The organism is Ovoidimarina sediminis, assembly GCF_032586175.1.
GTDB classification, from domain to species: Bacteria; Pseudomonadota; Alphaproteobacteria; order Rhodobacterales; family Rhodobacteraceae; genus Ovoidimarina; species Ovoidimarina sediminis.
The window spans coordinates 54,393-147,315 of sequence record NZ_JAWHTE010000011.1 but is presented as its reverse complement, the minus strand read 5'-3'; the positions used below and the strand labels follow the sequence as shown (position 1 = coordinate 147,315).

Sequence of the window (92,923 nt, the reverse complement as noted above, 5' to 3'; positions counted from 1 at the left end):
CGTGTCCCGTGTCGTGTGGGCGGGGGTGGCGGGCGGGGGGGGGGCGGGGCCGCCCCCCGCGCCCCCCCCCCCGCCCCCCCGCCCCCCGCCCCCCCCCGCCGCCCCCCCCCCCCCCCCCCCCCCCCCCCCCCCCCCCCCCCCCCCCCCCCCCCCCCCCCCCCCCCCCCCCCCCGGTCGGCGCGCGGAGGCGCGCCGAACCTTCGCCTCAGCCCCGGAGCCGCCGGTTCCGGGCCGCCAGAAGCTTCAGCCGCAGCGCGTTCAGCTGGATGAAGCCCGCCGCATCCTTCTGGTCGTAGGCGCCCGCATCCTCCTCGAATGTGACATGCGCCTCGGAATAAAGCGAATGCTCCGACCAGCGGCCGACGGTGCGCGCCGCGCCCTTGTAAAGCTTCAGCCGCACCGTGCCCGTCACATGCTCCTGGCTCCTGTCGATCGCCGCCTGAAGCATCTCGCGCTCGGGCGAGAACCAGAAACCGTTGTAGATGAGTTCCGCATAGCGGGGCATCAGCTCGTCCTTCAGATGCGCCGCGCCGCGGTCGAGGGTGATCTGTTCGATCCCGCGATGGGCCTCGAGCAGGAGCGTGCCGCCCGGGGTTTCGTAGATGCCGCGGGATTTTATGCCGACGAAGCGGCCTTCCACGAGGTCGAGCCGCCCGATCCCGTGCGTGCCGCCGAGTTCGTTGAGGCGCGTCAGAAGCGCGGCGGGCGACAGCGCCTCGCCGTTCACCGATACCGCATCGCCCTTTTCGAAGCCGACCTCGATATATTCGGGGGCATCCGGCGCGTCCTCGGGATGCACCGTGCGCTGATAGACGTAATCGGGCGCCTCCTCGGCGGGATCTTCCAGAACCTTGCCTTCGGAGGAGGTGTGCAGAAGGTTCGCGTCGACCGAGAACGGGGCCTCGCCGCGCTTGTCCTTCGCGATCGGAATCTGGTTCGCCTCGGCGAATTCGAGGAGTTTCGTGCGCGAGGTCAGATCCCATTCCCGCCAGGGCGCGATCACCTTGATCTCGGGGTTGAGCGCATAGGCCGACAGTTCGAACCGCACCTGGTCGTTGCCCTTGCCGGTCGCGCCATGGGCCACGGCATCGGCGCCGGTTTCCTCCGCGATTTCGACGAGGCGCTTGGAAATCAGCGGCCGCGCGATCGAGGTGCCGAGCAGGTAAAGACCTTCATATACCGCGTTGGCGCGGAACATCGGGAAGACGAAATCGCGCACGAATTCCTCGCGCACGTCCTCGATATAGATGTTTTCGGGCTTGATCCCCAGAAGCTCGGCCTTCTTGCGGGCCGGATCCAGCTCTTCGCCCTGGCCGAGATCGGCGGTGAAGGTCACCACCTCGCAGCCGTATTCAGTCTGCAGCCATTTCAGGATGATCGAGGTGTCGAGGCCGCCGGAATAGGCGAGGACGACTTTCTTCGGACTGGACATGGGCGATCTCCCGGGCGGTGTTGGACGCCCGCGGAATTACTGGGTTGTTCGGGCGGTCACAAGGGGGCGGCGGATTATGGGTCGATGGCGGGGCCTATCCGGGGTAACAGGCGGCAGGAGGGCCGGATCATGTCGGAACAGCAAGCGGATTTCGAAACCCGGGCACGGGCCGCGGCCTTCGCGTTGCGGGAGGTGTTCGAGCCGACGCCGCTTGTGCTGAACCCGTTCCTTTCGGCGCGCTACGAGGCGGAGATCTGGCTGAAGCGCGAGGATCTGAGCCCCGTGCGCTCCTACAAGATCCGGGGGGCCTTCAATGCCATGCGCCACGCGATCGCCGACGGCACCACGCGCTTTGTCTGCGCGAGTGCGGGGAACCATGCGCAGGGCGTGGCCTATGCCGCGCGGCATTTCGGGGTGACGGCCACCGTCTTCATGCCCGTGACGACGCCGCAGCAGAAGATCGAGAAGACGCGCGTCTTCGGGGAAGAGGCGGTGGAGATCCGGCTGACCGGCGACTATTTCGACGATACGCTGACCGCCGCGCAGGCCTATTGCGCCGAGACGGGGGCGCATTTCCTGTCGCCCTTCGACGATGAGGACGTGATCCTGGGCCAGGCGTCCGTCGCGCTCGAAGTGCTGGACCAGATGGAGGGCGCGCCGGATCTTTTCGTGCTGCCGGTGGGCGGCGGGGGGCTGTCGTCGGGGATGCGCGCAGTGCTTAAGACAGCCGCGCCCGGGGCGGGGATGATCCTGGCCGAACCCGCGGGCGGGGCGAGCCTTGCCGCGGCGCTGGTGGCCGGGGCGCCGGTGACGCTCGATAGCGTAGACAGTTTCGTCGACGGCGCGGCGGTGGCGCGGATCGGGGCGAAGACCTTCCAGATCCTCGAAGACGTGCCGATGCGCGATGTCTTCGCTGTGCCGGAGGACCGGATCTGCACCACGATCCTCGAGATGCTGAACCATGAGGGCATCGTGCTGGAACCCGCGGGGGCGCTTCCGGTAGACGTTCTGAAGGATCTGGGCACGCGGATCCGGGGCAAGCGCGTGGTCGTCGTGACCTCGGGCGGGAACTTCGATTTCGAACGCCTGCCGGAGGTGAAGGAACGGGCCATGCGCTCGGCCGGGGTGAAGAAGTACTACCTTCTCAGGATGCCGCAGCGCCCCGGCGCGCTGCGCGATTTCCTGGAACTTCTGGGCCCCGATGACGATATCGCGCGCTTCGAATACCTGAAGAAATCGGCGCGGAACTTCGGCACCGTCCTGATCGGGATCGAAACCAGCGCGGCGGAGAATTTCGAACGCCTCGAATCGGCGCTGAACGCCGGAGGGTTCACCTTTCAGGATATCACGGCGGACGAGACGCTGGCTGAATTCGTCATATGACGCCCGCTCCGTAGCGTGCGGAAAAGGCGCGCATGGCCGCCGCGCAGGCCGCCTGCAGGGCCGGGATATCCGCCGATGCGGGCGCCGCTTCGCCTTCCGCCGCGCGCGTGGCGACATCGGTGAAGCCGAGGTTCAGGGCGGATCCCTTGAGCCCGTGAAACATATCGCTCAGCGTCGCGGGGGGCAGGCCGTCTGACAGCGCTTCGGCCGTTTCCGCGAGTTCCGACAGGAACAGCCCGGCGATTTCGGCGAAATCGTCTTCCCCGACTTCGGCGCGCAACTCCTCGGTCCGGGCCCAGTCGATCATGTCCGCAGCGGTGCTCATCGGTGGAGGGGTAGCCTGCAAAGGCTGACGATTTCCTAAGAGCCGCGCCTCTCTTCATCCCATCTTAACTCCGGCGCGCGATAGGCTGCCCCGCAGAGGTCTTTTGACAAGTTAGGGAAGGCCGCCCATTGGCAGAGCATGACCGTGATGAGGGCGAAGCGCCGAAGGCGCCTGCCCGGGTGATCGGCGATGTGCTGATCGTCGATGACAGCGCAGGGCACCTGCGATTGATGGCGTCGATCCTGAAGCGCTGGGGGTACCGGGTGCATGAGGCCGGATCGGGCGACCAGGCGCTAGAGGTGCTGGGCCGCGAGACGATCGACCTGGTGCTGAGCGACTGGGTGATGCCCGGGATGAGCGGGCTTGAACTTTGTGAACGGGCCCGGGCGCTTTGCGTCGACCGCTATGTCTATTTCATCCTTCTGACATCGAAGACCGAACGCGCGGATGTGGCCGCGGGGCTGGAGGCCGGGGCGGATGATTTCCTGTCGAAGCCGGTTTCGGCGGAAGAACTTCACGCCCGGATCTTCGCGGGCGAACGGCTGATCGCCAGCCAGCGGGCGCTGGAAGACCGCAACGGGCAACTGGCGGAGATGCTGGACACGCTGCAATCGCTTTACGACGCGATCGCGCGCGATCTGGTCGAGGCGCGGCGGCTTCAGCAATCCCTCGTTCCCGCCGGTCTGAAGCGTTACGACGGGGCGGAGGTTGCGCTGCACCTGAGGCCCTCGGGCCATGTGGGCGGGGATCTCGTGGGATCCTTCGCGATCCGCGAAGGCCAGCTTGCGGTCTATTCCATCGACGTTTCCGGCCATGGTATCGCCTCGGCGCTCATGACCGCGCGGCTGGCCAGCTATTTCAGCGGCGGGTCGCGCAACCGCAACATCGCGCTGGAACGCACCGACACGGATTCGATCCGCATGCGCCCGCCCGAACAGGTGGCGGCGGAACTGAACCAGCTGATCAACGACGATCTGGAAACCGAGCTTTACTTCACCATGGCCTTCGCTGTCTGCGATCTGAAGACGGGGGGGCTGAAGCTGGTGCAGGCGGGCCATCCCCACCCGATGATCCTGCGCGGGGATGGCCGCATCGAGCGGGTGGGGCGGGGCGGCCTTCCCGTGGGGCTGATCGACGGGGCGAGTTACGAGGTTGTCGAGGAGCGGTTGATGCCGGGCGACCGGCTGGTTCTTTATTCAGACGGGTTTGTCGAGCAGGAGGACCCGGGCGGCGCGATGCTTGAGGAAGAGGGCATGGCCGGGCTGATCCGCGACAGCGGGGCGATGGGCCCGGAACCCGCGCTTGACCGGCTGATCGAAGGGCTGGCGCGCCATGCCGGACGCGCGGAGTTCGACGACGATGTTTCCTGCGCGATCCTCGACTATCGCGGGCGCGATCCCGGGGCGCCGGAGGCCAGCTGAGCCAGAAAGCGCCGGTCGCCGTCATTGGCGACAAGTGACGGGGCGAGGGCGGCCGGCGTCCAGACAGCCGTGTGATCGGGTTCTGCCGGCGGGCCGATCCGGCGCACGGCGCGCGCGAGGTAGACGGCACAGATCTTTTCGGCCCACAGCCGGTATTCCGGCATGTAGGTGAAGCGGCGGAACGCGCCGAGGCGGCAAAGCGGCGCGATCGTCCACCCCGTTTCCTCCCGCACCTCGCGGTGCAGCGCCTGAAGCGCGGATTCGCCCGGGTCGATGCCGCCGCCCGGCAACTGGAATTCCGGCACCGGCGCGGATTGATGGGTCAGCAGAACGTCATCCCCCCGCACCAGCACCGCATAGGCGCCGTGGCGCGTGGTGTAGCGCCTGTCGGGGCGCACCGATTCTCCGACCCGTGGGATCACTGCCTTGGCCCTGCCTCTGCCCTTGCCTATATAGACGACGGTAACGCAGGCAGGTATGCCAAGCCAATCCGATCAGGAAAACCCCATGACGCTCGGTTCACAAATCGCGTGGGACGATACGGTCCTGCCCTTCCAGCTTGACGCATCGGACATCCGGGGGCGGGTGTGCCGGCTTGACGGCGTGCTGGACGAGATTCTGGGCCAGCACGCCTATGCCCCGCAGATCGAGGCCCTGGTGGCCGAAACCGCCCTTCTGACCGCACTGATCGGGCAGACGATCAAGCTGCGCTGGAAGCTGAGCCTGCAGGTCAGGGGTGACGGCCCCGCCCGGCTGGTTGCGACCGACTATTACGCGCCCGCCGCGGAAGGGGAGCCCGCGCGCATCCGCGCCTATGCCAGTTTCGATGAAGAGCGGCTTGATCCGTCCGCCCCGGCGTTTTCGCAGATCGGCAAGGGATACTTCGCCGTGCTGATCGATCAGGGCAAGGGGACGACGCCGTATCAGGGCATCACGCCCATCGCGGGCGGATCGCTTTCGGCCTGTGCAGAGACGTATTTTGCGCAGTCGGAGCAGTTGCCGACACGCTTTGCCATGGCCTTCGGCCAGTCGACCGCGCCCGGATCGGCGCCGAAATGGCGGGGCGGCGGCGTGATGCTTCAGCACATGCCCAAGGCTTCGCCCTTCGCGACGGGGGGCGGCAGCGGCGACGGCGGGCTTCTGGATCCGGCCGATGTGCTTGACGGCGACGAGCTTGAGAACTGGACGCGGGCGAACCTGTTGCTCGACACCGTCGAGGAACTGGAACTCGTGGGGCCGAGCGTGCAGCCCACCGAACTTCTGGTGCGGCTGTTCCACGAAGAGGGCCCGCGCGTCTTCGATGCGCAGCCCGTGGCCTTCGGCTGTACCTGTTCGGCCGACCGGGTGCGGCAAAGCCTGTCGATCTATTCGGCGCGCGACATCGGCCACATGACGACCGATGAGGGGATCGTGACCGCCGATTGCCAGTTCTGCGGGGCGCATTACGAATTCGACCCCACGACGCTCGGGTTCGAGGCGACGGGGCAGGCCCGTGACGACGAATGAGGCGCTAGCCCTTCTGAACCGCGCGGTAGCGCGGGAGGGCGCGCCGTCCTCCGATTTCGATCTGAACACCCATGTGGTGCTGCCCGAGGGGCGGAAGCTGACCCCCGCCGCTGTTCTGATCGGCGTGGGCGCGGGCCCGCTGGGGCCGGAACTCGTGCTGACGAAACGGTCGTCGCGGCTGAAGCATCACCCGGGCCAGATTGCCTTTCCCGGCGGCAAGGTGGATGCGGGCGACGGCGATGCCGTCGACGCCGCCCTGCGCGAGGCCGAGGAAGAGGTGGGGCTGCCGCGCCGGGGCGTCGAGGTTCTGGGCACGCTGCCCGCCCATGAAACCGTCACCGGCTTCACCGTTACGCCCGTTCTGGGCTGGATCAGAGACGCATTCGAACCTGTCCCGGAAGCGGGCGAAGTGGCGGAGGTGTTTCGCGTGCCGCTGTCGCACGTGACCGATCCGGCGCGCTTCATCGTGGAATCACGGTTCTGGCGGGGGCAGCGGCGCTATTACTACACCGTGCCCTGGGGGCCCTATTACATCTGGGGTGCGACGGCGCGTATCCTGCGCGCGTTGGCCGACAGGATGGCCCCGTGACCCGCGTGACCGGAGACTGGGTGAAGGCGCCCGCGACGCAGGCGGTGTTCGACGTGATCGAGGGCGCGGGCCACCGCGCGTGGTTCGTGGGCGGGTGCGTGCGCGACGCCCTGGCCTGGCGGCCCGTCAAGGATATCGATATCGCCACCGATGCCACGCCCGAGGCGGTGATGGCGCTGGCAGAGGCCGCGGGGCTGAAGGCGGTGCCGACGGGGATCGATCACGGGACGGTCACCATCGTCTCGGGCGAGATCCCGCATGAGGTGACGACGCTGCGCCGGGATGTGGAAACCGACGGGCGGCGCGCCGTCGTCGCCTTCGCATCGGAGATCGCGGAAGACGCGGCACGGCGCGATTTCACGATGAACGCGCTTTACGCCGACCGGGCGGGCGAGGTGATCGATCCGACCGGCGAGGGCGTGCGCGATCTTCAGGCGGGGCATATCCGCTTCGTGGGCGATGCGGGCACGCGAATCCGCGAGGATTACCTGCGCATCCTGCGCTATTTCCGCTTTCTGGCGCGGTTCGGATCGGCGGGGCCCGAGCCCGATGCGCTGGCCGCGATTTCGGACCATCTGGCTGGAATAGACACGCTTTCCGCCGAACGGCTGGGCCACGAGATGCGCCGTCTGCTGGAGGCGCCCGATCCCGCCCCAGCGGTGGCGACGATGGCGCAGGTGGGCGTTCTGATGCGGGTGTTGCCCGGGGCCGACAGTGCCCCGCTCGCCCCGCTCGTCCACCTGGAAGAGGCGCTTGGCGTCGCCCCCGACTGGGTAAGGCGCCTGGCCGCGCTTGGGGGAGAGGATGCGGCGGAGCGGCTGCGCCTGTCGCGGACCGATGCGAAGCGGCTGGAGATCATCCGGGGCGCGGCGCTCGAGGGCGCTGCGCCGAAGGCCGCGGGCTATTACCTGGGCGAGGCCGCTGCGCTGGACGCGCTTCTTCTGCGCGGGGCGTTTCTGGGCGAACCGGTCGCGCAAACCGCACTCGATGCCGCGAAGCGCGGCGCGGCGGCCGAGTTTCCGCTGAAGGCGGCAGACCTGATGGACCGGTTCCAGGGCCCCGCCCTTGGTGCGGCCCTGAAGGCGCGCGAGGCGCGCTGGGTCGCCTCGGGTTTCACGCTCGACCGCGCCGCGCTTTTGAAGGATTGATCCCGGCCCCGCTTTCCGCTCTGAGGCGGGCATGCAGTTCGACCCGCTTTATGCCTTCGTCTTCGCCGGGCTTTTTTCACCGGGGCCGAATGTCATCCTCTTGACGACCTCGGGCGCGCGGTTCGGGTTTCGGCGCACGCTTCCCCATGTGCTGGGCGTCGCGGCGGGGGTCGGGGTGATCGCGGCCCTGACCGGGCTTGGCGTCGGCGCGCTTCTGGCGGCACGCCCCGGGATTGGCATCGTTCTGAAGATCGCGGCGGCGGCCTGGATCCTGTGGATGGCATGGAAGCTTTGGACAGCGACGGAGGCGCGCGGGGCGACAAGCAAGGACAGGCCCTGGCATTTCTGGGAGGCGGTGCTGTTCCAGTGGGTCAACCCGAAGCTATGGGCCGTGGCGCTTGCGGCCTCGTCGGGCTTTGCCATCGGGCTTCCGCCCGGGGCGGAGGCCCTGCGCCTTGCCAGCGCGTTTTCGGGCATCAACCTCTTCGTCTGCCTGTTCTGGAGTTTCGCGGGAAGCCTTCTGTCGCTGCTTCTTGCCCGGCCCGCCGCGTGGCGGCTTTTCATGCGGATCATGGCCGGTCTTCTGGCCCTCTCTGCGGTGATGGTTTTCCTGTAACGGAAATCGGTTTATATCCCCGGGACAACGGAAGGTATTACCCCCCCGTGTTCCGGATATTCGAGAATCTTGTCGACCCGTACGGCCCGTACGAGGAAACCGACAGGCCGCCCACGCGTCTCTGGCCGTTCATGAGAGACTATACCAGGCCTTTTGCGAAGGTTTTCTGGATCACCGGGGTTATGGCGATCGTCGTGGCTGCGGTCGAAATCTGGCTGATCGCCTATATGGGGCGGCTCGTCGACATCCTGTCATCGGCGGGGCCTGGAGAGATGTGGGCGCTTCACGGAACCGAACTGATCTTCGTGGCGCTGTTCATCCTGCTGGCGCGGCCCGCGTTTCAGGCGATCGAGGTTCTGCTTCTGAACAACACGATCCTGCCCAATATCGGCACGCTTTTCCGCTGGCGCGCGCATCGTCACGTGCTTCGGCAATCGGTGGGCTGGTTCGAGAACGATTTCGCGGGGCGGATCGCGAACCGCATCATGCAGACGCCGCCCGCAGCGGGGGAGGCCGTGTTCCAGGTCTTCGACGCGCTTACCTTCGCGATCGCCTATTTCGTGGGCGCGGCCTTTCTTCTGGCGCAGGGCGATCCGCGCCTGACCGTGCCCCTGGTGATCTGGGGCGCGCTTTACGGCGTGCTGGTCTGGTGGACGACGACGCGGGTTGGCCCGGCCTCGAAACGCGCCTCGGATGCCCGAAGCGCGGTGACGGGGCGCGTCGTCGACAGCTACACCAATATCCATTCGGTCAAGATGTTCGCCCATCATGACCGCGAGATCGATTATGCCCGCGAGGCGATCGAACATGCCCGCAAGACGTTTCAGGCGGAAATGCGGATCTACACGATCATGGACGTCACGCTGACCCTGCTGAACGGCCTGCTCGTCGTGGGCTGCGTCGGCTGGGCGATCTGGCTTTGGCAGGCGGGCGAGGCCACGGTGGGCCTTGTCGCGGCGGCCACGGCGGTGGCGCTGCGGCTTAACGCCATGACCGGGTGGATCATGTGGGCGCTGACGAGCTTTTTCCGTGAACTCGGCGTTGTGGCCGAGGGGATGGAGACGATCGCCCAGCCCCTTACCCTCGTCGACGCCCCGGGCGCGAAGCCGCTGGAGCTGACGAAGGGCCGGATCGAGCTTCAGGGCCTGTCGCACCATTACGGGCGCGAGGCCGGCGGGCTCGACACGATCGACCTCGTGATCGAACCGGGCGAGAAGGTGGGGCTCGTGGGCCGGTCGGGGGCCGGGAAATCGACCCTCGTGAAGCTTCTTTTGCGGTTTTACGATGCCGACCAGGGCTGCATCCTGATCGACGGGCAGGATATCGCGGAGGTCACGCAGGAGAGCCTTCGGCGCCAGATCGGGATGGTGCAGCAGGATTCCTCGCTTCTGCACCGGTCGGTCCGGGACAATATCCTTTACGGGCGGCCCGAGGCCAGCGAGGCCGAGATGATCGCGGCGGCGGAACAGGCGCAGGCGCACGACTTCATCCTCGATCTGGAGGATATGGAGGGGCGCAGGGGATACGAGGCGCAGGTGGGCGAACGCGGCGTGAAGCTGTCGGGCGGTCAGCGGCAGCGGATCGCGCTGGCCCGGGTGATCCTGAAGAACGCGCCGATCCTCGTTCTGGACGAGGCGACGAGCGCGCTGGATTCCGAAGTGGAGGCCGCGATTCAGGAAACGCTTTACGGGCTGATGGAAGGCAAGACGGTGATCGCCATCGCGCACCGCCTGTCGACGATTTCGCAGATGGACCGTATCCTCGTTCTGGATGACGGGCGGATCGTCGAGGAGGGCGATCACGGTGCGCTTCTGGCGCAGGACGGGCTTTATGCCAGGTTCTGGTCGCGCCAGTCGGGCGGGTTCATCGGCACGGCGGAGGCGGCGGAATGAGGCGGCTTGGGGCGCTGATCGATCCGTTCCGGCAAGCGGACGGCCCGCCGCCCCGGACGCTCGGGGGGTTCTTCCTCTGGGCGCTGGGCGGCACCTTTCCGGTGCTCGCAGTCGCCGCCGTCGTCTCTGCCATCGCGGGCACGCTCGAGGTTGTTACGGCGCTTCTACTGGGACAGGTGATCGACACGGCGCTTGATGCGGGGCCCGAGGGCTTCTTTTCGGGCCATCTGCTTTTTCTTGCGGGTGTTCTTGGCTTCTTCGTGATCCTGCGCCCCCTGGCATTCGGCGCTTCGGCCGCCGCGAACACGCTGGTCGTGGTGCCGAACGTGATGCCCATGGTGCTGACGCGGCTGCACCGCTGGACGCTGGGACAGGCGGTTACCTTCTTCGACGACGATTTCGCCGGGCGGATCGCGCAGAAGCAGATGCAGACGGCCCGCGCGCTGACCGACGTGGCCGCCGAAACGATCAACGTGGTATTCTTCGCGCTGGCCTCGCTCGTGGGATCGGCGCTTCTGCTGACGACGATCGACTGGCGGATCTCGATCGTGCTTGCCGTCTGGCTGGTCGCATATGTGGCTCTGATCCGGTGGTATATGCCCCGCGTGCGGGTCCTGTCGCAGGCGCGTGCCAATGCGCGCGCCATGGTGACGGGGCAGGTTGTCGACACGATCACCAATATCAAGACGGTGAAGCTGTTCGCCCATGACGCGCACGAGGAAACGGCGGCCATCGACGCCGTGGGGGCATTCCGCGACCGGGCGCTTGACTGGGGTGTGGTGGCAACGTGGTTCCGCTTCTCGCTGATGACGCTTGCGGGCACGCTGCCGGTTTTGCTGATCGGGGGAACGCTTTACCTGTGGTCGCTGGGGCAGGCGAGCGCGGGGGATATCGCGGCGGCCGGAACGGTATCGATCCGGATCGCGCAGATGACCGGCTGGGTCAGCCATATGCTGATGGCGATCTATGGCTCGATCGGTGAGGTTGAAGACGGAATGCGCACGCTCACCCCGGCCTGGACGCTGACCGATGCGCCCGATGCCGCGCCGCTGGCAGAAAAGCCCGCCGAAATCCGGTTCGAAAACGTGAGCTTTGCCTATGGCCGCAAATCCGGCGGGGTGGAGAAGATCGACCTGACCATCGCGCCGGGCGAGAAGCTTGGGATCGTGGGGGCGTCGGGGGCGGGGAAATCGACGCTCGTGGCGCTTCTGCTCAGGCTGTATGACGTGGAAGGCGGATGCATCCGGGTGATGGGCCAGGACATCCGGGGCGTGACACAGGAAAGCCTGCGCCGGGCGATCGGGATGGTCACGCAGGAAACAGCGATGTTCAACCGTTCGGCCCGCGACAACATCCTTTATGGCCGCCCCGGGGCGAGCGAGGCAGAGGTGATCGAGGCCGCGAAACGGGCGGAAGCGCATGAGTTCATCCTTGGCTTGAGGGATCACAAGGGGCGCGAAGGGTACGAGGCGCATCTGGGCGAACGCGGCGTGAAGCTGTCGGGCGGCCAGCGGCAGCGGATCGCCCTGGCCCGCGCGATCCTGAAGGACGCGCCGGTTCTGGTGCTGGACGAGGCGACGAGCGCGCTCGATTCCGAGGTCGAAGCGCAGATCCAGACGGCGCTGGAGCGGGTGATGCAGGGCAAGACGGTGCTTGCCGTGGCCCACCGCCTGTCGACGCTGGTGAGCATGGACCGGCTGATCGTGCTGGATCAGGGTCACATCGTCGAGACCGGCACGCATCAGGAACTTCTGGACAAGGACGGGCTTTACACCCGCTACTGGAAGCGCCAGTCGGGCGGTTTCATCGATATTCGCGAGGCGGCGGAGTGAGCCTGAGGGTGACCCGGCTGGGCCATCTGGGAGACGGGATCGCCGATGGCCCCGTTTTCGTTGCGCGCGCCCTGCCGGGCGAAGTTGTGGAGGGCGAGATCGAGGGCGGGCGGATCGCGCGGCCGAAGATCCTGACACCTTCGGCCGATCGCGTGGCGGCGCCCTGCAGGCACTACAAGGGATGCGGGGGCTGTGCGCTGATGCATGGCTCGGACGATTTCGTGGCCGGCTGGAAGGTGGACGTGGTGCGCACCGCCCTTGCTGCGCAAGGGATCGAGGCGGAGGTTCGGGGCCCCGCCACATCGCCGCCCGCGAGCCGAAGGCGGGCCACGTTTTCGGGCCGCCGGCTGAAATCGGGCCCGGTCGTCGGGTTTCATGGGCGCGGGGCCGATACGGTGACGGCGGTGCCGGGCTGTATCCTTGTGGAGCCCGCGCTGCTGGCCGCCCTGCCCGTGTGCGAGGCGATCACGCAAAGGATGGGCTCGCGCAAGGGCGAGATACGGTTTCGCGTCACGGCATCCGAGGCCGGAATAGACACTGATTTCGAAGGTGGGCGCGCGACCGACGGGGCCGATCGCGTGGCGCTTGCCGCGCTGGCCGAGGCGCACGATCTGGCGCGACTTTCGGTGGAGGGCGAGGTGATCGTGGAACGCCGCCCGCCCCGGCAAAGCTTCGACGGGATCGGCGTGGTGCCGCCCCCCGGCGCCTTTCTTCAGGCGACGGCGGCGGGCGAGGCCGCGCTGCGCCGCGCCGTGACGGACGTCGTGGGCGGGGCCCGGCGCATCGCGGATCTGTTCGCCGGGTGCGGCACCTTCGCCCTGCCGCTTGCCCGGCAGGCGGAAGTGCTGGCGGTCGAGGGCGATCCCGCCCTTCTGGCCGCGTTAGACACTGGCTGGCGGCATGCGAAGGGATTGAAGGCCGTGAGAACCGAGGCGCGCGATCTGTTTCGCCGCCCGCTTCTTCCCGACGAGCTTTCCCGCTTCGACGCGGTGGTGATCGACCCGCCGCGCGCCGGGGCCGAGGCGCAGACGGCGGCACTTGCGGAAGCGCAGGTGCCAAGGATCGCCGCCGTTTCCTGCAACCCCGTGACCTTTGCACGCGACGCCGCGCTTCTGATCGGCGCCGGATATACCCTCGACCGGGTCGAGGTTGTCGACCAATTCCGCTGGAGCCCCCATGTGGAGCTTGCCGCGGCCTTCCGGGCGAACCATATCCCCGCCTGAGAGGCAGAAGGCAGAGCGGGATCATGCAGGAGCGTCTGAAGGACTGGCTGGAACGGCCCATCGTGCGGAACGGGATCATCGCGGTGATCCTTTTCAACGCGGTGATCCTCGGGCTTGAAACCTCGGGCCCCGCGATGGCGGCGGCTGGCGGGCTGATCATCGCGCTGGACCGGTTCTGCCTCGCGATCTTCGTGGTCGAAATCGTGTTGAAGCTGATCGCCTATCGGGGCGGGTTCTTCCGCTCCGGCTGGAACCTCTTCGATTTCTCCATCGTCGCGCTGTCGCTGGTGCCGGGGGCGCAGACCTTCACGGTGCTTCGCGCGCTGCGGATCCTGAGGGTGCTGCGCGTGATCTCGGCCGCCCCGCGCCTGAGGCGCGTGGTGGAAGGCTTCGTCACCGCGCTGCCTGGGATGGGATCGGTCTTCCTACTGATGGTGATCATCTTCTATATCGGCGCGGTGATGGCGACGAAGCTTTTCGCGAAAAGCTTTCCCGACTGGTTCGGCTCGCTCGGGCAATCGGCCTATTCGCTGTTTCAGATCATGACGCTGGAAAGCTGGTCGATGGGCATCGTGCGCCCGGTGATGGAGGTTTATCCCTATGCCTGGGCCTTCTTCGTGCCCTTCATCATGGTCACGACTTTCGCGGTGGTGAACCTGCTGGTCGGCCTCATCGTGAACTCCATGCAGGAGGCGCACGGGGTGGAGGAGAACGAGAAGACCGACGCCTATCGCGACGAGGTGCTGAAGCGGCTGGAGGCGATCGAGCGGCGGCTTGGGGAGCGTGACGGGGGCTGATCCCGCACGGATCTGCACTCTCTTGTTTTCTGGTTAACCGGTGTCGTGTAAGCTAGCCCGCAAAACAACGGGCAAGCAGGCGAGCAGGCAGGCATGAGACCCTTCATCGTGGCGGCGGCCCTGGCGGCTGCGGTTGTGCTTTCGGGCTGTTCCTCGAAATTCCGAACCTATGACGGGCCCGAGGTCACGCGCATCATGGTCTTCAAGGAAGCGCGGAAGATGTATCTTCTGCACGGCGACACCGCGCTTCGATCCTACGAGTTCGAGCTGGGGTTCGAACCGGTCGGTCACAAAGCTGTCGAAGGCGACGGCCGCACGCCCGAGGGCGAATACATCATCGACCGGCGCAACCCGGAGTCGCGGTTTCACCTGTCGATCGGCATCTCCTACCCCAATGCGCGCGATGTCGAGGTGGCGCGCGCCCTGGGCATGAGCCCCGGGGGGGACATCTTCATCCACGGCACGCCGAAGCCATTTTCGGGGCGCGGCGACGACTGGACCTGGGGGTGCATCGCCGTGACGAATGACGAGATCGAGGAGATCTATGCCATGGTGAAGGACGGCACGCCGATCTCGATCTATCCCTAGCGGGCCTCAGCCGTCGGCAAAGCTCCAGCCCGGGCGGCGGGGTACGCGGACGGCCAGCATCGGTTTCAGAAGCGGCGAGGCGAAGCGCTTCAGGTCGAGCGCCTCGTGCACGCCCTCGGTTTCCTCGCCCCCGATCCGCGTGCGTACGACCGAGCGGGTGTAAAACGGCGCATCGAGCATCGCCTTGACCTGACGGGGCTGATAGCCGGGATCGGCCCGCGTTTCGCGCCTGACGGCCCAGAGCGAGCGGGTGAAGCGGGTGCGTGCAGGCGGCGTCATCACCTCGGCCCGGCCCGCGCCGTCGAACCGGATGCCGGTGGCAAGCGTCGTGCCGTCGCGCCGCTCGGCATCGTAGAAACAGGCCGATCCGTCGCCAAGCGGGAAGCGCCCCCACGTCCAGTAGCTGAAATCGGTTTCCAGTGCGCGGGTGCCGAAATTCGCATCGAAATAGCCGTGGCCGGAAAACTGCCAGCCCCGGTTCAGATCCACCTCGATCCGGGCCGTGGGGGCGAAGGGCCGCCAGATATGACCGCCATCGGGTGTGAGCGGCATCTCGACGGAGGTGAGCGCGCTTGGCGTCACCGTGATCCGCCCCCGCACCCGGCTGACGAGGGGAAGCGAGGAAATCTCGTCCACATCGATCTCAAGCCGACCGCCGCGCCATGTGAGTTTCGAGGGCCCCACTTCGAACCGGTCGCGCGCAGTGCGAAGCGCGCGTTCCCCCCGGTCGGTCATGGTGAAGCGCCCGCCCGGCCCGTAGGTCGCGACGTTGATGCAGACATGGTTGTGCGGGCGGCGCCGGCCCGACCAGCGGTACCAGGGCGAAAAGACCGATCCTATGAAGGCGATGACCGAGATGGCGCGGGTGCCATCGTCGCTGACCCCGTCGATATACCACCACGCATAGCCGTCCGGCGGGACGTCGAGGTGGAAGCAAGGTCCGTCAAGATCGCCTCGGCCGCGTGCCTGCCTGAGAGGGCCGCCATCGGAATGCCCGCCCCCGGATGCGCCCCGCCGCCCGCCAGGTAGAGCCCCGGAATCGCCGTCCGCGCCGTGGGGCGCGCGAAGGCGGCCATCGTGCCGTGCGGGCTCCGCCCGTAAAGCGATCCGAGGCTCCCCGGAAACAGGCGCGCGAAGCCCCCCGGCGTCGTCAGCGCCGTGTCCGGCGGCTCGGGCGAGAATGTCAGCCCACGGGAGGCGAGAACGGGGAAGGTGCGTGTCCGACATGTCGACGGGTCCTCTTCGGCGTGCCCGTTCGAGGGCGGCGCGTTCATGATGATTTCGAAGCGCTCGAGGGGCGGAACGGGGCCGGGCCCGCCGCGATCCTCGGCGCAGACATAAAGCGTTGGGTCTTCGGGCAGGCGGCCCTCTGCGATCGGGCCGAATTCGGTGCGCGGATCGTGGCCGAAGAAGACGTTGTGATGCACGAGGTCGGCGCCCGTGGGCGTGGCCGCGAAGGACCATACATTGGCGGAAAGCGACCGGGGCTCCACCGCCCCGTTCGGCACCGCGCCCGTCGCCGCCGCGCCCAGATGCCCGGTGGTCAGCGCCCGGGGATCGCCGTTGAAGACACAGCGGTCGGCGATATGGGTTTCGCCCGCCGCCGTCGTCAGCCGCACCGTGCCGTCGGGCCGTGTGGCGAGATCGGCGATATGGGTATCGTAGCGGAAGACCGCGCCACCCGCCGTCGCCACCTTTTCCATCGCGCGGGCGAGCGCGTGCATCCCGCCCGCGACGCGCCAGACGCCCCGCGCCTCGGCCTCTGCGACGAGCCGCAGCAGCGCGGGCGCGGCATAGGGAGAGCCGCCCACATAGGTGGCGTAGCGCCCGAAAAGCTGGCGCAGGCGGGGATCGCTGAAGTTCCGCGCCAGCCGCGTGGCCATCGTCTCGAACGTGCCGATGGCGGGGATCAGCGAGGGTTCCGCCATCACGCGCGCCGCGATCCGTGCCTTGGAGGGCGCGACGCTTTGCATCATCGGGGCGTCGAAGGCATCGAAAAGCCGCGCGGTTTCCGCCCGGAAGGCCGCGTATTCGCGCGCTGCAGTCACGCCGCCGAAATGCCCGAGCGCGTCGGCTGTGCGGGCGGGATCGGCGAACAGATCGAGCGTCGTGCCGTCGGGCCACCAGTGGCGCGCAAGGATGGGTTCCTCATGCAGGGTGACATGATCGGAAAGCTTCGCGCGCACGTCGCGAAACAGGTTTTCGAAGATCGGGCGGAGCGTCAGCACCGTCGGCCCCGCATCGACGGGGCCCGCCGGGCTGTCGACCTGCCGCATCTTGCCGCCGGGGGCCGAGGCGCGTTCGAACACCGTGACGGACAGGCCGGCATGGGCCAGCCGCATCGCTGCGGCAAGCCCGCCAACCCCTGCGCCGATCACGGCGACCGTTTCATTGCGTTTCAACATACCGGGGAATTGTTGACTCGGGCCGCCCCATATGTCCAGTATGATTGACAGTTAAACTGTCAGACTAATCTGACAAGATGGGAGGCCCAATGGCCCTGACTGCACGAATAGAGGCCGCGATCGACGCGGCCGTTGCCCGTGGGCAGGCGGGGCAGGTGCCTTCCCGGCTTGCGGCTGCGCTGGATGATGCGGTGCGCCCGGGCGGCGCGCGAATTCGCCCCACGATCCTTCTGTCGGTGGCGATGGCCTGCGGGGATGACGACCCGCGCCTGGCCGATGCCGCAGCCGCCGCGCTTGAAATCATGCATTGCGCCAGCCTCGTGCACGACGATCTGCCCTGTTTCGACAATGCCGATATCCGGCGCGGAAAGCCCACGGTGCACCGCGCCTATTCCGAACCGCTTGCGGTTCTGACCGGCGACAGCCTGATCGTGATGGCGTTCGAGAGCGTGCTCAGGGCCGGGCTCGTCCGGCCGGAGCGGGCGATCCAACTCGCCTCGATCCTCGCGACGCGCACCGGCATGCCGATGGGCATCTGCGCCGGGCAGGGCTGGGAGAGCGAGGAGAAGATCGATCTGTCGGCCTATCACCAGGCGAAGACCGGTGCGCTGTTCATCGCCGCGACGCAGATGGGCGCAGTGGCCGCCGGGCAGGATGCGGAGCCCTGGGAAGAGCTTGGCGCCCGAATCGGCGAGGCCTTCCAGGTGGCCGATGACTTGCGCGACGCGCTGTATGATGCCGAGGCGCTGGGCAAGCCCGCCGGGCAGGACGATCTGCACGACCGGCCGAATGCCGTTTCGCTTCTGGGCGTCGACGGCGCGGTGGCGCGGCTGAAGGACATACTCGCAGGGGCGATCTCTTCGATCCCGTCCTGCCCCGGAGAGGCGGCGCTTGCGCAGATGGTTCGCAAGACGGCCGAACGGCTGACCCCGATGACGGAGGTCCGCAGGACGGTTCCCGGTGAGTGACGCCACCCTCGGCGGCGGGCTGCCCCATCGCCGGAAGCGGAAATCGCTTCGCGGCTGGATGACGCGGCTCGTGGCCGCGCCCGGCTTTCAAAGCTGGGCCGCGCGCTTTCCCCTGACCCGGGGGCAGGCGCGGAAGGATGGCGAGGCGATGATGGATCTCGCCGCGGGGTTCGTGCACAGCCAGGTTCTGATGGCGCTGGTGGAGCTTGAGGTGCTAGGCGCCCTGCTTGACGGCCCGATGGCCCGTGACGCGCTTGCCCGCCGGATCGGCATTCCGCCCGAACGCTGCGAGGTTCTGGTGCGGGCGGGCGCCGCACTCGGCCTGCTCAAAACCGGCGGGCAGGGCGTGCGGCTGACGCGCAAGGGCGCGGCGCTCACGGGCGTGCCGGGGCTTCAGGACATGATCCGCCATCACCGTGTGCTTTATGACGATCTGGCCGATCCCGCGGCCTTCTTCCGGGGCGAGGGCGAGACCGGGCTTTCGCGGTTCTGGCCCTATGTCTTCGGGGCGGGCGCGGCGGAAGACCCCGAGACCGCCGAACGGTATTCCGCGCTGATGACCGACACCCAGGCGATGGTGGCCGAAGAAACGCTGGGCGCGGTATCGCTGAAGGGGCGCGCGCGGCTTCTCGATATCGGCGGGGGGACGGGCACGTTCCTCGGCTCGGCGCTGGCGCGCTGGCCCGGGATGGAAGGCATTCTTCTCGATCTGCCCGCCGTTGTCGCCGGCGCGCCCGCGCGGCTTGCCAGCTTCGGCGTCGAGGGGCGGACAGAGATCGTGCCCGGCAGCTTCCGCGACGATCCCCTGCCGGAGACGGCGGATACGATCAGCCTAATCCGCGTGCTCTACGACCATGCCGACGACACCGTGCGGGCCCTTCTGGCGAAGGTGCACGCCGCGCTGCCCCCGGGCGGCATGGTGATCGTGTCGGAGCCGATGTCGGGCGGGCGCCGCCCCGCGCGCGCGGGCGATGCCTATTTCGCGATCTACACGATGGCCATGGGCACGGGCCGCACGCGATCGGCCGAAGAAATCGGCGCGCTTCTGTCGGAGGCCGGTTTTACAGGGGTAAAGCCGCACCGGACGCATCGTCCGTTCATCACCGGCCTGGTCACGGCGCGAAAGCCATGACACCAACATGTCTAAATTAATTGACAGTCAGAACTGTAAAGTTAAACTGACAATTGCGGCGGAATAGCGCAGGTGAGTCTCACCTGCCGATAACCGGCCGGAACAGGGAACGGGAGCGACGCAGGTGCGCACAACTGCGGTAATTCTTTCAGGGCCGAAGCATATCGGACTGGCAGAGCTGGCTTTGAAAGAGCCGGGCCCGACCGATCTTGTCGTCGAAATTTCCCATTCCGGCATTTCCACCGGCACCGAAAAACTGTTCTGGGATGGCACGATGCCGCCGTTTCCCGGCATGGGCTATCCGCTTGTTCCGGGCTACGAGGCCGCGGGCACCGTCGTCGAGGCGGGGGCCGAAAGCGGCTTTCGCGCGGGCGACAGCGTCTTCGTACCCGGCGCGAACTGCTTCGACGGGGCCTTCGGCCTGTTCGGCGGGGCCAGCCGTTATCTTGTGACTGCCGCCGACCGGGTGACACGAATCGATCCGGGGCTTGGCCCCGAAGGCGCGCTTCTGGCCCTCGCGGCCACCGCGCGGCACGCGATCGCCGGGCTAGACCGCAGGCCGCCCGATCTGATCGTGGGCCACGGCACGCTGGGCCGTCTTCTCGCGCGGCTGACGATCGCCGCCGGGGCGCCCGCGCCCGTGGTCTGGGAAATCGATCCCGACCGGCGGACCGGCGCGCAAGGCTACGAGATCCTTCATCCCGACGAAGACGAGCGCCGGGATTACCGTGCGATCTTTGACGCTTCGGGCAACGCCCGGCTTCTTGATACGCTGGTGGGCCGGATCGTGAAGGGCGGTGAGATCGTGCTTGCCGGTTTCTACACCCAACCCATTCAGTTCGCCTTCCCGCCCGCCTTCATGAAGGAAGCCCGGTTCCGGATCGCCGCGGAATGGACGCATGACGACCTGGCCGCGACGCGCCAGCTGATCGAGGCCGGTGCCCTGTCGCTGAAGAACCTCATCACCCACCGCCGCCCGGCGGCACAGGCGACCGAGGCCTATGAAACCGCCTTCGGCGATCCCGCCTGCCTGAAAATGATCCTCGACTGGACCACAGACGCCACGGAGGCCGCATGACGCTTGATGTTCCGAACCTGAAAGAGTTCGACCAGCGGCTTCGCGACGAGGCGCATGAAGATCTCGCCGATCTCGTGGCCGAGGAGCCCACGAAGAAAACCCAGATCATCGCGATCTACGGCAAGGGCGGGATCGGCAAATCCTTCACCCTCGCCAACCTCAGCCACATGATGGCCGAACAGGGCAAGCGCGTGCTGCTGATCGGGTGCGATCCGAAATCGGATACCACGTCGCTGCTGTTCGGCGGCAAGGCCTGCCCGACGATCATCGAAACCTCGACGGCGAAGAAGCTTGCGGGGGAAGAGGTGAAGATCGGCGATGTCTGCTTCAAGCGCGGCGGCGTCTTCGCGATGGAACTCGGCGGGCCGGAGGTTGGCCGCGGCTGCGGCGGACGCGGCATCATCCATGGCTTCGAACTTCTCGAAAAACTCGGCTTCCATGACTGGGATTTCGATTTCGTCCTTCTCGATTTCCTGGGCGATGTCGTCTGCGGCGGGTTCGGCCTGCCGATCGCGCGCGACATGGCGCAGAAGGTGATCGTCGTCGGATCGAACGACCTGCAATCGCTTTACGTCGCCAACAACGTCTGTTCGGCGGTGGAATATTTCCGGAAGCTCGGCGGCAATGTCGGCGTGGCGGGGCTTGTCATCAACAAGGATGACGGGACGGGCGAGGCCGCGGCCTTCGCCGAGGCCACGGGCATTCCGGTGCTGGCCTCCATCCCCGCCGACGAGGATCTGCGGCGGAAATCGGCGAATTACCAGATCGTGGGAACGAAGGCGGGGCCGTGGGGCGATATGTTCACGGAGCTTGCTGACAACGTGGCCGACGCGCCACCCCTTCGGCCCACGCCCCTCTCGCAGGACGGGCTTCTGGGCCTGTTCTCTGCCTCTGAAACCGGGGCGGATTTCGTGCTGGAACCGGCCACGGATGAAGACATGCGGGGCGCGAACGCCCAGCCGAAAGAATCGCTGGAGGTCATCTACGATGAGGCCTGAAGCGGTCAGAGACGCCTTGATTGCGGAGATCCGCGCCACGCTCGCGCAGGTGCCGCCCGAAAAGATCCGGCGGCTTCTGGCCGATATCCGGCTGTCGGAATTCGCAGGTGCGGCGGAGTGACGGGCGAAGTCACATATGACGGCGCGGCAGAGGCCGAGGTGATCCGGGGCGAGGCGCGCGGCGACCTGCCCGAACCCCGGGGCGCGGCCACCGGCGGCTGCCATGCGGGCGCGGCCGAGATGGAAGCCGCGGCGCGGATGGCCGGGAAATCCGAGATCCTCGACCAGTATGCCGCCGACTATCCGCAAGGCCCCCACGACAAGCCGCAATCGATGTGCCCCGCCTTCGGCTCTCTCCGCGTGGGCCTTCGCATGCGGCGGACCGCGACGGTTCTGTCGGGGTCGGCCTGCTGCGTCTACGGGCTGACCTTCGTGTCGCATTTCTACGGCGCGCGCCGGTCGGTGGGCTATGTGCCGTTCAATTCCGAAACGCTCGTCACCGGCAAGCTGTTCGAGGATATTCGCGAGGCCGTTCACGATCTGGCCGATCCGGACAAGTACGACGCCATCGTCGTGACCAACCTCTGCGTGCCGACCGCCTCGGGCGTGCCGCTGCGTCTTCTGCCGCGGGAAATCGACGGGGTCAGGATCGTCGGCATCGATGTGCCGGGCTTCGGCATCCCGACCCATGCGGAAGCGAAGGACGTGCTTGCCGGCGCGATGCTGAAATACGCGCGCGAAGAGATCATGGCGGGCCCGGTGCAGGCCCCGGCCGCGGGCAAATCGGATCGGCCGACAGTGACGCTTCTGGGCGAGATGTTCCCCGCCGATCCGGTGATGATCGGCGCGATGCTGGGCCCCATGGGCCTTGCTGCGGGGCCGGTCGTGCCCTGCCGCGAATGGCGCGAGCTGTACGCCGCGCTCGATTGCGGGGCGGTGGCGGCGATCCACCCGTTCTACACCGCCGCGATGCGTGAATTCGATGCTGCCGGGCGGCCCATCGTGGGCTCTGCGCCCGTGGGCCATGACGGCACGGCGGCCTGGCTTGCGGCGATCGGTGACGCTTTCAGCGTGCCCGCGGCGCAGGTCGGCGCGGCGCAGAACGCGTTCCTCCCCGCGATCCGCGCCGCGCTTGATGCAAAGCGCATCAAGGGCACGATCACGCTGTCGGGCTATGAAGGTTCGGAACTTCTGGTGGCGCGGCTTCTGATCGAAAGTGGGGCGGATGTGCCCTATGTCGGCACCGCCTGCCCGAAGACCGTGCAATCGGCCGCCGACCGCGACTGGCTTGAGGCGAAGGGCGTGAAGGTTCGGTTCCGCGCCTCGCTGGAAGACGATCTTGCGGCGATGGAGGCGATCCGCCCCGACCTTGCCATCGGCACGACGCCCGTCGTGCAGAAGGCGAAGGAACTGGGCGTTCCGGCGCTTTACTTCACCAACCTGATTTCCGCCCGTCCGCTGATGGGCCCGGCGGGCGCCGGCAGCCTTGCCGAGGTCGTGACCGCCGCGATCGCCAACAAGGGCCGGATGGACGAGATGCGCCAGTTCTTCGAGGGCGTGGGCCACGAGGATACCGCGGGTGTCTGGGAGGGCGCGCCGAACCTGCGCCCCGATTTCCGTGCCCAGCATCAGAAGAAGCTCGACAAACAGGCGAAGGCGGCGAAGGCCGCGGAGATGATCTGATGATGCGCCCGTTTCATATCGCCGGACCGGGGGCGCTGCCCCCATCGCCCTGCGGGCGATCCCCCCGGGATATTTCCGGCCACATGAAGCCGGAAGGCGGGTGCCCATGCTGATCCAGGATCATGACAGGGCCGGCGGCTACTGGGGCGCGGTTTACGCCTTCACCGCCGTGAAAGGCCTTCAGGTTGTGATTGACGGGCCGGTCGGGTGCGAAAACCTGCCCGTCACGAGCGTGCTCCACTACACCGACGCGCTTCCCCCACATGAGCTTCCGATCGTGACCACCGGTCTCGGCGAGGAAGAACTGGGGCGCGACGGGACCGAAGGTGCGATGAAACGGGCGTGGAGCACGCTCGACCCCGCGCTGCCCGCCGTGGTGGTGACGGGCTCGATCGCCGAGATGATCGGCGGCGGCGTGACGCCCCAGGGCACGAACATCCAGCGCTTCCTGCCGCGCACCATCGACGAGGACCAGTGGGAGGCCGCCGACCGGGCGATGACCTGGATCTTCACCGAGTTCGGGATGACGAAGGGCCGGATGCCCCCCGAGAAGAAGCGCGACGAGGGCGCCGCGCCCCGCGTGAACATCCTCGGGCCGATGTACGGCACCTTCAACATGCCCTCGGATCTGGCCGAGATCCGCCGCCTTGTCGAAGGCATCGGGGCGGAGGTGAACATGGTGATGCCGATGGGCGCCCATGTGGCCGAGATGCGGGGCCTCGTGAACGCCGACGCCAATATCGTGATGTATCGCGAATTCGGCCGCGGGCTGGCCGAAGTTCTGGGCAAGCCCTATCTGCAGGCGCCGGTGGGCGTGAATTCGACGACGAAGTTCCTGCGCATGCTGGGCGGGATCCTCGGGCTCGATCCCGAGCCGTTCATCGAACGCGAAAAGCATTCGACGATCAAACCGGTCTGGGATCTCTGGCGGTCGGTCACGCAGGATTTCTTCGCCACCGCGAGCTTCGGGATCGTGGCGACCGAAACCTATGCGCGCGGCGTCAGGCATTTCCTGGAAGAGGATCTGGGCTTTCCCTGCGCCTTCGCGGTGGCCCGTGTCGCGGGCGCGAAGACGAACAATGACGAGGTCAGAAGCCTCATTCACCAGAAGCGGCCCCTCGTGGTGATGGGCTCGATCAACGAAAAGATGTACCTGGCCGAGATGAAGGGCGGGCACGGCCCGTCGCCGGCCTTCGTCCCCGCGGGCTTCCCGGGCGCCGCGATCCGGCGCGCCACCGGCACGCCCTTCATGGGCTATGCCGGCGCGACCTACCTTTTGCAGGAGATCTGCAACGGGCTGTTCGACGCGCTGTTTCATATCCTGCCGCTCGGCGCCGACCTCGATGCCGCCGACGCGACGCCGACGACGCTGCGCCGCGATTTTCCCTGGGATGCCGATGCCCAGGCCGCGCTCGACCGGATCGTGGCGAGCCATCCCATTCTCACCCGTATCTCTGCCGCCAAATCGCTGCGCGACGCCGCCGAGCGGCGGGCGCTGGCCGACGGCGCGGAACGGGTGGTGCGTGAAACCGTGGAGGCCCTGGCCGACATGGACCTTGGAGGAGAGACGACATGACGGATCAGACGAACAACATCGCCGGGCCGGTTCGGGCGCACAAACCGCCGCGGACCGAGTTCTACGTCTATTTCGCCATCATCTTCCTGGCGACCCTGCCGCTGGCGTGCCTGACCTGGGCGCTGCACGCGGTGCGGTCGGGCAGCCTGACCGACAAGGGGCCGATGGCCCGTGCCTGGAGCCAGGCGCGGATCATCACGCCGATGATCTTCACCGCCCCGTGACAGCGGGCGCCGGTATCGAATTCCGCGGCTGCCGCAAGGCAGCCCGGATGCGGGGCGGGTCACCTACCGTCCTACCTGGCCGCGGGGTGCGCGGCGTCAGTCTGACGATCCGGAGGAGAGTTAATGGCTGATAGAACCGACCTGTCTTTCACAGGTCTTACAGACGAGCAGGCGCAAGAGCTGCACGCGGTCTACATGTCCGGTCTGCAGTTGTTCGTGATTGTCGCCATCGTGGCGCACATCGCGACGTATATCTGGCGTCCGTGGTTCTCGTGAGGAGCTGAAGATGGCTAAATTCTACAAGATATGGCTGGTCTTCGACCCGCGCCGCGTTTTCGTGGCGCAGGGCGTTTTCCTCTTCCTGCTCGCTGCGATGATTCATCTGGTTGTGCTGTCCAACGGCATCAACTGGTTCGAAATCGCGGCGTCGCACGGCGGCGGCTAAGGCTCCGCTCGACAAGATCGCTGCGGGCGGGTGCCGCCCGCCCGCGGCTAACGCGACAACGACGGCCGGGGTCCTGCCCATCTGCCGCCTGAAACGGAGTAAGAAGTATGGCTTTGCTCAGCTTCGAACGAAAATATCGCGTGCCAGGGGGTACGCTCGTCGGCGGCGATCTGTTCGACTTCTGGGTCGGACCCTTCTACGTCGGTTTCTTCGGTGTCACGACGATCTTCTTTGCAGGTCTCGGCACCCTACTGATCTTCTACTCGGCCACGCTTCAGGGCACCTGGAACCCCTGGCTGATCTCGGTGAACCCGCCGCCCCTGAGCTTTGGCCTGGGGCCGGCGCCGCTTGAAATGGGCGGGCTCTGGCAGGTGATCACCATATGCGCGCTGGGGGCCTTCATATCCTGGGCGCTGAGAGAGGTGGAAATCTGCCGCAAGCTCGGGATCGGGCTGCACATCCCCTTCGCCTTCAGCGTCGCGATCTTCGCGTATTTCACGCTGCAGGTGATCCGGCCCGTCCTGATGGGGGCCTGGGGCCATGCCTTCCCCTACGGGATCTGGAGCCACCTCGATTGGGTAAGCTACACCGGTTATCTCTATGGCAACTTCCACTACAACCCGGCCCATATGGTCGCGATCACGTTCTTCTTCACCACGTGTCTCGCGCTGGCCTTGCACGGCTCGCTGATCCTCAGCGCCGTGAACCCCGAGAAGGGCAAGGAAATCCGGTCGGCGGAACATGAAGACACGTTCTTCCGCGATTTCATCGGCTACTCGATCGGCCCCCTCGGGATCCATCGTCTGGGCCTGTTCCTGGCGCTCAATGCCGGGTTCTGGAGCGCGGTCTGCATCGTGATTTCCGGCACCGTCTGGTTCGACCAGTGGGTTGTCTGGTGGGACTGGTATGTGCAGCTGCCCTGGTGGGTCGATATTCCGGGAGGCGTAAATGGCTAAGTGGTTCGAGACCGAATACCAGAACATCTTCACGCAGGTTCAGGTTCAGGGTCCGCCCGAAATGGGCATGGTCGAGGATGCGTTGCTCGGCGACCGGTCGAAGGGCACGGGGTTTTCCCAGCTCTTCGGATGGGTGGGCAACGCGCAGCTCGGGCCCTTCTACCTTGGTCCCTGGGGTGTACTCAGCCTGATGAGCGGCATGACCTGGTTCCTGATGGTGGGCTTCTGGTTCTGGGGGCAGGCGGGGTACAACCCGGCGGTCTTCATGCGGGATCTGTTCTATCTCTCGCTTGATCCGCCATCGCCCGATTACGGGCTGGGCTTTGCGCCGCTCTGGGACGGGGGCTATTACCTGATCGCCTCGTTCTTCCTTCTGATCGCGGTGATGAGCTGGCTGATCCGCTCTTGGGTTCTCGCCAACCAGCTCGGGATGGGCAAGCATGTCTGCTATGCCTTTGCGAGTGCGGTCTGGCTGTTCCTCGTGCTCGGCCTGATCCGGCCGATCCTGATGGGAAGCTGGTCTGAGGCGGTGCCCTACGGGATCTTCACCCATCTCGACTGGACCAACCTGTTCTCGCTGACCTACGGCAACCTGTTCTACAACCCGTTCCACGCGCTTTCGATCGCGTTCCTCTACGGCTCGGCGCTTCTGTTCGCCATGCACGGGGCGACGATCCTGGCCGTCAGCCGCTTCGGCGGGGACCGGGAGCTTGAGCAGATCGTCGATCGCGGGACGGCCTCGGAACGCGCCGGCCTGTTCTGGCGCTGGACGATGGGCTTCAACGCCACGATGGAAGGCATCCACCGCTGGGCATGGTGGTTCGCGGTGCTGACGACGCTGACAGGCGGGATTGGCATTCTGATCACCGGCACGGTTGTCGATGACTGGTTCACCTGGGCACAGGATCACGGCTACGGCGCGGCGGCGAACTATGCCCCGGCGGCGACGCCCGAAGACTTCCTGCCCTACCTGCCGCCTGAATGAGGAGCGAGATCCATGGCTGACAACGAGCATTGGTATCTTGAAGACGAGCCCAAGCCCAATCTTCACGGCTGGATCTTCCGGCAGATGACGATGGGGGCGGCCTATGCGGCGATTGCCTGCATGCTGGTTCTCTTCGTCGTCCTCGTGATCCGGTCCATCGCGTTCATCCTGCCAGAGGATCCGTTCGCGGCGATCGAGATCGGGACACGCGCGCTCAGCGCGCTTGCCTAGGGGCCGGCGGTGCCCTTCACCGCCTCCCCCAACAAGGTCGGGCGCTTAGCCGCGCCTGGCATTCGGGGTCTCCACACCCCGGTTCCCTTCCTGTTGGCTACAGGAGACTAGGCGCCGTCAGAGCGTGCTCTGACGGCGTCTTTTTCGCCCTGCGGAGGATAGCGCCATGACCCGTCCGAACACCCCCACACTCGACCGCGTCGCAGGGCCGGAAGACCTGCGCGGGATGAGCGATGCCGATCTCGGGCAGGTGGCGCGCGAACTTCGGGAAGAGGTGATCTCGGCCGTCTCTGAAACCGGCGGGCACCTCGGCTCGTCGCTTGGCGTCGTGGAACTGAGCGTGGCGATCCACGCGGTGTTCAACACGCCGCATGACAAGCTGATCTGGGATGTCGGCCACCAGTGCTACCCCCACAAGGTGCTGACGGGGCGGCGCAGCCGCATCCGGACGCTGCGGCAGAAAGACGGGCTTTCGGGTTTCACCAAGCGTTCGGAAAGTGATTACGATCCGTTCGGCGCGGCGCATTCCTCCACCTCGATCAGCGCGGCGCTCGGCTTCACCATCGGGCGCGATATGGGCCGGTCGACGGGCGATGCGATCGCGGTGATCGGTGACGGCTCGATCAGTGCGGGCATGGCCTACGAGGCGATGAACAACGCGGGCTCGGAAGGCCGGCGGCTTTTCGTCATCCTGAACGACAACGAGATGTCGATCGCCCCGCCGGTGGGCGCGATGTCGAAATATCTTTCGGGGCTGTACGCAAGCCCCGGCGCGGCGGCTTTCGAGGCGATGGCAGAGGGCTTCGAAGCCGCGCTGCCCGGCCCGTTCCGGGACGGGGCGCGCCGGGCACGCCAGCTTGTGACCGGGATCGCCGGATCGGGCACGCTGTTCGAGGAGCTGGGCTTCAGCTATGTCGGCCCCGTCGACGGGCATGACATGAGCCAGCTTCTTCCCGTTCTGCGCGCCGCACGGGCGCGGGCGACGGGGCCCGTGCTGATCCATTGCTGCACTGTGAAGGGCAAGGGCTATGTCCCCGCCGAAACCAGCGCCGACAAGTATCACGGTGTCGCGAAGTTCGACGTGGTCTCGGGCGAACAGAAGAAATCGAAGGGCAACGCGCCGTCCTATACCAAGGTGTTCGGCGAGGCGCTGACCCGCGAGGCGGCGGAAGACAGCCGGATCGTCGCGGTGACGGCGGCGATGCCGTCGGGCACCGGCATCAACATCATGGCCGATCGCTTTCCGGCCCGCGTCTTCGACGTTGGCATCGCCGAACAGCACGGCGTGACCTTCGCCGCCGGGATGGCGGCCACCGGGCTGAAACCCTTCTGCGCGATCTATTCCACCTTTCTGCAGCGCGGCTATGACCAGGTGGTGCATGACGTGGCGCTTCAGAACCTGCCCGTGCGCTTCGCAATCGACCGTGCCGGCCTCGTGGGTGCCGACGGGGCCACCCATGCGGGCGCCTTCGACATCGGCTATCTCGCGAACCTGCCGAATTTCGTCGTGATGGCGGCGGGCGACGAGGCGCAGCTCGTGCACATGGTCGCCACCGCGGCGGAGTATGACGATGGCCCCATCGCCTTCCGGTATCCGCGCGGCGAGGGTATGGGCGTCGACATGCCCGAACACGGCGTGGCGCTTGAGATCGGCAAGGGCCGCATCCTGAGCGAGGGCACCGGCGTGGCGCTTCTGTCCTACGGCGCGCATCTTGCCGAATGCCTCACGGCGGCGGAGCATCTGGCGATGATGGGGATCTCGGCTACCGTGGCCGATGCCCGTTTCGCCAAGCCGCTCGATACCGACATGATCGGGATGCTCGCGCGCCAGCACGAGGCGATCGTCACGGTGGAAACCGGTGCGACCGGGGGCTTCGGCGCCCTTGTCCTGCATTATCTGGCGAACCGGGGCGCGCTCGACCGTGGCCTCAAGATCCGCACCATGACGTTGCCCGACCGGTTCATCGACCAGGCCAGCCCGGCCGACATGTATGCCGCCGCCGGGCTGACGGCCGACGACATCGCGCGCACCGCGGTCGAGGCGCTGGGGGTGGTGAGCCTTCCGGTGGGAAGCGCGCGGGCCTGAGCGAGGCCCGCCAAGCCGGTGTCCGCGCCTCAGGCGCGGACGAGGCGCCCGAAGATCCTGTCCTGATACTGTTCCAGGTAGATCCGAAGCCAGGGGGTGAATTCTTCCGGCCGCCGCTGCACCTCGGCCGTCAGGTCGTAAAGATCGATCCAGCGATAGGCCATCACCTCTTCGGGGTTGGGGATGACCGGCAGGCTTGGCCCGGCTTCGGCGATGAAGATATCGACCACCTCGTGTTCGGTCAGCCCGCCGCCCACATCGGCGCGGTATTCCACCCGGTCGCGATGCGAGGGGTAAAGCCCGGTGATCCCCAGTTCCTCCCTCAGCCGCCGGATCGCGCAATCCGCCGCCGGTTCGTCCCAGTCGGGATGGGTGCAGCAGGTGTTCGCCCAAAGCCCGGGCGTGTGATACTTCACCAGCGCGCGCTGCTGGATCAGCACCGCGTTCTCGCGCATCACGAAGACCGAAACGGCCTTGTGTTTGAGGCCCCTCTGGTGAACCTCGAGCTTGTCGACGGGCTTCAGCCGGCCATCGACCCAGGCGGGAATCGTGTTCGTCATACGTAGGCTTCCGGTACCAGTCGTGTCAGGTGCGCCAGGTTCTTCAGGCCGATCCTCAGATGCGCCATGGGGCGGGCGCGGACCAGCTTCTTGTTCATATAGGCCTCGAAGGTGAGCCTCTGCACGTCGACATCATGACACAGGGAGACGAAGCGCTCGCGCCGTTCGTCGGATTTGTAATAGGCGTCCTGCATGGCGCGGAGCACCTTGAAGACGGTCTTGTGCTCTTTCATGAAGGCCTTGCGCGCCAGCGCCAGGTCGCGCGGCTGGCCCGAAAGCAGCGTGGCATGGGCGGCTTCGGCGGCCACCCGGCCCCCCATCATCGCGTAATAGATGCCTTCGCCCGAAGACGGGGCGACGACGCCCGCCGCATCGCCCGCAAGCACCACGTCCTTGCCGTTGTCCCACTTGTCGAGGGGTTTGAGCGGGATCGGCGCGCCCTCGCGGCGGATCGTTTCGCAGCCGTCGAGGCCCGAGGCCACGCGGAGCTCCGCCGTCGCGCGCTTCAGGTCGACGCCGTGGATGCCCGAACCCATCCCGACCGAGGCGCTTTCCCCGTGCGGGAAGACCCAGCCGTAGAAATCGGGGCTGATCGCGCCGTCATAGACGACATCGCAGCGCTCGGGATCGTACTGGCCGATCTTGCCCGGCGCGCGGATGATCTCGTGATAGGCGATGACGTAGGGGATCGTATCGCCCCCCGGAACCTCCTGCCGCGCGACGTCGGACCGGGCGCCATCCGCGCCGATCACGACCTTGCCGCTCAGCCGCATCTCGTTGCCCGATACCTTGTCGCGATAGACGACATGGGTGCCCGCCCCGTCGCGTTCGATCCGCTTGAAGGTGCCGGTGTTGCGATGCGCCCCGGCCTTCGTGGCGCGCACCCGCAGGAATTCGTCGAAATGCTCGCGGTCGACCATGCCGACGAATCCGTTCTCGATCGGAATATCGACGTGGCGCTGGGACGGGGAGATCATGCGGGCCGTGCTGATCTTCGCCACCAGCTGATCGTCCGGGATGTCGAAATCGGCGATCAGGCGTGGCGGGATCGCGCCGCCGCAGGGTTTGATCCGGCCGTCGCGGTCGAGGAAGGCCACGCTGTGCCCGGCGCGCGCCAGATCTTCTGCGGCTGTGGCGCCGGCCGGGCCGCCGCCCACGACGATTGCATCATAGATCATCATCATTCTCCAGGAACGAGGGCGCCGGGATCGGGCGCGCGGGAGGGCTCTGCGATCCGCAAGGCGAGGATCGCGGCGACAAGGAAGATCACGCCTTCGGTGGCGAAGACGGTGCAATAGGCCAGCGCATCAGAGGCCACGAGGGCGCGCATGATATCGGCGGCCGCCGTGCCCAGGAACGCGCCCAGCCCGAAGGCGATGGCCTGCGCCGCGCCGAAAAGGCCCATGCGCACGCCTTCGCGCGCCTCGTCGCCTTCGCGGGCAAGGCCCATCATCGCGCCGATCGCGGCGACGGCGAAGATCCCGTTGGCGAATCCGAGGGTGAAGATATTGGGGTGAATGGGCCAGGTCGCCGGGTTCTGCCCGCCGATGGCCATGGCGACAAGCGCGCCGCCCGACAGAAGGCAGCCCCCGAAGATCCAGGCCCGGATCGGCACCGCGACCCAGCGGGCCAGAACGGTGCCGGAGGCGAGAACCACGATCATGCCCAGAAGCGCTCCGGCGTGGTGCATGCCGCCAAGTGCGGTGCTTTCGCCCACGGTCATGCCGAAGACATGGCCCGCGAAGGGTTCGAGGATCAGATCCTGCAGGTTGTAGGCCAGCATCGAGGCGAAGACGAAGATCGTGAAGGCCCGCACGCGCGGATCCGCCCAAAGCTCGCGCGCCACGTCGCCGAAGGCGATGTTGCGCCGGGGCGCGGCGCGGGCCGGCGTGCGCTCTTGCCCCCAGACGCCGATCAGGCTGAGCGCGACGGCCACCGCGCAGATCCCGCTTGCGACCGCCAGAAGGCGCCCGGGCGAATAGGGATCGAGAAGCTGGCCCGCCGTGATGCCGGTCGTGGCCAGGCCGAAGATCATCATGATCCACACTGCGCTTCCCGCCGCCGCCTGCCGCTCCGGCGCGACGCGCGCGGCGAGAAGGGCCAGAAGGTTTGTGCCTGCCGCCCCGATGCCAAGGCCGATCAGAAGGAAGGCGGGGATCGCCGCGGCGATGCCGAGCACGGCGGAGCTGCCCATGATCCAGACGGCCCCGGCGGCGGCAATCGCGCCTGCGGCGAGCGTCAAGACCCCGCCCACGATCCAGGGCGCGCGCCGCCCGCCCTGCTGATCGGCGCCGTGGCCGAAGCGCGGGCGCAGGAACTGCGTGCCATAGTAGAGCGAGACGAGAAGCCCCGGCAGGATCGCAGGCATCGCAAGCTCGACGACCATCACCCGGTTCATCGTCGCCGTGGTCAGGACGACGATGGAGCCAAGCGCCATCTGCACGAGGCCGAGCCGCAGGATGTTGGGCCAGGACAGCGTCACGGCATCCCCGCCCCGCCGCGCAGCGCGAAGGCCGCGATCATCATGCCCGAGACGTAAAGCGACACGCCGGTTGCGTTGTACCAGGGCGCGCGGGCCTTCGGATCGCGCATCAGAACCCGCATCGCGGCGATCTGTGCGAGAAGCACCGCCGTGATCGCCAGCGCATGCCACGGTTGGCCCCAGACCAGAAGAAGCGAGATCACGATGGCCTGCGGCAGGGCCATGACGACACAGGCGATCCGCGCCGCCACATCGGGGCCGACGACGACGGGGAGGGAGCGCACGCCGGTCGCCCTGTCGCCCTCCAGCGCCTTGAAATCGTTGAGTGTCATGATCCCGTGCGCGCCGATCCCGTGAAGCACGGCGACGGCGACCACCGGAAAGGCGGGCGCGCCGGTCGACAGAACGGCGGCCCCGGTGAACCAGGGCAGGGTTTCATAGGACAGGCCCACGACCCCCGGCCCCCACCAGCCCGACCGCTTCAGGCGCACGGGTTCCGCCGAATAGGCCCAGGCCGCCAGCACGCCGACGACGGTGGCGCCGAAACCCCAGGGCCCAAGCTGCCAGCCGATCAGAAGGGCGACGCCCGACATGAAGAGCGCGACGTACAACCCCCAGCGCCCGGGCACCCGGCCCGAGGGGATCGGGCGGCCCGGCTCGTTGATCGCGTCCACGTGCCGGTCGCACCAGTCGTTCGCCGCCTGGCTCATCCCGCAGACTACGGGGCCCGCGAGGATCACGCCCAGAAGCACCAGACCCCAGCTTTCCAGGGGGTTCGCGCCGGAAGAGACGACGCCGCACAGATAGGCCCACATCGGCGGAAACCAGGTGATCGGCTTGATCAGCTCCAGCAGCGCGCGGGGCGCGGGCAGGCGTCGAGACTGTATCTCTTCCATTACACTCATACTGTCAGGCTAGATTGACAATCTGAGTCTTGCAACAGAAAGCAGCGCCCCGGGGCGGGGCAAAACGCCTCAACTCACCCGGTGCAGAATGCGGGGTGGATCAGCCCTTGGGATCCTTGCTGAGAAGGCCGTATTTGCGCAGCTTCACGTAAAGGCTTTGCCGCGACAGGCCCAGCATCTCGGCCGCCGCAACCCGGTTGTTGCGGGTCAGTTCCACGGCCGTCTCGATGCACATCTTTTCCACAACGTCGGTGGTGTCGGATACGATGTCTTTCAGCGTGGCCGAGCCCACAAGCTCCATCACGCTGCGCATGCCCTCGTCGGAAACGCCGATCCCCGGGCGCCGCAGCGCATCCACCCGGCTTGCATCGCGGATCACGAAGACAAGCGCGGGGTTCGCCCGGTCGTTCAGGTAGGTCGCCGAAATCTCGACAGAGGTTTCGCCGCCGAATTCGGACACGACCTTGGTGGCATAGACGCTCATCTGCCCCGCGCGCGTGGCGTTGTCGATCAGCACCTTGCTGTCCACCGTCCCGCGCGACAGGAAATCGGCCAGCGACCGGCCGCGGGCCAGCGTCACATGGGCGATATCGGCCAGGTTCAGGAACGCCTCGTTCGCCGAGGTGATCACGCCGTCACGGTCGGTGAAGACGATCGCGTCGATCCCTTCCTGGTACAGACCGTTCAGGTTCTCGGTCAGCACATCGGATGCGGGTTCGGCATCTTCGGCGCTTTCGAGCCGGCACAGAAGATAGCGTTCGCCAGCGGCGCGGAAGATCTTGGGCGTGATCATCAGGCGCTTGCGCGACCGGCGGGCCACGGCCTCGATCGGCTTCGACATTTCGGAAATCGCCGAGGATTTCAGGGAGTCCAGAAGCTCGCCCTTGCGGCGTGATTCGAATTCCTGCCCGAAGACCGCATTCGTCAGGTCGCCTGCGGGCGCGCCCAGAAGCGATGCGGCGGCGGCGTTGATATCCGTCACCCGGCCGCTGTCGGCGGCGACGAACACGGCGGCGTCGCGCACGCTGTCCATCAGCACGCGGAAGCGCGTGTCGTATTCCCGCTGCGCCTCGTAATCGCGTTCCAGCGCCATCTGCGCCGAGACAAGCTGTTCCTGCATCTCGGCAATGGGCCGAAGATCACGCCCGAGCATCAGAAGCGCCCCGTCGGGGCCGATCTGGTGCAGGGTGTAGCGCACGGGGAATTCCCAGTCGCCGCGATCAGTATGGTTCAGTTCCATCGCCCGCGCCGGCATGTCGCCGCTCGCGAAATCGCGCAGCTGCGCTTCGAGCTTCGGCACGCTTTCGCGGGTCAGGAAATCGCGGATGTTCCGGCCTTCCCAGTGATCGAGATCGCCGAAGCCGGAATGGGTGGGATTGATCAGGACGCTGAGGATCTGGCCGACATCCGACACCACGATCGCAAGATCGGCGGCTGTCGAAATGATATCGCCCAGAACATCCGGCCCGATCAGGGGGATCGATCCGCTTGACCAGTATCTGGTGCCCCGCGTGCTCACAGCCTTGCCTCCGCGCGCCATCGGTGCATCGTCATCATCGACTACTCCATCTTCGCGCGCTCGGTGGCGCCGTTGGGAGAAATCGTCAGACCGCATCTTCTCAGTGCCTCGTTAAGATCACTTGCCGCATGGTCGGCCCCGGCAAGCTTAGCAATGTCTTTTCCACCGGCTCCAAGGGCGCCCCCAACCACTGTCGGTATCGCAACAGGAAGTGCGTTCTTTGATTTTTCAATGAGAACACGAAGCTGCGCAAGCCTTTCAGCCGAAGAAATCGAGAGGAAGATAGCGTCGTACTGTCCCGAGGCAACAGTTCGGACAACCATGCGATTTGCCTCGCCCATGACAAGGCGCACCGACAGGCCGCGCTGGCGCAGCTGCGCCGTCAGCACGACGGCGCCAAGCGTGTGATGTTCGCCTTCCGGCACGACGACGAGAACGGCGTGACCCGGGCCGTCGGATGCCGATTTGCGTGGCCCCGCCGACAGCGCGCGCACCGCGTGCTGAAGCCGGGCCGATCCGATCGAGACTTGCGCGAAGCCAAGCCGGTCTTCACACCAGTCGTCACCCAGACGGCGCGCGACCTCGGGGATATAGAAACCGAGAACCTCCTCCGCCGGGCATCCGGAATGCAGGATATCGGCGACCGCTGCCTCGACCGGCCCGTTGCCACCTTTCAGAACGGCATCGGACAGGCGGGCAAGAAGCCGCTCGGACAGGGGCGCACGCGTCCGTTCGCGCCGTTCGGCAAGAACGGCGACGGCGCGGGACGCAAGGGTATCGACCGGTGAAGCCACCGGCACTTCGGATCTGCGCCCTGGTCTGTCTGGGCCGTCTGTCATGACTGAGTGTCCTTCATCGGCCGCATGCGCCACGCCAAGACTCGGACGGTGGCACGCGAGATCAATGTCGCGTCTGCGGCCCTAAATGTCAAAGCGAATTGACATGGTTCCTTTCTGCAACCGCCCGAAAGAGGGGCGATGCCGGGCGAACATTCTTAACTAAAAGGAAAATTTCCGGTTTCTCGACATGCCTGCGGGGCCCTGGCCAGGGGGACCGAGGTGCTGACATTGAGTGTAAGTTATAATTGACACTTTTGCCCGTAGGGGTCTAGTCTTCGCTTGGCTACAGCCAACGGGGAGATCATGTATGGACAGATCGGGCGCATCTGAAATGCGGCGTGCTCGGCTCTATACGGAGGACGAGCGCGCGCGCCGTGACGCCACGGTCTGGACGCTCGTACAAGGCATTCTGGCACCCCTCCAGTTCGCCGTGTTCCTGGTCTCTCTCGTGCTTGTTCTGCGCTATGTCTGGACGGGTCACGGCTATGCCGAGGCTACGGTTTCGATCGTCGTGAAAACCCTCCTTCTCTACACCATCATGATCACCGGTTCGATCTGGGAAAAGGTGGTATTCGGGCGCTGGCTTTTCGCCCCCGCCTTCTTCTGGGAGGACGTGTTCAGCTTCGTCGTCATCGCGCTTCACACCGCATATCTTTGGGCACTTTCAACGGGTTCGGCGGGGCCGGATGGCCAGATGGCGATCGCGCTGGCGGCCTATGCGGCTTATGTCGTGAACGCCGGCCAGTTCCTGTGGAAGCTGCGGATGGCCCGGCTTGAAACGGGGGCCGCGACGTGAACGATCTTCGCCCGCCCCCCGCCAATCCGGGCTGCCGCGAGGCGCCGATCCTGAAGGAGCGCGGGCAGCGCGAAGTGTTCTGCGGGCTGACCGGAATCATCTGGCTTCACCGCAAGATGCAGGACGCGTTTTTCCTTGTCGTCGGGTCGCGCACCTGCGCCCATCTTCTGCAGTCCGCGGCGGGGGTGATGATCTTCGCCGAACCGCGCTTCGCGACGGCGATTCTCGAAGAATCGGATCTGGCCGGTCTGGCCGACGCGCAGGACGAACTGGACCGTGAAGTCGACAGGTTACTGTCACGCCGGCCTGACATCCGGCAATTGTTCCTCGTTGGCTCGTGCCCGTCGGAGGTGATCAAGCTCGATCTCAAGCGTGCGGCGGAGCGTCTCACGCAGAAACACGCGCCGAACGTGCGGGTGCTCAACTATTCCGGGTCCGGGATCGAAACCACTTTCACGGAAGGCGAGGATGCCTGCCTTGCTTCCATGGTTCCAGAACTCGAGGCAACTGAGGAACGCAACCTCGTTCTCGTCGGCGCGCTGCCTGACGTTGTCGAAGACCAGGCCCTCGGGCTTCTGGAGGCGATGGGCGTCGGCCCCGTCAGTGTCCTTCCGTCCCGGCGGAGCGAAGCCGCCCCGAAGATCGGGCCCAACACCGTCTTCGCACTGTTGCAGCCCTTCCTCGGCGAAACCCACGCCGCGCTCACCCGGCGCGGCGCGCGCCACATTGCGGCCCCGTTCCCGTTCGGCGACGAAGGCACGACGGCCTGGCTTGGGGCCATTGCCGCCGAATTCGGCGTCGCCGAAGACAGCTTCGCCGCCGCGACAAAGGCACCGCGCGCCCGCGCGCGGAAGGCCATCGCGGCACATGCGGAAACGCTGCGCCACAAGCGCATCTTCTTCTTCCCCGACAGCCAGCTTGAGATTCCGCTCGCCCGGTTCCTGACCCGCGAATGCGGCATGGAGGCGGTCGAGATCGGCGCGCCCTTCATCCACAAGGGCATCGTCGGCGACGACCTTGACCTGATCGCCCCGGGCCCCGTGATTTCCGAAGGCCAGGACGTCGACCTGCAGCTTGACCGCGCCCGCGCCGAACGCGCCGACCTTACGGTCTGCGGCCTCGGCCTCGCCAACCCGCTGGAGGCCGAAGGGCTCGCCACGAAATGGGCGATCGAACTCGTCTTCACGCCGGTGCACTTCTACGAACAGGCGGGCGATCTCGCCGGGCTCTTCTCGCGCCCGCTACGTCGCCGCGCCCTTCTTCAGGTGGAGGCCGGGGCATGAAGCTTTCGGTCTGGACATATGAAGGCCCGCCCCATGTGGGCGCGATGCGCGTCGCCACGGGCATGAAGGGCCTGCACTACGTTCTGCACGCCCCCCAGGGCGACACCTATGCCGATCTTCTCTTCACGATGATCGAGCGGCGGAACCACCGCCCGCCTGTCAGCTACACCACCTTCCAGGCCCGCGATCTGGGGGCCGACACCGCCGATCTCTTCAAGCAGACCTGCCTTGACGCCCATGACCGCTTCAAGCCGGAGGCGATCATCGTCGGCGCCTCCTGCACCGCCGAACTCATTCAGGATGATCCCGGCGGGCTGGCCGAGGCGATGGGGCTTTCGATCCCCGTCATTCCGCTCGAACTGCCCAGCTACCAGCGGAAAGAGAATTTCGGGGCCGACGAAACCTTCTTCCAGATCGTGCGCCACCTGACGGCGCCGCGCGACAGAACCCGCGCGATCACCGCGAACATCCTCGGGCCCACCGCGCTCGGCTTCCGCCACCGCGACGATATCGAGGAAATCACGGGGCTTCTGCACGAGCTTGGGGTCGGCGTGAACGTCGTGGCCCCGATGGGCGCGCGGCCCTCCGATATCGCCCGGCTTCCAGAGGCGCATTTCAACGTGCTGCTCTATCCCGAAACCGGCGAAAGCGCGGCGCGCTACCTCGAACGCGCGTTCGATCAGCCCTACACCAAGACCGTTCCCATCGGCGTCGGCGCGACGCGCGATTTCATCGCGGAAGTGCGCGGGATCACGGGGGCGACCGGGCAGGTCGACGACAGCCGCCTGCGCCTGCCCTGGTATTCGGCCTCGGTCGATTCCACCTACCTCACCGGCAAGCGCGTCTTCCTTTTCGGCGACGCAACCCATGTGAAGGCCGCCGCGCGGATCGCCCGCGACGAGATGGGGTTCGAGGTTGCCGGCCTCGGCTGTTTCAACCGCGAATACGCCCGCGACATCCGCGCGCTCGCGAAGGAGCATGGCGTCGAGCCGCTGATCACCGACGATTACCTCGAGGTCGAGGCCCGGATTGCCGAGCTTCAGCCCGAGATGATCCTGGGTACCCAGATGGAGCGTCACATCGGCAAGCGCCTGGGCATCCCCTGCGCCGTGATTTCCGCCCCCGTCCACGTTCAGGATTTCCCCGCCCGTTATTCCCCGCAGGCCGGGTTCGAAGGCGCCAACGTCATCTTCGACACATGGGTGCACCCGCTGGTCATGGGGCTGGAAGAACACCTTCTGCACATGTTCCGCGACGATTTCGAGTTTCACGACGATGCGGGCGCCAGCCATCACGGCCATGCCGCCCGGCGGCCCGAACCCGAGGTGGCCGCGTCCGCGCCCACCGAAATCCGCATTCAGGATGTGCTCTGGGCCGATGCGGCGGAGCGCGAGTTGAAGAAGATCCCCTTCTTCGTCCGTGGCAAGGCGCGGCGGAACACCGAGATCTATGCCGCCGAACGCGGTGTCAGCGAAATCGGTGTCGAAACGCTTTACGAGGCGAAGGCCCATTATGCGCGATGAGGTGATGCATAAGCCTTACCGCGTGGTGATCGTCACGCTGGACGCGCATGCGGCAGGCCCCGCGCGCCGGGTGACCGAACGCCTGTCGGGCGAGTTTCCGGGCCTCTCCGTCACCGTGCACGCGGCAGCGGAATGGGCGGAGAACCCCGCCGCGCTCGATCTTGCCCGCGATGCGGTGGCCCGGGCCGATATCATCATCGCGAACCTTCTTTTCATCGAGGAACACATCACCGCGATCCGCGACGCGCTCGAAGCGCGGCGGGAGGGCTGCGACGCGATGGTGGGCGTGATCGCCGACCCGGCGATCGTGCGGCTCACGAAGATGGGCGACCTCGACATGACGAAGCCCGCCTCGGGGGCGATGGCGCTTCTGAAGAAGCTTCGCGGCACGTCGAAGCCGTCCGCCTCGTCGGGCGAAAGGCAGATGCGGCTTCTCAGGCGCCTGCCGAAGATCCTGAAATACATCCCCGGCAAGGCGCAGGACATGCGCGCCTGGTTCCTGGTGATGCAGTACTGGCTGGGCGGATCGGACGACAACGTGGAGCGGATGATCCGCTTCCTCGTCTCGCGCTATGCAAGCCGGGCCGACTGGACGGGCGGGGCATCCGAGCTTCCGATCGATTACCCCGAGGTCGGGCTTTACCACCCCGATCTGCCGGACCGGATCACCACGAACGCCAGCGACCTGCCGATGCCCGAAGTGGTGCGCGGCACCTTGGGGCTTCTGATGCTGCGGTCCTACATCCTCGCTTCCGACACGGCGCATTACGATGCGGTGATCCGGGCGTTCGAGGCGCGGGGGCTGCGCTGTATCCCGGCCTTTGCCGGCGGGCTCGACGGGCGGCCCGCGATCGAGACCTATTTCGGCGGGATCGACACGCTTGTCTCGCTCACCGGGTTCTCGCTGATCGGCGGGCCCGCCTATAACGACAGCGAGGCGGCGGTCGGGGTGCTGAAGGGGCTCGACGTGCCCTATGTCGCGGCCCATCCCCTTGAATTCCAGACGCTCGGCCAGTGGGCGGCCTCCCATGGCGGGCTCGGCCCGGTGGAGACGACGATGCTGATCGCCCTGCCGGAAATCGACGGGGCGACGAACCCGACGGTCTTCGCCGGACGTCACGGGCCCGAGGGGTGCCACGGCTGCGCGACGCCCTGCCTCGCCACCACCGTGGACAAGGTCATGGCGCCCTGCCCCGAACGGATCGGGGTGCTTGCCGAGAAGGTTCAACGCCTCGCAACGCTTCGCCAGTCCGAGCCCCATGAACGGCGGCTCGGCATCGTTCTTTACGGCTTCCCGCCGAATGCGGGCGCGGTGGGCACGGCGGCCTATCTGTCGGTGTTCGAAAGCCTGCACGCCACGCTTCAGGCCCTGAAGGCCGATGGCTATGACTGCGAGCCGCCCGAGACTGTCGAGGCGCTACGCGAGGCGATCCTGAAGGGCAATGCGGCGCAGTACGGGCAGGACGCCAACGTCTACGCCATGGTCAGCGCCGACGAGATCGTCGCGAAAACCCCCTGGCTCGACGAGATCGAGGCGGCCTGGGGCCCCGCGCCGGGCCGCGCGCAATCGGACGGGGCGCGCGTTTTCGTCCTGGGCCGGTCCTTCGGCAATGTCTTCGTCGGCATCCAGCCCGCCTTCGGCTACGAGGGCGATCCGATGCGCCTTCTCTTCGAACGCGGCTTCGCCCCCACACACGCCTTCACCACCTTCTACCGCTGGCTGCGCGAGGAGTTCCGGGCCGATTGCCTTCTGCATTTCGGGATGCACGGGGCGCTTGAATTCATGCCCGGCAAGCAGGCGGGGCTGAGCGGGATCGACTGGCCCGACCGGCTGATCGGCGCGTTGCCGAACATCTATCTCTATGCCGCGAACAACCCGTCGGAGGCGACGCTGGCCAAGCGGCGCTCGAACGCGGTCTGCGTGACGCACCTGACGCCGCCGCTTGCCACGGCGGGGCTCTACAAGGGGCTTCAGGAACTGAAAGACAGCGTGACGCGCTGGCGCGGGCTTGACGGCGACCATCCCGACCGGGCCGAGCTTCGGGCGCTCATCGCCGATCAGGCGGCGGCGGTCGATCTTGACGGGTCGGATCCCGATCGCCTGTGGCTGTCGCTTCTCGAAACCGAAGACGCGCTCATTCCCGACGGGCTGCACATCCTTGGCCAATCGTTCCAGGGCGAAACGCTCGAGGCGCATTTCTCCGCCATGCCGGAGATGGAGCCTGAGGCCCGCGCCGCGCTTGCCGAGGCGCTCCGGCAGAACGACGAAATCCGCGCGCTTCTTCGGGCGCTTGCGGGCCATTACGTGCCGCCGGTGCCGGGGGGCGACCTGATCCGCTCGCCCGAGATCCTGCCCACGGGCCGCAACATCCACGCCTTCGATCCGTTCCGCATGCCCACGGCTTTCGCCATGGCCGATGGCGCGAAACAGGCGCAGCTTCTGCTCGACACCCATGACAGCCTGCCGCGCACGGTGGCGCTGGTGCTCTGGGGGTCGGACAACATCAAATCCGATGGCGGGCCGATCGCCCAGGCGCTGGCGCTGATGGGCGCGGTGCCGCGTTTCGACAGCTACGGCCGCCTTGCGGGCGCCGATCTGGTGCCGCTCGAGGATCTGGGCCGGCCCCGGATCGACGTGGTGATGACGCTCTCGGGCATCTTCCGCGATCTCCTGCCCTTGCAGACCCGGATGCTGGCAGAAGCCGCCTGGAAGGCGGCGACGGCGGACGAGCCGATCGAGATGAACTTCGTCCGTGCCCATGCGCTCGCCCATGCCGACGCGATGGGCGTCGATATGGAAACCGCCGCCTTGCGCGTCTTCTCGAATGCGGAAGGCGCCTACGGCTCGAACGTCAACATGCTGGTCGACAGTTCGGGCTTCGGCGACGAGGACGAGCTGGCCGATGCCTACGAGGCGCGAAAATCCTTCGCCTACGGGCGGACGGGCAAATCCGAGGCCAATGCCGCGCTGCTTCAGCAGACGCTGAAGGATGTGGACGTGGCCTACCAGAACCTCGAATCGGTGGAACTGGGCGTCACCACGGTCGATCATTATTTCGACACGCTGGGCGGCATCGCCCGCGCGGTGAAGCGCGCCAAGGGGGCCGAGGCCGCCGTCTATATCGGCGACCAGACGCGCGGCGCGGGCAAGGTGCGCACGCTGAGGGCGCAGATCGCGCTTGAAACCCGGGCGCGGAGCCTCAATCCGAAATTCTTCGAAGGCCTTCTTAAGCACGGCCACGAGGGCGTGCGCCAGATCGAGGCGCACCTGACGAACACCGTCGGCTGGTCGGCGACCACGGGCGAGGTGGAGCCCTGGGTCTATCAGCGCCTGTCGGAGACCTTCGTCCTTGATCCGGAGATGCGCGAGCGGTTGGCCGCGCTCAATCCGGCCGCGAGCGTGCGGATGGCGAACCGGCTTCTGGAAGCCTCCGACCGCGACTACTGGCAGCCCGACGCAGAGACGCTGGCGGCGCTTCAGGACGCGGCCGATGCGCTCGAGGACCGGATGGAAGGGATCGCGGCGGAATGAACTTGCTGCGTCATATCGATGGTTTCGCCGCCTGCGGCGGCGATCCGCTGGGGGCTCTGCCCCCAGACCCCCGGAGTATTTCAGCCAAAATGAAGGGGCCCGCGCGGCCCCAGGAAAGGATGGCACCATGAGCCCCAGAGACGAAATCCCGGCGCTTCGCGGCGAGGACGGCGAAGGCTCGGTGCAGGTGCACCAGGATCCGTCGATGAAGATCGAGGGGGCCAAGGTCTTTTCGGTCTACGGCAAGGGCGGGATCGGGAAATCGACCACGAGTTCGAACCTGTCGGCCGCGTTTTCCGTTCTCGGCAAGCGGGTGCTGCAGATCGGTTGCGACCCGAAGCATGACAGCACCTTCACCCTGACCGGGCAGTTGCAGCCCACGGTGATCGACATCCTGAAGGAGGTGGATTTCCACCCCGAGGAACTCAGGCCCGAGGATTTCGTGACCGAGGGCTTCGGCGGCGTGCAATGCGTCGAGGCCGGCGGGCCGCCCGCCGGCACCGGCTGCGGCGGCTATGTCGTGGGCCAGACCGTGAAGCTTCTGAAGCAGCATCACATGCTGGAAGACACCGATGTGGTGATCTTCGACGTTCTCGGCGATGTCGTCTGCGGCGGGTTTGCGGCCCCCCTTCAGCACGCCGACCGCGCCGTGATCGTCACCGCGAACGATTTCGATTCGATCTATGCGATGAACCGGATCATCGCCGCCGTTCAGGCCAAGTCGAAGAATTACAACGTGCGGCTCGCGGGCTGCGTGGCGAACCGCTCGAAGGATACCGACGAGGTGGATCGCTACTGCCAGACCGTGGGCTTCAAGCGGATCGCGCATATGCCGGATATCGACGCGATCCGCCGCTCTCGCCTGAAGAAGAAGACGCTGTTCGAAATGCCCGATGACGAGGACATCGTCATGGCGCGGAAGGAATACGTGCGGCTGGCGGAACTGCTTTACGCCGGGACCGATCCGCTTGCCCCCGCGCCGCTTCCCGACCGCGAGATCTTCGAGCTTCTGGGATTCGACTGATGACCGCCAGCCCCGCATATGACGCCACGCGCGCCCGGGTCGAAACCTATTTCGACCGGACGGCGACCCGGACATGGGAGCGCCTTACATCGGACGCCCCCGTCAGCCGGATCCGCCAGACCGTGCGCGCGGGCCGCGACCGGATGCGGGCGCTGATGCTGTCGCGCCTGCCGCTCGACCTGCGCGGCGCGCGGATTCTCGACGCGGGTTGCGGGGCGGGGCAGATGAGCGCGGAACTCGCCGCGCGGGGCGCCGACGTCTTGGGCGTCGATCTGTCGCCGCAGCTGATCGGCATCGCCGAAGCGCGGATGCCCGCCGAACTGCGGCCCCGGGTGCAGTTCGTGGCGGGTGACATGCTCGACACCGCCCATGGCACCTTCGACGCGGTCTTCGCGATGGACAGCCTGATCTATTACGACCGGCACGACCTGAACACCGCCCTGGGCCGCCTGGCGCAGCGCACCGAACTGATCGTCTTCACCGTGGCGCCGAAGACCACGCTGCTGACGGCGATGTGGTGGGCGGGAAAGCTGTTTCCACGGTCCGACCGTTCGCCCGTGATGGTGCCGCAGGCGCCCGGGCGGCTGAACGCCGCCTCGGTCGGGCGGATCGCGTCGGGCTTCTACATCTCGGAATGCATGGAGATGCGGCGATGATCATCCCGAAATCCGTGTTCAAATCGCTTTCGATCCGGTTCTTGCCCTTTGCCGATGCGGCTTCGGACGAGTTGCCGCTGGGCCAGCTTCTGAGGCTCGCGCTGTTCCAGGTGTCGGTGGGCATGGCGACCGTCATGCTTCTCGGCACGCTCAACCGGGTGATGATCGTGGAGCTTTCGGTGCCCGCCTTCGTGGTGGCGACGATGATCGCGCTGCCGGTTCTGATCGCGCCGTTCCGCGCGCTTCTGGGCTTCCGTTCCGACACCCACCGATCGGCGATCGGGTGGAAGCGGGTGCCCTATCTCTGGTTCGGCTCGCTCTGGCAGATGGGCGGGCTTGCGGTGATGCCCTTCGCGCTTCTGGTTCTGTCGGGCGACAACACGATCGACGTGCCCTTCGCGGGGCAGGTGCTGGCGGCGCTGGCCTTCCTGATGATGGGCCTCGGGATGCACATGACGCAGACCGCGGGGCTTGCGCTGGCCGCCGACCGCGCGACGGACGAGACGCGGCCGCGCGTCGTCGCGCTTCTTTACGTGATGTTCCTGATCGGCATGGCGGTGTCTGCGATCGTCATCGGCTGGCTATTGCGCGATTTCAGCGCGATCCGGCTGGTGCAGGTCGTGCAGGGCGCGGCCCTTCTGACGCTTCTGATCAACCTCGTCGCGCTCTGGAAGCAGGAGCAGGTTCGCCCGATGAGCGCCGAAGAGCGCGCCGCCCCCCGGCCCAAGTTCGCCGAGGCCTGGGCCGATTTCACCGGCGGCGGCGATGCCGGGCGGCTTCTGGTCGTCGTCTTCGTGGGCACCATGGCCTTCAACATGCAGGACGTTCTGCTGGAACCCTACGGGGGAGAGATCCTGGGGCTCAGCGTTTCCGCCACCACGATCCTGACGGCGCTCTGGGCCGTGGGCGCGCTGGCGGGGTTCGCGCTGGCCGCGAAATGGCTTGCAGCGGGGCTCAGCCCCTACCGCATGTGTTCGCGCGGGATCCTGTTCGGGATCGCGGCGTTTTCCTGTGTCGTCTTCTCGGCACCGATGCATTCGCCCACGCTGTTCTATGCGGGCGCGACGGGCATCGGTTTCGGCGGCGGGCTGTTTGCCGTCGCCACGCTGACGGCGGCGATGACGATGCCGGCGGCCGGCATGGCGGGGCGCGGGCTTGCGCTCGGCGCCTGGGGGGCCGCGCAGGCCACCGCCGCCGGGCTTTCGATCGCCGCGGGCGGGCTCATTCGCGACGGCGTCAACGCGCTGGCGCTGAACGGATCGCTGGGCGAGGCGCTGAACCTGCCCGTCACCGGATACTCAACCGTCTATCACCTGGAGATCGGGCTTCTCTTCGGCACGCTGATCGTGCTGGGGCCGCTTGTCCGCATCACCGCACTGAAACCGCAATCCCACACCACGGGAGCCGGCAGGATTGGTCTTGCCGACTTCCCCACCTAACCCTTGGAGGTATCAACCATGGTCGGTGTCAACTTCTTCGGGAACTTCGATTTGGCGAGCCTCGCCATCTGGGGGTTCTGGCTCTTCTTCGCCTACCTGATCTACTACCTGCAGACAGAGAACATGCGGGAAGGCTATCCCCTCGAAGACGAGGATGGCGAGATCGCGCCGAACCAGGGCCCGTTCCCTGTGCCGGAGCCGAAGACGTTCAAGCTGCGCGACGGGCGCGGCGAGGTGACGGTGCCGTCGCCCGAGAACGAGGAGGCGCATCGCCGCCAGAACCTCGCGCTCGAACGCACCGCGACGGCGAACGGCTTCCCGCTCGCGCCCACCGGCAACCCGCTGGCCGATGGTGTGGGCCCGGCCTCCTGGGCACCCCGGCGCGACGAGCCCGAGCTTGACGGCCACGGCCATCCGAAGATCTCGCCGATGGCGGGGCATGCCGATTTCTTTGTCTCGGCGGGCCGCGATCCGAGGGGCCTTCCGGTGCTGTCGCGCGACGATCAGGTCGTGGGCCACATCAAGGAAATGTGGGTCGACGCCGCCGAACAGATGGTGCGCTACCTCGAATACGATCTGGAACCCGAATGGGGCGAAGGCTCGCGCCTGGTGCCGATCACGCTGACGCGGATCAAGGACCGCTGGGTGATGGTCAAGACGCTCAAGGCCGCCGATTTCAACGGCGTGCCGAAGATCGCGGGAACCGATCAGATCACCAAGCTCGAGGAAGACAAGGTGTCGGCCTACTACGCCGGCGGCCCGCTTTTCTCGTGAGATGAACCCTGGCGGGGCAGGTGCTGCCTGCCCCGCCGCAAGCCAGACCTGGGAACGAAAGGGCGCTCGCCATGCCCCATGATGATTTCGCCGTAGAGCCCGTGCGCGGGCTTCCGGAGCGCCCGCCCGAGGGCGAGCTTGTGCTGTGGCAGGGGCGGCCCGCCGCCTATGCGCTGGCGCGCGACGCGCTGAACATGAACTGGGTCGCGGGGTATTTCATGCTTCTCGCCGTGTGGCGGGTGGGCGTGTCTTCCGCCGACATGCCGTTTCTCGAGGCGCTGCCCCTCGCCATCCCCTTCGTCGTGATCGGGTTCGTCGCGGTTGCGGTGCTTTACGGCATCGCGCTGATCCTCGCCCGCACGACCGTCTACACGATCACCACCGCGCGGGTGGCGATGCGGATCGGCGCGGCGCTGACCGTCACGCTGAACCTGCCCTTCGCGAAGATCGAGTCGGCGGATCTGTCGTTGAAAAGCGACGGCTCCGGCACGATCGCCTTCACCACGGCGGGCGACACGCGGCTGAGCTTCCTGATCCTCTGGCCGCATGTGCGCCCGTGGAAGATGCGCAAGCCCGAACCGGCGCTGCGCGCCATTCCCGATGCGGCGAATGTCGCGCGACTCTTCGCCGATGCGGCGGAAGCCTCGTTCGACGCGCCCGAAATCGCCCGCCGCCCGGCCCGCGCGGCCGGCGGCAGCGCCGTGCCGGCGGAATAGGAGGGGCGACGATGTCCGAGACACGCACACAACCCTTCTACGACGCCGAACGCGGGCGCCTGTCGAATGCCGGCGACCGCGAAGTCATTCCCAGCCGCCTGATCTACGCGATGTTCGGCCTCGCCTTCGCATCGCTCGTCTTCGTGTCGATCTCCGTCGTGCTCGACCGGCCGCATTCGGGCGTGCCGGCGGCAGAGCCCGCGCTGGCCGTGCACGAGGTCACGCTTGCCGGCGAGGGCAAGGGCGCGCTGGTGACCGACACGGCCTCCGGCACCGTTCTTCTCGATACCGAAAACGGGGCCTTCGTCACCGTGGTGCGCGAGGGGCTCGAAACCGCCCGCCGCAAGCACCGCGTCACGGGCAACCCGGCGGTCACGATCACCGAGTGGGAAAGCGGGCGATGGACGCTCGACGACCCGGCCACCGGCTGGAGGATGGAGCTTTCGTCCTTCGGTCAGGGCAATCTCGGCCACTTCCGCAAGCTGTTTCAATAACCAAGAAAATGGGAACCGACAGATGGGACTTCTGACAAGAGACTACGAAACGGTGCCATGCACCGTCGAGGTAAGCCACTGCTTCGACAGTCTGCACGCGCATGTGAAATTCAATGACGGTTCGGTCATTCACCCGGGTGACGAGGTGCTGGTGAAGGGCCCGCCCGTGATGGCGCCCTATGGCGAGGTCGTGACCGAGGAACGCGAGGCGCGGATCACCCGCGCAAGCGGCCTCGAACGGCTCTGGACGCGCCTGACCGGCGATTTCGAGTTCATGGAGCTTTGCGAATTCTCGTTCAGCGAGGAGGCCACGCTATGAACGTTCAGACAGCGACCCACACCGCCGATGCCACCACCGTCGAGGAGGGCCTTGCGATCCAGGAAGCGCAGGCCGTGCATGACAGCGATACGGCGACCGCCGTGGCCATGCAGAACACCCTTCTGACGCCGCGCTTCTACACCACCGATTTCGACGAGATGGATGCGATCGACGTAAGCCCCGTCCGCGCGGACTGGGACAAGCTGATCGCCCAGATGGAATCCGACCCCAACAAGGGCCACTTCAAGAAGAACGAAGACTGGGATCACGTCGACTGGGACGGGATGGAACCCGAACTGAAGAAGGAGTTCATCGATTTCCTGATCTCGTCGTGTACCGCCGAATTCTCTGGCTGCGTGCTCTACAAGGAGATGAAGCGGCGCGGGAACAACAAGGACATCACCCAGCTCTTCCAGCTCATGGCCCGCGACGAGGCCCGGCACGCGGGCTTCATCAACGATGCGCTGCGCGAGGCGGGGATCGCGGTGAACCTGGGCTTCCTGACGAAGAAGAAGAAATACACCTACTTCCGCCCGAAGTTCATCTATTACGCCACCTACCTTTCGGAAAAGATCGGCTACGCCCGCTACATCACGATCTTCCGGCATCTCGAGGCGAACCCCGAATACCGGTTCCACCCGATCTTCAAGTGGTTCCGCGAGTGGTGCAACGACGAGTTCAGCCATGGCGAGGCCTTCGCGCTTCTGATGAAGACCGACCCGAAGCTGACATCGGGGCGCAACGTCTGGTGGATCAAGTTCTTCCTCACCGCCGTCTACGGCACGATGTTCGTACGCGATCACCAGCGGCCCGCCTTCCACAAGGCGCTGGGCGTCGATCCCGACTGGTACGGGCAGGAGGTGTTCCGCAAGACATCCGAGATCTCGAAACAGGTCTTCCCGATCACGCTTGATATCGATCACCCGAACTGGATGCCGGCGCTGAAGCGGCTGCAGAAGGCCAATGCCGATCTCGACCGTGCGAAGAAGACGGGCGGCGCGGCGGGCAAGCTTGCCGAACTGGGCGCATCGGCCCGGGCGGCGGCGGCCTTCCTGTCGCTCTACATGATCCCGGCGGTGCCGAACGAGGTGCCCGAAGATACGCGGCTGGAGCCGGCCTATTGAACCACGCTCGCGTGATAAGCGCCGCCCCGGGCCTGACCCGGGGCCTCCGGTCGTTCCACGAGGTCCCGGGTCAGGCCCGGGACGGCGGGCGCCGATGCTAGCCTCTCCCTGGATCGCGGCGCTGATCGCGCTCTTCGTCTGGTGGTTTTCCACCGGGGCGATCCTGTGGGTGGTGAAGGGGGCCGACGGGCGCGGGCCCGGCGGCCACCGGTGGTCGGTGATCCTGAGCCTGCCGCTGTTCGTCGCCGGGGTCACCGGCTTCGCGATGACCCTCGCGGAACCCGGGATCGAGGGCGCCTATATCGCCTTCCTCTCTGCGCTGGCGATCTGGGGCTGGATCGAACTTGCCTTCCTCAGCGGCGCGATCACCGGCCCGAACGCCGCGCCGTGCCCGCCCGGCAGCCAGGGGTGGGACAGGTTCATGCGCGCCTGGGGCACCATCGCCTATCACGAGATCCTTCTGGCCTGCGCCCTTCTCGCGATGGTCGTGCCCTCGATGGGCGCTGAAAACCAGGTCGCGCTCTGGACCTTCGGGGTGCTGTTCTTCGCCCGCGTCTCGGCCAAGCTGAACCTCTTCCTCGGCGTCCCGCGCATCCACACCGAATTCCTGCCCCGGCCGCTGGCGCACCTGCCCAGCCATTTCCGGCAATCGCGCCTCAACGCGCTGTTCCCGTTCTCGGTCACCGCGCTTGCCTTCACCGTCGCGTGCTGGCTCGAACGGATCCACGCCGCCGACAGCCCGGCCGCGGCGGTGGCCTTCGCCCTTCTCGCGGCGCTTACCGCGCTCGCCCTGCTCGAACACTGGCTGATGGTTCTGCCGCTGCCCGACGAAAAACTATGGCGCTGGATGATCCCCGCGCCCAAGCCCAACGACAAGACACTGCTCAGAGAGGATGCCAATGGACTTTGACACGCTTTTCGAAGCCCAGATCGACGCCCTGAAAGAGGAGGGCAACTATCGCATCTTTGCCGAGCTGGAACGGCGATGCGGGACGTTCCCGAAGGCGATGAACTACAACGAGGACGGGGTGCGGGACGTGACCGTCTGGTGTTCCAACGACTACCTCGGCATGGGCCAGCATCCCGACGTGGTGAAGGCGATGTGCGAGGTGGCCGAAAGCTGCGGCACCGGTGCGGGCGGCACGCGCAACATCTCGGGCACCAATCACCACCACCTTCTTCTGGAAGCCGAACTGGCGGATCTTCACCAGAAGGAAGCGGCGCTTCTTTTTACCTCGGGCTACGTGTCGAACTGGGCGGCGCTCTCGACGCTGGGAAGCCGCCTGCCGGGCGCGGTGATCCTGTCGGATGCGCTGAACCATGCCTCCATGATCGAAGGCATCCGCCATTCCCGCGCCGACAAGGTGATCTGGAAGCACAACGATCCGAAGGATCTTGATGAAAAGCTTGCCGCGATCCCCGCGGACCGGCCCAAGATCGTCGCCTTCGAAAGCGTCTATTCGATGGATGGCGATATCGCCCCCATTGCCGATATCGTCGAGGTTGCCGAAAAGCACGGCGCGATGACCTACCTCGACGAGGTGCATGCGGTTGGCCTTTACGGCCCGCGCGGCGGCGGCGTGGCCGAACAGGAAGGGCTGATGGACCGGATCACCCTGATCGAGGGCACTTTGGGCAAGGCCTTCGGCTGTTTCGGCGGCTATATCACCGGCTCCGCCGCGCTTTGCGATTTCATCCGCTCTTTCGCGAGCGGCTTCATCTTCACCACCGCGCTGCCGCCTGCGGTGGCGGCGGCGGCGAAAACCTCGATCGCTCACCTGAAAGTGTCCGAGTTTGAAAGGATGCGTCAACGCCGGCAGGTTAAGCTTCTGCGCTCGAAGCTTGACGCCATCGGAATTCCGCACCTGCCGAACCCCAGCCATATCATCCCCGTGATGGTCAAGAATCCGGTCAAATGCCGGATGATCAGCGATATGCTGATGGATGACTGGGGCATTTACGTGCAGCCGATCAACTACCCCACCGTGCCCAAGGGGACGGAACGGCTGAGGATCACGCCGGGGCCGCTGCATTCCGACGATGATATTGAATATCTGGTCGAGGCGCTGTCAGAACTCTGGTCGCATTGCGCCATTGCGCGGCAAGTCGCGTAAAATCCACCTGGGAACTTTACGAGGCAGGTGAGCGTCTTAGATAGAGACCGAACGACTGTCAGAAGGGAGAAACCACTATGAAGAAGTTCATGATCGCTGCGGCAGCCTGCGGCCTGATGGCCGGGCCCGCGCTTGCCGACGGACACACCCCTTCGGGTGACGCCGCCGCCGGCGAGTCGGCGTTCAGCCAGTGCCAGACTTGCCATGTCGTCGTCGACGGCGACGGCAACACGCTGGCGGGCCGGAATGCACGGACAGGCCCGAACCTCTATGGCATCGCCGGCCGCCAGGCGGGCATCGTCGACGGGTTCCGCTATTCCGATGCCGTGGTCAGCGCAGGCGAAGCCGGGCTGATGTGGGACGAGGAAACCTTCGTGGGCTACGTCCAGGATCCGACGGGCTGGCTGCGCGAGCATCTGGACGACAACCGCGCCCGGGGCAAGATGTCCTACAAGGTGCGGAAGGAAGAGGATGCGGTGAACCTCTGGGCCTACCTCTATTCGCTGGCATCGCCGGCAGAGGACGGGGCGAGCGCCTTTACGAACTAAGCGCCAATTGCGCGCACAGACGGGCCGTCCTCAGGGGCGGCCCGTTTGCGTCTCGGCCGCGGCGTGGCGTTCGCCCTCTTCCGGCGTCAGCCCGTAAGGCGCGACCAGCCGCCAGACGTGATCGGGGATCATCCATTTCATCCGGTGCGGATAGGCCCGGCGCAGGTGCAGCACGGTCTCCGCCGCCTTCATCTCCAGCCGCGCCCGCGCGAATTCGATCCCCCGCGGCCCGATCCGCGGCTGAAGCCAGCCGACGATCCCGCGCGCCCAGCCCGGCATCCGCCGCAGCGGCAGGCCACCCGCCGCGCGCTCGGTATTCTGGATGAACCCCGCGACGGCGCCCTTCCGCTTCCCCGCCGTGCCCGGCGCCTCAAGCCTGATCTCATCGCCGAGCCCCGCCAGAAGCGCCGCCCCCCGCGCATTTCGCACGATCAGCCACTGATCGCCCTCGCCGCCCATATAGCCCACGGTGATATCCGCCAGCCGGTTCGTGTAATCGACGCAGGTGCGGCAGGTCAGCGGAAAGAAATAGCCGGGCAGATCCGACAGGGGCAGCTTCAGAAACGGGATCTCGCGCCGCGCCCCGTCGTCGAAGCGCAGTTCCACGTGATAATCGGCGCGGAATTCGAGGTAACTCACCGCCTCCGGCCGGTCGGTCAGGCGCGACAGGAAGTGGTGAAAGTTTTCCGTCGTGGTGTTGTCGGAGCACGGCGTGCCGATCACCGTGATGCTTTCGAAATCGAGCGCGGCCTCGATCTGCCGGAGGGCGTAGACCTGGCAGGGAATGCCGATCACCGCGATCCGGCGATGCCCCGCGGCCCTTGCGGGTTCGAGAAGCGCCAGAAGCGGCGCATAGCCCATCCGCATCCCTCGCGCCGCAGCCATGCCTTCGGCCTCGGTGATGATCGCCGCGCGCGGCCGCCAGCGGTCGTGCGGGTCGGGCACCATGGTCAGAACCGCATCGACAGCCCCGGTTTCCAGCAACCGCGCGGCCAGCCGCGTGGTGATCCCCGTCCACTGCGCGCCCTCCGACGGCGGATCAAGGCGCGCGCGGTGCATCCCGTGGATCACCCCGAAAAACGCCTCGTCCCCCGTCGCCCCGGCCTCGCGCCCGTGCACGCGCCGCTCGGCGCCCTCGTAATCGGGGCGGATGAACTGACAGGCCCGCCCGCAGGCCTTCGCCATCGGCCCGCGCGAGAGCCCGCAATCGGTGCAAAGGCCCCGCGCCTTCGCCGGGCCGGGCTCGGGCGCCCAGATCGGCGGTGGCGGGGTATAGGTGTCGGGCATGGCGCGCAGGGCCCCCAGGGGAATGAACTGTCCCAAGGTAGCGTCAGGCGAGTGTAAATCCAAGTTTACAATCGCGCGTACCCATGCGCTCAATCGTCTCTTTCACCACCCAAGGCGATGCGCTAAGAGGCGCGCGGACTCTCGCAAAGGAGCACCCTGATATGGGCTATCGCGTCGTCGTCGCCGGCGCCACGGGCAACGTGGGCCGTGAAATGCTGAACATCCTGGCCGAGCGCCAGTTTCCCGCCGATGAGGTCGTGGCACTCGCCTCGCGCCGTTCGCTCGGCACAGAGGTCAGCTATGGCGACAAGACACTGAAGACCAAGGATCTCGATACCTTCAATTTCGAAGGCTACGACATCGCGCTTTTCGCCATCGGCTCGGACGCCACGAAAACCTACGCGCCGCGCGCCGCGAAGGCCGGCTGCCTCGTGATCGATAACTCCTCGCTCTACCGATACGATCCCGAGGTTCCGCTGATCGTGCCGGAAGTGAACGCCGACGCGATCGAAGGCTTCCGCAACAAGATGATCATCGCGAACCCGAACTGTTCGACCGCGCAGATGGTGGTGGCGCTGAAGCCCCTGCACGACCGCGCCCGCATCAAGCGCGTCGTCGTCTCGACCTACCAGTCGGTGTCCGGCGCGGGCAAGGAAGGGATGGACGAGCTTTGGGATCAGACCAAGGGCATGTACGTCCCAGGCCAGGAAAAGGAACCGTCCAAGTTCCAGAAGCAGATCGCCTTCAACGTGATCCCGCATATCGACACGTTCATGGAAGACGGCTCCACCAAGGAAGAGTGGAAGATGGTCGTCGAGACGAAGAAGATCGTCGACCCGAAGATCAAGGTCACGGCCACCTGCGTGCGCGTGCCGGTCTTCGTCGGCCATTCCGAGGCGGTGAATGTCGAGTTCGAGGATTTCCTCGATGAAGACGAGGCCCGCGATATCCTGCGCGAGGCCCCGGGCATCATGGTGGTCGATAAGCGCGAGACGGGCGGTTACGTCACGCCCGTTGAATGCGTGGGCGACTTCGCCACCTTCATCAGCCGCATCCGGCAGGATCCGACGATCGAGAACGGGCTGAACTTCTGGTGCGTCTCCGACAACCTGCGCAAGGGGGCGGCGCTCAACGCGGTGCAGATCGCCGAGCTTTACGGCAACCGCATCCTGCAGATGGCCTGAGGGGCCGCGAATCAGATTTCGGGAAGGGGCCGTCCGCGCGATGCGGGCGGCCCTTTTCCATCAGGAAATTCCCTCATTGTTTCGCAGGGGCGAACGGCTTCCGCAAAGCGGCCAGAGTGTTTCGCAAACCGCGCCCGCGGGCCCGCCTTGCGTGACGTGCATCACCCTTAAATCCAAGGCTGCCCCGATTTTGCCACAATTCCGTTCGGTTTCCGCCCCAGTCCGGCGGAAGCGTCGTCTGACGGCGACGCAGACCCGCGCCGCCACCGAAACCCGAAAGACGCCGTAACCAGTGTTCTCTTGCCCTTGAATTGGCCCGCAAACGACGGAGAACCTCGAAGATGAAGACGCCGCTGATCGAAAAGGCCCGCGCCAACCGCAACGCCGCCCTCGACTATGTCGATACCCAGAAGTCCAAGCTCGTGCTTCTGGCGGGATTGACCCGGGGCCAGGCCGTGCGGGCGCCTTTCCCCGTTCTCGGCTTCGCCACGACCCGGCGCATGCCCTGCGCCGTCTGATCTGACCGCGCCCCGGCGGGGCCTCCTTGCCTCCGGGCAAGCCGAAGAGGGCGCGGTGCCTCCGGTCGCTGTCACTGGCGACCAGCGACGCGGAGCGGCTCATCCCGCTCCGCGTCCGTCGTTTCAGAACCGCTCGGCCCGGATCACCTCGCAATCGCCGATGGTCACGACGCCGATATGCCGCTCGACCACCTTGAACGCGGCTTCCAGAAGCGTATCCAGCCGCTCGGGCCGGATGATCGCCACCACCTGCACCATGCCGCCCGCGCGCCCGACCTGGCCCTCCCGGCTCCACCGCCCCGAGCGGCCCGAGCCGCCCAGAACGGGCAGCACCGTGAACCCGGTCACCCCGTGTTTCGTCAGCGTATCGGTCAGCCGCCGCTCCATCGGCGCCTCGATGATGATCGCCACGCGCTTGGCCTTGTGTGTTTCCATGGCTCAGCCTCCCACGGTCATGGTGGCCACCGTGACATAAAGCGGGATGCCCACGGTAATGTTGAAGGGAAATGTCACGCCAAGCGACAGCGTGAGGTAGATCGACGGGTTCGCCTCGGGAAGCGCCACGCGCATCGCGGCCGGCACGGCGATATAAGAGGCCGACGCGGCCAGCGTCATCAGAAGCGCCGCGCCCCCGGTCGAGAGGCCCAGGATCAGCGCCGCGATCAGCCCGAATGCCGCGCCGATGGGCGGCATCAGAAGGCCGAAACCCACTGCGCCCAGCCCGAGCGCGCCCCGCGCGCTGCGCAGGCCCCGGCCGGCGACAAGCCCCATGTCCAGCAGGAACAGGCACAAGACCCCCTGGAACGGCGAGACGATGAAGCTTTCGATCCGCGCCAGCCCGTCCTCGCCCGTGGCAAGCCCGATCAGGAAGCTGCCCACCAGAAGCACGATCGACCCGTTCAGCAGGATTTCGCGCCAGAGATCGCCATCCATCCCCGCCGACCGCCCGGTGCGCGCGACAAGCCACAGTGCCGACAGGATCGCCGGGGCCTCCATGATCGCCGCGACGGCCACCATGTAACCCTCCGCATCGATCCCGCGGCCCTGCAGAACCGAGGTCGCGGTCACGAAGGTGACTATCGAGATCGATCCGTAATGCGCGGCCACGGCGGCGGCATCCACCGTTTCCATCCGCGTCAGCACGCGCAGAAGCGCGAAGGCCACGAAGGGGATCAGGAAGGACAGGACAAGCCCCGCCAGAAGCGCGCCCAGAAGTTTCCCGTCGATCCCGTGCGCCGCCACTCCGGCCCCGCCCTTGAAGCCGATGGCGAACAGAAGATAGATCGACATCCCCTTGGCCACGGCTTCGGGGATCGACAGATCCGACCGGGCGAGGGCCGCGAACATCCCCAGCGCGAAGCTCAGGATGATGGGTGAGATCAGGTTTTCGGCCGCAAGCGCCAGGATATCGGTCATGGGGCTGGTCCCACCCTGGCCGTCAGATCGACACGAAGCTGCGCGAAGCGGGGTCGTAGGCCTCCATCCGCCCGTCGCCGATATCGATCCAGAGCCCGTGAACGCCGGTCCGCCCGCTTTCCACGGCCTCGACCACGAAGGGATAGGTCAGAAGGTTCTCGATCGAAACCAGCACGGCCTCCTTCTCCAGCCGCCTGATGCGATCCTCCTCGGGGGCATCCTCGGGCAGGCGCTCGTAGCCCGGGCGCAGAAGATCCATCCACCGCCCGACGAAACTCGCCTGCTCCAGAAGATCCGGCGCATGGCCCGAACACATCTGGTAACAGCCCTCGACCCCGCCGCATTGCGAATGGCCCATCACGATGATGTGGCGCACCTTCAGCACCTGCACCGCGTATTCGATCGCCGCCGAGGTGCCGTGATGCGCGCCGTCCGGTTCATAGGGCGGCACCAGCGCCGCCACGTTCCGGTGCACGAACATCTCGCCCGATGCAGCCCCGAAGATCGACGTGACGTGCACCCGGCTGTCACAGCAGGCGATAACCATTTCAAGGGGATCCTGCCCCAGATCGGCCAGCGCCCTGAACTGAATCTTCTGCGCGGCGTGGATCGTCTCGAGCCAGATACGGTAGCGCACCTGCAGGCGTTTCGGCAGGATCTGCGCGCGATGAACCATGTATGTCCCCTTTCCCCGCCGCCGGACAGATCGGCCGGTTCGGCGCTATTTTGCGGATTCCGTTCAATTTTCGCGACAGGGTCAACCCTTTCTTGGGAGCGTTGGGCTAAACCGGGGGCTCATTGCGAGGAACTGATGTGCATTCACCGCCCCAATTGATTCCCAAGGAACATGCCGGCCTCTATTGCGGCCGGCTGGAAGAGATTCTGCTAACCCACGGGGAACGCGGCGCTGAACGCTTCCTCGGCCGCACGCTTGAAGACGTGGCCGTCCGGCTCAGCCGGGTGGAACGCTGCTGGCAACGGGGCGAGGTAGGCGCGCTGCGCCGAACGGCGCGTGCGCTGTCGGAGGCTGCGGGGCAGATCGGGCTCACCACCCTGTCGCGCGTGGCCCTCGATGTCAGCCAGGTGACCTGGCGGAACGATCCCGCGGCGCTGGCGGCCACGGTCAGCCGGCTTGTCCGGGTGGGCGAGGCGTCGCTGATGCGGATCTGGGATATTCGGGACGAGACCGTCTGATCGCGCCTTGCGGGCCGCGCGCGGCCCGGGCACCTTAGCCGCGCAACAGGTTTCTGGAGACGGCGATGGGCGATCTCGGGTTTGCGTCCGATACAGGTGCGGCGCTGCCGCTTTACCTTGTTCCCAAGGGGGGGCTGGCCGACGCGCTTTCGGGCGCGGATGGCGGCATATCCGCCTGGGCCGAGGCGGCGGGGTTTTCCGGCAAGGCGGGCGAGGCGCTTGTCGTCCGGGGTGCGGACGGCGCGGCCACGGCGGCCCTCGTCGGTCTGGGTGACGCGACCGATCGCGCGCGCAGGCGCTTCGTTCTGGGCGGGGCGCGCGCGAAGCTTCCGAAAGGCACCTACCATATCGCGAACCCGGGCGCCGCGGGCGCCGATCTCGACGAGGCCGCGCTTGGTTGGCTTCTGGCCGGCTACCGCTTCGACCGCTACAAATCGCAGAACGGGGTCGAGGCGGAACTTGCCGCCCCCGACGGCATCGACGCCGCCCGCATCGCGGCCATCGCGTCTGGCGAGGCGCTGACCCGCGATCTGATCAACACCCCGTCCTCCGACATGGGGCCCGCAGAGCTCGAGGCCGCCGCCCGCGCGCTGGCCGAAGAGTTCGGCGCGGATATCGAAGTGACGACAGGCCAAACCCTCCTCGAACAGAACTTCCCCATGATCCACGCAGTCGGCCGCGCCAGCCCGCGCGAGCCCCGGCTCATCGACATCACCTGGGGCGGCGAGGGCCCGCGTCTTACCCTCGTCGGCAAGGGCGTCTGTTTCGACACCGGCGGGCTCAACCTCAAGCCGGGCAGCAGCATGGGGCTGATGAAGAAGGACATGGGCGGCGCGGCCACCGTCCTGGGCCTCGCCCGCATGATCATGGCGACCGGCGCGAAGATCGGGCTGCGCGTCCTGATCCCGGCGGTCGAGAATTCCGTCTCGGGCGCGGCCTTCCGCCCGCAGGATGTGCTGACCTCGCGCAAGGGCCTGACGGTCGAGATCAACAACACCGATGCCGAGGGCCGTCTCGTCCTCGCCGACGCGCTTGCCTATGCCGAAGAGGCCGGGCCCGATCTCATCGTTTCCATGGCCACCCTCACCGGTGCGGCCCGCGTCGCCGTTGGCCCCGATCTGGCGCCGTTCTACACCGATGACGACGGCCACGCGGCGCGCCTGGCAGAGGCCGCGGCACAGGTGCGCGATCCGGTCTGGCGCATGCCCTTCTGGGCTCCCTACGAGACGATGATCGAACCCGCGATCGCCGATCTCGATAACGCACCCTCGGGGGGCTTCGCCGGCTCGATCACGGCGGCGCTGTTCCTGCGCCGCTTCGTCGAGGCGACGCCCTACATCCATTTCGACATCTTCGGCTGGCAACCCACCGCCGCACCGGCCCGCCCCAAGGGCGGCGTCGGCCAGAGCGCGCGGGCGCTGTTCGAGGCGCTGCCGGACCTTCTGCCATGAGCGATCCGCGCCAGACGCCGTTCGACGGGCGGGTGGCGCACCGCTCGCTCGAAGGCCAGGTCGAGGCCGAGGCCTTCACCGACGGCCGCTGGGCGGTTGTGACGGCGCCGCGCCTGCCGCTTTTCAGCCGCCCGAGCAGCGGCATGGAGCGCGAGCTTCTGATGGGCGACCGCTTCTGCGTGATCGCGGAACCCGAGGGCTCCGGGGGCCTCGCCTACGGCTTTGCCGCCCGCGACGGATATTGCGGCTATGTGTCCGGGGCGGATCTGGCGCCCGCGCGCCCGGCGACCCACTGGGTCGCGGTGCGCGAGACCTACCGCAAGGCCACCCCCGATCTCAAAGCCTTCGATCTGATCGGATCGCTGTCCTTCGGATCCCGCCTCACCGTCAGCGGGACAGAGGGCGCCTGGGCCCGCATCGCCGGGGCGGGGGGCGATCTGTTCCACGTGCCTGCCGCCCATCTCCGGCCCATCGGCAGCTATTTCGACGATCCCGTCGCCGTCGCGTGCCTGTTCATGGGCACCCCGTATCTTTGGGGCGGCAACTCCGGCAATGGCATCGACTGTTCGGGCCTCGTCCAGGCCGCGATGCTCGCCTGCGCCATTCCCTGCCCCGGCGACAGCGACCAGCAGCGCGCGGGCCTGGGCGAAGAACTGGTGGATGACGCGCCACGCGAACGGGGCGACCTTTATTTCTGGGCAGGCCATGTCGGGCTTCTCTGCGATCCCGACACGCTTCTTCACGCCAACGCCCATCACATGGCGGTGGCCGAAGAACCACTGGATCAGGCGATTGAACGAATCGCGGCGAAGGAGGGCAAACCGGTCCTGAAACGGCGGCGGATCACTCTACCGCCCGAATGAGCTTCCGCTCCAGCACCCGCAGCACCGTCTTCAGATCCTGCCCGCGCTTCAGAATCTGCCCGTCCATCCCGATCACCGAATACATGCCCTGCCGGTCTTTCAGCTTCGGGCGCTTCTCGATCCGGTAGATCGGATGCTCGGCCGCCCGGCGGAAGATCGAAAAGATCGCAACTTCCTTCAGAAACGACATCCCGTAGTCGCGCCATTCGCCGGCGGCGACCATGCGCCCGTATATACCGAGGATCAGGCCAAGCTCCCTGCGGTCGAAGGCTACATATTCTGCACCGCCTGGCGCGGTGGGCAGGGTCTGGATCGTCATGGGGAAAGATTGGCCGGGGAACCCGCCAAAATCAAGCGCTGCCCAAGAATTGCCGCAAAATGAACGCGGAAAGGCACCACTCGCTCCGTCTTGCGGCCCTTATCTTGGGTGAACTTACGATCATAGCGAAAAGACGCTACCCCGGTGTCGCGGATTAACAGCCCCCACCCAGCCTGCGGCACCGGGGACCTAATAGGAAAAGGCCTTCGCCAGCGGCGAAGGTCTTTTTCCTTTCAGGGCCCTCGCATCAGGCGAAGGATCCCTGGCAGAACCAGCCCCCCGACAGCGCCCCGCCATGGGCATAGAACAGCCAGAGCCGTTCGCCCCCCGTCGTCGTCACACGCCAGTAATCGCGGGTACCGGATCGCCAGGCCGGATCGTCCAGCCACCATTCCGGCGCGATCCGCTCGGGCCCGGTGGCCGCAAGGGTGGTGTAGTCGCGCCGCCGCCAGCGGAAGGTCAGCGGGGCCTTCGGCACATCCTCGGCGGTCACGATCTCGGGCGGCCAGATCAGAAGCGGGCGGGGCAGGTCGGGCACGGGCCAGTCCTCGGCGGGCTCCGACCATGCGGCGGCCAGCACCTTGGAGGTTTTCTCGGGAATATGGCTGTCGGCGGGATGAAGCCGGACGATCGCCTCCATCCCGATCCGTGCTCCGATCCGCCCGATCAGGTCGTCAAGCCGCGCGCTGCCGGCGATCCGCGCCTCCGCCTCGGCGGCGGCATGGGCATGGCCGCGATGCTGGTGCGGATAGACCGGCTCCACCACCACCGCCTCCACCCGCACGCAATCTATGCCGAAGCCCGCGTCGATTTCGGGCACCTTGATCATCAGAAGCGGGCGGATGCGGTCGGGATCGGCGGTGGGCCGCGCCAGCCCCACCTCGACCCATTGCATCGTGTGATCCGACCGGTGGCATTCCAGCCGCACCCGCCGCGCCCCCTTGCCCCGTGCGGTCAGGTGCTCGGACAGCCGCGGCAGCAGGCGGTCGAGCGCGGCGGCGATGTCGGATTCAAGCCCGATGGGTTCCGGCAATGTCAGCCGCACTGCGAAGTGATCGGGCGGCTTGGCGGGAGAGACAGGCTCGGGCTCCACCCCCATCGCCTGGTCGAGCCGCTGTACCAGCGGCCGCCCGAACCGCCGGGCCAGCCCGGCCCGGGGCTGGCCCGCCAGATCCTCGATCCGGCGCAGGCCAAGGCGGGTCAGCGTGTCGACGGTCTCGCGGTCCAGCCGAAGGGCCGCCACGGGAAGCCGGGCGATGGCCTGCCGGGTCTGGCCGGGTGCGGCGATCCGGCCCGCCGGCGTTTCCGTCGCGCCCGGCTGCGGGGCCGGGCCGCCCCGTTCCCAGTGCCGCCGCTTCGCGGCGCGCGACCGGGTGGCCCAGGCTTCCTGATCGATCGCGTCGCCGGATCGGGCGGCGGCCACCGGCTGGCTGGCGAAGCGCGCCAGTGCCCAGGCGGCGCCGGGCGTATCGGCGATGCCCGCCTGCACCGTCAGCCCCAGATCCTCGCAATCAAGCGCCACCTGCTCCATCAGCGCCGCCTCGCCCCCGAAGAGATGCGCACAGCCCGTCAGGTCGACGATCAGCCCGCCGGGCGGCTGATCCGCCACCCAGGGGCTGAACTTCCCCGCCCAGCGGCGCAACCCGGCCAGAAACTGCGCCTCCATCTGCGGGTTGCGCAGCCGGGTGATGAGGCCCGGGCACATGGCCTGCGCATCGCGCAGTGGCTGGCCTTCGGTCAGCCCCGCCGCGCTCGCCGTGGCCGACAGCGAGGACAGAACCTGCATGTTGCTGTGGTCCTCGGCCACGGCGAAGGGCACCTCTCCGAGCCCGGGATCCTTTCGGATCAGGCGTTCGGCCCCGAGGCGCGGAAACCAGAGCGACAGGATGCGGCGGTTCGGCATGGTGCACATAAGCAGTTTGTTCGTGCTTTGTTCCTATCGTTCCGCCAACCGTGAGTCGAGTCACCCTTGCTCTCGGAAACGGGCGCGCTAGCGTTCCGGAAACTCGATTTGACCGAGGTAGGTCCAGACCATGATCACGTCCCGAACGGTGGCCATCGCCGCCGTTGCCATCACCGCTACGGCAACCTTCGCCCATCAGGGTGTCAAGGATCCCGACGTCATGGCCCGCATGATGCTGATGAGCGAGATCAGCGCGGCGACCAAGGTGATCGGCGATATGGCCAAGGGCGCCGCGCCGTTCGACGCAGACGCCGCCCGCAAGGCCGCTGAAGCCCTGGCCAGCCATGCCGCCGAAATTCCCGCCGCTTTCGAAACACCGGCGGACGATCCGAAATCCGAGGCACGCCCTACGATCTGGGACAATTTCACCGAATTTGCGCAGATCGCCAAAAAGATGGAAAACGCGTCCCGCACCGGGGCCGACACGCTCTTCTCGGAACAGGATGCCCAGCGGCTCCTCGCGGAAATCGGCAAGACCTGCGCCGACTGTCACAGGCTTTACCGCGACTAGGCGGCCTCAGCCGCAGCGCACCTCGGTTATCACGCCGGTCTCGTCGAGATAGAAATTCAGCCGCTCCTCGCTGTAATCCATCGTCACGGCCATGCCGGGGCGGATGAACCGCGTCGTGTCGGGAAAGGTCATCGCGGCGAAGACGCTTTCGGATTGCCCGACGAGGTGTTGAAGCCCCGAGGCCCCGCAGGCGTCGGGTTCCGGCCCCGATGCGGCGCAGGCGGCCATGGGGATCACGAGGAAGAGGTATCTCATGGGGCCAAGAGTAAACCGCGCGGGGCGATCTGGAAATGCCGGTTCCGCCCCCCGCATTGAAACGCGGCACAGAATGACGCATCGTCGCGCAAAGCACCGGACAGAGGGACAAGGGAGGAACCGAACATGAGAACCCGCGCAGCAGTGGCGGTCGCCGCAGGAAAGCCGCTTGAGGTGATGGAGGTGAACCTCGATGGCCCTAGGGCCGGTGAGGTTCTGGTCGAAATCAAGTCGACCGGCATTTGCCACACCGACGAATTCACGCTTTCCGGGGCGGATCCCGAAGGGCTTTTCCCGGCGATCCTCGGGCACGAGGGCGCGGGCGTCGTCGTCGATGTCGGCCCGGGTGTGACCAGCCTGAAGAAGGGCGATCACGTGATCCCGCTCTACACCCCCGAATGCCGGGAATGCGAATACTGCCTGCACCCGAAAACGAACCTCTGCCAGTCGATCCGCACCACGCAGGGCCAGGGCCTGATGCCCGACGGCACCTCGCGCTTCTCCACCCTCGATGGCGACCCGATCCTGCACTACATGGGCACCTCGACCTTCGCGAACCACACGGTTCTGCCCGAGATCGCGCTGGCGAAGGTGCGCGAGGACGCGCCCTTCGACAAGATCTGCTACATCGGCTGCGGGGTGACGACGGGGATCGGCGCGGTGATCAACACCGCCAAGGTGGAAATCGGATCGCGTGCGATCGTCTTCGGCCTCGGCGGGATCGGGCTTAACGTCATCCAGGGCCTCAGGCTCGCGGGCGCGGATCAGATCGTGGGCGTCGACCTCAATCCGGGCAAGAAGGAAATGGCCGAACGCTTCGGCATGACCGATTTCGTGAACCCCGCCGAGGTGGAGGGCGATCTGGTGCCCTATCTGGTGAACCTCACCAAGGGCGGTGCGGATTACACCTTCGATGCCACCGGCAATGTCCAGGTCATGCGCGCGGCCCTCGAATCGGCCCACAAGGGCTGGGGTGAAAGCGTCATCATCGGCGTCGCGCCCGCGGGGGCGGAAATCTCCACCCGGCCGTTCCAGCTTGTCACGGGCCGGGTCTGGCGCGGCACGGCCTTCGGCGGCGCGCGCGGGCGCACCGACGTGCCGAAGATCGTCGACTGGTACATGGAGGGAAAGATCGAGATCGATCCGATGATCACCCACCAGCTGTCGCTCGACGACATCAACACCGGGTTCGATCTGATGCATGCGGGCCAGTCGATCCGGTCGGTGGTGAATTATTGAGAACATGGTGTCTTGCGGCGGCCCTCTGCGGGGCCGCCACCGCTGCGCCGGCGGGCGAAAACCCCGATATCCGGTTCAGCACGAACGCCGCTATCCTTGATCTGACGCCTGCCGATATCGCCGGGGCCGAACCCTGGTTCGACAACGGGGCGGCGGGCATCAACATCCGTCTGGGCGAAACGGCGGCAGAGGCGCTCGCCGATTTCACAGGCAGCTCGGTGGGCCGGAGGATGAGCTTCAGCATCTGCGGCACCGAACTCGTCTCCGCCACCGTCCAGGCCGTGATCGATGGCGGCCGGATCGCCGCCGTCACCGATGGCCTCGGCACCGCCACCTGGTATGCCCGGATCCTCAGGGGAGAGACCGGCTGCGACGGCGCGCCCCTCGAATGACAGCCTCCATCCGCCCCGCCACCCCCGAGGACGGCCCCGCCATCTGGGCGATCCTGAAGCCCATCTTCCGGGCGGGCGACACCTACACCGTCGACCCGGATATCTCCCGCGAGGACGCGCTGGCCTACTGGACGGGCGCCTCCCACGGCGCCTTCGTGGCCGAGGCCGACGGCGCGGTTCTCGGCACTTATTACCTCAGGCGCAACCAGGCCGGCGGCGGCGCCCACGTCTGCAACTGCGGCTACGCCACCGCACCCGAGGCGCAAGGAAAGGGTGTCGCCCGCGCCATGCTGGCGCATTCTCTGGACGAGGCGAGGCGGCAGGGCTTCCGCGCCATGCAGTTCAACTTCGTCGTCGCCACGAACACCCGCGCCATCGCCACATGGGAGCGCGCGGGCTTCGCCATCGTGGGCCGTCTTCCAGGCGCCTTCCGCCACCCGATCGAGGGTTTCACCGACGCGCTGGTCATGTACAAGGACCTGACAGAGGAGAGCTGATGCCTGACCGCGACCGCCCGCTTTACGCCGTCCTGATCGACGCCGACAACATCCCCGCGAAATTCGCCGAGCAGATCCTGAAAGAGATCACGGCACTGGGCGAACCGGCGCTGCGCCGCGTCTATGGCGACTGGTCGTCGGGGCGGCTTTCGAACTGGTCGAAGGTGGTGCGCGATCTGGGCCTCGTCGCGCATCAGGAAAGCGCGAACACCACCGGAAAGAACGCCTCCGATATCGGGCTCGTCATCGATGCGATGGATATCCTGCACACGGGGCGCTTCGACGGCTTCGTCCTCGTCTCCTCCGACAGCGATTTCACCGCGCTCGCCAACCGGGTGCGCGAACAGGGGATGGACGTGATCGGGATCGGCGAGGCGAAGGCGCCCGAAAGCCTGCGCAACGTCTGCAACCGGTTCATCCTGATCGAGAACATCGTGGGCGGCGGAGAGCCGAGCGATGGCCCCGCCACCTCGCCCGGCGGGCGCGCCTCGCCCAAGGATGCGGTGCCGCTGATCCTGAAGGCGATGGAAAAGATCGACCAGGACGACGAATGGTATGCGCTGGGCCAGATCGGCCAGTTCGTGCAGGCCGACAGCCCCGATTTCGACACGCGCACCTACGGCAAGCGCAAGCTTTCAGACCTCGTGACCGAACTGAAGCGGTTCGAGACGAAGAAAATCGGCAACCAGCTGATGATCCGGCGGGTGGACTGACCGCTCAGGCGCCGTAGCGGCACAGGAACATGTCCACCGCGCTTTCCACCACGCGGTCCATTTCCTCTTCGGTGGGCTTTTCCCGGACGCCGATGGCCATCGGCATGTGAAGCCCGGCCTTGCAAAGTTCGGGGAACTGGTCGACCGCAAGGTCGAGGTCGTCGATCCGAAGCTTGCCCTCGTCGATCCCTTTCTGAAGGAATTCGCGAAGGATCTCGCGCACCTGCGCGGGCCCGGTGGCATAGAATTCGCGCCCAAGCTCGGGAAAGCGCTGGTTCTCGCCCACGACGATCCGATACACCTGCATGCCCACATCCGACATGAAGAACCGCACCATGCGCTTCGCCGCGCGCGTCATCGCCTCGCGCAGATCCTCGGTGCCGCCGATCGTCGCCACGGCGGCATCGGATTGCGCCCGGCATTCCGCCTTCGCCACTTCGAGGAACAGAATCCGCTTGTCGGGGAAGTAATTGTAAAGCGTCGCCTTCGACACGCCCGCCGCCCTCGCGATATCGTCGACGCTGGCGCCTTCGTAGCCGTCGCGCAGAAACACCTCGCGGGCCCCTTGAAGGACCTGAGAAAGCTTTCGTCCGGTGCGGACCGGCTCGGATTGAATGTTCATCGGCGTGTCCCCAGGATCCCTACCAATATAAACTACTCGGTTTAGTTTTTTCAAGGTGCAGAGCAAGGGGCGGGTCTTCGGTTGCGTTTGCCCGGCAGTGCCGGTAGCGGTGCCTCAATGGTTGCGATCCTCCTACAAACCCTGCCGTTTTTCGCCCTGATCGGCCTTGGCTACTGGGCGGGCCGCACCGGCTTCTTTTCCGAGGACGCCACCGCCTATCTCACGAAATTCGTCTTCTACTTCGCGCTAAGCGCCATGCTGTTCCGGTTTTCCGCCAGCCTCGATCTCGCGGCGGTGTTCGATCCGGTCTTCGTGCTTGCCTATTTTTCCGGAACGCTCGCCATATATCTCGTCGTCACGGCGGTGGCCGCGCTCCGCAAACGCAGCCTCGCGGAAGCGGCGGTGGAGGCGCAGTGCGGCGTCATCGGCAATGTGGGCTTTCTGGGCGTTCCCATGCTCGCCCTTCTGCTGGGCGAGGCGGCGATCGCGCCCATCATCCTCGTGCTGTCCACCGATCTGATCTTCTTCGGCAGCCTGATCGTCATCCTGATCACCGGAAGCCGCGACGGGCGCATGTCGCTCGGCATCTTCCGAACCGTGGGGGCGGGGCTGGTGAAGAACCCGATGATCATGTCGATCGGGGCCGGATTCATCTGGTCGGGCTTCGATCTGCCGATCCCGCAGCCGGTGGACGATTTCCTCACCATCCTCGGGGCGGCGGCCACGCCGGGCGCGCTTTTCGCCATCGGCGCCTCGCTTGCCTCCAAATCGGCGGAACGGCTTTCGGTTGCCGTCTGGCTTTCGTTCTCGAAACTCGTTCTGCATCCGGCGGCGGTCGCCGTCTCCGCCGTTCTGATCTTCGATGTCGCGCCCTACGCGGCGGGCGTGATGATCGCCTCCGCCGCTTTGCCGGTCGCGGGCAATGTCTTCATCCTGGCACAGCATTACGGCGTCGCGCCGCAGCGCGTGTCGGCGGCCATCCTGCTGTCGACCGTGGCCTCTGTCCTGACCGTGACGGCGGTGGTCGCCTGGGTCCAAACGCTCTGAAGGAGAAGGGTTATGGAAACGAAATCCGAGAACCTCTGTTTCGACGGGGTTCAGGGCGTCTATGCCCACGCCTCCGATACCACGGGGTGCGAGATGACCTTCGGCCTCTACCTGCCGCCCCAGGCGCGCGACGGGAAGGTGCCGGTCCTGTGGTATCTCTCGGGCCTGACCTGCACCCATGAAAACGCGATGACGAAGGCCGGGGCACAGGCCTGGGCGGCGGAGTACGGCATGGCCGTCGTTTTCCCCGACACCTCGCCCCGGGGCGACGGCGTGGCGGATGACGAGGCCTATGATCTGGGGCAGGGTGCGGGCTTTTATGTCAACGCCTCGGAAGATCCCTGGGCCCCGCATTTCCGGATGTGGGATTACATCGCCTCCGACCTTCCCACCCTTCTGTTCGAGGCCTTTCCCCTCGATTTCGAACGCCAGGCGATCACCGGGCATTCCATGGGCGGGCACGGGGCGCTGACGCTCGCGATGACCTATCCGGCCGTCTACCGCTCGGCCTCCGCCTTTGCGCCAATCGCCAACCCGACCGAAAGCGACTGGGGCCGCAAACAGTTCGCGGCCTATCTGGGCGCGGACGAGGCGGGCTGGGCCGCCCATGACGCGACCCGTCTGATGGAGGCGCATGGCCACCCCGGGCACATCCTGATCGATCAGGGCGGGGCGGATCAGTTCCTCGATCTCCTGAAGCCCGAGGCGCTTTCCGCCGCCATGACGGCCCGCCGCCAGCCCCACAGCTTCCGGATGCAGGCAGGCTACGATCACAGCTATTTCTTCGTTTCGAGCTTCATGGAAGATCACATCGCCTTCCATGCCGAGGCGCTGGGCCTGTGATCTACGTCGACGCCGACGCCTGCCCGGTGAGGGCCGAGGTGGAGGCCGTGGCGGGCCGGCGCGGCGTCGAGGTTCGGATGGTTTCGAACGGCGGCATCCGGCCCTCGCCCGCGCCCCATGTCGAGATGGTCTATGTCTCCGAAGGGGCCGACGAGGCCGATAAGTGGATTGCCGAGCGTGCGGGGCCGGGTGACGTGGTGGTGACGACCGATATTCCCCTCGCCGCCCGCGCCGTCGAGGGTGGGGCGCGCGTGGTGAAGCCCGACGGCTCGATCCTGACCGAGAAGAACGTGGGCAACGCGCTCGCCACCCGCGATCTGATGGCCGATCTTCGCGCCGCCGATCCGTTCCGTCAGGGCGGGGCGAAGCCCTTCACCAAGGCCGACCGGTCGCGCTTCCGCGAGGCGCTCGACCGCGCGCTGCGCGGGGCTTGAGCTTTCGCGGGCGGCCTGTCATCCCCTTGGCCGATCGGCAGGACACGAAAGGGCAGGCCATGATCGACGCGGTCATCTTCGATATCGGAAACGTGCTGATCGAATGGCAGCCCGAGCGGTACTATGACCGCGAATTCGGCGAGGCGCGGCGGCGCGAGGTGTTCGAAGCCGTGGATCTTCACGGCATGAATGACGGGATCGACCGGGGCGCCGATTTCCGCGACACGGTCTACCGCACGGCTGCGGCCCATCCCGATTATTCCGACGAGATCCGCCGCTGGCACGACGACTGGCTCGAACTCGCGCAGCCCGAGATTTCCCACTCCGTCCACCTGCTCCGGCAGCTTCGCGCCAAGGGCATTCCCGTCTTCGCGCTTACGAATTTCGGGATCGGCAGCTTCGTCGTGGCCGAAGGCGCCTATCCCTTTCTCACCGAGTTCGACCGCCGCTACATCTCGGGCCACATGCAGGTCATCAAGCCCGAGCCACGCATTTACGAGATGGTTGAGGACGATTGCGGCATCGCCCCCGACCGCCTGATCTTCACCGACGACCGGGCCGACAACATCGCCACCGCCGCCGCGCGCGGCTGGCAGACGCATCTTTTCGAGGGCCCAGAAGGCTGGGCCGCGCGGCTTGTCGACGAAGGGCTTCTGACCCGCGACGAGGCCGGGCTTTAGCGTCAGGCCGGCGCGGCGGGCGCGCCCAGCGGGCGCTCCCGGATCGGCAGGTGCACGATGGCCGAAAACGCCCCCACCGCCACGCCGATCCACCAGACCAGCGTGTAATCGCCGGTGGCGTCGTACAGCCGTCCGCCCAGCCAGATGCCCGCGAAACTGCCAATCTGGTGGCTCAGGAACACGATGCCGTAAAGCGTGCCCATGAAGCGCATCCCGTAGATGTGCCCGACAAGCCCCGAGGTCAGCGGCACGGTCGCAAGCCACAACGATCCCATCAGGATCGCGAAGACGATGACGCTGAAGGGCGTGATCGGAAACAGGATGAAGGCCGCCGCCACCACCGTTCGCAGGGTATAGATCGTGGACAGAAGATACTTCTTCGGAAACCGCTTGCCCGCCCAGCCCGCGAACAGCGTGCCCCCGATATTCGCGAGCCCCACAAGCCCGAAGGCCATGGCCCCCAGCGCCGAGGTCGTGGATACCCCCATGCTGTCCAGCACCCCGCCCGGCGCGATCGGCCCGCACATCTCTGTCACCAGCGCCGGAAAATGGGCGGTCATGAAGCCAAGCTGATAGCCGCAGGAAAAGAAACCAAGGAAGATCAGGGTGAACGACGGGTCCCGCGCGGCCCGCCGCAGCGCGCCCGAAAGCGACGCGCCATCCCGCGCTACCACCGCACCTTCGCCCTTCCCGAGAAAGGGCAGAAGCAGGATCATCGAAAGGATCGCGGCGGTGAAGAGAAGGAAAATCGTCTGCCACGGCAGGGCGGACAAAAGGCCCTCCGCCAGCGGCGGCCCGATCACCTGGCCCATCGATCCCGCCGCCGTCGCGATCGCCATGGCCATCGACCGGTTCTCGTCCGACGCCGCCCGCCCAACCATGGCGAGGATCAGGCCGAACCCGGTGCCCGCAATGCCGAAGCCCACGGCCATCTCCAGAACCTGCATCTGCCCGGGGCTGACGGCGAAAGAGGTCAGTAGAAGCCCCGCCGCATAGATCAGGATGCCGATCAGCACCGCCTTCCGCTCGCCCAGCTTCTCGGCAATCGCGCCGAAGATCGGCTGCCCGATCCCCCAGGCGAGGTTCTGAATGGCGATCGCCGTCGAAAACTCGGCCCTCAGCCAGCCGAACTCGTCGGCAATCGGGATCTGGAACACGCCAAAGGCCGACCGGATCGCGAAATTCACGATCAGGATCACCGATCCCGCGATCAGCACCGGGGTGATGAGCGAGTGGGAAGAGGCGCGCGTTGCGGTCATGATCCGGGATAGATCACCCGGGGGGCCGCCCCGTCAAATCAGAAGATGTGAACATCGCCCGAAAGAATTCTGATGCAACCGCCCCGCGGGCGGATTTTCCTTGCTGCGCCAGAGCGCTATAGGAAGACCATGGGCGAGACGATCAGCGAAATCTACACACGGCTTGCCGGCGAAGGCCGGCTTGAGGCCGATCCCGCGCAGATGGCCGTTCTGCCCGAGCTTCAGCGCATCCGCGCCGCGCTTGAAACCGCGCCCGCGCGCGGCGGGCTCAAATCGCTCTTCGCGAAGAAAGAGGCCGCGCCCCGCGGGCTCTACCTCTGGGGCGGTGTGGGCACCGGCAAGTCGATGCTGATGGATCTCTTCCATGCCGCCGTCGATATCGAGGAAAAGCGCCGCGTCCACTTCCACGCCTTCATGCAGGATATCCAGGCCGGGTTGCACGAGGCCCGCAAGACCGGCGTCGACGACACGATCAAACCGGTGGCCGAAAAGGTGATCTCGGAAATCCGGCTTCTGTCCTTCGACGAAATGCAGATCACCGATATCGCCGATGCGATGATCGTGGGGCGGCTGTTCGAAAAGCTCTTCGATGCGGGCGTTGTCGTCGTCGCCACCTCGAACCGCGAACCGGGCGATCTTTACAAGGACGGGCTCAACCGCCAGATCTTCCTGCCCTTCATCGATCTGATCCGCGCCCGCATGGAAGTGCGCGAACTGGCCTCGCCGCGTGATTACCGGCTCGACCGGCTGCAGGGCGAAACGGTCTATTTCACCCCCGCCAATGCCGAGGCGCGCCACGCGGTCTCCCAGATGTGGGAGGCGATGGCGGGCGGCGCGGGAAGCCCCCTGCGCCTGCCGATGAAGGGCCGCGTCGTCGAAGTGCCGGAATTCCGCAACGGGGTGGGGCGCGCGACCTTCTGGGATCTCTGCGCAAAGCCCCTCGGCCCCGGCGATTACCTCGCGATCGCAGACGCCCTGCGCGTTCTGATCCTCGAGGATATCCCCCTTCTGTCGAGCGAGAACTACAACGAGGCCAAGCGCTTCGTCACCCTGATCGACGCGCTGTACGAGGCGAAGGTGCGCCTTATCGCAACGGCGGCGGATGAACCCGAACGGCTTTATCTCGAGGGCGAAGGCACCTTCGAATTCGCCCGCACCGCCAGCCGTCTGCGCGAGATGCAGTCCGAAAACTGGGCCACGGACGCCTGACGCGCCCCGCGCGCCGATTGCAATGCACGCCCCGTTCCGGCAGACTCGCCCCAACGACCGGGCAAAGACCCGGCACATCGCGCAGGCAGGCCCATGGCAACGATCATCGTCACCGAACCCGATACCGTCGTCGAGGTCGACAACGGCGACCGCGTGGTCATCGACATCCCCGGCGGCGGTACCGTCACGCTGGTGGCCGCCGACCCGCAGGTCACGAATTTCCAGGTCGATTTCACCGACGACACCGTGTCCGACACCCTGCGCATCGATCTCTCCACCTTCGCCAATGGCGACGTGCAGGTGCAGCTCAACGACTACGACACGACCGACAGGGTGGAGCTGATCGGCGGATCGGGCACCATCGACCCAAGCCGGTCGGATCAGTACCTGTTCGATTTCACCGGGGCCGACGGCAACCTCTATCAGGGCCGGATCCGCCTGAAGGATCAGGGCGAGAAGGATTTCGGCACCAATCCGAGCCCGATCATCATCTGCTTCGCCACCGGCACGATCATCGACACCGATCTGGGCCCGACACCTGTAGAGGCGCTGACCGTGGGAACGCTCGTCCAGACACTCGACCGGGGCCTGCAACCCGTGCGCTGGATCGGGCACCGCCACCTGTCCCGGCAGGATCTTCGGGCTTTCCCGCATCTCCGCCCCGTGACGATCACCGCGGGTGCGCTTGGCGGCGGGCTGCCCTGGTCCGATCTCACCGTCTCGCCCCAGCACCGGATCCGCATCGCCGACTGGCGGGCGGAGCTTTACTTCGGCGAACCCGAGGTGCTGGTGCCGGCCAAGGCCCTGATCGACGGGCGCACGATCGTCGAGGCCGATGTCGAAGACGTCACCTACTGGCATCTCCTCTTCGACCGGCACGAACTTCTCCTCTCGAACGGGCTGCCGTCGGAAAGCCTCCACCCCGGCCAGATGAGCCTCATGGCGCTGGACGACATTCAGAACGGCACGCTTCCCCCGGATCTCGCCGAACCCGGCCGCCCGCTCGCCCGCCCTGCGCTCCGGGTGCGCGAGGCCCGCGCCGTGGGGGCCTCGGCGGCCTGACGGCTCAGCCGTTCTCGCGCAAGACCTGCCCGGCCAGGTAAAGCGATCCGCAGATCAGGATGCGCGCGCCCGGTGTGGCCGCCGCGACCCGCGCCACGGCCTCGGCCACGCTTGGCGCCGTCGTTGCGGCAAGCCCCGCGGTCCGCGCCGCCTCCGCCGTCTCGGCGGCCGACAGCGTCGCGGCCTCGCCCGGGATCTCGACCGCCGTCAGATCCACCGCCAGCCCTTCAAACGCCCGCATGTAGCCCGCCGCATCCTTCGTCTTCAGCATTCCGCAGATCAGGTGCAGGGGCTTTTCCGGCAGGGTGTCGAGCGTCGCGCGCAACACCGCGCCCGCCGCCGGGTTGTGCCCCCCGTCAAGCCAGAGCTCCGCGCGCCCGGCCGCCTCGACAAGCGGCCCGTGGCTCAGCCGCTGCATCCGCGCGGGCCACTCGGCCCTTGTTACCGCGGCCTCGAGCGCGGCATCGGGAAACCTGAGGTGCCGCAGCACCGCCAGCGCCATCCCCGCATTGCCGATCTGGTGCGGGCCCAGAAGGTTCGGCAGGGGCAGATCCCTCAGCCCCGTTTCGTCCTGGTAGATCAGGCGATCCCGCTCCACCGTCACATGCCAGTGCTGGCCATGCGCCAGAAGCGGCGCGCCCAGCCGCGCGGCCTTCGCCTCGATCACCTCGAGCGCTTCCTCGTGCTGCGGCCCCACCACGCAGGGAATGCCGCGTTTCAGGATCCCCGCCTTTTCGCCCGCGATGGCCTCCAGCGTGTCGCCGAGGAACTGCTGGTGGTCGAGGTCGACAGGCGTGATCACGGTCATCGCCGGGCGCTCCACCACGTTCGTCGCGTCAAGCCGCCCGCCAAGCCCCACCTCCAGAAGCGTCCAGTCCGCGGGCGTCCGCGCGAAGGCCAGAAGGGCGGCCACGGTCGTGATCTCGAAATAGGTGATCGGGTCGGGCCCGTTCCGTTCCAGGCATTCGTCGAGGATCGCGCTCAGGGCGGCCTCGTCGATCAGCCGGCCCGCCAGCCGGATCCGCTCGTGAAACCGCGCAAGATGCGGCGAGGTATAGACATGGGCCGTCTGCCCCGCCCCCTCGATCCCGGCCCTGAGCATCGCGACGGTCGAACCCTTGCCGTTCGTCCCGGCCACGTGGATCACCGGCGGCAGGGCGCGTTCGGGGTGGCCCGTCGCCTCCAGAAGCCGATCGACCCGGTCAAGCGTCAGGTCGATCACCTTCGGATGCAGGCGCATCATCCGCTCGAGGAGCGCGTCCGAGCCTTGCGGTGTCATGGGGCGGCTCAGGCGCCGTCGGCCTTGGCCGCGTCCTCGGGCGCGGGCAGTTCGCCCGCAACCGGCGGCGGCAGATCCAGAAGCATCCGGATGATCCCGATCAGCTCGTCGCGCATCTCGCGGCGATGGGTCACCCGATCGAGCATCCCGTGATCCAGAAGGTATTCGGCCCGCTGGAAGCCTTCGGGAAGCTTCTCGCGGATTGTCTGTTCGATCACCCTGGGGCCCGCGAAACAGATCAGTGCGCCGGGCTCCGCGATATGGATATCGCCCAGCATCGCATAGCTCGCCGTCACCCCGCCCGTGGTCGGATGGGTCAGCACGACGATGTAGGGCAGGCCTGCATCCTTCAACATCTCCACCGCCACCGTGGTGCGCGGCATCTGCATCAGCGACAGGATGCCTTCCTGCATCCGCGCGCCCCCGGCGGCGGAAAACAGCACAAGCGGGCGCTTCGCCGCCACGGCCCGTTCGGCGGCGGCGATGATCGCGTTGCCCACGTACATGCCCATCGACCCGCCCATGAAGGTGAAATCCTGCGCCGCCGCCACGATGGGCGTGCGCCCGATCTCACCTTCGGCCACCAGCATCGCCTCACGCTCGCCCGTGGTCTTCTGCGCCGCCTTCATGCGGTCGGGGTATTTCTTCTGATCCCGGAAGTGCAGCGGGTCGGAAATCGGCTGCGGCACCTCCACCTCGGTATAGATCCCGCCATCGAACAGCGCGTCGAACCGCGTGCGCGGCGTGATGTTCATGTGGTGGTCGCAGTTCGAGCAAACGTTCAGGTTATCCGTCAGCTCGCGGTGGAACAGCATGGTTCCGCACTCGCCGCACTTCGTCCACAGGTTCTCGGGCACCTCGCGGCGCGAGAACAGCGAATTGATGCGGGGGCGAACGTAGTTCGAGATCCAGTTCATGGGGCCTTCAGCCTCTGTCGTTGTCCCGAGATATGCCGCAGGCCCCGGAAATGCAATCAGCGCCTGAGCGCGATCCGGCAGGCCATCCACCCCATCCAAAGGTAGAACAGGTCGAAAACCAGGGTGATCGAATTTACCTCGGACCGGGCCAGCGCCTCGGGAATGGTGAACAGCGCAAGCCCGTCGCCGAACCCCTCGAGCGAGGTGATCACGATGGAAAACAGGTTCGTCACGAAGTGAAAGCCCAGGGCGGCGCCCAGCGTGCCGGTCCGCGCCGTCAGATCGGCACAGGCGATCCCGAAGAAGATCGCCCAGATGACATAGGCCGCCGCCGCATCGCGCGGCATTTCAGGCGACCAGTGCGCCACCCCGAACAGCACCGACGGCAGCACCATCCAGATCACCGGTGACGGTGAGATCCGCGCAAGGCTTTGCTGAAGCCAGCCGCGATAGACAACCTCTTCCGCCCCGGTCTGGATCAGCACGACGACAAGGCTCAGGGGCAGCAGAAGCGCCCAGGCCACCGGCGCCATGTTCAGTGAGAAGCCGGAATAGTTCCAGGGCGGCAGCACCGACAGGGTGAAGAACAGCACGAACGGGCCCTTCGCGGCCAGAATCCCATCGCGAAGGGCCGCCCCGGGCGGGCCGAACAGCGTCGCGGGCGACCGCCGCTGCACCCGCGAGGCCAGCCAGAAGGCCGTCGCGCCGAGGAAGGCGAAACTCGCCATCAGCACAAGCGTGGTGACGGTCGACCCGGCCACCTCGGCGACCGGCGCGACAATGAGCGCCCCGCTGAGCATGAACACGATCTCGACGGCCAGAAACCCGGCCGCGATGCTCAGCCACGACGGCTTGTGATCGACCGCGGCGTGAAAATCGCGCGCGGCGCGGTACGGATCCGGCTGGTTCATCGCGACAAAATCCGCCGGATCGCGAACCAGATCAGCCCCATCATCAGCAGGTCGAAGGGCAGGGCGGTGCGCATCACCTCAAGATCGCTCACCGCATAGGGCGTCTTGTAAAGCGCAAGGCCCGTCAGCGTGCCTTCGGTGGCGATCAGCGTCAGCGCCAGCATGTTGTTGGCGAAGTGAAACCCCCAGGCGGCCCCGATCGATCCGGTCTGCGCCGTCAGATCGGCGGCCATCAGCCCGAACAGCCCCGCCGAGATCACCACGAGCGGCGCCACGGGCCCCGCGCTGGCCACGTCGAAATGCGCCACGCCGAACAGCATCGCCGGCACCAGCGCCCAGGCGATGGGCGACCGGAAGCGCGCGCCAAGCTGCTGCTGCATGTAGCCCCGGAAGACAAGCTCCTCCGCCCCGGTCTGGATCAGCACCAGAACCGCCGCGAGGGGCAGAAGCACGATCCACCGGTCGCAGGGCAGGCCCGGCACCGCATCGTTGCCCCAGCTCCAGAAGATCAGCGAGGCGCCCAGCACCGTGCCCGCCACCGCCGCCGCCACCGTGAAATCCCTGAGCACGACGGGCGCCCGCCCGAAAAGCGTGCCCACGGGCCGCTCGTGCAGCATCAGGACGGCGGCCATCGGCCCCAGCGCCATGCCCACGAAACTCACCAGAAGGATCAGAAGCTTGTCGGGCGTGTCCGCCCGGATAAGCTCCTCGAACCAGATGACGTTCTGCGGCAACCCGCGCACCACCCAGACGACCGCGAAGATCACCAGCGTCACGAAGGCATAGATCACCACGGCCAGCAACAGCCCCAGAAGCAGCATCCAGATCTGCCGCGTGGGGCGCGCCGGGGCGACGAAGGCCTCGAAGGCCGGGGTGCGCAGGGTCACGCCTCAGCCCTCGCCGAACACCCGGGCAAAGATCGTGTCGACGTTCTTGGTGTGATAGCCGAGGTCGAACTTCTCCTCGATCTGCGCGGGGCTGAGCGCGGCGGTCACATCCGCGTCGCCCAGAAGCTCTTCCATGAAATCCTTGCCTTCTTCCCACACCTTCATCGCGTTCCGCTGCACAAGGCGATAGGCATCCTCGCGGCTCACCCCGGCCTGCGTCAGCGCAAGAAGCACCCGCTGGGAATGCACGAGCCCCCGGAACTTGTTCAGGTTCGCCAGCATGTTGTCGGGATAGACCACCAGCTTGTCGACGACACCGGTCAGCCGGTGCAGCGCGAAATCAAGCGTCACCGTCGCATCGGGCCCGATATTCCGCTCGACCGAGGAATGCGAGATATCGCGCTCGTGCCAGAGCGCCACGTTCTCCATCGCCGGGATCACGGCCATGCGCACGAGCCGCGCGAGCCCCGTCAGGTTCTCCGTCAGCACCGGGTTCCGCTTGTGCGGCATGGCCGACGATCCCTTCTGGCCTTTCGAGAAGAATTCCTCGGCCTCCAGAACCTCGGTCCGCTGCATGTGCCGGATCTCGGTGGCGAGGTTCTCGATCGAACTCGCAACCACGCCCAGCGCCGCGAAGAAGGCCGCGTGCCGGTCGCGCGGGATCACCTGGGTCGAAATCGGTTCTGGCGTCAGCCCCATCTTCGCGCAGACATGGGCCTCCACGGCCGGGTCGATATTCGCAAACGTCCCGACCGCGCCCGAAATCGCCCCTGTCGCGATCTCGGCCCTCGCGGTGCGCAGCCGCGCAAGGTTCCGGTCCATCTCGGCATAGAACCGCGCGAAGGTAAGGCCCATCGTGGTGGGTTCCGCGTGGATCCCGTGCGACCGCCCGATGCGGATCGTGTCCTTGTGCTCGTAGGCCCGCCGCTTCAGCGCGGCCAGAAGCCCCTCCATATCCGCGATCAGGATATCGCTGGCCCGCGTCAGCTGGATGTTGAACGTGGTGTCCAGCACGTCCGATGACGTCATCCCCTGATGCACGAAACGCGCCTCGTCGCTGCCCACGATTTCCGCGAGGTGGGTGAGGAAGGCGATCACGTCATGCTTCGTCTCGCGCTCGATCTCGTCGATCCGGTCGATATCGAACGCGACATCCTTCGCTTTCCAGACGGCCTCGGCATTCGCGCGCGGGATGTTGCCCATATCGGCCATCGCATCGCAGGCATGGGCCTCGATCTCGAACCAGATGCGAAATTTCGTTTCCGGCGACCAGATGGCAACCATGTCGGGACGGGAATATCGGGGTATCATTCGGGGCCTTTCCGCTCGTGTGAGGGCGTCATAGACTTGCACGCATGGGGCGACAAGCGGCAGTGCTGATATCGATCTGTCTTGCGGCACCCGCCGCGGCGGAAGACTGGCGCCCGCTCACCGGCGAGGCGCTTGCCGACGCGCTCACTGGCCAGACGCTGATCTACGACCCCGATGAACAGATCTTCTTCGAAAACGGGCGCACCCGCTACCGCGTCTTCCGCGACCGCTGGGGGTGGTGGGAGCTTCGGGAGGGCCGCTATTGCAGCCTCTGGCCCCCGGCGGAGATCTGGGACTGCTACGACACCGAGATAACGCCCGACGGCACGCGCCTCCGCTTCACCTCCGCCGAGGGCATCGTCACCGAAGGCCGTTTCGCGGAATGAGAGATCTTGGGGAATTCGAAGGCCGCTGGACGCTCAGCCGCACGATCGCCGACAGCCTGACGGGCGGCACGGGCCGGCTCGACGGATCGGTCGTCTTCACCCCCGATGGCACCGGGCTCCGCTACGAGGAAACCGGGCGTCTGACCCTCGGCGGCACGACGGTGACGGCAAGCCGCACCTACCTCTGGCGCCCGGCGGAGGAGGCAAGCGGCATCGACGTCTATTTCGACGACGGCCGCTTCTTCCACCGGATCGGCCCGGGCGACGCGCCCGAGGCCGGCCACGACTGCGCCCCCGACCGCTACGAGGGGCGCTACGACTTCTCCCTCTGGCCCGACTGGCAGCTGCACTGGCGCGTCACCGGCCCCCGCAAGGATTACACCAGCCGCTCGCTCTTCCGCCGCGCGGCGACTTGAACCCCCCGCGACACTGGGGCACAAACATCTCAATGGTTTTCCAAGGAGGGCGATGATGGCCACCAGAGACAGGGTACTGACCGAGGCGATCGGGCCGGATCGGGGCGCGGCGAAGATCGCGAAAGATATACTTCTCGTGGCCCTCGGCATCGCCGCCCTCGCGGCGTTCGCGAAGATCAAGGTGCCGATGTGGCCCGTGCCGATCACCATGGGCACCTTCGCGGTGCTGACGATCGGGGCCGCCTATGGCCCCCGACTCGGCCTGACGACGATCCTCGGCTACATGATCGTCGGCGCGCTTGGCTTCGACGTCTTCGCGGGCTCCTCGGCAGAGGCCTATGGCGTCACCTACATGATGGGCGGCACCGGCGGCTATCTGGTGGGCTATGTCCTCGCCGTCCTCGCGCTCGGCTGGGCCGCGCGTCAGGGCTGGGATCGCTCCTTCGGCCGGATGGCGGGCGCGATGATCCTCGGCAACCTCCTCATCTACGTGCCGGGCCTTCTTTGGCTCGGGCAGCTTTACGGCTGGGATCAGCCGATCCTGCAATGGGGCCTCACGCCCTTCCTGATCGGCGACGCGCTGAAGCTTGGCCTCGCGGCGCTCCTCTTCCCGGCGGTCTGGAAGCTTCTGAACGCCCGCGGCTAAAGCGGGCCCCGCTTCGGGCGGGCCGGACCATAGGCAAAGGGGCGCCGGGTGAAACCGGCGCCCCATTCCTTTTGGAGGATCAGGGGCGAACCCGGGAGATGCCCTGCAACGGCCATCGGTGGCGTCAAGCCCATCTTGCCCGGAATCGAGGGGCGTCAGCCCCGCCGGGCAGGGCCCGACCGCCCCCCGGGCGGGCCCTCCTGCAACGCCGCAATCCAACGCGATCGCATTCGGGTTTGAGAGATAAAGCGCCCTGAGCGCGCGTTGGTGGGCCCTCCCGCGATCGGGCCCCGCCCGGCTCATCGAGAAAGACCGCAATGTCCGCAACCCCGCACCCTCGCCAGGCGCGACACCTCGCCACTAGGGCGCCCGTCCGCTCCGCACCCTTCCCCACGCCCACCAACGGCGACGCTTCGCTTGCACCGGCCAACCCGGGCGGCTACCCAGTCCGCCTACCCAAACGGGGAATTTGATGTCCGCAACCCTTCGGATCGCCATCGCCAGCATTTTCGTCGGCATCCTGGTCCTCGGGATCAAGACGTTCGCCTGGTGGCTCACCGGCTCGGTCGCCCTGCTCGCGGATGCCCTGGAAAGCACCGTCAACGTGGCCACGGCGATTGCGGCGCTCGTCGCCATTCGCATCGCCGCCCGCCCGGCGGACGCCACCCATCCCTACGGCCACCACAAGGCCGAATTCTTCAGCGCCGTCCTCGAAGGCGTGATGATCATCGTGGCCGCGCTCCTGATCCTGCGCGAGGCCTATTTCGGCTTCCTGTCACCGCGCGTGATGGATCTTCCGGTCGAGGGCCTGCTCGTCAACGGGGCGGCCACGGCGATCAACGCGGTCTGGGCCTGGGTGCTGATCACCCGGGGCCGCGCCGCCCGTTCGCCGGCGCTGGTTGCGGATGGCAGGCACCTCGTTGCGGATGTCGCCACCTCGGCGGGGGTGGCGCTTGGCATCATCCTCGCCCTCGTCACCGGCTGGTGGATCCTCGATCCGCTGATGGCCGCGCTTGTCGCGGTCAACATCCTCTGGTCAGGCTTCAAGGTGGTCCGCGAGTCCGTAAGCGGCCTGATGGACGAAGCGATCTCGCGGGAAACGCTGGAACAGGTGCGCGACATCATCGCGAACGAGGCGGGCGGCGCGGTCGAGGCGCACGATCTGCGAACCCGGCACGCCGGTCAGGCGACCTTCATAGATTTTCACCTCGTCGTCCCCGGCGAGATGACGGTGTTCGATGCGCATGAGATCTGCGACCGGGTGGAAGCCGCGCTGAAGACCACCGTCGAAGGCGCGATCATCACCATCCATGTCGAGCCGGAGCACAAGCAGAAGCATTCCGGCATCGTCGTGCTCGACTGACCCCCCGGGGGGGCGCGGGCGGCACAGTTCCAATCTGACGCGCCAGATCCCGCCTGCGGCATGCCGGGCACGCCTGCGCAGTGAATTCGGTGCGACGGCCAAAGTGTTTGTTTCCTTGGGTCAGGTTGGCTAAGTTCATGTCCACAAAAGAAAATGGGCAGATAATTACTAATGAAGCACCAACTTATTTCCGTGTGGAACGGCTTTGTTCAGCCAATGCTAAGGCGGCCCGAGCGGGTTCAGTTCGCCGCGCTCTGCTATGACGTGGACGGGCCCGGGAAGAAGATCCTCCTGATCACGAGCCGCGGAACCGGGCGCTGGATCCTGCCGAAAGGCTGGCCCATCGATGGCCTCGAATCCCCCGCATCCGCCCTCCAGGAAGCCTGGGAAGAGGCCGGCGTGCGCTGTGGCGAGGCCTCGCCCGTGCCGCTCGGCAGCTATCACTACGACAAGGGGCTTCCGGGCGACTGGAATGTGCCGGTCAAGACGACGGTCTATCCCGTTCGCGTGCTGGAGCTTGCCGAAGACTACCCCGAAGCGGATGAACGGCGGCGAAAGTGGGTGGCGCCGGCCGAGGCCGCCGAAATGGTGGACGAACCCGAGCTGAAAGATCTTCTGGCCGCCTTCTGATCCGACTTTTCTCAAGCGGGTGATTGAAAGCGCTTTCCCACGAAACTAGGGACGCCATGGGGCCAGGGGGAACCGCATGAACGACAGAGATTTCGAAGCGCGCCATCTCGAAACGCTCGACCGGGATCTCGGGCGGCTCACCACGCTCGAACAGGCAACCGCCTTTGTCGGGCGCCCCCTGATCGGCAAGGGCATCGCCCTGATCTTCCTGGTGGCCGCGGCCCTTTTCGCCGCGATCGCGTTCGGCGGGGCGGGCAATTCCTTTATCATCGTTCTGGCGGCCACCTTCGGCGCCTACATGGCGCTGAACATCGGCGCCAACGACGTCGCCAACAACATGGGCCCCGCCGTCGGGGCGAACGCCCTGACGATGGGCGGCGCGATCGCGATCGCCGCCGTCTGTGAAACGGCGGGGGCGCTGATCGCCGGGGGGGATGTGGTTTCGACCATCGCCAAGGGCATCATCGCGCCCGAAAGCCTCGGATCGGTCGATGTGTTCATCTGGGCGATGATCGCCGCGCTTCTGTCCTCGGCGCTGTGGGTGAACCTCGCCACCTGGTTCGGCGCGCCTGTTTCGACCACGCATTCCGTCGTCGGCGGCGTGATGGGCGCAGGCATCGCGGCGGCCGGCTTCGCGGCCGTCAGCTGGGCGCAGATGGGCATGATCGCAGCAAGCTGGGTGATCTCGCCGCTCGTCGGCGGCGTCATCGCGGCGGGGTTCCTGTGGTTCATCAAGGATCGGATCATTTACCAGGATGACAAGATCGCCGCGGCCCGGAAATGGGTGCCCGCGCTCGTCGGCGTGATGGCGGGCGCCTTCGCCGCCTACCTCGCGATGAAGGGGCTGAAGAACCTGATCAAGATCGATCTCGGCACCGCCCTTCTGATCGGGGCGGGGTTCGGCGGGCTGACCTGGATCGTCATGATCCCGGTCATCCGGCGGCAATCCGAGGGGCTGGAGAACCGCAACAAGTCGCTCAAGATCCTGTTCGGCATTCCGCTGATCGTTTCGGCCGCGCTTCTGAGTTTCGCCCACGGGGCGAACGATGTCGCCAACGCCGTCGGGCCGCTCGCCGCCATCGTCCAGGCGTCGCAGAGCGGCGAGTTCGTCGAGGCCTTCGCCATCCCCTTCTGGGTGATGCTGATCGGGGCGTTCGGCATTTCCTTCGGGCTGTTCATCTTCGGCCCGCGCCTGATCCGCGTCGTGGGAAGCGAGATCACGAAGCTCAACCCGATGCGCGCCTATTGCGTGGCCTTGTCGGCGGCGATCACGGTGATCTTCGCAAGCTGGCTGGGCCTTCCGGTCAGTTCGACCCATATCGCCGTCGGGGCCGTGTTCGGCGTCGGGTTCTTCCGTGAATGGTATGCCGAAAAGCGCCTTGCGGAAGCGCGGCGCACGGTTCCCGAACCGACCGTGATCGCCCGGGAAGAGCGGCGCAGGCGCAAGCTCGTCCGCCGCTCCCACGTGATGACGATCGCGGCGGCATGGGTCATCACGGTTCCGGCGGCGGCGCTTCTGTCGGCGTTGATCTTCATGGTCATCGCGGCGCTGGCTGCCTGAAGCGGGGCCACCGGCACGCTCCGGACGAGAAGCGATGAGAGCCGCGCGGGGGCCTTACTCCAGGATCGGCCCCAGCCCGATCAGCCGGTCGATGGGCGCATAATCGTCGGTCAGAACCCGTGCGCCGGTGCGGGCGATGATGTCGTCGACAAATGCCCGGTCCAGCGCGGCAAAGCGCTTCGGCTCCGGCGTCCGGGCGACGATCGTCGAGACGGGGCTGTCGGCCGCGCCCGCCAGAAGCACGAACACGCGCCGCTCGCCGGGCTCGGGGCCCCGCGCTTCGGTCCAGACTTCGACGACGCCGAACACCTCGCGCAGCGTGACGATGAGGGCGGCAAGGGCATCAAGCCGATCGGTATTGTCGACAACGTTCATCGCGAAAACCCCGCCGGGGGCCAGGCGATCGCCCACGAGGCGAAAGAACTCGACGGTCACCAGATGGGCCGGAACCGCGATATCGGTGAAGGCATCGCCCACGATGACGTCATAGGACGCCGCGCTCTGCCGAAGCGCGGTGCGGCCATCGGCATGCAGGACAGTCGCGGTCTCCCGGTCGAACCAGAACCGCGCCTCCGCGACGCCGGTGACGGCCGGGTCGATCTCCGCCACCGTGATCGCGGTTGCGCCGCGGTTCGCCCAGGCGCGCGGCACCGAATAGGATCCCCCGCCCACGTGAAACGATGAAAAATCGTCCCGCCCCATCCGCATCCGCGGCAGGGCGTCAAGCATCGCCGTGTGCTCGGTATACATGACCCGCGGGGCCCCGCGCGCATTGATGCCATGGGCAAGATGGTCGATCACCATCAGGTTCACGGGGCCTTCCGGCTCGTCCGCAAGCGGCACGGTTCTTATGCAGTAATAGCTGCTTTCCACGTCGCTGACCGCCGGAAGCGCCAGCGCGCGCAGGCAGGCGAGAAGCGCCACCGCCCCGGCGGCCAGCGCGAACAGAAGCTGGCCCCCGGCAAGGCCCCCCAGCCGGAAACAGATCGCCGCCGCAAGCCCATAGAACAGCGCCATGACCGCCAGCGTGCCGACGGAGCCAAGCCAGGAAACGAACAGGAACCCGGCCAGAAGCGTCCCGACGATGGCCCCCGCCGCCCCGGCGGCGAACATCGCGCCAAGCGCCCGCTCGGGTTGCGCCGCATGCCGCATCGCGACGATCGCCAGCACCGGTGCGGGAACGCCCGCGAACAGCGACGGCAGGAAGAAGGCCAGCATCGCGATCGCCGTGATCGCGGTCAGCGGGTTGGCGACGGTGTCGAGCACCGGCTCCGCCGCCACGCGCAGCACAAGCGAGGCAGAGGCGGTGAACACCGCGGCGGCAACCATCACCCACCCGGTGATCCTGAGCGCGGCGCGGCTTTCCCGCTCCGCCAGCCGCCCGCCCCACCAGTGCCCGATCGAAAAGCCCAGAAGCACGACTGCGATGATCGACGTCCAGGTGTAAAGGCTCATCCCGACATACGGGGCGATCATCCGGCCCGCGACGATCTCCACCACAAGGCCCGCGGCCGATATGCCGGCCTGAAGACCCAGGAGAAGCCAGAGCGGGCCGGTGTGTGCAATGTCGGGTGGCGGCGTCATCGCGCCATTAGGGCAGGCACCCCGCGCGGGTCAATCCACTTCATGCGGGCCCTGGCGCCCCAGTCGACGCCCCCGCCGCTGCCCCCGCCGCAGGCCGGTGCGCCCCGTCACTCCGCCGCGCTCAGCACCGTCTCGATTTTCGACGACCGTTCCAGCGTCCGGTGCACCGGGCACTTGTCCGCGATCTCCAGAAGCCGCGCGCGCTGCTCCTCGTCTAGGTCGCCCTCCAGCCGGATCGCCCGGCGGAACGTGTCGATCTTCTGCTCCGAAGGCGCGCCCGCATCCTGCGCGTGCACCTTGTCGTGGGTCACGTCCACCTGCACGTGGGTCAGGGGCCAGCCCTTCCGCCGCGCATACATCCGGATCGTCATCGACGTGCACGCCCCAAGCCCCGCCGAGATGAAGCCATAGGGCGTCATGCCCTTGTTCGTCCCGCCATAGGCCAGCGGCTCGTCGGCCAGCGCATGGTGATAGGGGCCGGCGTTCACGTCCTGCAGAAAGCCCTCCCCATCCGCCTCGGCCAAGCGCACCACGCCCTCGGGCGCGCCGATCGGCGGGGCCGGGGGCTTCAGGTCAAGGTACCGGCCCGCCCAGGCGGCGATCACCCCAGCGGTATATTCCGCATCCTCGGCGCGCGTGATCAGGTGATCGGCATCGTCGAGCGTGACGAAGCTCTTGGGATGTTTCGCCGCCACGAAAATGCGCGTCGCGTTCTCGATCCCCACCACCGCGTCCTTCGGCGCGTGCAGCACCAGAAGCGCCTTCTTCATCGACCGAATGATGGGTTCGAGGTTCTCGCCCGCCACATCCTCCACGAATTCGCGCCGGATGCGGAACGGCCGCCCGCCGAGGCTCACCTCCGCGGCCCCGTTCGAATTGATCGCCTCCAGCGCATCGCCGAAGTTGTGCGTCACGTGCTCGGGGTCGAAAGGCGCGCCGATCGTCACCACGGCCTTCGCGCTCGCGATTTGCGCCGAAGCTTTCAGAACCGCGGCCCCGCCCAGCGAGTGACCGATCAGAAGCGTGGGCGGCATGCCCTTCTCGTCCAGGGCCTTCGCTGCGGCCAGAAGATCGCTCACGTTCGAGCTGAAGGTGGTGTTCTCGAATTCGCCCCCGGAATGGCCGAGCCCGGTGAAATCGAACCTCAGCACCGCGATCCCCATGGCCGCCAGCCGCGCCGCGATCCGCCGCGCCGCCGGAATGTCCTTCGAACAGGTGAAGCAATGGGCAAACAGCGCCGTCGCCAGGTGCGGCCCGTCGGGCAGATCCAGCCGCGCGGCCAGTTCCGCCCCGCTATGGCCGGGAAAGGTGATGCGTTCGGTGGGCATGGGTCGTCCTTCACTCAGGCGTGCCGGATCAGAGTGGGAAGTGCGGCCGCGAATAACAAGGAATGAGGGGTGGGCATAACGCCATGGTGAGCCCATGTTACATCAAGGTGTTCACGTCGAAGGTATGTCGGATGGCCCAGGTCAGGTCGGGCGTTTTCATTCTCTGGCTCGCAAGCGCCCTTGTTTTCGTGGGGAGTTTCGCGGGCGCGCTCCATCCGTTCGGGGATTCGCTCGCGGTGTTCCGCCCCTATCTCGCCGGGGTCTTCGGGCTTCTCGGTCTCGCGATGCTGCTGACGGGCCCGCGCCGGCTTGCGGTGGCGGGGGTTGCGCTGACGGCCCTTGGCGGTGCGACGATGATCCCGCCCGCGACGGATGACGGGGCGGGCGGGCCGGCCCTCACGGTCTACCAGAAGAACCTGCTCTGGCTTCTTCCCGATCTCGCCCCTGTCGTCGCGGATATCCGCGCGGCCGATCCCGATGTCGTCTTCCTGCAGGAGATGCATGCCAGGAACCGCAAGATCCTCGATCAGCTCGCTCCCGCATACCCCTCCCGCCACTACTGCGCGTTCCGGACGGTGGGCGGCGTTGCCGTCGCCTCGCGCCTGCCGGTGGTCGAGGGCAGCCAGCGCTGTGTCGAGGGGCTGGGCTTCGCCGCCATGCAGGTCACCGGGCCGGCGGGCCCGCTCTGGATCGTCTCGATCCATCTCCACTGGCCCTGGCCGCACCAGCAGCCGCAGGATCTCGCCACCCTGCGCCCGATCCTTGCGGCGCTCGACGGGCCGGTTCTGATCGGGGGCGATTTCAACATGGTGCCCTGGTCCCACACCATGGCCGAGATCCGCCGCGCGTCGGGCACCCGGCACGCGGGCTTCCCGGGCGGCACATTCGATCTGAAACACCCGCTTCTTCCGATCGCGATCGATCACGTGCTGATGCCCGAAGACGCCCGCCTCCGGTCCGTCGAACAGCGCCCGGCGCTGGGATCAGATCACCGGGGCGTCCTCGCCCGCATCGCGCTGCCCTAGGCGGTGCCCATAAGACGCGGGTCGAAGGGATAGGAGGTGAGGTTTTCATACCCCGTCTCGGTGATCAGCACCTGCTCTTCCAGCTTGACGGAAAAGTCGCCCCCCACCTCGCCTGCCAGCACCTCGACGCACAGCACCATCCCCGGCTCCAGCGCATAGTCGAACGCGCCCTCCACCGCCGTATCTGGATAGGCCACCAGCGGCCACTCGTCGCACAGCCCCACCCCGTGCATCATGCAGCCGTATTTCTGCGCCTGGAATTTCTCGTCCAGCCTATGCGCCCGCGCGATGATCTCGGGGATGGTGATGCCGGGGCGCAGAAGCTCCATGTTCGTCATGACGTGCTCATGGGCGTGCTGCATCGCCGCGATCATGTCGGCCCGGGGTGGCAGGTCGCCGATCCACCATGTCCGGCTGATGTCGGTGCAGATCCCGTATGAGCCCACCAGATCGGTGTCGAACCCCACGATCTCGTTGTTCTGCACGATCCTCGGCCCGCATTCCTGGAACCACGGGTTCGTCCGAGGGCCAGAGGTCAGAAGCCTGGTTTCGATCCACTCGCCCCCGCGCCGGATGTTCTCAGCGTGAAGCACGGCCCAGATATCGTCCTCGCTCACGTTACCGCCGGGCACCTCGCGGCGCGCGAAATCCTCCATCGCGCGCATCGCGGCCTCGCAGGCATGAACGGAACAGCGCATGGCGCGAATTTCGTCGGGCCCCTTCACCGACCGCGCCTTTTCCGTAACCTCCTCGCCGTCGAAGATCTCGAACCCCTGCGCTTCCAGCCGTCTCAGCCCATGCAGCATCACCTTGTCGACAGCCAGCCGCATGTTCCCCGGCGCATGTTCCGCCAGGATCTCGCGGATCTCGCGGGCCAGCACGTCGGCCTGATCGCCCACCTTGTCGCCCCGGTCGAAATAGAACAGGTCCGCCCCCGACCGCACTTCCCGCACCAGCGGGTTGTGCGCGGCCAGGAAGGGCGAATTCTTGTAATCCCACAGCACCATATACCCATCGGCACAGACCAGAAGCGCCCGGAACGGGTTATGCGTGTTCCAAAGCTGCATGTTGGTGGAATCGGTGGCGTATCGAATGTTCAGCGGATCGGTCACCAGAAGCCCGGCATAGTCCCGCGCCACGATATGATCCACGAGCCGCCCCAGGCGGTACTGGCGCATCGCCGCGAGGTTCGGAAGTTCCAGCCCCGCCGCCTCCCATTCCCGGAAGGCCAGAAGCGTCGGGCCGATCTCGATCCGGTTCGCATCGTTCGGGCTGCCGTCGCCAAGGGTCGCGCCCCGGCTCGGATCGATCTTGCGCGTCTCGCTGAAATGGCGGTTCACGGCGGCGGGTATCCGGTGCTCTGTTGGTCCTGGCCTATCGTGGAAGGGCAGGGCTTGACCCGTCCTGCCAGATTGCGACACCTGAGCGGGTCGCATTTGTCCCAGGCCTTCGAGGGGCGTACGCCGCCATGCCGCCCGATCCCGTTCTTCAGACCGTTCTGCCCCAGATGCCCTGGGCCGATCCGCGGCAGGCCCGGCTTCCGGGCACACAGCCGGTCGATCCCGGGGGCTGGTGTGTGGTCGACGAAGCCTACGGCGCGCAGATGGCGCTGCGCGACCGGTTCATCGCGGAACGTCCTGCGGATGTCATCGCCGCCCGGCCCGAAGCCGCGGCACCCCTGGCAGAGCTTCTTGCCATGGCCCGCGCCCGCCTCGCCGCCGATCCCCGCTTCACCGTAACCGAGACGCACATCACCCGCCCCGGCGGGGTGGAGGTGCCGCTTGACGCAGGCCGCCCGCTCGAAACCCTGGGCCGCCTCTTCCAGGAAGATCTCTGCCTGCTTCAGAAACCCGGGGGCGCGGCGGAACATGTGCTCACCGCCGCCGTCCTCTGCTTTCCCGCCTCCTGGACGCTGGCCGAAAAGATCGGCCGCCCGCTCATCCGCATCCACCGCCCGGTGGCGAAATACGACGCCACCCTGGGCCGCCGCGTCCAGCGCCTCTTCGACGGGATCAAGCCGGGCCACCCGCTCTGGCGCGCCAACGCCCATCTTCAGAAGGACGCGCGCCTTTTCACCCCCGAACGCGAAGACGGAAAATCGCCGCCGGTCGAGGCAGGCCCCTTCCTCCGCTCCGAACGCCAGGTGCTTCTCAGGCTTCCCGAAACCGGCGCGCTTCTCTTCAGCATCCACACCTACATGCTGCGGATCGGTGATCTGCCGGAAGACCAGCAGCGCGCGATCCGCGCCCGCTGGCCGAAGCTCGCGGGATCAGATCAGGCCTAGCAGATCGGCCATCACCCCCGCCGCGCCCAGCGCGGTGCCGAGGCCGGTCAGCGCCAGCGTGTGCGCCGTGGTTCTCAGGTTCTCGCCGCCCAGGATGTTGAAGATCAGAAGGCCGAACCCCACCGGGAAGGCCAGCACCAGAACCGTCGCATTCAGCGTATAGACGGTCAGCCGCGCCACCATGTCGTAGGATTCCGCGCGCTCGCGGAAATCCGTGGGCTCATCCTGGATCGCGCCCTGGCTCAGCCGGATGCCGAACCGGGCCAGTCCGGTTTCCGGCGCGTCCTCGTGCTTCCGGTCGGCAGGCGCAAGCGACGGCAGCCGGCGCGCGGGCTTCCGCCGTTTCGGGCCGGACATAGGGGTCAGTAGCTGCTCTGCTTGCACCATCTCGGTCATGTCTCTTCGCGGGATTGTCCCGAACGCGATGCAGTATCTTGCCGAATTGCGGAAAGTTTGCGGCAAATCCCGGGAAATCCGGCCACCGGACGGAAACGGCGGAAATCCGCGTGTGCGCTCGAAAATCCTGTCACCGCAGGGGTTTGCCGGAATGGCTTGCCGAGGAAAGCCGGGTCGCCTATTCCCGTTTCGAAACGATTGATCGGGAGGGCGCCATGCTGAAGCGTGATTGGGACAAGTCGAAACTGCCAAGCCGGCATGTGACGGAAGGGCCCGCGCGTGCGCCCCACCGTTCCTATTACTACGCCATGGGCATCTCGGAAGAAGAGATCGCGCAGCCCTTCGTGGGCGTCGCGACCTGCTGGAACGAGGCCGCGCCCTGCAACATCGCGCTGAACCGCCAGGCCCAGGCGGTTAAGCTTGGCGTGAAGCACGCCAACGGCACGCCGCGCGAATTCACCACGATCACCGTCACCGACGGGATCGCCATGGGGCATGAAGGCATGCGCTCCTCCCTCGCCTCGCGCGAGGCGATCGCGGACACCGTCGAACTCACCATGCGCGGCCATTGCTACGACGCCATCGTGGGCCTCGCGGGCTGCGACAAGTCGCTGCCGGGCATGATGATGGCCATGGTGCGCCTCAACGTTCCTTCCGTCTTCATCTATGGCGGGTCGATCCTGCCGGGCCGGCTCGACGGCAAGGACGTGACGGTTCAGGACGTGTTCGAAGCGGTCGGTCAGCATCAGGCGGGCAACCTTTCCGACGACGCGCTGCGCACGCTCGAACGCGTGGCCTGCCCCTCGGCGGGCGCCTGCGGCGGCCAGTTCACCGCGAACACCATGGCCTGCGTCAGCGAGGCGATCGGCCTCGCCCTGCCCAACTCCTCCGGCGCACCGGCTCCTTATGAAAGCCGCGACCAGTACGGCGTGGCTTCGGGCGAGGCGGTCATGAACCTGCTCGAAAAGAACATCCGCGCCCGCGACGTCGTCACCCGCAAATCGCTTGAAAACGCGGCCCGCGTGGTGGCCTGCACCGGCGGCTCCACCAATGCCGGCCTGCACCTCCCGGCCATCGCGCACGAGGCGGGGATCGATTTCGATCTCTTCGACGTCTGCGACATCTTCCGCGACACGCCCTATTTCGTCGATTTGAAGCCGGGCGGTCAGTACGTCGCCAAGGATCTGTACGAGGCGGGCGGCGTGCCCGTGGTGATGAAGGAGCTTCGCAAGGCCGGGCTCATGCACGAAGACTGCATCACCGCCACCGGCAAGACGATGGGCGAGGAACTCGACCTCATCGAACGCGAGGCTGACGGCCGCGTGATCTACCCGGTGGACACCCCGATCACCGCAACCGGCGGCGTCGTCGGGCTGAAAGGCAACCTCGCCCCCGAAGGCGCGATCGTGAAGGTCGCGGGCATGGCGGCCGAGGAACAGGTATTCACCGGCCCGGCCCGGATCTTCGAATGCGAGGAAGATGCCTTCGAGGCCGTGAAGCAGCGCAAATACGAGGAAGGCGAGGTCATCGTGATCCGCAACGAGGGCCCCGCGGGCGGCCCGGGGATGCGCGAAATGCTCGCCACGACCGCCGCGCTCTCGGGGCAGGGGATGGGCAAGAAGGTCGCGCTCATCACCGATGGCCGCTTCTCGGGGGCCACCCGCGGCTTCTGCGTCGGCCATGTCGGGCCGGAAGCCGCCCATGGCGGCCCAATCGCGTTGATCCGGGACGGAGATGTGATTACCATCGACGCCATCAAGGGTGAGATATCGGTGGACCTCTCCGAAGAAGAGCTGGCCCGCCGGAAAGAGCAGTGGGCGGGGCCTCGTGAGACGATTTACGCGTCGGGCGCACTCTGGAAATACGCACAGCTCGTCGGGGCCACGCGCCTCGGCGCGGTTACGCATCCCGGGGCGAAGGGCGAAAAGCACGTCTATATGGACCTTTAGGGGCGGCGCGGGCGCACTTGCGGCCGCAATCCTGCTCTCGGCCTGCGCGGCGCCGGTTCCGGTGACGCGCTCGCTGCCCGTCTCCGAAGGCATCGTGATCGCCGCGCCGCCGGGCTACTGCATCGACCGCGAGGCCTCACGCGTGAAAGACAGCGGCGGGGCCTTCGTGCTGCTGGGCTCCTGCGCCGCGATCAGCCGCAACGCCAGCGCGCCCCGGCCGCTCACGCCGGGGCTTCTGACGGTCACCGTTTCCGACGCCCCCGTGCCGCTCAGCGACGATCAGATCGGCACCGCACTGGGCCGCTTCTTCAACACCCCCGAAGGCCGCGCGATCCTCAGCCGCTCGGGCAATGCGAACGCGGTCGATATCCTCGACACCGATGTCAGCCAGAACGCCCTGATCCTGCATTTCACCGATGAAAGCGTGGCCCAGCTCGGCCTCTCGCCCGAACACTGGCGTGCGCTCTTCCGGCTCGACGGGCGGCTCGTCACGGTTGCCGTTTCTGGCTTCGACGATCTGCCGATGACGTCGAGCGAGGGGCTCGCAACACTCCGCTCGATGACAGACCAGATCCGCGCCGCCAGCGCGCAGGGGGCAAGCTGATGGTCGCGATCATCGGGTTCCGCCGCCGCTTCGGCACGATCCTCGAACAGAACGTCACGCGGCGCTGGGCGCGGCTTGCCGACCGGGCCGACGCGATGGATCTCGCGGCGCTCGAAAAGCTGCGCGATCGCGCCCGCCGGCTGAGGCGCCATGCCGACCGGCTCCTGCACGTGGCCGACGGGCGGCTCACGCTGCCCCGGATCGATTCCGCCGTGCCCCGCCCGCTGCACGCCGACTGGGTGCACCGCGCGCCGCTCTGGTCCGGCCCCGTTTTCCCGGCGGGCCGCGCCTCTGTCGAAAACGAAATGGCGATCGGGCCCGG

96 protein-coding genes (1 of these 96 running past the window's edge) are annotated in these 92,923 nt (G+C 66.7%); 67 read left to right on the top strand and 29 right to left on the bottom strand.

Features of this window, described 5'->3' with window-relative positions:
* Positions 1-205: 205 nt before the first annotated feature.
* The gene (locus RXV90_RS14220; RefSeq protein ID WP_316649457.1) at positions 206-1,432 is read right to left on the bottom strand and encodes an argininosuccinate synthase; all 1,227 of its coding nucleotides are present in this window, start codon (positions 1,430-1,432) and stop codon (positions 206-208) included.
* Positions 1,433-1,561: 129 nt separating this feature from the next.
* Here RXV90_RS14220 and ilvA point away from each other — a divergent pair, with 129 nt between their 5' ends.
* A complete protein-coding gene (gene ilvA, locus RXV90_RS14215; RefSeq protein ID WP_316649456.1) occupies positions 1,562-2,815 on the top strand; it encodes a threonine ammonia-lyase IlvA in 1,254 nt (417 codons plus the stop codon).
* Here the strand turns inward: ilvA and RXV90_RS14210 are convergent.
* A complete protein-coding gene (locus tag RXV90_RS14210; RefSeq protein WP_316649455.1) occupies positions 2,808-3,140 on the bottom strand; it encodes an Hpt domain-containing protein in 333 nt (110 codons plus the stop codon). The two genes, ilvA and RXV90_RS14210, sit on opposite strands and share 8 nt — an antisense overlap.
* Positions 3,141-3,268: 128 nt before the next feature.
* Between RXV90_RS14210 and RXV90_RS14205 the strand changes: the two genes are divergently transcribed.
* A complete protein-coding gene (locus tag RXV90_RS14205; RefSeq protein ID WP_316649454.1) occupies positions 3,269-4,561 on the top strand; it encodes a PP2C family protein-serine/threonine phosphatase in 1,293 nt (430 codons plus the stop codon).
* On the opposite strand, the gene RXV90_RS14200 is transcribed toward RXV90_RS14205, so the two are convergent.
* A complete protein-coding gene (locus RXV90_RS14200; protein WP_316649453.1) occupies positions 4,522-4,983 on the bottom strand; it encodes an NUDIX hydrolase in 462 nt (153 codons plus the stop codon). The genes RXV90_RS14205 and RXV90_RS14200 overlap by 40 nt on opposite strands.
* An 85-nt stretch (positions 4,984-5,068) precedes the next feature.
* On the opposite strand from RXV90_RS14200, the gene hslO reads away from it, so the two are divergent.
* From hslO to RXV90_RS14155, 9 genes are all read left to right on the top strand, one after another.
* Complete coding sequence (hslO, locus tag RXV90_RS14195) at positions 5,069-6,067, top strand: Hsp33 family molecular chaperone HslO (RefSeq protein ID WP_316649452.1); 999 nt, start codon at positions 5,069-5,071, stop codon at positions 6,065-6,067.
* Positions 6,054-6,656, top strand: a complete 603-nt coding sequence (locus RXV90_RS14190) for a CoA pyrophosphatase (RefSeq protein WP_316649451.1) — start codon at positions 6,054-6,056, stop codon at positions 6,654-6,656. Before hslO ends, RXV90_RS14190 begins: the two co-directional genes overlap by 14 nt.
* Positions 6,653-7,804 (top strand): CCA tRNA nucleotidyltransferase, encoded by a 1,152-nt coding sequence (locus tag RXV90_RS14185; RefSeq protein ID WP_316649450.1) that lies wholly within the window; start codon positions 6,653-6,655, stop codon positions 7,802-7,804. Before RXV90_RS14190 ends, RXV90_RS14185 begins: the two co-directional genes overlap by 4 nt.
* Positions 7,805-7,835: 31 nt before the next feature.
* Complete coding sequence (locus tag RXV90_RS14180) at positions 7,836-8,420, top strand: LysE family translocator (RefSeq protein ID WP_316649449.1); 585 nt, start codon at positions 7,836-7,838, stop codon at positions 8,418-8,420.
* Between the two features lie 47 nt (positions 8,421-8,467).
* On the top strand, positions 8,468-10,312 hold the full coding sequence (locus RXV90_RS14175; RefSeq protein ID WP_316649448.1) for an ABC transporter ATP-binding protein: 1,845 nt from the start codon (positions 8,468-8,470) through the stop codon (positions 10,310-10,312).
* Complete coding sequence (locus tag RXV90_RS14170) at positions 10,309-12,144, top strand: ABC transporter ATP-binding protein (RefSeq protein WP_316649447.1); 1,836 nt, start codon at positions 10,309-10,311, stop codon at positions 12,142-12,144. Before RXV90_RS14175 ends, RXV90_RS14170 begins: the two co-directional genes overlap by 4 nt.
* Complete coding sequence (locus RXV90_RS14165; RefSeq protein ID WP_316649446.1) at positions 12,141-13,367, top strand: class I SAM-dependent RNA methyltransferase; 1,227 nt, start codon at positions 12,141-12,143, stop codon at positions 13,365-13,367. Before RXV90_RS14170 ends, RXV90_RS14165 begins: the two co-directional genes overlap by 4 nt.
* 23 nt (positions 13,368-13,390) lie before the next feature.
* A complete protein-coding gene (locus RXV90_RS14160; protein WP_316649445.1) occupies positions 13,391-14,164 on the top strand; it encodes an ion transporter in 774 nt (257 codons plus the stop codon).
* 93 nt (positions 14,165-14,257) lie between these two features.
* A complete protein-coding gene (locus RXV90_RS14155) occupies positions 14,258-14,752 on the top strand; it encodes a L,D-transpeptidase family protein (protein WP_316649443.1) in 495 nt (164 codons plus the stop codon).
* 6 nt (positions 14,753-14,758) lie between these two features.
* Here the strand turns inward: RXV90_RS14155 and crtC are convergent, their stop codons facing one another.
* On the bottom strand, positions 14,759-15,643 hold the full coding sequence (gene crtC, locus RXV90_RS14150) for a carotenoid 1,2-hydratase (RefSeq protein ID WP_410482370.1): 885 nt from the start codon (positions 15,641-15,643) through the stop codon (positions 14,759-14,761).
* Positions 15,589-17,157 (bottom strand): 1-hydroxycarotenoid 3,4-desaturase CrtD, encoded by a 1,569-nt coding sequence (crtD, locus tag RXV90_RS14145; protein ID WP_316649441.1) that lies wholly within the window; start codon positions 17,155-17,157, stop codon positions 15,589-15,591. The genes crtC and crtD overlap by 55 nt, the downstream gene beginning before the upstream one ends.
* An 89-nt stretch (positions 17,158-17,246) precedes the next feature.
* Between crtD and RXV90_RS14140 the strand changes: the two genes are divergently transcribed.
* The 14 genes from RXV90_RS14140 to dxs all read left to right on the top strand — a co-directional run bounded on the left by RXV90_RS14140 (position 17,247) and on the right by dxs (position 29,519).
* Complete coding sequence (locus RXV90_RS14140) at positions 17,247-18,125, top strand: polyprenyl synthetase family protein (protein ID WP_316649440.1); 879 nt, start codon at positions 17,247-17,249, stop codon at positions 18,123-18,125.
* Positions 18,118-19,257 carry a methyltransferase gene (locus RXV90_RS14135; RefSeq protein WP_316649438.1) on the top strand — a complete coding sequence of 380 codons (1,140 nt, stop codon included), beginning with the start codon at positions 18,118-18,120 and terminating at the stop codon, positions 19,255-19,257. Before RXV90_RS14140 ends, RXV90_RS14135 begins: the two co-directional genes overlap by 8 nt.
* A gap of 124 nt (positions 19,258-19,381) precedes the next feature.
* Positions 19,382-20,335, top strand: coding sequence for a chlorophyll synthesis pathway protein BchC (bchC, locus tag RXV90_RS14130; RefSeq protein ID WP_316649437.1), 954 nt, complete (start codon positions 19,382-19,384; stop codon positions 20,333-20,335).
* Positions 20,332-21,333 carry a chlorophyllide a reductase iron protein subunit X gene (locus RXV90_RS14125; protein ID WP_316649436.1) on the top strand — a complete coding sequence of 334 codons (1,002 nt, stop codon included), beginning with the start codon at positions 20,332-20,334 and terminating at the stop codon, positions 21,331-21,333. The genes bchC and RXV90_RS14125 overlap by 4 nt, the downstream gene beginning before the upstream one ends.
* A complete protein-coding gene (locus RXV90_RS14120; RefSeq protein ID WP_316649435.1) occupies positions 21,323-21,454 on the top strand; it encodes a hypothetical protein in 132 nt (43 codons plus the stop codon). The genes RXV90_RS14125 and RXV90_RS14120 overlap by 11 nt, the downstream gene beginning before the upstream one ends.
* Positions 21,451-23,016, top strand: a complete 1,566-nt coding sequence (gene bchY / locus RXV90_RS14115; protein ID WP_316649434.1) for a chlorophyllide a reductase subunit Y — start codon at positions 21,451-21,453, stop codon at positions 23,014-23,016. The genes RXV90_RS14120 and bchY overlap by 4 nt, the downstream gene beginning before the upstream one ends.
* Positions 23,017-23,122: 106 nt before the next feature.
* Positions 23,123-24,592 carry a chlorophyllide a reductase subunit Z gene (gene bchZ, locus RXV90_RS14110; RefSeq protein ID WP_316649433.1) on the top strand — a complete coding sequence of 490 codons (1,470 nt, stop codon included), beginning with the start codon at positions 23,123-23,125 and terminating at the stop codon, positions 24,590-24,592.
* Positions 24,589-24,816: a cytochrome PufQ gene (pufQ, locus tag RXV90_RS14105; RefSeq protein WP_316649432.1), complete on the top strand. Its 228-nt coding sequence runs from the start codon at positions 24,589-24,591 to the stop codon at positions 24,814-24,816. The genes bchZ and pufQ overlap by 4 nt, the downstream gene beginning before the upstream one ends.
* Before the next feature lie 123 nt (positions 24,817-24,939).
* Positions 24,940-25,092, top strand: a complete 153-nt coding sequence (gene pufB, locus RXV90_RS14100; RefSeq protein WP_316649431.1) for a light-harvesting antenna LH1, beta subunit — start codon at positions 24,940-24,942, stop codon at positions 25,090-25,092.
* A gap of 10 nt (positions 25,093-25,102) precedes the next feature.
* On the top strand, positions 25,103-25,261 hold the full coding sequence (gene pufA, locus RXV90_RS14095) for a light-harvesting antenna LH1, alpha subunit (RefSeq protein ID WP_316649430.1): 159 nt from the start codon (positions 25,103-25,105) through the stop codon (positions 25,259-25,261).
* Between the two features lie 107 nt (positions 25,262-25,368).
* Entirely contained in the window at positions 25,369-26,217 is an 849-nt protein-coding gene (gene pufL, locus RXV90_RS14090; protein ID WP_316649429.1) for a photosynthetic reaction center subunit L, read from the top strand.
* Complete coding sequence (gene pufM, locus RXV90_RS14085; protein WP_316649428.1) at positions 26,210-27,202, top strand: photosynthetic reaction center subunit M; 993 nt, start codon at positions 26,210-26,212, stop codon at positions 27,200-27,202. The genes pufL and pufM overlap by 8 nt, the downstream gene beginning before the upstream one ends.
* A gap of 12 nt (positions 27,203-27,214) precedes the next feature.
* Positions 27,215-27,433, top strand: coding sequence for an RC-LH1 core complex protein PufX (gene pufX, locus RXV90_RS14080; RefSeq protein WP_316649427.1), 219 nt, complete (start codon positions 27,215-27,217; stop codon positions 27,431-27,433).
* A 166-nt stretch (positions 27,434-27,599) separates the two neighbouring features.
* Positions 27,600-29,519, top strand: coding sequence for a 1-deoxy-D-xylulose-5-phosphate synthase (gene dxs / locus RXV90_RS14075; RefSeq protein WP_316649426.1), 1,920 nt, complete (start codon positions 27,600-27,602; stop codon positions 29,517-29,519).
* A gap of 29 nt (positions 29,520-29,548) precedes the next feature.
* On the opposite strand, the gene idi is transcribed toward dxs, so the two are convergent.
* From idi to RXV90_RS14045, 6 genes are all read right to left on the bottom strand, one after another.
* Entirely contained in the window at positions 29,549-30,079 is a 531-nt protein-coding gene (gene idi, locus RXV90_RS14070; protein WP_316649425.1) for an isopentenyl-diphosphate delta-isomerase, read from the bottom strand.
* Positions 30,076-31,257 (bottom strand): geranylgeranyl diphosphate reductase, encoded by a 1,182-nt coding sequence (locus RXV90_RS14065; RefSeq protein ID WP_316649424.1) that lies wholly within the window; start codon positions 31,255-31,257, stop codon positions 30,076-30,078. Before RXV90_RS14065 ends, idi begins: the two co-directional genes overlap by 4 nt.
* 2 nt (positions 31,258-31,259) lie before the next feature.
* Positions 31,260-32,561 (bottom strand): BCD family MFS transporter, encoded by a 1,302-nt coding sequence (locus RXV90_RS14060; protein ID WP_316649423.1) that lies wholly within the window; start codon positions 32,559-32,561, stop codon positions 31,260-31,262.
* Positions 32,558-33,466, bottom strand: a complete 909-nt coding sequence (gene chlG, locus RXV90_RS14055) for a chlorophyll synthase ChlG (protein ID WP_316649421.1) — start codon at positions 33,464-33,466, stop codon at positions 32,558-32,560. Before chlG ends, RXV90_RS14060 begins: the two co-directional genes overlap by 4 nt.
* 100 nt (positions 33,467-33,566) lie before the next feature.
* Positions 33,567-34,985, bottom strand: a complete 1,419-nt coding sequence (gene ppsR, locus RXV90_RS14050; RefSeq protein WP_316649419.1) for a transcriptional regulator PpsR — start codon at positions 34,983-34,985, stop codon at positions 33,567-33,569.
* A 41-nt stretch (positions 34,986-35,026) separates the two neighbouring features.
* Entirely contained in the window at positions 35,027-35,824 is a 798-nt protein-coding gene (locus RXV90_RS14045) for a cobalamin B12-binding domain-containing protein (RefSeq protein WP_316649418.1), read from the bottom strand.
* Between the two features lie 307 nt (positions 35,825-36,131).
* Here RXV90_RS14045 and bchF point away from each other — a divergent pair, with 307 nt between their 5' ends.
* From bchF to RXV90_RS13970, 15 genes are all read left to right on the top strand, one after another.
* The gene (gene bchF / locus RXV90_RS14040) at positions 36,132-36,620 is read left to right on the top strand and encodes a 2-vinyl bacteriochlorophyllide hydratase (RefSeq protein WP_316649417.1); all 489 of its coding nucleotides are present in this window, start codon (positions 36,132-36,134) and stop codon (positions 36,618-36,620) included.
* The gene (locus RXV90_RS14035) at positions 36,617-37,903 is read left to right on the top strand and encodes a ferredoxin:protochlorophyllide reductase (ATP-dependent) subunit N (protein WP_316649416.1); all 1,287 of its coding nucleotides are present in this window, start codon (positions 36,617-36,619) and stop codon (positions 37,901-37,903) included. The genes bchF and RXV90_RS14035 overlap by 4 nt, the downstream gene beginning before the upstream one ends.
* Positions 37,900-39,426: a ferredoxin:protochlorophyllide reductase (ATP-dependent) subunit B gene (bchB, locus tag RXV90_RS14030; RefSeq protein ID WP_316649415.1), complete on the top strand. Its 1,527-nt coding sequence runs from the start codon at positions 37,900-37,902 to the stop codon at positions 39,424-39,426. The genes RXV90_RS14035 and bchB overlap by 4 nt, the downstream gene beginning before the upstream one ends.
* Positions 39,416-42,958: a magnesium chelatase subunit H gene (locus RXV90_RS14025; protein WP_316649413.1), complete on the top strand. Its 3,543-nt coding sequence runs from the start codon at positions 39,416-39,418 to the stop codon at positions 42,956-42,958. Before bchB ends, RXV90_RS14025 begins: the two co-directional genes overlap by 11 nt.
* A 127-nt stretch (positions 42,959-43,085) precedes the next feature.
* Positions 43,086-43,982, top strand: coding sequence for a ferredoxin:protochlorophyllide reductase (ATP-dependent) iron-sulfur ATP-binding protein (bchL, locus tag RXV90_RS14020; RefSeq protein ID WP_316649412.1), 897 nt, complete (start codon positions 43,086-43,088; stop codon positions 43,980-43,982).
* Positions 43,982-44,638 carry a magnesium protoporphyrin IX methyltransferase gene (bchM, locus tag RXV90_RS14015; protein WP_316649411.1) on the top strand — a complete coding sequence of 219 codons (657 nt, stop codon included), beginning with the start codon at positions 43,982-43,984 and terminating at the stop codon, positions 44,636-44,638. Before bchL ends, bchM begins: the two co-directional genes overlap by 1 nt.
* A complete protein-coding gene (locus tag RXV90_RS14010) occupies positions 44,635-46,077 on the top strand; it encodes a PucC family protein (protein ID WP_316649410.1) in 1,443 nt (480 codons plus the stop codon). The genes bchM and RXV90_RS14010 overlap by 4 nt, the downstream gene beginning before the upstream one ends.
* Positions 46,078-46,095: 18 nt before the next feature.
* The gene (puhA, locus tag RXV90_RS14005; RefSeq protein WP_316649408.1) at positions 46,096-46,851 is read left to right on the top strand and encodes a photosynthetic reaction center subunit H; all 756 of its coding nucleotides are present in this window, start codon (positions 46,096-46,098) and stop codon (positions 46,849-46,851) included.
* Positions 46,852-46,922: 71 nt separating this feature from the next.
* Positions 46,923-47,567, top strand: a complete 645-nt coding sequence (gene puhB, locus RXV90_RS14000; protein WP_316649407.1) for a photosynthetic complex putative assembly protein PuhB — start codon at positions 46,923-46,925, stop codon at positions 47,565-47,567.
* 11 nt (positions 47,568-47,578) lie between these two features.
* A complete protein-coding gene (gene puhC, locus RXV90_RS13995) occupies positions 47,579-48,061 on the top strand; it encodes a photosynthetic complex assembly protein PuhC (RefSeq protein WP_316649406.1) in 483 nt (160 codons plus the stop codon).
* A gap of 22 nt (positions 48,062-48,083) precedes the next feature.
* The gene (locus RXV90_RS13990) at positions 48,084-48,380 is read left to right on the top strand and encodes a hypothetical protein (protein ID WP_316649405.1); all 297 of its coding nucleotides are present in this window, start codon (positions 48,084-48,086) and stop codon (positions 48,378-48,380) included.
* Positions 48,377-49,504, top strand: coding sequence for a magnesium-protoporphyrin IX monomethyl ester (oxidative) cyclase (acsF, locus tag RXV90_RS13985; RefSeq protein ID WP_316649404.1), 1,128 nt, complete (start codon positions 48,377-48,379; stop codon positions 49,502-49,504). Before RXV90_RS13990 ends, acsF begins: the two co-directional genes overlap by 4 nt.
* A gap of 94 nt (positions 49,505-49,598) precedes the next feature.
* Positions 49,599-50,414: a putative photosynthetic complex assembly protein PuhE gene (gene puhE, locus RXV90_RS13980; RefSeq protein WP_316649403.1), complete on the top strand. Its 816-nt coding sequence runs from the start codon at positions 49,599-49,601 to the stop codon at positions 50,412-50,414.
* Complete coding sequence (gene hemA, locus RXV90_RS13975; RefSeq protein WP_316649402.1) at positions 50,404-51,618, top strand: 5-aminolevulinate synthase; 1,215 nt, start codon at positions 50,404-50,406, stop codon at positions 51,616-51,618. Before puhE ends, hemA begins: the two co-directional genes overlap by 11 nt.
* Before the next feature lie 77 nt (positions 51,619-51,695).
* Complete coding sequence (locus RXV90_RS13970; RefSeq protein WP_316649401.1) at positions 51,696-52,166, top strand: cytochrome C; 471 nt, start codon at positions 51,696-51,698, stop codon at positions 52,164-52,166.
* A gap of 30 nt (positions 52,167-52,196) precedes the next feature.
* On the opposite strand, the gene RXV90_RS13965 is transcribed toward RXV90_RS13970, so the two are convergent.
* Positions 52,197-53,453: a Coenzyme F420 hydrogenase/dehydrogenase, beta subunit C-terminal domain gene (locus tag RXV90_RS13965; protein ID WP_316649465.1), complete on the bottom strand. Its 1,257-nt coding sequence runs from the start codon at positions 53,451-53,453 to the stop codon at positions 52,197-52,199.
* Positions 53,454-53,614: 161 nt separating this feature from the next.
* On the opposite strand from RXV90_RS13965, the gene RXV90_RS13960 reads away from it, so the two are divergent.
* Both RXV90_RS13960 and RXV90_RS13955 read left to right on the top strand, forming a co-directional pair.
* Positions 53,615-54,637, top strand: coding sequence for an aspartate-semialdehyde dehydrogenase (locus tag RXV90_RS13960; RefSeq protein WP_316649400.1), 1,023 nt, complete (start codon positions 53,615-53,617; stop codon positions 54,635-54,637).
* Between the two features lie 341 nt (positions 54,638-54,978).
* Positions 54,979-55,155, top strand: coding sequence for a hypothetical protein (locus RXV90_RS13955; protein ID WP_316649399.1), 177 nt, complete (start codon positions 54,979-54,981; stop codon positions 55,153-55,155).
* Positions 55,156-55,278: 123 nt separating this feature from the next.
* On the opposite strand, the gene RXV90_RS13950 is transcribed toward RXV90_RS13955, so the two are convergent.
* From RXV90_RS13950 to RXV90_RS13940, 3 genes are read right to left on the bottom strand one after another with little or no spacing between them, the layout of a single operon-like run.
* Positions 55,279-55,590 carry a DUF3240 family protein gene (locus RXV90_RS13950; RefSeq protein ID WP_316649398.1) on the bottom strand — a complete coding sequence of 104 codons (312 nt, stop codon included), beginning with the start codon at positions 55,588-55,590 and terminating at the stop codon, positions 55,279-55,281.
* Positions 55,591-55,593: 3 nt separating this feature from the next.
* Positions 55,594-56,571, bottom strand: a complete 978-nt coding sequence (locus RXV90_RS13945; RefSeq protein ID WP_316649397.1) for a sodium-dependent bicarbonate transport family permease — start codon at positions 56,569-56,571, stop codon at positions 55,594-55,596.
* Positions 56,572-56,593: 22 nt separating this feature from the next.
* Positions 56,594-57,247, bottom strand: a complete 654-nt coding sequence (locus RXV90_RS13940) for a carbonic anhydrase (protein WP_316649396.1) — start codon at positions 57,245-57,247, stop codon at positions 56,594-56,596.
* 155 nt (positions 57,248-57,402) lie between these two features.
* On the opposite strand from RXV90_RS13940, the gene RXV90_RS13935 reads away from it, so the two are divergent.
* The 3 genes from RXV90_RS13935 (at position 57,403) to RXV90_RS13925 (ending at position 60,079) form a co-directional block, all read left to right on the top strand.
* Positions 57,403-57,765 carry a hypothetical protein gene (locus tag RXV90_RS13935; RefSeq protein ID WP_316649394.1) on the top strand — a complete coding sequence of 121 codons (363 nt, stop codon included), beginning with the start codon at positions 57,403-57,405 and terminating at the stop codon, positions 57,763-57,765.
* Positions 57,766-57,830: 65 nt separating this feature from the next.
* Positions 57,831-59,216 carry a leucyl aminopeptidase family protein gene (locus RXV90_RS13930; protein WP_316649393.1) on the top strand — a complete coding sequence of 462 codons (1,386 nt, stop codon included), beginning with the start codon at positions 57,831-57,833 and terminating at the stop codon, positions 59,214-59,216.
* A complete protein-coding gene (locus RXV90_RS13925) occupies positions 59,213-60,079 on the top strand; it encodes a C40 family peptidase (protein ID WP_316649392.1) in 867 nt (288 codons plus the stop codon). Before RXV90_RS13930 ends, RXV90_RS13925 begins: the two co-directional genes overlap by 4 nt.
* Here RXV90_RS13925 and RXV90_RS13920 read toward each other — a convergent pair.
* Entirely contained in the window at positions 60,060-60,398 is a 339-nt protein-coding gene (locus RXV90_RS13920; protein ID WP_316649391.1) for a DUF2794 domain-containing protein, read from the bottom strand. The two genes, RXV90_RS13925 and RXV90_RS13920, sit on opposite strands and share 20 nt — an antisense overlap.
* Positions 60,399-60,645: 247 nt before the next feature.
* Entirely contained in the window at positions 60,646-62,301 is a 1,656-nt protein-coding gene (locus RXV90_RS13915) for a Y-family DNA polymerase (protein WP_316649390.1), read from the bottom strand.
* Positions 62,302-62,431: 130 nt separating this feature from the next.
* Between RXV90_RS13915 and RXV90_RS13910 the strand changes: the two genes are divergently transcribed.
* Positions 62,432-62,872, top strand: coding sequence for a c-type cytochrome (locus RXV90_RS13910; protein WP_316649389.1), 441 nt, complete (start codon positions 62,432-62,434; stop codon positions 62,870-62,872).
* Between the two features lie 6 nt (positions 62,873-62,878).
* Here RXV90_RS13910 and RXV90_RS13905 read toward each other — a convergent pair whose 3' ends face one another.
* Complete coding sequence (locus tag RXV90_RS13905; RefSeq protein WP_316649388.1) at positions 62,879-63,127, bottom strand: I78 family peptidase inhibitor; 249 nt, start codon at positions 63,125-63,127, stop codon at positions 62,879-62,881.
* 126 nt (positions 63,128-63,253) lie between these two features.
* Here RXV90_RS13905 and RXV90_RS13900 point away from each other — a divergent pair, with 126 nt between their 5' ends.
* Genes RXV90_RS13900 through RXV90_RS13885 form a run of 4 tightly spaced genes read left to right on the top strand, consistent with a single transcriptional unit; the run spans position 63,254 to position 65,968 of the window.
* Complete coding sequence (locus RXV90_RS13900; RefSeq protein WP_316649387.1) at positions 63,254-64,366, top strand: S-(hydroxymethyl)glutathione dehydrogenase/class III alcohol dehydrogenase; 1,113 nt, start codon at positions 63,254-63,256, stop codon at positions 64,364-64,366.
* Positions 64,363-64,758, top strand: a complete 396-nt coding sequence (locus RXV90_RS13895; RefSeq protein WP_316649386.1) for a SecDF P1 head subdomain-containing protein — start codon at positions 64,363-64,365, stop codon at positions 64,756-64,758. Before RXV90_RS13900 ends, RXV90_RS13895 begins: the two co-directional genes overlap by 4 nt.
* The gene (locus tag RXV90_RS13890; RefSeq protein ID WP_316649385.1) at positions 64,755-65,255 is read left to right on the top strand and encodes a GNAT family N-acetyltransferase; all 501 of its coding nucleotides are present in this window, start codon (positions 64,755-64,757) and stop codon (positions 65,253-65,255) included. The genes RXV90_RS13895 and RXV90_RS13890 overlap by 4 nt, the downstream gene beginning before the upstream one ends.
* Positions 65,255-65,968, top strand: a complete 714-nt coding sequence (locus RXV90_RS13885; RefSeq protein WP_316649384.1) for an NYN domain-containing protein — start codon at positions 65,255-65,257, stop codon at positions 65,966-65,968. Before RXV90_RS13890 ends, RXV90_RS13885 begins: the two co-directional genes overlap by 1 nt.
* A gap of 4 nt (positions 65,969-65,972) precedes the next feature.
* Here RXV90_RS13885 and RXV90_RS13880 read toward each other — a convergent pair whose 3' ends face one another.
* Complete coding sequence (locus RXV90_RS13880) at positions 65,973-66,590, bottom strand: TetR/AcrR family transcriptional regulator (RefSeq protein ID WP_316649383.1); 618 nt, start codon at positions 66,588-66,590, stop codon at positions 65,973-65,975.
* Positions 66,591-66,707: 117 nt separating this feature from the next.
* On the opposite strand from RXV90_RS13880, the gene RXV90_RS13875 reads away from it, so the two are divergent.
* The 4 genes from RXV90_RS13875 to RXV90_RS13860 are packed head-to-tail and all read left to right on the top strand — an operon-like array spanning position 66,708 to position 69,594.
* Positions 66,708-67,637 carry an AEC family transporter gene (locus RXV90_RS13875; RefSeq protein WP_316649382.1) on the top strand — a complete coding sequence of 310 codons (930 nt, stop codon included), beginning with the start codon at positions 66,708-66,710 and terminating at the stop codon, positions 67,635-67,637.
* Between the two features lie 12 nt (positions 67,638-67,649).
* Positions 67,650-68,480, top strand: a complete 831-nt coding sequence (gene fghA / locus RXV90_RS13870) for an S-formylglutathione hydrolase (protein ID WP_316649381.1) — start codon at positions 67,650-67,652, stop codon at positions 68,478-68,480.
* On the top strand, positions 68,477-68,914 hold the full coding sequence (locus tag RXV90_RS13865; protein WP_316649380.1) for a YaiI/YqxD family protein: 438 nt from the start codon (positions 68,477-68,479) through the stop codon (positions 68,912-68,914). Before fghA ends, RXV90_RS13865 begins: the two co-directional genes overlap by 4 nt.
* A 59-nt stretch (positions 68,915-68,973) precedes the next feature.
* The gene (locus RXV90_RS13860) at positions 68,974-69,594 is read left to right on the top strand and encodes an HAD family hydrolase (RefSeq protein ID WP_316649379.1); all 621 of its coding nucleotides are present in this window, start codon (positions 68,974-68,976) and stop codon (positions 69,592-69,594) included.
* A 2-nt stretch (positions 69,595-69,596) separates the two neighbouring features.
* On the opposite strand, the gene RXV90_RS13855 is transcribed toward RXV90_RS13860, so the two are convergent.
* Complete coding sequence (locus RXV90_RS13855; RefSeq protein ID WP_316649378.1) at positions 69,597-70,853, bottom strand: MFS transporter; 1,257 nt, start codon at positions 70,851-70,853, stop codon at positions 69,597-69,599.
* A gap of 129 nt (positions 70,854-70,982) precedes the next feature.
* On the opposite strand from RXV90_RS13855, the gene zapE reads away from it, so the two are divergent.
* Together zapE and RXV90_RS13845 are read left to right on the top strand one after the other, a co-directional pair.
* Positions 70,983-72,062 carry a cell division protein ZapE gene (gene zapE, locus RXV90_RS13850; RefSeq protein ID WP_316649463.1) on the top strand — a complete coding sequence of 360 codons (1,080 nt, stop codon included), beginning with the start codon at positions 70,983-70,985 and terminating at the stop codon, positions 72,060-72,062.
* Positions 72,063-72,155: 93 nt separating this feature from the next.
* Entirely contained in the window at positions 72,156-73,124 is a 969-nt protein-coding gene (locus RXV90_RS13845) for a Hint domain-containing protein (protein ID WP_316649377.1), read from the top strand.
* A gap of 4 nt (positions 73,125-73,128) precedes the next feature.
* Here RXV90_RS13845 and RXV90_RS13840 read toward each other — a convergent pair whose 3' ends face one another.
* The 5 genes from RXV90_RS13840 to purB are packed head-to-tail and all read right to left on the bottom strand — an operon-like array spanning position 73,129 to position 78,429.
* Entirely contained in the window at positions 73,129-74,403 is a 1,275-nt protein-coding gene (locus tag RXV90_RS13840) for a bifunctional folylpolyglutamate synthase/dihydrofolate synthase (RefSeq protein WP_316649375.1), read from the bottom strand.
* An 8-nt stretch (positions 74,404-74,411) separates the two neighbouring features.
* Positions 74,412-75,320, bottom strand: coding sequence for an acetyl-CoA carboxylase, carboxyltransferase subunit beta (gene accD / locus RXV90_RS13835; protein ID WP_316649373.1), 909 nt, complete (start codon positions 75,318-75,320; stop codon positions 74,412-74,414).
* A gap of 56 nt (positions 75,321-75,376) precedes the next feature.
* Positions 75,377-76,231 (bottom strand): CPBP family intramembrane glutamic endopeptidase, encoded by an 855-nt coding sequence (locus RXV90_RS13830; protein ID WP_316649371.1) that lies wholly within the window; start codon positions 76,229-76,231, stop codon positions 75,377-75,379.
* On the bottom strand, positions 76,228-77,118 hold the full coding sequence (locus RXV90_RS13825) for a CPBP family intramembrane glutamic endopeptidase (protein WP_316649370.1): 891 nt from the start codon (positions 77,116-77,118) through the stop codon (positions 76,228-76,230). Before RXV90_RS13825 ends, RXV90_RS13830 begins: the two co-directional genes overlap by 4 nt.
* A gap of 3 nt (positions 77,119-77,121) precedes the next feature.
* Positions 77,122-78,429, bottom strand: a complete 1,308-nt coding sequence (purB, locus tag RXV90_RS13820; RefSeq protein ID WP_316649369.1) for an adenylosuccinate lyase — start codon at positions 78,427-78,429, stop codon at positions 77,122-77,124.
* Between the two features lie 44 nt (positions 78,430-78,473).
* Here purB and RXV90_RS13815 point away from each other — a divergent pair, with 44 nt between their 5' ends.
* From RXV90_RS13815 to RXV90_RS13790, 6 genes are all read left to right on the top strand, one after another.
* Positions 78,474-78,815 (top strand): hypothetical protein, encoded by a 342-nt coding sequence (locus tag RXV90_RS13815; RefSeq protein ID WP_316649368.1) that lies wholly within the window; start codon positions 78,474-78,476, stop codon positions 78,813-78,815.
* The gene (locus tag RXV90_RS13810; RefSeq protein WP_316649367.1) at positions 78,812-79,231 is read left to right on the top strand and encodes a DUF6314 family protein; all 420 of its coding nucleotides are present in this window, start codon (positions 78,812-78,814) and stop codon (positions 79,229-79,231) included. Before RXV90_RS13815 ends, RXV90_RS13810 begins: the two co-directional genes overlap by 4 nt.
* Before the next feature lie 55 nt (positions 79,232-79,286).
* The gene (locus tag RXV90_RS13805) at positions 79,287-79,877 is read left to right on the top strand and encodes a biotin transporter BioY (protein ID WP_316649366.1); all 591 of its coding nucleotides are present in this window, start codon (positions 79,287-79,289) and stop codon (positions 79,875-79,877) included.
* A gap of 472 nt (positions 79,878-80,349) precedes the next feature.
* Complete coding sequence (locus RXV90_RS13800; RefSeq protein WP_316649365.1) at positions 80,350-81,240, top strand: cation diffusion facilitator family transporter; 891 nt, start codon at positions 80,350-80,352, stop codon at positions 81,238-81,240.
* Between the two features lie 171 nt (positions 81,241-81,411).
* On the top strand, positions 81,412-81,870 hold the full coding sequence (locus RXV90_RS13795; RefSeq protein ID WP_316649363.1) for an NUDIX hydrolase: 459 nt from the start codon (positions 81,412-81,414) through the stop codon (positions 81,868-81,870).
* A 76-nt stretch (positions 81,871-81,946) separates the two neighbouring features.
* Positions 81,947-83,431, top strand: coding sequence for an inorganic phosphate transporter (locus RXV90_RS13790; RefSeq protein WP_316649362.1), 1,485 nt, complete (start codon positions 81,947-81,949; stop codon positions 83,429-83,431).
* A 54-nt stretch (positions 83,432-83,485) separates the two neighbouring features.
* Here the strand turns inward: RXV90_RS13790 and RXV90_RS13785 are convergent, their stop codons facing one another.
* The gene (locus RXV90_RS13785; RefSeq protein WP_316649361.1) at positions 83,486-85,015 is read right to left on the bottom strand and encodes a fused MFS/spermidine synthase; all 1,530 of its coding nucleotides are present in this window, start codon (positions 85,013-85,015) and stop codon (positions 83,486-83,488) included.
* 107 nt (positions 85,016-85,122) lie between these two features.
* Entirely contained in the window at positions 85,123-86,343 is a 1,221-nt protein-coding gene (locus RXV90_RS13780; RefSeq protein WP_316649360.1) for a bifunctional alpha/beta hydrolase/OsmC family protein, read from the bottom strand.
* Between the two features lie 131 nt (positions 86,344-86,474).
* Here RXV90_RS13780 and RXV90_RS13775 point away from each other — a divergent pair, with 131 nt between their 5' ends.
* The gene (locus tag RXV90_RS13775) at positions 86,475-87,368 is read left to right on the top strand and encodes an endonuclease/exonuclease/phosphatase family protein (RefSeq protein WP_316649359.1); all 894 of its coding nucleotides are present in this window, start codon (positions 86,475-86,477) and stop codon (positions 87,366-87,368) included.
* Here RXV90_RS13775 and dddP read toward each other — a convergent pair.
* Positions 87,365-88,708 (bottom strand): dimethylsulfonioproprionate lyase DddP, encoded by a 1,344-nt coding sequence (dddP, locus tag RXV90_RS13770; RefSeq protein WP_316649358.1) that lies wholly within the window; start codon positions 88,706-88,708, stop codon positions 87,365-87,367. The genes RXV90_RS13775 and dddP overlap by 4 nt on opposite strands.
* A 128-nt stretch (positions 88,709-88,836) precedes the next feature.
* Here dddP and RXV90_RS13765 point away from each other — a divergent pair, with 128 nt between their 5' ends.
* On the top strand, positions 88,837-89,652 hold the full coding sequence (locus RXV90_RS13765; RefSeq protein WP_316649357.1) for a heme-dependent oxidative N-demethylase family protein: 816 nt from the start codon (positions 88,837-88,839) through the stop codon (positions 89,650-89,652).
* Here RXV90_RS13765 and RXV90_RS13760 read toward each other — a convergent pair.
* Entirely contained in the window at positions 89,638-90,048 is a 411-nt protein-coding gene (locus tag RXV90_RS13760) for a hypothetical protein (protein WP_316649356.1), read from the bottom strand. The two genes, RXV90_RS13765 and RXV90_RS13760, sit on opposite strands and share 15 nt — an antisense overlap.
* 215 nt (positions 90,049-90,263) lie before the next feature.
* On the opposite strand from RXV90_RS13760, the gene ilvD reads away from it, so the two are divergent.
* From ilvD to RXV90_RS13745, 3 genes are all read left to right on the top strand, one after another.
* Entirely contained in the window at positions 90,264-91,997 is a 1,734-nt protein-coding gene (ilvD, locus tag RXV90_RS13755) for a dihydroxy-acid dehydratase (protein WP_316649355.1), read from the top strand.
* A gap of 61 nt (positions 91,998-92,058) precedes the next feature.
* On the top strand, positions 92,059-92,601 hold the full coding sequence (locus RXV90_RS13750) for a hypothetical protein (protein ID WP_316649354.1): 543 nt from the start codon (positions 92,059-92,061) through the stop codon (positions 92,599-92,601).
* Positions 92,601-92,923, top strand: partial view of a DUF6478 family protein gene (locus RXV90_RS13745; protein WP_316649353.1) — the beginning only. It continues 454 nt past the right edge of the window; 323 of the gene's 777 nt are visible here — the first part of the coding sequence; its start codon is at positions 92,601-92,603; its stop codon lies beyond the right edge, outside the window. The genes RXV90_RS13750 and RXV90_RS13745 overlap by 1 nt, the downstream gene beginning before the upstream one ends.

Excerpts from the sequence above, each read along its gene's own strand:
- RXV90_RS14220 (WP_316649457.1), bottom strand. The coding sequence starts at position 1,432 with ATGTCCAGTCCGAAGAAAGTCGTCCTCGCCTATTCCGGCGGCCTCGAC.
- ilvA (WP_316649456.1), top strand. The coding sequence starts at position 1,562 with ATGTCGGAACAGCAAGCGGATTTCGAAACCCGGGCACGGGCCGCGGCC.
- RXV90_RS14210 (WP_316649455.1), bottom strand. The coding sequence starts at position 3,140 with ATGAGCACCGCTGCGGACATGATCGACTGGGCCCGGACCGAGGAGTTG.
- hslO (WP_316649452.1), top strand. The coding sequence starts at position 5,069 with ATGACGCTCGGTTCACAAATCGCGTGGGACGATACGGTCCTGCCCTTC.
- RXV90_RS14180 (WP_316649449.1), top strand. The coding sequence starts at position 7,836 with ATGCAGTTCGACCCGCTTTATGCCTTCGTCTTCGCCGGGCTTTTTTCA.
- RXV90_RS14170 (WP_316649447.1), top strand. The coding sequence starts at position 10,309 with ATGAGGCGGCTTGGGGCGCTGATCGATCCGTTCCGGCAAGCGGACGGC.
- RXV90_RS14160 (WP_316649445.1), top strand. The coding sequence starts at position 13,391 with ATGCAGGAGCGTCTGAAGGACTGGCTGGAACGGCCCATCGTGCGGAAC.
- RXV90_RS14155 (WP_316649443.1), top strand. The coding sequence starts at position 14,258 with ATGAGACCCTTCATCGTGGCGGCGGCCCTGGCGGCTGCGGTTGTGCTT.
- crtD (WP_316649441.1), bottom strand. The coding sequence starts at position 17,157 with ATGTTGAAACGCAATGAAACGGTCGCCGTGATCGGCGCAGGGGTTGGC.
- RXV90_RS14140 (WP_316649440.1), top strand. The coding sequence starts at position 17,247 with ATGGCCCTGACTGCACGAATAGAGGCCGCGATCGACGCGGCCGTTGCC.
- RXV90_RS14125 (WP_316649436.1), top strand. The coding sequence starts at position 20,332 with ATGACGCTTGATGTTCCGAACCTGAAAGAGTTCGACCAGCGGCTTCGC.
- RXV90_RS14120 (WP_316649435.1), top strand. The coding sequence starts at position 21,323 with ATGAGGCCTGAAGCGGTCAGAGACGCCTTGATTGCGGAGATCCGCGCC.
- bchZ (WP_316649433.1), top strand. The coding sequence starts at position 23,123 with ATGCTGATCCAGGATCATGACAGGGCCGGCGGCTACTGGGGCGCGGTT.
- pufQ (WP_316649432.1), top strand. The coding sequence starts at position 24,589 with ATGACGGATCAGACGAACAACATCGCCGGGCCGGTTCGGGCGCACAAA.
- pufB (WP_316649431.1), top strand. The coding sequence starts at position 24,940 with ATGGCTGATAGAACCGACCTGTCTTTCACAGGTCTTACAGACGAGCAG.
- pufA (WP_316649430.1), top strand. The coding sequence starts at position 25,103 with ATGGCTAAATTCTACAAGATATGGCTGGTCTTCGACCCGCGCCGCGTT.
- pufL (WP_316649429.1), top strand. The coding sequence starts at position 25,369 with ATGGCTTTGCTCAGCTTCGAACGAAAATATCGCGTGCCAGGGGGTACG.
- pufM (WP_316649428.1), top strand. The coding sequence starts at position 26,210 with ATGGCTAAGTGGTTCGAGACCGAATACCAGAACATCTTCACGCAGGTT.
- pufX (WP_316649427.1), top strand. The coding sequence starts at position 27,215 with ATGGCTGACAACGAGCATTGGTATCTTGAAGACGAGCCCAAGCCCAAT.
- dxs (WP_316649426.1), top strand. The coding sequence starts at position 27,600 with ATGACCCGTCCGAACACCCCCACACTCGACCGCGTCGCAGGGCCGGAA.
- idi (WP_316649425.1), bottom strand. The coding sequence starts at position 30,079 with ATGACGAACACGATTCCCGCCTGGGTCGATGGCCGGCTGAAGCCCGTC.
- RXV90_RS14065 (WP_316649424.1), bottom strand. The coding sequence starts at position 31,257 with ATGATCTATGATGCAATCGTCGTGGGCGGCGGCCCGGCCGGCGCCACA.
- chlG (WP_316649421.1), bottom strand. The coding sequence starts at position 33,466 with ATGAGTGTAATGGAAGAGATACAGTCTCGACGCCTGCCCGCGCCCCGC.
- RXV90_RS14045 (WP_316649418.1), bottom strand. The coding sequence starts at position 35,824 with ATGACAGACGGCCCAGACAGACCAGGGCGCAGATCCGAAGTGCCGGTG.
- bchF (WP_316649417.1), top strand. The coding sequence starts at position 36,132 with ATGGACAGATCGGGCGCATCTGAAATGCGGCGTGCTCGGCTCTATACG.
- bchB (WP_316649415.1), top strand. The coding sequence starts at position 37,900 with ATGAAGCTTTCGGTCTGGACATATGAAGGCCCGCCCCATGTGGGCGCG.
- RXV90_RS14025 (WP_316649413.1), top strand. The coding sequence starts at position 39,416 with ATGCGCGATGAGGTGATGCATAAGCCTTACCGCGTGGTGATCGTCACG.
- bchL (WP_316649412.1), top strand. The coding sequence starts at position 43,086 with ATGAGCCCCAGAGACGAAATCCCGGCGCTTCGCGGCGAGGACGGCGAA.
- bchM (WP_316649411.1), top strand. The coding sequence starts at position 43,982 with ATGACCGCCAGCCCCGCATATGACGCCACGCGCGCCCGGGTCGAAACC.
- RXV90_RS14010 (WP_316649410.1), top strand. The coding sequence starts at position 44,635 with ATGATCATCCCGAAATCCGTGTTCAAATCGCTTTCGATCCGGTTCTTG.
- puhA (WP_316649408.1), top strand. The coding sequence starts at position 46,096 with ATGGTCGGTGTCAACTTCTTCGGGAACTTCGATTTGGCGAGCCTCGCC.
- puhB (WP_316649407.1), top strand. The coding sequence starts at position 46,923 with ATGCCCCATGATGATTTCGCCGTAGAGCCCGTGCGCGGGCTTCCGGAG.
- puhC (WP_316649406.1), top strand. The coding sequence starts at position 47,579 with ATGTCCGAGACACGCACACAACCCTTCTACGACGCCGAACGCGGGCGC.
- RXV90_RS13990 (WP_316649405.1), top strand. The coding sequence starts at position 48,084 with ATGGGACTTCTGACAAGAGACTACGAAACGGTGCCATGCACCGTCGAG.
- acsF (WP_316649404.1), top strand. The coding sequence starts at position 48,377 with ATGAACGTTCAGACAGCGACCCACACCGCCGATGCCACCACCGTCGAG.
- puhE (WP_316649403.1), top strand. The coding sequence starts at position 49,599 with ATGCTAGCCTCTCCCTGGATCGCGGCGCTGATCGCGCTCTTCGTCTGG.
- hemA (WP_316649402.1), top strand. The coding sequence starts at position 50,404 with ATGGACTTTGACACGCTTTTCGAAGCCCAGATCGACGCCCTGAAAGAG.
- RXV90_RS13970 (WP_316649401.1), top strand. The coding sequence starts at position 51,696 with ATGAAGAAGTTCATGATCGCTGCGGCAGCCTGCGGCCTGATGGCCGGG.
- RXV90_RS13965 (WP_316649465.1), bottom strand. The coding sequence starts at position 53,453 with ATGCCCGACACCTATACCCCGCCACCGCCGATCTGGGCGCCCGAGCCC.
- RXV90_RS13960 (WP_316649400.1), top strand. The coding sequence starts at position 53,615 with ATGGGCTATCGCGTCGTCGTCGCCGGCGCCACGGGCAACGTGGGCCGT.
- RXV90_RS13955 (WP_316649399.1), top strand. The coding sequence starts at position 54,979 with ATGAAGACGCCGCTGATCGAAAAGGCCCGCGCCAACCGCAACGCCGCC.
- RXV90_RS13950 (WP_316649398.1), bottom strand. The coding sequence starts at position 55,590 with ATGGAAACACACAAGGCCAAGCGCGTGGCGATCATCATCGAGGCGCCG.
- RXV90_RS13945 (WP_316649397.1), bottom strand. The coding sequence starts at position 56,571 with ATGACCGATATCCTGGCGCTTGCGGCCGAAAACCTGATCTCACCCATC.
- RXV90_RS13940 (WP_316649396.1), bottom strand. The coding sequence starts at position 57,247 with ATGGTTCATCGCGCGCAGATCCTGCCGAAACGCCTGCAGGTGCGCTAC.
- RXV90_RS13930 (WP_316649393.1), top strand. The coding sequence starts at position 57,831 with ATGGGCGATCTCGGGTTTGCGTCCGATACAGGTGCGGCGCTGCCGCTT.
- RXV90_RS13925 (WP_316649392.1), top strand. The coding sequence starts at position 59,213 with ATGAGCGATCCGCGCCAGACGCCGTTCGACGGGCGGGTGGCGCACCGC.
- RXV90_RS13920 (WP_316649391.1), bottom strand. The coding sequence starts at position 60,398 with ATGACGATCCAGACCCTGCCCACCGCGCCAGGCGGTGCAGAATATGTA.
- RXV90_RS13915 (WP_316649390.1), bottom strand. The coding sequence starts at position 62,301 with ATGCCGAACCGCCGCATCCTGTCGCTCTGGTTTCCGCGCCTCGGGGCC.
- RXV90_RS13910 (WP_316649389.1), top strand. The coding sequence starts at position 62,432 with ATGATCACGTCCCGAACGGTGGCCATCGCCGCCGTTGCCATCACCGCT.
- RXV90_RS13905 (WP_316649388.1), bottom strand. The coding sequence starts at position 63,127 with ATGAGATACCTCTTCCTCGTGATCCCCATGGCCGCCTGCGCCGCATCG.
- RXV90_RS13900 (WP_316649387.1), top strand. The coding sequence starts at position 63,254 with ATGAGAACCCGCGCAGCAGTGGCGGTCGCCGCAGGAAAGCCGCTTGAG.
- RXV90_RS13890 (WP_316649385.1), top strand. The coding sequence starts at position 64,755 with ATGACAGCCTCCATCCGCCCCGCCACCCCCGAGGACGGCCCCGCCATC.
- RXV90_RS13885 (WP_316649384.1), top strand. The coding sequence starts at position 65,255 with ATGCCTGACCGCGACCGCCCGCTTTACGCCGTCCTGATCGACGCCGAC.
- RXV90_RS13880 (WP_316649383.1), bottom strand. The coding sequence starts at position 66,590 with ATGAACATTCAATCCGAGCCGGTCCGCACCGGACGAAAGCTTTCTCAG.
- RXV90_RS13875 (WP_316649382.1), top strand. The coding sequence starts at position 66,708 with ATGGTTGCGATCCTCCTACAAACCCTGCCGTTTTTCGCCCTGATCGGC.
- fghA (WP_316649381.1), top strand. The coding sequence starts at position 67,650 with ATGGAAACGAAATCCGAGAACCTCTGTTTCGACGGGGTTCAGGGCGTC.
- RXV90_RS13860 (WP_316649379.1), top strand. The coding sequence starts at position 68,974 with ATGATCGACGCGGTCATCTTCGATATCGGAAACGTGCTGATCGAATGG.
- RXV90_RS13855 (WP_316649378.1), bottom strand. The coding sequence starts at position 70,853 with ATGACCGCAACGCGCGCCTCTTCCCACTCGCTCATCACCCCGGTGCTG.
- zapE (WP_316649463.1), top strand. The coding sequence starts at position 70,983 with ATGGGCGAGACGATCAGCGAAATCTACACACGGCTTGCCGGCGAAGGC.
- RXV90_RS13845 (WP_316649377.1), top strand. The coding sequence starts at position 72,156 with ATGGCAACGATCATCGTCACCGAACCCGATACCGTCGTCGAGGTCGAC.
- RXV90_RS13840 (WP_316649375.1), bottom strand. The coding sequence starts at position 74,403 with ATGACACCGCAAGGCTCGGACGCGCTCCTCGAGCGGATGATGCGCCTG.
- accD (WP_316649373.1), bottom strand. The coding sequence starts at position 75,320 with ATGAACTGGATCTCGAACTACGTTCGCCCCCGCATCAATTCGCTGTTC.
- RXV90_RS13830 (WP_316649371.1), bottom strand. The coding sequence starts at position 76,231 with ATGAACCAGCCGGATCCGTACCGCGCCGCGCGCGATTTTCACGCCGCG.
- purB (WP_316649369.1), bottom strand. The coding sequence starts at position 78,429 with ATGATACCCCGATATTCCCGTCCCGACATGGTTGCCATCTGGTCGCCG.
- RXV90_RS13815 (WP_316649368.1), top strand. The coding sequence starts at position 78,474 with ATGGGGCGACAAGCGGCAGTGCTGATATCGATCTGTCTTGCGGCACCC.
- RXV90_RS13810 (WP_316649367.1), top strand. The coding sequence starts at position 78,812 with ATGAGAGATCTTGGGGAATTCGAAGGCCGCTGGACGCTCAGCCGCACG.
- RXV90_RS13805 (WP_316649366.1), top strand. The coding sequence starts at position 79,287 with ATGGCCACCAGAGACAGGGTACTGACCGAGGCGATCGGGCCGGATCGG.
- RXV90_RS13800 (WP_316649365.1), top strand. The coding sequence starts at position 80,350 with ATGTCCGCAACCCTTCGGATCGCCATCGCCAGCATTTTCGTCGGCATC.
- RXV90_RS13795 (WP_316649363.1), top strand. The coding sequence starts at position 81,412 with ATGAAGCACCAACTTATTTCCGTGTGGAACGGCTTTGTTCAGCCAATG.
- RXV90_RS13790 (WP_316649362.1), top strand. The coding sequence starts at position 81,947 with ATGAACGACAGAGATTTCGAAGCGCGCCATCTCGAAACGCTCGACCGG.
- RXV90_RS13785 (WP_316649361.1), bottom strand. The coding sequence starts at position 85,015 with ATGACGCCGCCACCCGACATTGCACACACCGGCCCGCTCTGGCTTCTC.
- RXV90_RS13780 (WP_316649360.1), bottom strand. The coding sequence starts at position 86,343 with ATGCCCACCGAACGCATCACCTTTCCCGGCCATAGCGGGGCGGAACTG.
- RXV90_RS13775 (WP_316649359.1), top strand. The coding sequence starts at position 86,475 with ATGGCCCAGGTCAGGTCGGGCGTTTTCATTCTCTGGCTCGCAAGCGCC.
- RXV90_RS13765 (WP_316649357.1), top strand. The coding sequence starts at position 88,837 with ATGCCGCCCGATCCCGTTCTTCAGACCGTTCTGCCCCAGATGCCCTGG.
- RXV90_RS13760 (WP_316649356.1), bottom strand. The coding sequence starts at position 90,048 with ATGACCGAGATGGTGCAAGCAGAGCAGCTACTGACCCCTATGTCCGGC.
- ilvD (WP_316649355.1), top strand. The coding sequence starts at position 90,264 with ATGCTGAAGCGTGATTGGGACAAGTCGAAACTGCCAAGCCGGCATGTG.